Genomic DNA, 115,343 nt, shown 5'->3' with positions numbered 1-115,343 from the left:
AACAACGAAGGGTATACGGTGGAAAGAGCGATCCATGGGCCTGAGCAACGCTATAACGACATTGCGCTATGGAACTGGACGCAAATCCCGCAGGCACTGAGCCTTGATCCTCAGGCCCAGTGCTGGCGGGTCAGTGAAGCGGAGCAGCTGGCGGACGTCCTTGAAAAAGTGGCGCACCACGAGCGGCTCTCGCTGATTGAGGTGATGCTGCCGAAAGCGGATATCCCGCCGCTGCTGGGGGCGATTACCAAAGCGCTGGAAGCGCGCAATAGCGCCTGATTATTTGTCGTTTCGCCAGGCCATCATCATCGGTTTGCCCGCCAGCAGGAGCCAGGCGGGCAACATCACGATACAAAGCAGAGGGAAAAGCGTCGAATCTGGTACGACTACAGCCGCCATAAACAGGCTTAGCCAGGCGTCGCGCGTGACCACCAGAACCAGCCCCAGAATAGAACAAGAGACGGTAATCGCCGCAGGGACCGCATCGACATGCTCGTGCAGCATCAGCCCCAGCGCGACGCCGACAAAGACCGCCGGGAAGATGCGTCCACCGCGGAAACCGCAGGCGGCCGCCACCACCAGCGCTGCCAGCTTGATTACGGCAAACAGCAGATAGTCGGAGACGCTAAATACCTGGCTGAAGGCCAGCTGCTGCATCTCGTCCAGACCTTTGAACAGCGTCACCGGCCCGCCGATTGCCCCTAAGATACCGAGGATCAAACCGCCGGCTCCCAGAATCAACACCGGGTGTTTGAGTCTATGCATCAGCCGATGCAGACGTGGAAGGCACCACACTGCCACCATGCCCAGCGCAATGGCGATGGCGACGACGATGGCGCCGCTGAAAATATCAGCGATTTGCATCTGGCCGTAGTGGGGCAGGGAGAGTGAAAAATGGGGATGGAAAAACAGGCTGGTGGTCAACGCCCCGGCTGCTGCGGCCATCAGCGGCGCAAACAGCTTATCCCACAGCGGGACGTCGTTATTGCTACTGAGCGTCTGCGAAAAGATCAGTGCTGCCGCAACGGGCGTGCCGAAAAGCGCCCCGATGGTGCCTGCGGAGGCGAGAATGGTCCAGTCCAGCGCGCCGACGCGAGGCAAAATGCGTGAACCGAGAAAAACCGCCAGGCCAATATTCACGGCCATAATCGGGTGCTCAGGACCCAGACTGACGCCGCCGGCAAGGCCCAGAATCAACGCAATGATTAGCCCTGGCAACGCCGAGGGCGCAACCGGGGCACCAATCAACGGTTCCTGTGCCGGATCGGGGCCGGCATGGCCGGGACTGAAACGGATCACCAGACCCACCGCTATACCGGTTAACGTCAGCATTCCAACGATCCAGGCAGGAGAATCAACGGGGACGCCCAGTCCTGCAGGAAGCGCGTTCCATAATAGTGTTTGCAGCACCGACGCGACTTTCATCACGACAATGAGCACCAGACTTGAAACCACGCCAATGATGAGCGCCGGAATGGCCAGCAATAGCATGGTTCTGGCTCGCGGGTGGAGCATGATGATTTCCTTGTACAAAACGGTATTACGTTACTTTGCACATTAAGCCTTATGGCAATAGTGCAAAAGGTGCTGAAACGGTAAAGTTATTCTGTGACGAAGATCGATAATCCACGGGCATTCACCTTCCGGTCGTTGTTGTTATCACGCCTTGAATTTACAGTGTCCCAAAGATTTATTTTGACTTTAGCGGAGCAGTTGAAGAATGACAAAGTATGCGTTGGTAGGTGATGTGGGCGGCACGAACGCGCGCCTCGCATTATGCGATGTAAGTAGTGGTGAAATTTCCCGGGCGAAAACCTATTCCGGGCTGGATTATCCAAGCCTTGAGGCCGTTGTCCGCGTATATCTGGAAGAACATCAGGTGAGCGTTGAAGATGGCTGCATCGCAATTGCCTGCCCGATAACCGGCGACTGGGTCGCCATGACCAACCATACCTGGGCATTCTCCATCGCCGAAATGAGAAAAAACCTCGGCTTTGCGCATCTTGAAATCATCAATGACTTCACCGCGGTGTCCATGGCGATCCCGATGCTGAAGCCGGAGCATCTGATCCAGTTTGGCGGCGCTGAACCGGTCGAGGGTAAGCCGATTGCGGTCTACGGGGCCGGTACCGGCCTGGGCGTTTCACATCTGGTGCATGTCGCTCAGCGCTGGGTGAGCCTGCCGGGTGAAGGTGGTCACGTGGACTTTGCGCCTAACAGCGAAGAAGAGGGCATTATCCTCGAAGAATTGCGCGCTGAGATCGGCCACGTCTCCGCCGAGCGCGTCCTTTCAGGTCCGGGACTGGTGAACCTGTACCGGGCGATTGTGAAATCAGACGGTCGTCTGCCGGAGAATCTACAGCCAAAAGACGTTACCGAACGCGCGCTGGCGGACAGCTGCATTGACTGCCGTCGTGCCCTGTCGCTGTTCTGCGTGATTATGGGACGCTTCGGCGGCAACCTTGCGTTGACGCTGGGTACCTTCGGGGGCGTTTATATCGCGGGCGGAATTGTGCCGCGCTTCCTGGAGTTCTTCAAAGCCTCCGGCTTCCGCGGCGGGTTTGAGGATAAAGGGCGATTCAGAAGCTACGTACAGGACATCCCGGTTTATTTGATCGTGCATGATAACCCGGGCCTGCTGGGGTCGGGTGCCCACCTGCGTCAGGTTCTCGGTCAGATTCTCTGATGCTTGGCCCTCTCCCGCGGGAGAGGGCTTTTTCTTTACAGGTGCATAAGCTGGCGGAACTCTTTCACCTTGCTGCGGCTCACCGGCACCTGAAAATCCAGATCCTTCAGGCGCAAGATATAGGTGTTGTTAAACCACGGTTCGATCTCGCGGATCTTGTTTAAATTCACGCAGAACGAGCGGTGGCAGCGGAAAAAGTGCGACGCAGGCAGCTTGCTGCAAAACTCGGTGATGTTCATCGCCATCACGTAAGATTCCCGCCGCGTATAGACAAAGGTCATCTTTTCATGGGCTTCGGCATAGTAGATATCATTGACCGGCGTCACGATGATGCGCTCATCTTTGACCAGATTGATGGTGTCGTTGTCCCTTACCGTTGGGCTGGCGTTAGCAGGGGCTGTCTGCTGCTGCCATGCGGCCTCCAGCTTTTGCAGCATGCTGACAATCCGCGATTCCTGGTAAGGCTTAAGGATATAGTCAAACGCCTCCAGCTCGAAGGCCTCTACGGCGTGCTCTTTCCAGGCGGTAACGAACACAATAAACGGCTTATGGGCAAACTGATTGATGTTTTGCGCCAGCAATACGCCATCCAGCGACGGAATATTGATATCCAGAAAAATGGCGTCGACCCGGTTATGCTGCAAAAACTTCAACACGTCCAGACCGTCATCAAACGTACCCACAATGTCCATCTGGCTGTGGGTGTTGATAAGCCAGGTTAGCTCCTGTTGAGCCAGAATTTCATCTTCGACAATAATAACTTTCATGGGTTACTCCACCTGGGGCAACAGTGATGTTGTCGAATGGACCGGAGAGCGCTCATTCGGGACGTAAAAAGCAATTTCGGTGCCCGGTTCAAGACGCTGAATGTGCAGTCCATCGCCGTAAAGCAGCTTGACCCGGTGGTGTACGTTCAGCAGGCCGATTTTATTTCCGGGCATCTCGTTAGACTCGACGCGCTCAATGACTTTAGGATCAATTCCGTGGCCGGTATCGCGCACGGCAATCCGCACCCGGTTTCCGCTTTCGGTGATGCTGATGGTGACCACCCCTTTGCCTTTACAGGGTTGAATGCCGTGAACAATCGCGTTTTCGACCAGCGGCTGGATAAGCAGGCTCGGGATCACGCAGTTGACCTCTTCATCAATATCGTAAATGACCGTGAGCTTGTCGCCAAAGCGCGCCTGCTCAATCGCGATGTAGTCTTTTATCTGATACAGCTCTTTTTTGATGTCGATCTGCTCGTCATCTTTCAGCTCGATGTTGTAGCGCAGATAGCGCGACAGATTAAAAATCAGCTGGCGCGCGGTGTCCGGATTAAGACGAATGGACGAGGAGATCGCGTTCAGCGCGTTAAACAGGAAATGGGGATTGATTTTGCTCTGCAGCGCGCGAAGCTCTGCCTTATTTGCCATCTCACGCAGCTGTTCTGCCCGCGAAACCTCCAGCTGAGTCGAGATAATCTGCGACAGGCCGATGGCCATCTCCTGCAGCGTCGAGGTGATCTGATGCGCGTGGCAGTAATAAATTTTCAGCGTACCCGTCACGACGCCTTTCTCCCACAGCGGGATCACCAGCATGGAGTGGATTTCCGGCGTTCGGTGGGCTTCATCATTGTTTTTAATAATGATTTTACCGTAGTTAATCGCCTGTCTGGTGGTCGGGCTAATGGTGTCATCGTTGTCGCGATAGTTGTGTTCCCCCACGCCGACGTAGGCCAGCACGTGGTCAATATTGGTGATGGCGACAGCGTCAGCATGAATGTCGTGGCGAATGATCTCGCAGACCTGACGCAATGATTCCGCGTTAACGTGACGGAAGAGCGGCAGCGTTTTGTTGGCGATATCCAGCGCCAGCTTGGCCTGACGTGCGGCGCTTGCTTCTTTTTCGCCTTCAACGCTTTGCACCAGCAGCACGATAAAGCCGATGCACACGCTGCCCAGAATCATCGGAATACCGATTTTCGAGACGATATCCAGCCCCAGCGCGGTGGTGGGGGCCCAGATAACGACCAGGATCATGGTCAGCGTTTCGCACACCATGCCCGCCACGATCCCGGCGCGCCAGCGCTGTTTTTTCGGGATTTTGCGGCTGATCCAGCCGGATAGCACCCCGGCGATAATGCTGGTGATAAAGCAGGGCACCGCCGTCACGCCGCCGATATCAATCAGATAGCGATGGGTTCCGGCAATCACGCCGGTGATGACGCCCACCCACGGGCCAAACAAAATTCCGCCGGACATCACGGCGATAATGCGCACGTTAACCAGCGAACCCTCTACCGGCACGCCTGACCAGGTGCTGAACAGGGCGAACAGGGAAAAGATAGCGGTAACGGCCAGCAGCTCTTTTGGCGAGTGTGCGGATTTGTGCAACAGCTCGCGAAACAGGCGAATGCGAATGAGGAAGAACAGGCAAATCAGCATTAATGCCGCACGGTCAAAAACCGCCAGCAGCATAGTAAATATTTCGTGCACGAGTAGACCTGGGAAAACGGGAAAGAACCATGATAAAAAACCTGGCGCGTATTGACCAGCTATCCGTCAGGTTTATCAAATGAGGAAAAACCATAATTTCTAAAGGGGATTGTCTGTCGGTAACGGACACGTCCTGATTTTTTATAGCCTGCGTATCGTCAGGTAACTGTTTTGATATCATCCTGTTAAATAACAGCTATCAGAAAGCCAACCCTGAAACAGGGGCTTCCGCTTTTCGTCACAGCAGGGTTCCGGTTTTCAGGCGATTGCTTTTTTTTCACTTCCCTCTCGACAGCATGATTTTTTTCAGGTTATTTTCTAAACATGCCACATCGGTGGCAACGTCGCTCGGACGGTCCGGGCGCTAACGTTAATCTGAGGAATCTATGGCTGAATTCAGTCCTGAACGCCGTTTTACGCGTATCGATCGTCTCCCCCCTTATGTTTTCAATATCACAGCTGAACTGAAAATGGCTGCGCGTCGGCGCGGCGAAGACATCATTGATTTCAGCATGGGTAACCCTGACGGCCCAACGCCACCGCATATCGTTGAGAAGCTCTGCACGGTTGCCCAGCGCCCGGATACGCACGGCTACTCAACCTCTCGCGGTATTCCCAGGTTACGTCGCGCGATCTCGCGCTGGTATCAGGATCGCTATCAGGTTGATATCGATCCGGAAAGTGAAGCGATTGTCACCATCGGCTCGAAAGAGGGGCTGGCACACCTGATGCTGGCTACGCTGGATCATGGCGATACGGTGCTGGTGCCTAATCCAAGCTATCCGATCCATATCTACGGCGCGGTGATTGCCGGCGCCCAGGTCCGCTCTGTGCCGCTGGTGGAAGGTGTCGATTTCTTTAACGAACTGGAACGTGCGATTCGTGAAAGTTATCCGAAACCGAAGATGATGATCCTCGGCTTCCCGTCGAACCCAACGGCGCAGTGCGTGGAGCTTGATTTCTTCGAGAAAGTGGTTGCGCTGGCTAAGCGTTATGACGTGCTGGTGGTTCACGATTTAGCCTATGCTGACATCGTCTATGACGGCTGGAAAGCCCCGTCGATTATGCAGGTCCCGGGCGCGCGTGACGTGGCGGTAGAGTTCTTTACCCTGTCGAAAAGCTACAACATGGCGGGCTGGCGTATTGGCTTTATGGTGGGTAACAAAACGCTGGTGAGCGCACTGGCGCGCATTAAGAGTTACCACGATTACGGCACCTTCACGCCGCTGCAGGTCGCGGCTATCGCTGCCCTGGAGGGCGACCAGCAGTGCGTTCACGAGATTGCCGCCCAGTATAAGCGCCGCCGTGACGTGCTGGTAAAAGGCTTGCATGAGGCGGGCTGGATGGTGGAAATGCCGAAGGCATCCATGTACGTCTGGGCAAAAATTCCGGAACCGTATGCGGCGATGGGATCGCTGGAGTTTGCCAAAAAACTGCTTCAGGATGCAAAGGTGTGTGTCTCGCCTGGCATTGGATTCGGTGATTATGGCGACACCCATGTGCGATTTGCCCTGATTGAAAACAGCGACCGTATTCGTCAGGCGGTGAGGGGCATCAAGAGTATGTTCCGGGCCGATGGTCTTCTCACCTCAAAGAGCGTCGCAGAACATCCCGCATCGTCATGACATAAAAAAACAGGAGCCGATGGCTCCTGTTTTTTTGACTGCATGTTCTTCACTAAATCATCAGGGCAAAGGTTCCGGCCCAGACTAAAACAATCACCGAAATGCCCATAAAGAAATATTTCACGTTTCATCGCTCCGCGTATCTTGTGGTACGCATTTAAAAACAGAGTCCACCTGATTATAGAGAGCTGAAATCCGGTCAAAACGAAAATGAGAATTTTCCCGTTACGCCGCCGACTCCAGCTCAGAATTCTGTGCTTTCCTGTTGCCAGACGGCGCTAATGTACGCCTAAAAATGAAGGGTGACAAGAGGGATTTTTTTAAATAATTTCCGCTACTTACGAGTGTCGTGGAACGGCGACAGTTTGATTTCACAACGCAATAAATTCACTTTGAGCGACGCAATGAGTGACGGGTTTTCAGCGGGAAGACAGGTGATTGAAAAGGTTAGTTTCTTAGCGAAACTAACCTTCATGAAGAGCTTAAATATAGAGCGAGGCTTCGCCAAGAGGGCGTGTTTTGAAACGACGATGCATCCACAGATACTGCTCTGGAGCACGCATGATTTCAATTTCGATGACTTTATTGATAAACGCTGCGGCTTCGCACTCGTTTTCCGGATAGTTAGCCATTTCAGGGGAGATGTGCAGACGGTAGCCTGATTTATCTGCTTTTCTCACCATCGTCACGGTCAGCATGGAGGCGCCCGATAATCGAGAAATGACAAAGGTACCGTTAGTCGTCGCAACGTCTTTCACCGCAAAGAAGGGGGCAAAGCTGCTGCCTTTACGTCCATAATCCTGATCGGGTGCAAACCAGACGGCCTCTCCTTTCTTGAGAGCGCCGACCATACCGCGCAGGTTATTACGACTGATCATCGCCTTATTGGAACGCATGCGGCCACGCGTTTGCACCCACTCCATCAGAGCGCTATTGTGCGGTCTGTAAGTTGCCATCATTGGCTGACAAAGCCCCATCACGCGGCCACCCAACTCCAGCGACATAAAGTGAACGCCGACGACCATCACGCCGCGTTTTTGCATCTGCGCGCGTTTCAGATTATCCAGTCCTTCCACGTCAAACCACTTGCGGACACGCTCATCCGGCCAGAACCAGGCCATGCCCGTTTCAAGCAGCGCCATGCCGATAGACTTGAAGTTTTCAGCAATGAGTTTTTCGCGCTCTTCGGCATTGTACTGCGGAAAACAAAGCTCAATATTTTTACGCGCGATGGATTCGCGACGTTTCAGGAAAACGCGGGAAGCGCTGCCCAGTTTCGACCCTAGCAAGCGCAGGACCGGGTATGGAAGTTGAACCAGCAGCCAGAGTACGCCAAGACCAAACCATGTAAACCAGTAACGCGGGTGTAAAAACGCGCGTTGAAATTTGGATTGAGACAAAATAGTAGAACCTATATGAAGCCTGTAAAGGTAGCGCAGAGTTTGCGATACGACGTGCCGATAAGACCGTTCTTCAAGGTGATGGTTGCAGGCTTTACCGAACTTTACGGCGTTGCCTGGCCACTGCTGATTTGGGCGGGCGACGTAATGTAGCACCGTTATACGATATGTGCTATTACTCGTTTTTGATTAAAAAAGCGGCAGCCCGAGAGGTCCTTGATTTTACAGATTTTATCGACTTTCACATGGAAAGCGCCTTTCCTGCCTCAGCGGAACGCAGTAGCGTTAGCGTTCAGAAAGAAAGCGTAACGAAAAAAATGCGTCGTTGATTTTCGCCAAATTTAATATTTACGCGTTTATTTACCCCTTCATATAATACTTAAGAATTTTCTTTATGAAAATTCTTAAGTATTATTCATGCTGTCAATGGAGTGGTCGCCTTCTTTCCTCGATTACGTTCCCCTTTTAATCTTGCCGCAATAAGATATTGCAGTTCTTTAGCGTTTTTTGGCGTGGTGCTGTGATGCAAATCAAAACAAGATGTTTTTATTAACATCTCTCTGGCTGCAATCCCTTCTGCGATACAAATATTCGATTTGTGCGAAAAGAGCAGTTTCTTTTTCTGAGTTAATTAGGCAATTTGCGATAATGTATTAGAGGAAAATTCTTAAGAAAATTCTTGTCATGGATAAATGATCTGTGTATTTGATTTTGTTTCGATCAATATTCTATTATTGCGCATCAAGAACGATACCGTGAAGTTGGCATAGCTAAACAAAGAGGGATGATTAAATGGCTGACAGTTTTCAGAATGAGGTGCCTAAGGCACGTATTAACCTGAAGCTTGACCTGCATACTGGCGGAGCAAGCAAGAAAATGGAATTACCCTTGAAATTGCTTGTTACAGGTGATTTCAGTAATGGACAGGAATCTGCACCAATATCGGAGCGTGAAAAAGTTAATATCAACAAAAATAATTTTGATAGCGTTCTTTCCGAATATTCCCCAAAAGTTAATCTGGCCGTTAAAAATACGCTGTCTGAAGATGGCGGTGAGGACAACATTCAGCTGACTTTCCAGAGCATGAAAGATTTCACGCCAGAGCAGGTGGCGGCCCAAATTCCACAGCTGAAGGCGATGCTGGCAATGCGCAACTTGCTCCGCGATCTGAAGGCCAACCTGCTGGATAACCAGACTTTCCGAAAAGAGCTGGAGAAAATCGTTCTTGACCAGACGCTTAGTGCTGAGTTGCGAAATGAGTTATCCGCGCTGGCTTCAAAAAAACCTTAATCATCATGCTGTTTTAACGGATTAATCAAGGAATGCTCATGTCTGTACAAAATAATACTGCTGGCGGGGAAAGCGTGGTGCTGGAACGCCCTGCTGTGGGTGGGGTGTACGCCTCACTGTTTGAGAAAATCAATCTGAACCCTGTCTCTGAGCTGAGCGCGCTGGACATCTGGCAAGATGCGCAGGCGATGTCGGATGCGACCGCAGACGAGCGTCTGACCGCAGGTATGCAGGTCTTTCTGGAATGCCTGACCAAGGCAGGCTCGAAGGTCGAAAAACTGGATAAAAGCCTGATCGATCACCATATCGCTGAGCTCGACTACCAGATAAGCCGCCAGCTGGACGCCGTTATGCACCATGAAGAGTTTCAGTCGGTTGAGAGCCTGTGGCGCGGAGTGAAGTCGCTGATTGATAAAACAGATTTTCGCCAGAACGTGAAAATCGAGCTTCTGAGCATGTCTAAAGAAGAGCTGCGCCAGGACTTTGAAGACAGCCCGGAAGTCATCCAGAGTGGTTTGTATAAACACACCTACATTGATGAATATGATACCCCTGGCGGCGAGCCGATCGCGGCGTTGATTTCCGCTTATGAGTTCGATGCTTCAGCGCAGGATGTCGCTCTGCTGCGCAACATCTCTAAAGTATCTGCGGCTGCACATATGCCATTTATCGGCTCAGCAGGCCCGAAATTCTTCCTCAAGGAGTCCATGGAAGACGTCGCGGCGATTAAAGATATAGGTAACTATTTTGACCGCGCAGAGTACATCAAGTGGAAATCGTTCCGCGATACGGACGACGCTCGCTACATCGGTCTGGTGATGCCCCGCGTGCTTGGACGTTTACCGTATGGCCCGGATACCGTTCCGGTTCGCAGCTTCAACTATGTTGAAGAAGTCAAAGGTCCGGATCACGACAAATACCTGTGGACGAATGCGTCGTTTGCCTTCGCTTCCAACATGGTGCGTAGCTTTATTAATAACGGCTGGTGTGTCCAAATCCGTGGCCCGCAGGCCGGCGGTGCGGTTCAGGATCTGCCTATCCATCTTTATGATCTGGGGACAGGCAATCAGGTAAAAATACCGAGCGAAGTGATGATCCCTGAAACGCGTGAATTCGAATTCGCGAATCTGGGCTTTATTCCGTTGTCCTACTACAAAAACCGCGACTACGCCTGCTTCTTCTCAGCAAACTCCACTCAGAAACCGGCGATGTATGACACCGCTGATGCAACGGCCAACAGCCGTATCAATGCGCGTCTGCCGTACATCTTCCTGCTGTCGCGTATCGCCCACTACCTGAAGCTAATTCAGCGCGAGAACATCGGTACCACCAAGGATCGTCGACTACTGGAGCTGGAACTGAACACCTGGGTCCGCAGTCTGGTGACAGAAATGACCGATCCGGGCGACGAGCTGCAGGCGTCTCATCCACTGCGTGATGCAAAAGTGGTGGTGGAAGATATTGAAGATAACCCAGGCTTCTTCCGCGTGAAATTGTATGCGATTCCACACTTCCAGGTGGAAGGGATGGACGTCAACCTGTCGCTGGTTTCCCAGATGCCGAAAGCGAAATCGTAATAACAGGCAGGAAGCCGATGAAAACGGAACAACCGTTATGGGGTAGGGGCATTATGGTCGCTCCCCAGCATTTTCAGCAACAGGTCGCTTATGCGGCCTGGTCTGCCGAGTGTATTGCCCGGCTGGGCCTCTCCTGCCCGTGGGGGGTTATAAATGCTACCTTCGAGCCGGAAGCTCTCAGGCTTGGACGTCTGCAGGCCCGTCATCTGCATGTCCGTTTTCAGGACGGTACGCTGATTGATACAAACAATGCTGATTCGCTGCCACCGGTACTGTCGCTTGAAAGCGAATCGCAGGAGGTGACGGTGGTGCTGGCGCTCCCGCTACTGCGGGCGAACGGCGGCAACTGCCTGAAACCCGATGAGGTGGCCGAGCGTCCGGTGCGATATCGTCAGCGCTGGCGGGATGTACGCAATACCTTTGGGGAAGACACTCGTCAGATTGCCGTGATGCAGCCGGAACTGACGCTGCGTTTTGCGCATCAGAACAACAGCGATTATCTGACCTGTCCGGTCGCCCGCCTGCAGCAGGACTCACAGGGGATGTGGTTACTGGATGAGACGTTTCTCCCTCCGTTGTTGACCCTCCAGGGCAGCCGTTGGCTGGTAACTCAGCTGGAACAGCTGATGACCCAACTGCGGGCCCGACTGTGCCGTCTGATGGCAATGCGGCGTGAAAGCAATGAGCGTATGGCAGACTTCGCCGTGGCTGATGTATCACTGTTCTGGCTGCTAAATGCGCTGAACAGCGCCGAGCCCGTGCTCGGACAGTTTCAGCGATACCCGCAAAGCCCACCGGAGCGTCTATATCCGGAACTTTCTCGCCTGGCGGGGAGCCTGCTGACCTTCTCCCTGGAGCATCAGGTGAGCGCCATTCCGGCCTGGCATCATGAGCAACTCAATGCAGTGTTTCCACCGCTGTTTGACTTGCTTGGCGATCTGCTTGAAGCCAGCCTGCCGTCACGGGTGGTGGCCCTGGCACTCGACTATGACCCACGGCTGCACTTCTGGCAGGCTCGCCTGCATGACCCGCGTCTGCGCGAAGGGGCGGATTATTACCTCTCAGTGCGTTCACCGATGCCGGTGGCACAGCTGCAGGAACAGTTCCCACGTCAGTGTAAGGTCGGCAGCCCTGACCATGTCAGGAGTATCGTCAATTCATCACGGGTGGGGGTGCCCCTGGTGCCACTGCGGCATGTGCCGGCTGCCATTCCGCTTCGCCTGGAAAATCAGTATTTCAGTCTCGATCTCTCCCATCCTCTGGCGACTGAAATGCTCCAGAGTGGGACATGTATGTTTTACGTCCCGGGCATGCTCGGCGAGCCTGAACTTGAACTCTTTGCGGTATTGAGAACATGAGTGAACGTAAACACGGCGCGGTCGTGTCTGTTGATATTGACGCACTGCTGCAGGATACCTGGCTTCAGGTAATCAGCCTTCGCCATGGCCCGCAGTTTCAGGAAGGAGAAGGTCGGGTCTTGTGGGAACGCTGTATCGCTGATGTGGAACGCGTTCAGCGTGAACTGAAAGCGAGTGAACTCGATGAAGCCAGCTGTAAGCATATCCTCACTGCACAATGTGCATTGCTTGATGAGGCGGTCAAAGGGCGCGGTGTAGAGGATGATGCCTGTGTGCAGTGGTATGACATTCCTCTGCAGGGACACTTCCTTGGCACAATGGACGCGGGTGACACTTTGTGTGACAGGATGCGCGATGTGCTGAGTGAACCTGCATCAGACAATGCCGTACTGACCTGTTTTCAGCGTGTAATGATGCTCGGATTTCTGGGAAACTTTCGCTCGCTGAACGATCCAGAACGCCAGAAGCTGTTCAGCGCTCTCAATGAACGTGTTACGCCGTTCAGCTATCCGCAGACTCACCCTGTTCTGGCAGAAAGCCGCACGGGGCGCGGGGCGGGTGGCTGGCTGGCGTCATGGCCCGCGCGCATAGGCCTGAGCGTGATTGTTATTGTCGCGCTCTGGTGGGGACTGGATCGCTGGCTCGATCAGATGCTGCTGACCCTGTTGCCGGGAGTCGCAAAATGAGTCCTGTACAACAGCGCGTTCTTGCGCTGTGGGCCGCCCTGCTGAGTGCCGTGGTCTGTCTGGCTTTTCTGCCTGTATCCCGGCTGGCTTCAGTGCTCGTTTTGCTGGCGATGTTCGGGGTTATCGTCGCGTTCTGGTATATCGCCAGATTTCGTAGGGAGCATGACGTCACCCTGCATCTGGATGACCTTCCTGAAACCACTTACCGTCAACCCGTGGTGCTGGTTTGTGGCGATATGCCTCTGACCTGGCCGCAACAGTCACCGGTACTGATGGTCACGCAGGGATGCTGGATCCGCGTTGAGGACCATCAGGATCTGGAACATGTAGCCCGTCAGATTCTGTGGCAGCGTCCGGACTGGGGGCGTCAGCTGTCGGTGATGGTCAGTGTCTGCCCGCAGAAACACGTCGACAGCGAAGCCCTGACAAGTCGTCTGCTGGCTTTGCGCTGGCAAATCAGCCAGTTGCGTAAAGAAACGGGACATTCTGTGCCATTGATTCTGAATGGTCAGATCGGCAGTGCGATGACGGATGACATGCTCTGGCAGGCCGCTATTCCGGGTGAAGGGTGCACTGTCTGGCGTGAGTCGAATGCGCCTTGTTCGATCGCCGCGTGGGTCACCACTGGTGGTGCGCCTGTGATGCAGCAGCAGGTGCTGATGAATAGCCTGATGAGCTGGTTCCATCAGCATGTCCAGGCGGTATTCATCGATGAGAATCCTGATGTTCCGGCCATTGTGCCTGCAGCGTTGCTGTGGGGAATGGGGCCGATTCTTGCCGGAAGCCTTGCGTCCTCTGCCTGGACGGCGTGGTTATCACGTCATACTGCCATGCAGCAGGTAGCCGGCTGGCAACCGGTAGGGACGGACAGTACGGTGATATCACCCTTCCCGGATTTCATCCTGCCGCTGTTACCGGAAGGAAGTGGACTTACTCCCCGGACCCGCATCTGGCGCTGCGCCCTTGGTCTTTTCACCCTGGCGGCCATCGCCGCGCTGCTCAGCAGTGGCTGGAACAATCGCCAGCTACTGCATCGCGTGAGCTTCGATATAGCCCGTTACGACAGCCTCTCCATCGATGATTATGGCCCGAAGGCTACCGCCGTTGCGGTCCTTCGCGAGAATGCGGCGCTGCTGGACGACTATGCACGTAACGGTGTACCGGCCCGGTTGGGTCTGGGGCTTTATCAGGGAGAACGTTTACGGATGCCCCTTCTGGACGCGATCCGCTCGTATGTGCCGCCGCCTCCTAAACCGCAGCCAGCACCAAAACCGGTTCCGAAAATAGTAAGGCTGGACAGTATGTCGCTGTTCGATACCGGCAAGTTCGTGCTGAAAGCCGGCTCTACCAAAATGCTGGTGAATTCACTGGTTGGCATTAAAGCGAAGCCGGGCTGGCTGATTGTCGTGTCAGGGCATACCGATAACACCGGCAATCCGCAACTTAACCAGACGCTGTCTCTGAAACGCGCCGAAGCGGTACGCGGCTGGATGCGGGATACCGGCGACGTACCCGAAAGCTGTTTTGCGGTGCAGGGCTATGGCGAAAGCCGCCCTGTCGCAACCAACGACACCCCGGAAGGGCGTGCGCTTAACCGCCGTGTCGAAATTAGTCTGGTACCGCAGGCGAACGCCTGTCAGATACCCGGCAAACACCCGGCGTCATCGCAGGATGATGGCGCTTCACTACACAATGGAGAGTAATTCCATGGCAATTCCTGTTTATCTTTGGCTGAAGGACGACGGCGGCGCGGACATCAAAGGGTCTGTTGACGTTCAGGATCGTGAAGGCAGCATTGAAGTGGTCGCTCAGGAACATAATCTGTACATCCCGACCGACAACAACACCGGCAAGCTGACCGGTACCCGTATCCACACGCCGTTCCTGTTCACGAAGGAAATCGATTCCTCTAGCCCGTACTTGTACAAGGCGGTGACCACCGGTCAGACCCTGAAATCCGCTGAATTCAAGTGGTACAAAATCAACGACGCGGGCCAGGAAGTGGAGTACTTCAACACCAAACTGGAAAACGTGAAGGTAGTGAAAGTGAATCCTGAAATGTATGACATCAAGGATCCTTCTAAAGAGAAGCACAACCACCTTGAACGCGTTGAACTGCGTTACGAAAAAATCACCTGGACCTACAAAGACGGCAACATCATTCATTCCGATTCCTGGAACGAACGCGCCACGGCGTAATCCTGATGCGGGCAGGTTTTCCTGTCCGCAGTTTTTTGCTGAGTGCCTGAGATGCGGGCACTCAGCAAAGAAAAAATCTGCCTGCCTGACCTTATGCGCTTTGGTGAACAGCGAGGGGCGGTAGCGTGTCCAGGAACCGACAAAGAGAGAATCTCATGGAAAATCCAGCCATCCTGTTACGTCGTCTGAACCCTTACTGTGCCCGAGCGATGGAAGGCGCAGCTTCGCTCTGTCAGACCCGTGCCCATGCCGAAATCCTGCCGGAGCACTGGCTGCTTAAGCTGCTGGAGCAGGGGGAAGGTGACCTGACGGTGCTGGCACGCCGCTACGAGTGGGATATGGATGGCATCTGGCAGGATCTGCTCGGCTGGTTCGACAGACAACCTCGCTCCGTGCGCCATCGGCCCCAGCTCTCTGATGACATCCAGACTCTGATGCAGCAAGCCTGGCTACTGGCCTCACTCAATGGTGAAGAGCACATTCGCAGCGTCCATCTGCTGATGGCCCTGGTGGAAAAACCGAAACTGGCACGTTGTGACGGCCTTTGGCCGTTGTTAACGCTTGGTCAGAGCCAGCTGGAGCGCCTGCGACCTTTGCTGGATGCGCAATCGGATGAACGTCCGGAAATGCAGCACGAAGCCGAGCTGGCACAGAGCCACGGTGGTGAGGTGGAGTTTGTCGGGCGTCCGGCTGGCGTGGAAATGAAAGAGGGGGAGCTGAGCCCTGCGCTGCAGAACGCGCTGGATAAATTCACCCTCGACGTCACCGCCAAAGCGAAGGAAGGGAAGATCGATCCTGTGTTTGGCCGCGACACAGAAATACGCCAGATGGTGGACATCCTCTCTCGTCGCCGCAAAAACAACCCGATTCTGGTCGGCGAGCCGGGCGTGGGGAAAACTGCACTGGTTGAAGGTCTGGCATTGCGTATTGCCGAGGGTAATGTGCCTGAATCACTGAAAGCGGTCACTCTGCGTACCCTTGATCTGGGCCTCCTGCAGGCCGGTGCAGGCGTGAAAGGCGAGTTCGAACAGCGTCTGAAAAACGTCATTGATGCGGTGCAGCAATCCCCGTCCCCGGTCCTGCTATTTATTGATGAAGCGCATACCATCATCGGCGCGGGCAACCAGGCGGGGGGCGCCGATGCAGCGAACCTGCTGAAACCGGCGCTGGCGCGTGGCGAACTGCGTACCATTGCGGCCACCACCTGGTCTGAATACAAACAATACTTCGAGCGCGACGCGGCCCTGGAGCGTCGTTTCCAGATGGTAAAAGTCGATGAGCCTGACGATGACATCGCCTGCCTGATGCTCCGTGGTCTGAAATCCCGCTATGCCGAACACCATAACGTGCACATTACCGACGATGCGGTGCGCGCTGCTGTTACGCTTTCCCGCCGCTATCTGACGGACCGCCAGCTGCCGGACAAGGCGGTTGACCTGCTCGACACCGCCGCAGCCCGCGTCCGGATGAGCCTCGACACGGTGCCGGAACAGCTGACCTGCATTCGCTCGCAGATTACCTCTCTTGAAATGGAGAAGCAGGCGCTGCTGGAAGATATTGCTGTCGGCAATCAGAGCCATGGTGAACGCCTGACCGTCATTGAGCAGGAAGAGAACGCTCTTATCGTTGCCCTCGATGAGCTTGAAACACAGTACGGGCAGGAACTGAAACTCACCGAACAACTGCTGGAAAGCCGCCAGGACATCTCCCGTCAAAGCGAGACGCACGCGCTGCAGCAGGAACTGAACGGCATGCAGCACAGCAACCCGCTGCTCTCCGTGGATGTGGATGTACGCACGGTAGCAAACGTGATTGCAGACTGGACAGGCGTGCCGCTGTCATCGCTGATGAAAGATGAGCAGACCGAACTGCTGACCCTTGAAAATGGAATGGGTAAACGTGTGGTCGGACAGGATGTGGCGCTTGAGGCCATCGCCCAGCGTCTGCGTGCGGCAAAAACGGGTCTCACTTCCGAGAATGGCCCGCAGGGTGTATTCCTGCTGGTGGGACCGAGCGGGGTGGGGAAAACCGAAACCGCGCTTGCGCTGGCCGATGTCATGTACGGCGGTGAGAAGTCACTCATTACGATTAACCTCTCCGAATACCAGGAGCCGCATACGGTTTCCCAGCTGAAGGGCTCCCCTCCGGGTTACGTGGGTTACGGTCAGGGCGGTATTCTCACCGAAGCGGTACGCAAGCGTCCGTACAGCGTGGTTTTGCTCGATGAAGTCGAAAAAGCCCACCGCGACGTGATGAACCTGTTCTACCAGGTCTTTGACCGCGGCTTTATGCGCGACGGAGAAGGGCGTGAAATCGACTTCCGCAACACCGTCATTCTGATGACCTCGAATCTCGGCAGCGACCACCTGATGCAGCTGCTTGACGAACAGCCGGAGGCCAGCGAAGGCGATCTTCACGAGCTGCTGCGTCCGATACTGCGCGATCACTTCCAGCCGGCGCTGCTGGCCCGCTTCCAGACCGTGATTTACCGCCCTCTCTCGGAAGCAGCCATGCGTACCATCGTGGAAATGAAACTCTCACAGGTTAGCAAGCGTCTGCATCGACACTACGGCCTGAGCACGCACATTGATGAAAGTCTTTATGATGCCCTGACTTCAGCCTGCCTGCTGCCAGATACCGGTGCGCGTAACGTCGACAGCCTGCTCAATCAGCAAATTCTGCCGGTGCTCAGTCAGCAAATGTTGACCCATATGGCCGCAAAACTGAAACCACAGTCATTACGCTTTAGCTGGAGTGAGGAAGAAGGGATCGGGCTGGAATTTGATGTGAAACAGGGAGTGGACGCATGAGTAATAATCCTCCATTAAGATACAGCCATAGCCACCACCTGCTGTCGGTGAAGGGATGTGACACAGAACTCGACGTGCTGTCTTTCGAAGGTGATGAGGCTCTTAGCACGCCGTTCCGCTACCGTATTGAATTCACCAGCAGCGACCACGCTATCGCCAGAGAGGCGATGCTGATGAAGCCCGGTTCGCTGACGCTGCAGGCCCCGGTAGACCAGGGTTACGGCATTAAAGTGCAGCAGCCGGTGCGCACCCTTCAGGGCGTGGTGACCGGTTTTGAACGCCTCAGCACGTCAAAAGATGAAACCCGCTACGCCCTGACGCTCCGGCCACGTCTGGTGCTGCTCGACCGCTCGCACCAGAACGCCATTTACCAGGACATCTCGGTTCCGCAAATCGTGGAAAAAATCCTGCGCGAGCGCCACGGTATGCGCGGCCAGGATTTTCTGTTCTCGCTGTCAAAAGAATACCCGCGTCGTGAACAGGTGATGCAGTACGGTGAGGACGACCTGCACTTTATCACCCGCCTGCTGGGTGAGGTCGGTATCTGGTTTCGCTTCACCACCGACACGCGCCTCAACATTGACGTGGTGGAGTTTTACGACAGCCAGCAGGGGTATGAAAAAGGTCTGACGCTGCCGTCGGTACCGCCATCGGGCCAGCATTCAAAAGGCGTGGATTCGGTCTGGGGCATGGAGTGCCACCACAACGTGGTGCAGAAGCAGGTCAGCACCCGGGACTACAACTACCGTCAGGCCACGCAGGACATGAATAGCCTGGTGGATGCGACCCGCGGGGATGTCACCACCTGTGGGGAGGCTTACCACTGGGGAGATAACTACCTGACGCCGGGCAGCGCGCATGAGCGTAATCCGGCACCCGAGTCCGGGGCGTTTTATGCCCGCATCCGGCACGAGCGCTACCTGAATGGTCAGACCCGGGCGCAGGGCATCACCAGCTGTCCGACCCTCTCGCCGGGTCAGGTACTGAAAGTCACCGGCGGGTATGAAGTGGCCGATGTGTTTGCGCAGGGCGTGGTCATCACGGCGATGCGTACGTATGCCCGCCGCGATAAGGACTTTGCGGTTGATTTTGACGGCATTCCGGACAGCACCGATTTTGGTTTCCGCCCGGAACCTGGCTCACGCCCGGTGATGGCCGGTACGCTCCCGGCCCGCGTCACCAGCACCACCGAAAATGACACCTACGGGCATATCGATAAAGACGGTCGTTACCGCGTCAGCATGCTGTTTGACCGTGATAACTGGGAAACCGGCTTCGAGAGCCTGTGGGTACGCCAGTCGCGCCCGTACGCCGGCGACACCTACGGCCTGCACCTGCCGCTGCTGGCGGGCACCGAAGTGGCGATTGGCTTTGAGGACAGTAACCCGGACCGGCCGTACATTGCCGGCGTGCTGCACGACTCGGCGCACGGCGACCACGTCACCATCCGGAACTACAAACGCAACGTCCTGCGTACCCCGGCGAACAACAAAATCCGCCTCGATGACGAGCGTGGAAAAGAGCACATCAAGGTCAGCACGGAGTATGGCGGCAAGAGCCAGCTGAACCTCGGCCACCTGGTCGACAGCGAGAAACAGCAGCGCGGCGAGGGGTTTGAGCTCAGGACGGACAGCTGGGGTGCCATCCGGGCGCAGAAAGGGATATTTATCAGCGCTGATGGCCAGATGAAAGCGCAGGGTCAGGTGCTGGAGATGCAGCCTGCGGTCAGCAATCTGGGTGATGCCCGGGAGCAGATGACGTCTATCTCCGATGATGCGCAGAAGGCAACCGCGAACCCGGCCGATCTCCAGGCGCAAATCAAACTGCTGGAACAGCAGCTGACAGACCTCAAAAAATCAGTGCTGCTGCTCAGTGCACCGGATGGAATGGCGCTGACCAGCGGACAACATCTGCAGGTATCAGCCGGGCAGAACCTGATAGCCACGGCCGGTAAAAATGCCGACGTCAGCGTGGTGAAAAATCTGTTCGTCGGGGTAGGTAATGCCCTGAGCGTGTTTGTTCGTAAGCTGGGGATCAAGCTCATCGCGAACCAGGGGCCAGTGAAAATACAGGCGCAGAATGATTTGATGGATCTAATAGCCCGCGGCGAACTAAATCTCATCAGCACCGAAGACGAAATCCATATAACTGCGAAGAAAAAAGTCACGATTAACGGAGGCGGAAGTTATATCACGCTTGATGCCAATGGTATTGAGTCAGCCACTCAGGGGGAATACCGGACCAAAGCCGGTCATTACGGGCGAAAAGATAAGGCCGATGATCCAAAAGACTTCCCTAATGTGGCACCAGAAACTACGGAACCTTCCAGCAAATTCAGCTTTTCCTGACAAGGAGTCAACACATGATTATCAGTCCTCCGTTTCTGAGAGATAAAGATGCCACTCAGTCTGACGCAGACTGGGTTGATGCGATGATGCCTGTCAATTCACGCCGTGGATATCCTCTGAATGCATCAGAGTCCTGGCATGGTGGGATCCATATATCGCATACGGATGCAGGCACAAGACCAGAGAAAGTGAGGGCAATAGCTGACGGGACGGTGGTATCGTTCCACAAGCCCTCCCCGCCACATAAAAGAGATCAGTTCCCATTGAAGTATGCCCCCATCAGAGGAACGGATGATGGCTATGTTTTATTGAAACATGAGACAGAAATAGGTTCCGGAGAGGACGGTAAGGTCGTTTTTTACTCTCTATATATGCATCTGAAGTTTCTGGAAGCTGAGATAAAAGCTGACGCCAAAATTTACCGGAAAGACCCACTTGGCTCTTCCGGAATGACTGATGGCCAGAATGAATTTCACTTCCAGATTTTCTGCGATGATGCCAACATCAGTAAACTGGTGGGACGAAAAACGAAGGAACTGGATATTTCGAAAGATGGTCGCACTGATGTTGTCTATGGAGACATCCATTTTTATCTGCCAGCAGGTACAACGTTTTACGATAAAGCTCCAACGAACAACAGTACTTCCACTACAGGTATTTCTGAACGCTATACAAGTAATGCGCCTCTGTATGTCAGCATGACCCTGGTAAAAGGTAACTGTACGATGGTGACCCGGCAAAAAAATCCGCAAATCGACGGGAAGTATGATCTGTTGGGAGAGCCGCTGATTAACGCCGATGGTGAAGATTATGAATACAATCTTTATAAAATCGCTATGCGGAATTATAAGGAGAGCCCCAGTGCCGGATTTGAGCTGCTTCGTTTTGGCCGTGTAATCAATACCGAGCATGAAACGCTGGTGCCGGCAGATGCGCCGTTATGGATGACGGTTAGGTATCCAGGTGGAACAGGGGTGGTAAATCTTGCCGCTCCCGATGTCAAAAAGTTTAGCGATGCAGATTTCCCCCACTGGACGGGATGGTTGCTGGTTGATGATGACAACGATACACACAGTCAGTGTAATTCGGCGGTCATAAGAAAGTTGCAGGAAGAAGGCAGGTACGAATCTCAAAGCAACAGACTTATCTGCTGTTTACCATTCGAGTGGGAAAAAAGCACAATAGATGCCAGGTATAAATGGTTGATGACCGGTCTGCCCTGGGAGCAGTGTACGCCGGAAAAAACGGCCATATGGACTGTCCCGGGGACGCAGGAAAAAAAGGACCGCGTTCTGATGAATGAGGAAGATTATGGCAAGTTCAAACAGCACGCAGAAGCGCTGTGTTTTGATGCCGGAGCGTTTAGTTCTGGTCGATTATGGCACTTTCACCCTGTTGAATTTATCAGTCTTTTCCGGAAATGTAATTGGCTAAGTGAACAGGACTTTATTAGAACGATCAGAAAAACCGTAAAAAATGAATCTTCTTTAAGAGAAGAAGGGCGGTTGACGGAAAAAACAGTAATTGAACACCTGAATCAAAAGAAAGAAAAATCAACAGGGGTATTTATTCGGCCATCAGAAATGAGAAAAAGCTTAGCATTGACAATGAGAAATTTTGGTGTAAATAGCACAATTAGATTGGCTCACTTTTTATCACAAATATATTGCGAAACGGGTCGGGTTAGCGAATGTGAAGAAAAAGGGAAAGACTCATACTTTGATAAGTATGAACCTGAATTTGATGCAAAACATTATAATAAAAACGAACTTGCGAAAAAGCTTGGTAACGATCAAATTGGAGATGGTATTAGATTTAAAGGCCGTGGAATTATACAGCTAACAGGCAGGACTAATTATAGGGTGTATGGTGAATACAAAGGCAGTAGCGAGAAGTTCATAAGTTCAGCAGGTGCAGAAACTTTAATTTCGTCATCCTATTATTGCTGTGATGCCGGTGGATTCTATTGGATTCAGAAGCAAAGAATGAAGGTGCAAAATAAGAAATTAGTTAACTGGGGCCCATTGAGCATACATTACTGGGCCGACCAAGGGACTACTTATGCAGAAGTTAAGGCAGTAACTAAGTGTGTGAATGGCGGGAGTAATGGACTAGATGGTAGCCGATGGCCTTGTTTTGAACACGCATTTTACGCTTTAAATGATAGTGTTTCTCCAAATGATAATGTTAAATTTTTAGGTTGAAGGTGCATATATGAAAATTAAAATCATGGCTGCCATTCTTGCAATGGGAGTCGTTGCAAGTACTTATGCAAAAAATATTGATTATTGTAAGACGATAACGTTTGACACTGGAGGTTTTAATTATTCTGCTATTATGCAAGCGTCTTCTGATTCCGAATGTCGTGATAAGCCCGTTCCAATTCAATACAAAGGAATAAAAGATACATTCATCCTTACATCAGAGGCAAATCCAACTGGCGGAGCAAGCTATCTGACATGGGATGAATCAACTAAAACGTATGGATATGATAAGGATGAATTAAAGAGCACAATTCATGATATTGTGAAACAGGGTGGGAGTGATAAGTATATTGAAGCATTGAATCCGATTGTTAAAATAAAGTTCACTCCAAAGGATAAAGGGGGGGTGGTTGTATCTGATATTATCTTCGAGGATGAAAACAACAAACCAATCAGCATCGTCAGGGATATATATTTTTACTCACAAGATAACTATGCTGCAGTGTATGGTTCTACTCCAATAAAATACACTCAGAAGAATAAGATCTTTTTTATAGATGAAGTTGAATCACTTTTCGAGACAATGAATATAAATTGGTAAAGTTTTGGGTTTGTTGATGATAAAACACCTAAAAGCTAATGATACTGTAATCACATATACTAAAAAAACAGTTGAAGTACAAAAAGGTCGTAGTACTGTAAAAATCATTATTGATTACACCTGACAGGGCAAGTGAGATGGCGGTTAATTATGGATAATACAATTTTACTGTTAGGTTTTGTTAGTGCCATTAATTTTTTTTCATTGGGTGCGTCTGCGAATGATATAGATTTATCATCGGCAGTTAAAAGCTATACCTTCAAGGATGGAGAACCTTATGGCCTATCACAAGTATATCAAATTGATGCACCTGACACCGGTTTCCCGCCTTATTATATTTTCCAGAAGTTAGGTAAAGGGAACGCTTACCCATTTTTTTTAATCGCGAAGGACTACCTGGTAAAGATGAGCCATACAGTCGGTGTAACGTAGTGCTCAAAGTTAATGATCAATATCTCATGCCAAACAGGAATTATAAATCTGGATATGCCGAAGATTCTGAACAATGCCTCGGGATCGATAGAATGCAGATTATTAAAGGTAACAAAAATATTAAATGGTATGTGACCGAGGCTTTATATCAGTCAGAAGGTGATACACCAGATAAAACTGAAGAAGTATATTTTTATTCTGATGGTTTTTTTTGCTTTTCAAAAAATTTTAGTTCAAAACTAGCTGCAGGCAAAATTAAAACAAAAGACCTCGAGAATTTGTCTGTGGATGAGAAATACGCTGAAGAATGTGCTAAATAAAATTCAGTGAAGATTTCCAGTAACTTCAGCTTTTCCTGACAAGGAGTCAAACATGATTATCAGTCCTCCGTTTCTGAGAGATAAAGAGGCGACTCAGTCTGACGCAGACTGGATTGAAGCGATGATGCCTGTCAATGCTCGCCGGGGATATCCTCTCAATGCATCAGAGTCCTGGCATGGGGGCATTCATATATCACATACGGATTCAGGCACAACGCCGGAGAAAGTGAGGGCAATTGCTGAGGGAACCGTGGTGTCGTTCCGCAAGCCGTCCCCGCCAGAAAAAAGAGACCAGTTCCCACTAAAGTATGCCCCTGTAAGGGGGACGGATGATGGCTATGTTTTACTGAAACATGAGACAGAAATTGGTTCCGGAGATGACGGTAAGGTCGTTTTTTACTCTTTGTATATGCATCTGAAGTTTCTGGAAGCAGAAATAAAAGCTGATGCCAAAATTTACCGGAAAGACCCGATTGGCTCTTGCGGAATGACTGACGGGGAGAATGAATTTCACTTCCAGGTTTTCTGCGATGATGACAACATCAGTAAACTGGTGGGACGAAAAACGAAGGAACTGGATATTTCGAAAGATGGTCGCACTGATGCGGTTTACGGTGATATCCATTTTTATCTGCCAGCAGGGACAACGTTTTACGACAAAGCACCCACAAATAACAGTACTTCCCTGACCGGGCTTTCTGAGCTGTATACCAGCAGTGCGCCTCTGTATGTCAGCATGACCCTGGCGCATGGCAACTGTACGATGGTGACCCGACAGAAGAATACACAGACTGACGGGAAGTATGATCTGCTGGGCGAGCCGCTGGTTAACGCCGATGGTGAAGATTATGAATACAATCTTTATAAAATCGCTATGCGGAATTATAAGGAGAGCCCCAGTGCCGGATTTGAGCTGCTTCGTTTTGGCCGTGTAATCAATACCGAGCATGAAACGCTGGTGCCGGCAGATGCGCCGTTATGGATGACGGTTAGGTATCCAGGTGGAACAGGGGTGGTAAATCTTGCCGCTCCCGATGTCAAAAAGTTTAGCGATGCAGATTTCCCCCACTGGACGGGATGGTTGCTGGTTGATGATGACAACGATACACACAGTCAGTGTAATTCGGCGGTCATAAGAAAGTTGCAGGAAGAAGGCAGGTACGAATCTCAAAGCAACAGACTTATCTGCTGTTTACCATTCGAGTGGGAAAAAAGCACAATAGATGCCAGATATAAATGGTTGATGACCGGTCTGCCCTGGGAGCAGTGTACGCCGGAAAAAACGGCCATATGGCAGGTTCCCGGGTCGCAGCAATCAAATGAACGTACGCTAATGAGTGAGGAAGACTATGGCAAATTCAAGCAACACGCAGAAGCGCTGTGTTTTGATTCAGGAGCTCTCGGTTGCGGAAGATTGTGGCATTTCAACCCTGTAGATTTTATTGCTCACATGAGACTTTGCAGTTGGCTCAGTCTGAACGATATTATTAAATTGGTGAGAAAGTATCAAAAATCACCTGTGTCTGTTTATGATCGTCGACATCCATTAACCATTGATGAACTAACAAAGCGATTAACAGGAGAGGGCATGAACAGTGCAGGGGATGTTAAACGTCCAGCGGCGATAAATGAGGCTCTCCCCAAAATACTAAATAAATATGGAATTAATACACCAATCAGAATTTCACACTTCTTCGGTCAGATGGCTGCTGAAACTGGGCGGTTCGATAGTTTAGTCGAGCTAGGCTCTGCGAACTACTTTTCTGTACACTACGACCCGGGCACGGATCAGGGTCATAAGTTAGGGAATACATTGACTGGTGATGGTGCTAGATTTAAAGGCCGAGGATCTATTCATCTAACTGGAAGGGCTAATTATGGTCATTACAGTGAATATCGGCAAGGTTCAGGTTCTAATTATTTCACTACTGAACCCCATAATGATCTGATTGTAGAGGATGCATTTTTTGCATTTGATGCCGGAGGTTATTACTGGTCCAGTAAGCAAAAATATATAAGTCGCAATGGGCGACTTGTAGCCTCAGGAAAATTAGGTATAAACTTTTGGGCTGATCAAGGTGCGACTCATAACGATGCAGAAGAGGTTACAAGGAGAATAAATCCAGGGAGAATGGCGTTTGAGGACGTCAGGTGGCCTGCGTTTAAGCATGCGTGGTATGTGCTTAACGATTCTACAGAACAAGAAGCCGATTATTTTGCCATTAAGGAATAAATATGAAATATTTAAAATTGCTAATCGTGTTATTTGTGTCGATGACCTTTTCTGCATTTGCTATGAGTTCAAATCCAAACTTTACTCCTCAACAGACAGTTATTAATTTTATAAGTGACTATGAGCAGTGGAATGAAGAAGCTACGCAAAATCTAAGTGAAGATACTGGTTTTCAGGCAAAAGATGAGTACATTAAATTACTTAATAAGTATTGCACTCAATCTACAAGCAGGATTGGTTATGATGTCTATGGTCAATACTCGTTGCATATTGCCGATGGAGAAAAAATACTCAGCACTACAAAAAATGGTCAAGAGGTTATAATTAAAACAGAGGTGTCGTCCAGATTTGGAGATACGGCCGCTGATATGGATTATTTTGAATATCACCTGGTTTTGGATAAAAATAAATATTTAATTGAAGAAGTATATCAGTTGTCAAAATCCGGTAAAAAGACCAAAACATTATAACTTCATAAGTTTTATTCTTAGATGCTCTCTTGCAAAAAATTTGCTGGGGCATCTGATTTAAAGTTTGTTAAATATAGTGTTCGACGTTTTATTGTAGTTATTTGGCTGAGAAAATATGTTTTATTCCCTAAAGCATCTCCCTGAATGTTATCCACGACCGGTCACACCAAAAAAAACACGTTGGCTTGCTGTCCTGGTGGCAATGTTGGTCATCAGCGTGATCTTCATGCGTATATTCGGGCGATACATCGATAACAACCACTTCTGGTTGGTCGCTATTGGTACGCCCGCTGTTGTTTGGATTGTAACTTTCGGTTTTCGCATGTTGGTCTGGTCATTACAGGACAGCAAGGCGAATGGTTTTGACCGGCGTCGGGAGCAATGGATCCTGAGTGAGACTCGTAGGGCTCGTCGTGCGCTTCAGGTGTTGAATACGACATTTATTACAGCCCATCAGGAAGACGAACAGCGTCCTGTCGCTGATGATATGCTCAATAATCACAGCATTATCATTTCGCAGTCGGACTGGAAAGGCGAAAAAAGCAGGAGGCTGAGCCGTATTACGGCAGAACCAGAAGATACTCCTGGATTGATTATCTCACGTTTGTTCTCTGAGCTTATTGCCGATCTTCCAGCTCACCAGTTTCCTGAGAACGCTTCGCTTGTTGTCATCCTCGATGTCTCGTCATCTCTGTCCTTCCCTGTTGTCAGAAATATCTGGCAGGAAGCCTGGCAGGAGAGTGGCATAACCTGCGCGCTTGAGTACACAGACAGCAATGGGCCGGGGGTAGTCAACCACTGGCTTGATCACCGCATTAAAGACGATGCGATGTTATTGATTGTTGGCCTCCAGATTGATCCGGTTGTTTCAAACAATACTGCTGAAGCAGCCGTTACTCTGCTTCTTGGCAACCGCCTGACCCAGGAGGCACTCGAACCTCTCGCGTTGCTCCACCGGCCAGATGCTTCTCCAACCGGTGAGCTGAGGGAGGGGATGAACATGGCTGCCTATAACGTACCGCTCAAAGAAAATATCGTCAAAAATTTATGGCTTGCCGGGCTGACAGGTGAGCAGCGTGCAGAAGTTATTGCGTGCCAGAATGCGCACCCTGTGCAGTCTGTAGAGGACGAAGCCGTCATTTCGCTCGATACATCTATGGGACATGCCGGTGCCGCGGCCCCCTGGCTGGCTATCGCTGCCGCTACCGTAATCGCCCGACAAACTCAGTTACCACAGATGATTATCTGCGGTGATACCACACAGAATGTGCTGTGGAGCACGCTCATTACCCCGATTGCTTCCCGACAGGAGATGGATCCGTGAAGCTACCTTTAGCACCGAAGACTACGGAAGGCCGCTATCTTGCTGTCGCATTGATTTTCTTTTTGCTGTTAGCTGTTATGACTTCCATGGTCTGGAAGCATCCGGATATAGCCGGGATTGAAGACGGAAGTCAGCAGCAAATTTACTGGCTTATTGCCGGCGGATGTATTTCAGGCTGCGCCCTTATCGTTTCCGTAGTGCTTCTGGCGGCGGTACGCAATGCCGGCAAACAGGAGTTTAATAAGCTTGTCGACAACACCAACGGTGATGATGAGAAAAAGAAGCGGGAAAATGATAAAGCGCCTGTTCACCCTGCGGTGGTCATGTGTAACAAGATCCGGGGACATCTCCGCTCCCGTATTGGCCTTTACTGGCGTCGTAAAACCCGTCTGCTGTTAATCACTGGCGATGAGGCGGCAATCGAACTACTGGTACCTGGCCTGCAGGAAAACCAGTGGCTTGAAGGTAACCGTACCGTTCTGATATACGGCGGCAGTCTGACTGCTGAGCCCGATAAGGAAAAATACGCCGCGCTGCGTAAACTGCGTCGCGGGCGTCCACTGGACTGTATTGTCCGCGTCATGCCGCAGTCGCTTAATCTGACCCCACAAATCAGCGACAACAATTTACGCGGACTGGAAAAAATCAGCGAACTGCTCCGTTATTCCGCCCCGGTCTGGCTGTGGCAGCTGTGCGACAGCACCTGGTCGCAGGCAAAACGTACTGAGCAGCCGGTCGGGGCCAGTTTCCCACTGCGTGCTAAGCCCGACGATATTACCCGCCAGCTTGAGCTGATGCTGCCGGCCCTGCGAACGCAGGGCGTGAGTCAGGTCGCTGAGAACAATGGCCACGACTTCCTGCTGCGCCTGGGCCAGCACCTTAAAGACGGCGGCATCGCCCGCTGGGCTCAACAACTGGTGCCATGGTTGGCTGCCTCTCAGCAGCGTGTTCCGCTGCGTGGTCTGATGTTCAGCCTGCCGGACAGTTACCCTGTTCATACTACTGAGGGGACAGCCGAACCTGAGAAATATATCCCCGAATCACAACGCCATGCGCTGACCCTGCCCGCAACATGGCAGGGTATCGTTGATGACTGCACCCGTGTGCGTGGCCGCCGTGTCGGTATGGCCTGGGAACAGACGCTGGCCTGGACGCTGATGACCATCATCGGTATCTGGGGAGCGGGTACACTGCTGTCGTTCGCGGTCAACCGCATGCAGATAGTCTCTGTTGCCGAGCAGGCGCATGCGCTGGTGGAGCATCCTTCCGTATCGGATTACCAGCTCACGGCTCTGCATACCCTGCGTAATGACGCCGGCCGCCTGCAGCACCGTATTCAGGAAGGCGCCCCCTGGTATCAGCGCTTTGGTCTGAACCATACTCCGCAATTGCTCGATGCGATGCTGCCCTGGTACGGGGTGGCGAATAACCGCCTGATTCGCGACCCGGCTAATGCGGCCCTCACGCAAAAACTCAGCGCTTTGGCAAACTCTGCCCCCAACAGCGACCAGCGTGCACAACTGGCGAAGCCGGGCTATGAACAGCTGAAAGCCTGGCTGATGATGGCCCGTCCGGATAAGGTTGACGGCGCGTTTTATGCGCAGACCCTGAAAACCGTGCAGCCGACACGAATGGGTATTTCAACCGGCCTGTGGCAAAGCCTGGCGCCGGATTTGTGGGCCTTCTACATCACCGAACTGCCTGAGCAGCCGCAGTGGAAAATCACACCGGATGCGCAGCTGGTCAGCCAGAGTCGACAGGTGCTGCTGCAGCAAATCGGGCGTCGTAACGCTGAAAGCACACTGTATGAAAATATGCTCAAGTCAGTGCGTCGTAACTTCGCCGATGTCTCCCTGGAGGATATGACCAGCGGTACCGATGCGCGTCGGCTGTTCACTACCGACGAAGTGGTGCCGGGCATGTTTACCCGCCAGGCCTGGGAAGGGGGCATTCAGCAGGCCATTGAGAAGGCGGCAACGTCGCGCCGCGATGAAATTGACTGGGTGCTGAGTGACAGCCGGAAAGCCGTTTCCTCAGACCTGTCGCCGGAAGCTCTGAAAGCGCGTTTGACGCAACGCTACTTCACCGACTTTGCCGGCAGCTGGCTGAGCTTCCTTAACAGCCTGCGACTTAATCCGGCAAACAATATTGCGGACGTTACCGACCAGTTGACGCTGATGAGCGATGTCCGCCAGTCGCCACTGATTGCCCTGATGAATACCCTCGCCTGGCAGGGACAGACAGGCCAGCAAAGCGAAGGTCTTTCGGACTCCCTCATCAAATCGGCCAAAGAGCTGGTTGGTGGAAAAGACAAACCCGCAATTGACCAGTCAGCAACAGGTCCCCGGGGACCACTGGATGAAACTTTCGGTCCGCTGCTTCAGCTTTTGGGTAAAAACACGGGCAGCAACGTCATGTCGGCGGACAACTCCCTGAGTCTGCAGACGTATCTGACCCGCATCACCCGCGTGCGTCTGCGGCTGCAGCAGGTGGCCAGCGCTTCTGACCCGCAGGCAATGATGCAGACCCTGGCGCAGACCGTGTTCCAGGGCAAAAGCGTGGACCTCACCGACACTCAGCAATACGGCAGCCTGATTTCGGCAAGTCTTGGCGAGGAGTGGAGCGGATTTGGCAGCACAATGTTTGTGCAGCCGCTGACCCAGGCCTGGGAGACCGTGCTTCAGCCGTCGGCAGCCAGTCTGAATGACAAATGGAGCCGCTCGGTTGTCGCGAACTGGCAAACTGCCTTTGACGGACGTTTCCCGTTTGCCGCCAGCAAAAGTGATGCCTCTTTACCGATGCTGGCTGAATTTGTGCGTAAGGACAGCGGACGGATAGAGCGCTTCCTGTCGACAGAGCTCAACGGTGTGCTGCACAAAGAGGGCAGCCAGTGGGTGCCGGATAAGGTCAACAGCCAGGGGCTGAACTTTAACCCGGCCTTCCTGCGGGCCATTAACCAGCTGAGCCAGCTGTCAGACATCCTGTTCACCGATGGCAGCCAGGGCATCAGCTTTGAGCTGCAGGCGCGTCCTGTGCCGCAGGTGGTGGAGACGCAGCTAACCATTGATGGACAAAAGCTGCACTATTTCAACCAGATGGCCGAGTGGCAAAGCTTCCGCTGGCCGGGAGACACGTACAAGCCGGGAACGATGCTGACATGGACCACGGTCAACGCCGGTGCGCGTCTGTTCGGGGATTACAGCGGGACCTGGGGCTTTATCCGCTGGCTGGACTTGAGCAAGCGTCAGCAGCTGGACCGCAGCCAGTGGATGATGAGCTTTACCGCCCCGGACGGTCGCACCCTGCAGTGGGTGCTGCGCTCACAACTTGGAAAAGGCCCGCTGGCGCTGTTGGATCTGCGCGGTTTCACGCTGCCGGATCAGATATTCAGTGTCGACAGCGCGGCCACCGCTCAGGCGCTGATGGCTAATATGGAAAACAATGACATGGAGGGCGTCGAATAATGAGCACATTGCAGAATTTGGTTACCGCCTGTCAGGCTGACGATGCTCAACTGCGTGAACAGGCGCAGGCGCGCACGGATAACTGGCAGCCCTGGCTTGCTCCGTTAAGCGTTGCCAGTCCGACAGGGGAAGACCCGGGATATGACGATGATTTTCAGCGTATCCGCGAAGAGGTTAATAAGCTCTCCGGGATTGATACCGAACTGATATGCACGCTTGCTGAAAAGTTACTGACCACCACGGCCAAAGACATCCGGGTTGCAACGTATTACTGCTGGGCGCGGCTTCACCAGGATGGCGAAGCCGGCTTTGCCGAAGGGCTTGAACTGCTGGCGGGATTACTGCAGCGCTACGGCATGCTGCTTCACCCGCAGCGGGACCGAAGCCGCAAGGCTGCACTGGAATGGCTTGCCGGTAGCCGTGTCCTGGACAGTCTGTCACTGTTTCCGGAGGTCATCCGCGAGGATGCACAGCGTACAGCCGGGGCCTTGCTGCTCATCAGTACCCGTCTGGAGACCGAGCCGGAAGCATCGCGGCCAGAGCTGAATGCCCTTTACAGCGGGCTGGAGTCTCGCCTGATGAAGGCCGGTGGTGTGGATGCCGTGGTACCGCAGAACGCAGGGAATAAGGCGCAGTCACAGCCCTTTACGCATGCGACCGAGTCAGATGCGCCGGTTCTGAACCGCATCACCTCCGGTCAGGATTTGCTGGCCCAGGCCCGTACCCTGACGGGATATCTGCGCGAGCAGCCCGATGGCTGGCTTGCCGCACACCGGCTCATGAAAAGCTTACGTCATGACACGCTGAGAGCGATCCCTGCGCCGGATGCCGAAGGGAAAACGCGTATCGAACCTCCGCGAGCTGACCAGCGGGCCATGCTCAAACGATTGTACCTGCAGCAGAGTTGGCTGGAGATACTGGAGCAGGCGGACAGCACCTTCTCGCGTGGCGCCAATCACCTCTGGCTGGATTTGCAGTGGTATATCCATCAGGCCCTGGTGAAGTCAGGGCAAGATGTGCTGGCCGATATCATCGCCGCCGACCTGAAAGGACTGCTGCGCCGCCTTACCGGTCTTGAAACGCTGGCCTTTAACGACGGTACGCCGTTTGCCGATGAGGTCACGCTCAACTGGATAAATCAGAGCGTGCTCGACGATATGCCCGGCTGGCGGGATGAACCAGTCAGTGCCGACAGTGGGGATAATAACGATATTCTGGCTCTTGAGCCGGAAGCGCTGGAGAAAGCGGACACTGACGGTCTGGACGCCACACTCCACTGGCTCCAGACGCGCCCGGGTGCGGATTCCACGAAAGACAAATGGCTGCTGCGTTTGCTGATGGCCCGTGTGGCCGAGCAGAAAGGTAAGAATGAACTGGCGCTGCATTTGCTGGGTGAGCTCGATGGTGCAGCACAGTCAATCACCCTCACACAGTGGACTCCTGCGCTGTTGTTTGAAGTGAAATCACGTCGCCTCAGACTGCTGCGCATGAAAGCCACACGAAGTGAAACTGATAAATCACGGCTTCAGCCCGAGATGGATTTGCTTCTGTCCGGTCTGATTGCGCTCGATCCGGCCAGCAGTGCAGTGCTTTGCGGATAACCCGGACAGAATTCAGCTAAAGGGAAAAATATGGCAGCAGAAGGCTTTTACCTGGTGCAGGGCGACAAGACGACCTGCGGCGGGAAAATCACCACGGGCGCAGAGGATCACACTCTGTTTGATAAACCTGTAGCGCGGGAGCAGGACAGTGTGACCTGCGGGAAGCATGCCGGACTATTCAAGATAGCCGGCGGCATCGACAACGATACTATTCATGACCGGCGAATGGCCGGAACCCTCGACAGCTATAGTACTTGCCCCTGCAAGGCGAGGTTTATTCCATCAATGATGGATGATACATACGAGAAGAGCAGTGGAGCTTCCGCTGGGGAATCGGCAGCAGGCTTTACAGCGGCCCCGGCGCAGACTTCTCCTGAGTTGCCTGGTTATCTGACCGGTGAGCAAAAGCCAACGGGATTCGTATCTGATTACCCTGTGTTAAAAAACACACATGATTTACCTGATGAAAAGTTAAGAATGATGTTTAAGAAAAATAACCAAGACATCATGTTACTAACTTTACCCGAAGTGTTTGAGATATTGTCATCCTGGGGGGCGTGGAAATACGGTTGGATTGCGATAACTGAAAGCACACCAGGTCAAATAATTGTTAACTATGGTACAAATATAAAGGATGTCGTCACAACATCCATGTTGGTGGGGCAGTTAGGTAGTTTTGGGATAAAGGCCACGGTATATGTGAATCATAAAGGCACAGAATTGATTAAAATCAGTGGCTACCCAGGGGTTAGGAAAATATTAAATGCGCCAGTTTTTTCTGCAAAGAACCCTAAGGTTGTAGATATAGGCATAGGCAAGTATGGTCTGGCGAAATCGATCATAGAAGGTGCAAGATTAACTTTTTATGTGGCTGCAGCATATCGCACTATCGATTACATTATGAATGATGAAACCTCCTTCGCTGAATTTATTGGTAGTCTGGCAACAGATGCAGTTAAAATTGGTATAGCATCTGCTGTCGTTTGGGGGGGGGGACTGGTTCTGGTAACTCCATGGATCGTTGCAAACTTAGCAATAGTTGTCGTCGTTGGCGGTGTTGCTGCCATTACCTTAAATGTTCTTGATGAAAAATTTGGTGCGACTGACAAGGTTGTAGCCTATATAGAGTCAGCACAACAAGAATTTGCAAACAAAGCCAGAGAGGCTGAACAGGGATTACTGGATCTTGGGGCAATGTTTGCTGAGCAAATGTTAATTAGAGGAAAGAATGTGATTATTGAGGAGGTTCGAAATTATATTCGGGATAATCTGACGAGTATTCAACGGAGATTGTACTGATGTTTGAAGAAAAAATCCGACCTTTTCTTGCTATAGTAATAATCCTCGGCTTATGCGTGCTGAGTATTTATCTTGGAAATAGTATATTTCAGTCATACTTCTCTTTCGAAGATAGCATTGTTTTCTCATGGTTAAGCATTGCATTAATTGCCTTGCCTGTTGTGATGATTTTTCCACTTATTTATTTTATTCTGATGATTGTTAAGGGGAAGGATTTTGCTTTCAAAACAATGGATAATTATGTTTCTTATTTGAAGTGGAGTTGCATTGCTATCGTAGTATTAGGAGTGTTATTTTCCTGTTTGTACCCCCAAGAATTGCTCAACAAGGGATATCTCCGTTGTAATGGTGTTCCTTCGGGCTGGATGGCAGGAACTGCAACCCGCTATGTTAAAGATCCGTCTATCTGCGTCATACATTGACGACCTAACATCGCAGGTGATTGATTTATGAGTCCTAAACATAGATTTTTTGGTAACCTTATTATTTGGTGTGTTTCCTCAATAGGCTCTTTGTGGTTCGCAATTGATGCATATAGTGAGTTATTTGGGTTTGGAAGTGACATTGTATTTTCACCAACAGTTTCCGCTTTGCTAATGATTCCGATTATTCTGATATTTCCATGTATATATTGGTATTTGGCTATGCGGTACGGCGAGGAACAGGCGGTTATTAAATGTAAAAAAACAAGCAGAGTATTTATTGGTCTGGTAGGTGTTTTTATCGTCAGTTCTGTCATCTTTTCGTTTGCGTACACTTCGACTCTTGAGAGTAAAGGCTATGTGAAATGCACCGGCCGTCCTGATGGATGGATGCCGGGGATGGCTACTGAGTATGTACTACCACCATCGGTATGTGGGCAGCGTGATAATTAATAAGATGTTCCTGTTCTCCGGAACATCATCAGCACAATTTTATTTAAATAATACTATTCATTCGGCAATTATTGAGCAGAAATAAATATGGATGATTTAACCCTGCGTTACTACGACGCTGAAATGCGCTATCTGCTGGAAGCCGGTGAAGAGTTTGCCCGTGCTCATCCCGAGCAGGCGGCAATGCTCAATCTCGATAAGGCGGGGGCGCGCGACCCTTACGTGGAGCGGCTTTTCGAGGGCTTTGCCTTCCTGATGGGCCGTCTTCGTGAAAAGCTCGATGACGACCTGCCTGAACTGACCGAAGGGCTGGTCAGCCTGCTGTGGCCGCATTACCTGCGTACCATTCCGTCCATGTCGGTGGTGGAATTCACCCCTGACTGGCGTGAGATGAAAGAGCAGATGCGCATCGTCAAAGGCTTTGAGGTGAACTCGCGGCCGATCGGTGAGAAAGGCACGCGTTGCCGGTACACCACCACCAAAGAGATTACCCTTCAGCCATTGTCGCTTGAGAGTGCCCGACTGGCGACCGATCCAGATGGCCGTTCGGTCATCACGCTGCGCTTTAACTGCAGTCATCTCGCCGACTGGAGCCGTGTCGATCTCAGCCAGCTCCCGTTCTACTTCAACGCTGATGCACCGCTGGCCTGCGCCATGCATGAGGTCTTTACCATGAACACGGCGCGCCTCTGGCTGCGGATGCCGGGCGACATGGACAGAAGACCGCTCGACGGGTATTTCACCGCGCTGGGCTTCGGTGATGATGATGACCTTTGGCCGAAAGGCAGCAGCAGCTTTAGCGGCTATCAGCTGCTGCTGGAGTATTTCACCTTCCGTGAGAAATTCATGTTCACGGGGCTGCGTGGGCTGGAGACCGTAGCTTTTCCGGCCGAGCTCCCCTGGTTTGAAATCGACGTGGTGCTGGCAGAACGCTGGGAGCATGATTTCAGCTTTACCGAAAAGCATCTGCGCCTGAACTGTGTGCCGGTGATCAACCTGTTCCCGCTGGAATCTGACCCGCTGACGCTCAACTCCCTGCAGACCGAATACATGCTGCGCCCGATGCGCGTGCAGGATGGCCATACCGAGATATACGCGGTCGATTCTGTGATGTCATCGAGCCAGCATATCTACGTGCCTTTCTCCAGCTTCCGTCACAAAGGCGGAATGATGCGCCATGAAGCCCCGGAATATTACTACCACACCCGCGTGCGCCGAGGTCCCTCCGGACTGCATAACACCTGGCTTATCCTGGGGGGTGAAGCGTTTGATAACCACACGGTGCCGGAGGATGAAAGCCTGTCGCTGACGCTAACCGGCACCAATGGCCAACTGCCTCGCAGAGCGTTGCAAAGTACCGTGCTTGATACAGTGATGAAAACCACTTCAGCCAGTATCGCCGTGCGTAACCTGTGTGCGCCGACGCTGCCTTGTTATCCCCCGGCACAGGATCGCTTTCACTGGCGTGTGCTGAGCCATCTCGGCAGCGGCTTCCTGTCGATGATGGACAATGCCGACGTGCTGCGCGGCACGCTGGCGCTGTATGAGTGGACTGACAGCGAGATGAACCGCCGTCGTCTGGAGGCGATTATCGATGTGAAGCACAGTGAAACGGAACGCTTTGAGCAGGGATATCTGGTGCGCGGGGTGCAGATTGAGGTGACGCTTGAGAGCAACGGCTTTGCCGGGCGCGGCGATATCTGTCTGTTCAGCGAGATGCTGAGCCGCTTCTTTGCACTGTACACCGATATCTATCTGTTTAACCGCCTGATTATTATTCTGCAACCGACCGGAGAGCGCCTGGAATGGGAAGAGAAGCACAACCGCCGCATTCCCGGCTGACCCCGCGGCTGGAGGCCGATCTTCACCGCATCAACTTTTATCGTTTATGCCAGCTACTGGAGAAGCGTAATCCGGGCAGGCCGCTGATGGGCTCTACCAGCCATCCGGCGGATGACCCGGTGCGGTTTGCGCCGCATCCGGGGATGGGGTTCCCGGCGAGCGAGCTGAAGGCTGTCGAGTATGACGAGGATGATGACAGCAGGCCACCGCTCATCCGCACAACCTTTATGGGGATGTACGGCGTTGATTCGCCTTTACCAACGGCCTACCTCGATGACATCACCCAGCGCCGGGAAGGGCACGAGGCGCTGCAGGGCTTTCTGGATATTTTCAGTCACCGCATCCTGACGCAGTTTTATCGCGTCTGGCGTAAATACTCGTATCCGGCCACGTTTGAGCCTGGAGGGACCGACAGCATTTCGCAGTCGTTATTGGGACTGGTGGGGCTGGGGATACCGGGCACGGCAAATCATATTGCCACGCCGGTGTCGCGCTTTCTGGCTCTGCTGGGGGTTTTGCAGCAGCCGGGTAAAACTCAGGAAGGGATGCAGGCACTGGTGCGCCTGCTGGCGCCCGAGACGACGGTGCAGGTGAGTCCGTATTGCCTCCGGCCTCTGGAGATTGACAGGCCGCTGGGTTTTTACGGTGACGAAGAGTTTCTGCTTGATGGCAATACGCCTCTGGGTGACGAAGCGATGGATGCCGGCAGCCAACTGCTGGTTGCTCTCGCGACGGACAACGAACAGGAAGCGCAGGGCTGGAAACCGGATGGTCAGTTGTACCTGGATTTCCTGGTAATGCTGCGGGTATATCTGGGCTGGCGGTTTAAAGCTAGAATTACCCTGACCACTTCAGTTCGTCTGCTGGCCGTTCCACCGCTTGGAGAAAATCCTTTCTGGCTGGGGTTGAACGGCGTGCTGGGCGCTGACGGTGATAGCCTTCCGGATGATTTTCCTGAGACCTTTACGACAGAGCTGGGTTATTACAGCGGTCTGGAGCCTGCAAAACCACAACAAGGAAACCGACGTGTTACGTACAAGTTTAATTAAGACTACGCGCTGGCTGATGCCGCTGATAGCACTCACTCTGACTGGCTGTGGGGTAACGCAGAGCGTCACCGACGGTACCAAATCGGCGTTCAATTCAGTGTTCTATAAAAAAATTAAAATCCTGCATCTGGATTTCACCGCGCGCGAGGCGCTGAACACCGACTCCCGTGAAAGTAACTCGCTGTCTCAGCCGGTGGTGGTAAGGGTTTATCAGCTCAAAGACCGCAAAACCTTTGATAAGGTGGTATATCAGCAGTTGCTTCAGGATGATGCCACCATCCTGAAAGACGACATGCTGGCCAGTCGTGATGTCGTGGTGAAACCGGGTGGCGATGCAAACCTTGATATGCCAATGGAAGAAGAGACGCAGTTTGTCGCGGTGGTAGGGCTGTTCCGCCATCCGGATATGGACAACAACGCCTGGAAGCAGGTTATTAAACGCAGTGACCTGGATCCGGATAAACCGCGAATTCTGGAAGCAGGCGATAACTCTCTGACGCTGCAACCGCTTAAGGACGACTGATGCCCTTTGGACATAACACGCCTTCGCTGTATGAAATGCTGACCGGAAATTTTACAGGCGGCCTCAACCTCAACCAGGTCAGTGAGGAAAATCAGGTCATCCTCTCGGTACTTGATAACATGCAGCGTATCCTTAACTGCCGCGCCGGCACGCTGGCGCATCTGCCTGACTACGGCCTTCCGGACATGACCAAAATCCTGCAGGGCATGCCGGGAACGGCCCATGAGCTTATGGGAACATTGTCTGCTGTCCTGCTCAAATATGAACCACGCCTGAAAAAAATAACCGTTGTCCTGCTGGAACAGAATGTCCCCGGTGAACTGCGCTATGCCATTGACGCTGAACTTAAAGGGATTGGCCTGGTGCGCTACGGGACTGAATTTATGCCCGAAGGGCGGGTCCTGTTAAGGCATCTCAGGCAACAGCAGTATCTCGACACCACTCTCCGTATATAAGGTCCGATAACATCATGTCCGTAAAATCACAGTTCCTGAAGAAGTTGCAGGCAAGACAACCTGCACCTGTTCCTGCAATCAGCAGGAGTCAGGCTGATATTGCAGAGTTTCGCCAGCGAATGGCTGAGCTTCAGGATGAGATGAACGCGTGGCTGACAGATACGGGACTGAATGTGGAGCCACTGACGGTATCCGTTCCGGATCTGCTGGTGGAGGGCGGGGCTTTTGAGATTTCCGGTATCGTTCTGCATTATGGCAGCCGAGCGGTCAGATTTATGCCGATCTTTCTGTATGGACAGGGCGTAGCTGGTTGTGTCGAGGTGACTTTCTGTTCCGGGGATAAGGTGATTTCTCAGGGACGCCTGTTCATGCGTGCGGGGAGCGTAAATGGCTGGATCTTTACGCCCCCTGATATCTCATCCCGTTCAGGACAACTATTTGATGAAGGCATTTTTTACAGCCTGATTTTAGCGCTGCTGCCATAGCGATAACATTCATTCCTTTTATTAGTCACTGCATTTTTAATCGCAAAATAGCCTTACATCTCAACTGACGAAATTAACTACACGGATATGCAGGCCCTTCAGGATGACCACACATATAACGTTAAAAACCGGCGGCGACCCGCGTACGCTGCCAGATTACGCCGCCCTTCGCGATGAACTCAGTAAGCTTACGCATCCTGCTCGCCCGGATGTGAACTGGCAATATGTCGAAAAACTCTGTCTCTCTCTGTTTGAACAAAACGGTGTGGAGTTGCAGACTGCGGCCTGGTACACCCTTGCCCGTACTCACCTGTCTGGATTAGCTGGCCTGAACGAAGGGTTGGCAATTCTGGAGGCCCTGATTAGCCGCCAGTGGGACGTTTTCTGGCCGAAGACGCTACACGCTCGTCTGGAAATCCTTAGTGGCCTGAGCCAGCGCCTGCAGCAGCGCATGCGCATGCTTGCATTGAACAACAGCCATCTACGTGAGCTTTATAGTGCTGAAGCGTTGCTTACCAGCCAGAGCGCGGTGTTCCAGCGTCTCGAACTCAAACACCTTAGCCAGTTCGATACGTTACGAACGTTGATACGTTCAAGTGCTGAACGGCTGGAAAGCGGTAATGACGCATCAGATTTGGATGCGATCATAATGCCCGGTCGCGAGTTACCTCAGGAAAGGGCAGAACCGATTGGCGAAGTGAAATGGGTCTACGTTGTGCAGCAGGAAAATCAGCCGGATACAAAGGATCGTCCGACTGCGCACGGGTCTGTCAGACCATGGAAACCCTTTGTCGCCGGGATGTGTTCTGTGCTGGTGGTCAGCCTCGCCGTGGCGTGGGGAGGGGGCTTTCTGTCGAGACCGGATCCCTTAACGACTCAGGCCATTGCCTCGCTGGCGCCGTTACCTGAAGTGCTTACTCCTGTTCAGCAAGACGCGTTAGCGCAGCGAGGCACCATTCCGTCCACGTTTATCACCGAAACGCAGCAGCAGCTTGCCCGACTGGATAAGCTGCCACCAGACTGGAATATTTCCTACAGCCTTCAGTTGTTAGCGCAACTCCAGACTTTGCAGCCGGAGGAAGCGAAGTCGCTCACCGTGCAGTGGAAGCAAAAATTTAACTCGGCAGCGTTGCCTGTCGATTCCATGAACAGCTGGTATCAGGGAATGATGAAGCTTCAGCAACTGAGCCATAGGCTGAGTAGTCTGGATGAGCAAAAAGGAAAATATATCACGGTAAGTGAGCTTAAATCGGTGATTTTTTCAGCTATACAGTCCTTTAACCAAACCATACCGGCTGAAGAACAACTCCGACGCCTGTCAGAGCATAGTGCTGAAAGCGCGCTGCCTGAAGCCGAAAAGACCCAGCTGGAGTTGCGTCTAAGACAGCTGGCAACGCGTTATGCTCAAATCAAACAGGATTTTTCTGCTCAATGAATGCGGGTGTGAAGAAGCGATGTGCAGAAATAAGCGGGAGGGTAAAGTGTCCCCTGCATAAATAGAACCTGTTATGTATGTTGTTGAAATATATCATTAATTTAATTTGTCTTATATGAAGTTATACACCTAATTATACACATCAATAAATGCTTGTGTTTTCATCCGAGATGGAGGCATTCTGCAACGCCTCCAGCCTCCAGCCTCCAGCCTCCAGCCTCCAGCCTCCAGCCTCCAGCCTCCAGCCTCCAGCCTCCAGCCTCCAGCCTCCAGCCTCCAGCCTCCAGCCTCCAGCCTCCAGCCTCCAGCCTCCAGCCTCCAGCCTCCAGCCTCCAGCCTCCAGCCTCCAGCCTCCACTTTACAAAATGTTACAAATTCATTCGTCAAATTTGATGATTGTCAGTAGTTAACAACCGTTTTCAATGGTTGTCGCTCGTTAACATTCAGTGCTCCTCAATATTATTCACCACTTATTATTATTCAATAATTTTGAATGAATTGTCATGGGGCTAACTTTACGAATAAATTCATCTGTGTAAGTATATAAATATCCAATCGAGACCAATAAAGAAGTAATAGTAATTAATGAGTGGGGTAATTATGAGTTTTATGCTTAACAGTGAACCATCCTATAAAAAATTAAGACTTTTACGGATGTCGGATGTAATTGATTTAACGGGGCTTCCAAAGTCAACTATTTATTTAAAAATGAAAAGCAAAGACTTTCCTAGACAGGTGTCTATCGGTGCTCGATCTGTAGCATGGGTCGAAGCCGAGATTAATGATTGGATAGAGAAAAATATTCAGAACAGGAAAGATAATTGCTCATAAGAGGTATTAAAATGATTAACCCAAGGAATGCTAATAAAATACTCTCAATCAAGAATGAAAGCACGTCACTATTAGAAGCATATCAGGTAAGTATATTCAAAGATGGATATAGTGATGCTGCATGTATCGCAAGAATCGTTGAGATTTATTTTTTGAATAAACTTCGCATTAAAGGACAGAAACTATGTTCTTTAACTGGTCTAATGATCCCTGATACAGAGGCGACTACCGAAGAAACTAATCTCCTATTGAGCCGATTTGAGGTGCTATGTCACCGTGAAGAAGAAGAGTTATCCTTCCGACAAAGAGAGGTTAAAACTGCCGAGTACGCATTAAAAAATGCAGGGTTGAATGTTAACTCCAGAACAGTTTCTGAAGTAAAAAACAAAAATGCCGTGAAAGGGGCGCGTGATGCTTATGAACGACAGTACCATTCTGCATTTTTACGGCAGAAAGAGCAGCAAACGCGGGTAAGTCTCTTCAGAGGATTCGGAAGTTTGTTACTTGAAGAGGCTGAACATATCGGGGGGAACGTTAGTAAAAGATATATTAACTCGTTTTCCAGACCGTTAACTTCTCCCGATGAGTTTATTAACGTTTTAAACGATGCGACTTTAGTTCGGGATGTGAGATTTATCTTGGATGCTCTATGCGCACTGGATAATGCTGTTGAGCACATTCTTAAATGTTGTGCATACCCAAATGACCGTTACGAACTGGAAAGAGGTGGGATAAGTCGAACTATGGCCTATCGGGAGTACTACCGCGCTGAAAATGCCATACTTCGCTCCGTAGTAAGCGATCGAGAGTATGCAGAACATGCTGTGAAATTTAATCAGCTCTCTGAACACAAGAAAAAAATATTTCGTAAATAATAAAAGGATAAATCATGTACGCATTCAAAGCCGAAAGGCCGGACGCTGCACGCCGTTATCACAGTAAATTCGTATCTGGCACAAATTACCAGGAATCTTCAAACAGAAGATTTGCATTAAGTAAACCAACGGAAAATATTTTGCGAAGCTCAATTCTTGAGTCTGGTTGGTTAATCAATAATATCACTTTGCGTGACGTTAATGCTGTTTCAGGTAATGCCATTAATATTGGAGCCAGCGAGTTACATACAGGACGAGTTCATGGTGGCAGATTCCGTAAGATGTTAGCGATAAATGGCACTGAATTTTTTCTGTCCGAAACTGACACGTGTGCACGAATCAGCTATTTAGATATGTCACATATTTATCATACAGGTGTTCAGGGCGAATTTGATAAATCGGTCAGTGCGTTTTTTAGTCAGGCTTATGCACTTGATATGTTGCGGGTTGGTTTTAATGGAGAGTCAATTGCCGATACGACTGATCCTGAGATCAATAAAAAAGGTGAGGATGTAAATATCGGTTGGCATGCGCTGGCAAAAGACTATCGAGATGGTCAGCAGGTTCTAAGCACCCCTCTAACCCTTGGAGATACCGGGGAATGGAAAAACCTCGATCTGCTCGCTAATCACCTCATCACTGAGTTGATTGCAGAGCCTTATCGGGAAGATCCGCGTCTGGTGGTTCTCGTGGGTGCCGAGCTTGCTGCTAAACAGCGTCTTAAGCTCTTCAACGCAGCTGATCGCCCGGCTGATGTGGATGCTGCACAAATGGCAGTCAGTTCGGTTGCTGGACGGTTTGCTTTTATCCCGCCGTTCATGCCGGGAAAACGTCTTGCGGTCACTACGCTGGATAATCTGCACATCTATACCCAGTCCCGAACCCGATCATTCCGGGCTGAGTTTGATGATGAGAAAAGTGAATACGTTAATTCTTATCTTCGTAATGAAGGGTATGCGCTGGGTGAACCGGAGCTTTATGCAGCTGTTGATGAGAGTGCGGTGACTTTTTCTGACTGAGACTATAGAAACAAAAAGACCCGCTAAAAGCGGGTCTTATGCACAGCAACAGGATAATGAAAAACCGAAACTTCGGTCTGCGGTTTAAGAATGCCAGGGTTTATCTATATGTTCAACACACAAGATTCGGTTATAAAATTCTTGCACCATGCTAAATGCTCGGGCTATATTCGCAGCGTTGCCGCAAAATCGGCAATCGGGCGTAGGAACCCGTGTTATCTGAAGGCGACACCACACGCGCCGAGCGTGTTTTTTTGTGTCGTAGCTTTGACTCACCCTTATTTTATGGTGTGGTGGTTAACCGTATTTATTCGTTATTTACGCCACATCATCCAAATTATGGTAGTCCAGGCGGGGCAGCTTTCGGGCTGGCCGGTATCCTTCAGAGCCGGTATTCCTACCCCCGTCTGGGCTACCACCCATGAGCGTAGGAACTCCGGTGGTAGCGTTACCCGCTATCTGAAGGAGATTGCCACCATGGCTACGATCCCTGCTTTGCCTCACCCTCAATTTACCTTTGTATTTCTCGCTGTTCGCCGTTCTGACTATGCCGCGCGTCCATTCGCTGTGCGTACTGTTGCACCCTGCGAGCGAGCTGCACGTCTGAAACTCGTTGCCGATTTTGTACTGAGCTTCGCCGCACGTATTCCGATGAACAATTTCGGGGAGGTGAACGCATGAACCATTTACCTATCACTAAACATGGTTGCACCTTGTCTGAAGTGGGCGAAAGCCGTCTTTTACGAATAGCTCAGGCCAGCGAGTTTCTTGCCGAAATTCTTTCAATGCCTGTAATGAGCGGAACGAAAACGATTTCTGCTGAAGGTGCCGCAGCGCTAATGGCATGTATTGCAGAACAGCTGGAAGGCGTAGTGAAGGAAACCAGCACTATGAAAGGAGAAAGCGATGCACGCTAATATCGGGATCAACTCACCAGAATTTCGGGCGGCATTTCTGCGCTCCTGCATTGCTGACGCCTATATCTCCCTGATGCTGCGGATTAATGGGGAAGCTGTGTATATCGAGGATGGCGAGCGTATCGAGCTGACACCTGATCGTGTAGCCATGAATATTCTTTATCACATTGAAGCGCCCTGGATTAACGAATTCGGCCAGGAAGAGGGGCATCGTCTGGCGTGTGACGTTCTGGAACAAATGCTGGCACCGGGCTACATGGCCGAAAATATCCGTCTTTCCGCATTTGGTGTTTCTGAGCTACGTGAAGTGTACCGGGACATCGTTTTCGGTGCGCCAGATGGAGAAGTACCTCCTGGTTTCAGCATTACCACTGCGGGAGTCGGGGAGGTACTGTTATGAAAGTTCAGTCTGTATCTGCGGTTTCGGGGGCAGCAAACGGGCGCTGGCCACACATCCTTTCCGCGTTAGGGATTAAGGTTCCTTCCGCCCGACGCCACGGTGCCTGTCCGGCCTGCGGCGGAAAAGATCGCTTTCGTCTTGATGACAAAGAAGGGCGCGGAACATGGTTCTGTAATCAGTGCGGCAATGGCGATGGCCTTGATTTAATCCGTCTGGTGACTGGGCGCTCAGTGAAGGAGGTCGCGGGAATGGTCTCTGAGATACTGGCATTGCCTGAAGTACAGGATAAACCCGCTATGCCAGCCAGGAAAAAGACGGGGGGAAAAGAGACCGGGGCAGACCGCTATCAGAAACTTAAAAAGCTGTCTCAAAACGGTGAATCAGCCTATCTGACCGGAAAGGGATTACAGGGTTACTCTTTACCGCTTCTTACTGCCGCCATCAATCTGGCGGGGATGTCTTTTCCAGCCGGGTCGCTGCTGCTGCCTTTAACTGACATCACCGGGAATGTTACAGGCGGTCAGCTTATTAACTCCGATGGTGATAAAAGTCTTTTACCCGGCAGTCAGCTGGCAGGTGCTTTTATTGCCGTGGCTGATGTTCCGTCTGATGCTCCGGAACAGGTCATTATCACTGAAGGATATGCCACTGCGTTGACGGTCAGCCTCCTGGCTGAAGGTTGGATCGTTGCAGCTATTGCGGCCACAAATTTGGTAAAGGTTGCTGAGCAAATCCGCATTCGATGGCCTGACACCCGGATTATCCTGGCTGGAGATAACGATCTTGTTGACGGGAAAGAGAACACTGGCCGGGTATGGGCTGAAAAAGCGGCGAAAGCCGTAGATGGTTGGGTAACGCTGCCTCCGGTACGTCATAAAGCCGACTGGGATGATTATCGCCAGGAAACCGGGAAGGAAAGGGCGCGTGAAGCCTTCCGGGAGGAAATGACGTTGCACGGAAAAGGGCAAACCAGATTACCGCAGGGGTTCAGGCTCACGAAAGAATATTTGTGGTATGACAAGCTGGTGAACAAATCAGATGGTGACACTGAGATCCGCAATATCAAGATTTGCAGTCCACTGCGTGTGACTGCTATCACCAGCGATGCTGACGGCAGTAATTATGGCCGTCTGCTGGAATGGGAGGACACCAACGGCATTAGCCGAAAATGGGCAATGCCGATGGAAATGCTGGGTGGTAGCGGAGAGGAACTGCGGCGCGTACTGCTGGTCAATGGGCTTTCTTATATCAATATCAACGGGATGGCCAGAGCGCACCTGATGGAATACATCTCCCTGTGCAAGCCCGACAGAAAAGTGACCTGCGTGAATAAAACAGGCTGGCATGGCGGCGTTTATGTTCTTCAGGATGAAGTGATCGGCAGAGAGTCACAGTCTGTCATTCTCCAGACTTCCAGCGTTCAGGGGCGTGATTTTCGTGTTACGGGCACCACGGAAGAATGGCGGGAAAATATAGGTCGCTATTGCGTCAATAATGCCCGACTGGCCTTTGCCGTAAGCCTGGCATTCGCCGCGCCGCTTCTGAAGCTGGTTGGCATAGGTGGCGGCGGTTATCACCTGAAAGGTGAATCTACAGACGGTAAAACCACGACCATGAAAGTGGCTGCTTCGGTGTGCGGTGGTACGGATTTCTGGCATACATGGCGTGCTACCGGGAACGCGCTGGAAGGAACGGCCAGCCGCCGCAATGATGCCACACTGATGCTTGATGAAATCCGCGAGGTGGATGGCAGAGAGGCGGGGAATATTGCCTACATGCTGGCGAACGGCCAGGGCAAAGCCCGTGCCCGAACTGATGGTTCGGTACGGGAAACAAACCGCTGGAATTTGTTGTTTCTTTCCACGGGGGAGCTGTCACTGGTCGAGCACGCCGCCAGTGCCGGAGAGCGAACCTACGCCGGGGTTGAAGTACGCATGATCCAGATCCCGAGTGATTCGGGCAAGCATGGAGTATTTGAGGAGCTGCACGGCTTTAGTGGTGGTAAAGCGCTGGCGGAGCATCTGGAACACGCCGTTATTCATTATCATGGCTCACCCTTCCGCGACTGGCTGCATTGTCTGACAGCCGATCTCCAGGAACTGACCAGCCAGGCGAAAGCGCTGCTGAAGGACTACACCCGCAGGTTGACCCCAGCGGATGCAGGAAATCAGGTTGGGCGTGCTGTTACCCGTTTTGCGCTGGTTGCTATGGCCGGAGAACTTGCCACACAAGCCGGGATAACCGGATGGCCTGAAGGTGAGGCGTTCAGGGCTGCTGAGTGTTGTCTTGCCTCATGGATGGCTGATCGTGGGCATACCGCGAACCAGGAGGATAAAACCGCACTGGAGCAGGTCAGGGATTATATGACACGTAACCAGTTCAGCCGCTTTGCTGACTGGCACGACGACAGGAACCGCCCACTGTCGATGATGGGGTTCAGGAAAGTGGACAAGGGCGACAACGTGACAGAATCCACTGTGACCTTCTACGTATTGCCATCTGGCTGGAAAGAAATTTGTAAAGGGTTCGATTCACGAAAGGTGGCCAGATTGTGTGTTGAGGCGGGCTGGCTGAAAGCCGGGGAGGATGGGAGAACGCAAAACAGCGTTCGCCTTCCAGAAATAGGGCTTAAGCGTGTGTACCAGTTTAATACGCAAGTATTGGGTAGCACTGATCCCGAATAGTAATCGCGTGAGTCTTATTTTTATGAGGTAACACTGGTAACAGAGGTAACAGGCAGTGACGGCAAGGCTTGCCACTGTTACCAGTCAGAAATAGCCACTGGTAACAGTGGTAACAAAAATCAGTGTGTTACCACGCGTTACCTCTTTATTTAGGTCACTGGTAACAGATTAATTTCAATTAAATCAAAGATTTTACACGTGTTACCAGTGTTACACGTTCAGAACAAGAGGAAAGGAACCAAAATCCCTTCTTCTGGCAGGCAACAGAGGTTTAGCTATGCGAGTGTTGAAAATTTACTGCCCGGAGTGTATGTCTGCGGCAACGGTGAGGAAAACAAACCGAAAGCACCCCAAATTATCAGATGTGTACTGTTATTGCTCTAACGTAGAGTGTGGGCATACGTTTGTGATGAACGTTTCCTTCTCACACACGATTAGTCCCAGCGCTTTGAGCGGCCAGGGACGGATTAAAGAGCTAATGGATGCCCTGCCACCGGACGAGCGACAAAAAGCGTTAGAACTCCTGTTGGCAGCCAAAGAGAACCAGTGAACGGCACGCCGGGAGTCACTAAAATTTTCCCGGCTTCGGTTCATTAAATTTCAGCTGCTTAAGGAAAAATATCTATAAGAATCAGCTTGTTAACTTTTAGGTGTGCCGTCAGTTATCATGAAAAATCTCACCTAAAATTTTATATGTCTTTAATATCAATAGCTTAATTCTAGTGGTTACGATGTTGGAGTGAAGCTAAACTGAAAAAAGCTGAAATTCTTTTCACTCTTTTCAGTTTCCTGCTCGCTGTAAATCCCCAGTTGTAGCGCGGTCTGGCGCTATCATTTGTAAAAAATCCCAACTGAAAAATTTTTGCCATCTGAAAACCGCAGGCGGGTGCGGTGTAGTGCGATTTTTTTGTCGTGAAAGTAGTTTATGTGACACAAATTAATAGGTTTTTCTTATCTACAAATCCTTTTATTAAATATAATGCTATTGGTTTTTTTCTGCCCGGTTTATTTTTTTTGTGGTGTGGTTATTGTTCTGTTTTATATTTATGTTAGTATGATGTAGATTATAGAAAAATACTCTTTTGATTATATACAATTTATTAATTGCTAACGTTTTTTGTTAATATAGAGGGTGTATGAAAGAAATTAAATACGAGATAAAAGCTGAGTTTGATTTTGATTCTAAAACTCTTGTAGGAACTATAAAAAGTGGTGGTGATCAAGTTGTTGATGAAAGTAGTGAATTCAAAAAAAACCTTTTTGATATAATGAAAAATTCACTTTCTAATTTTTCAAGTGAATCTGCAGAACAAATAAAGAGCTTTACCGAGAAAGGTGAATATGATGAAGCATATTTTTCAGCATTGGAATCATTGAAATGTTTCCATTTGTTGAAAGATGATTATTACTTTGCTTTAAAAGAATTATCCTATCATTTAAACGATATTCAGTTGAAAAGTGTATGCATGTACTTAGTGGCCTTTTCTTCACAATTTTGCTTGGTTGATGAACTAGAGAAGGATGTTGAAACTTGCCTCCGATTAAAAGATGAATCAATGAGTGAGTTAGAGGAAATGTCACTATATATTGAAAAGTCTCGAGTTCTTTATGAAAAGGGTTCATTTAACGCTTCATATGCAGTGTTACAAGAAGTCATCAAGAAAACAAAGAATAATATGATTCTTGGTTGCGCATTTAGAAATTTGGCAAGATTGGCTACACAGACAGAAGACTTTGAATTATATTCAAATAAGGCAATTGATAATTTTATTGTAAGTGGAAATAAAAAAGAGGCTATTAGTGTTATTTTCACGCTGCTTGAGCGAGTTGAAGGTAAAAACGACACTGTTGCACTGGAATTGATTGATAAAGCAATTGAACTTCAATCTTCTGATTCATATATAGGAAAAGGATATTTAGCTACTCTGCTACAACGGAAGGGAAGTATATTAATAAACTTAAATAGGCATCATGATGCAAAAGAACCAATATTAATGGCTTGTGCTCTGAGGCGAGGGGTTCTTGGGGAAGAACCTAAACTGCATGCTAGTCTTGTTAAAGCTGAAATTGTATTGAGGTTTATTAATGAGAACGATGCAGCAGATGAAATACAAGAAGAATACCAACAGCTTGAGTTAACAATAAAGGATGAAGGTTTTGTTTTAACTAATAGGATTTTGAATTCTTTATCCGCAGATGAAGTTTCTGATTTAAAATTTGGCGATGTATTGAGTGATGATTTGGTATCTCCACATATGAAATTTGGATGTTTAATGGTGGAGTATTTAAATGGGAATTACGATTTCAGCAAAAATATTGAGATCCTAGATAAAGCTTTAGCGTTTGCTATTGAATCGAAAGATTATAAAGCAAAAGCAATGGCTCTAAATGAAATGTCTAGACAGTATGCAGAAAATGGATATGTGCCTACAGCAATAGAGAAATTATATGAAAGCATTGATATAGACTCTAAAGACATGGAGTCATTTCAGAATCTCATTTATTTTTTACTCCAGGAGAAACGGTTAGATGAGGCTTGTGATCTCTTAAAACATAAGATTGATATAGTTGGGTCTTTGCCTAACTTAACATTCACGTATGCAAAAACATTGTTCGAGAACAAGCGATATCAAGAAGCATATAAGTACTTTAAAATTGTAAGTGAACAAGGTGATACAGGTTTGAATGATCAAGATAAAATTATTAGGGACTATATTGTGCAATGTATTGATAACATTGATGAACTAAGTTCTGGGATGACCGGTCTTGATAGCAAAAGCAGCATCGAAATATCTTTGTCCTCACTATCTTCAGCGTTTGATGATTTTTCAGCATCTATATCGTCCCTTTCCAGAATGCAGTATTGGATTAAAGATGATAAAAAAATATATAAGTGGGTGTCGAATCCTGAGACTGTGGCAAAGCATCATCTTCTTCAGTTTTTATCCGCTAGGTTTGGAGGTGAATTAGAGTTAGTTCAGGAGGATAGAGCTGGTGCTGGTTTTATTGATTTATACTTAATTGCTAAAAATGGGTTGAAATTCGTAGTGGAGCTAAAAATGTGTGGTTCTGGATACAGTTCAACCTATGCGATATCAGGCGAATCGCAGATCATTCATTATTTAGAAAATAAAGATACTAATGTAGGTTTTTTGATTGTATTTGATTCTAGAAGTCGTGATTTTTCTAAAGGATTAGAGAGTTTTAAAACATATGGTAATTTTTCAATTTATACAAAAGTAATTGATGTTCGTAATGTAATTGATAAATAGTTATTGGAAAATATGGTCTGAGTACCACTGGATCATAATAAGTCTATCTTTGAAATATTGCGCATGATTGTAAGTGCCTCGAATAGAGTTCTTATCAACATGCGCGAGTTGCATTTCAATCCATGCGCTTTCAAAACCATGATCATGCAAAATTGTGCTCATTGTGTGTCTAAAACCATGCCCCGTTAGCCTACCATGATAGCCCAGCAGTTTTATCACTTTGTTAATGCTTGCTTCACTCATCGGCTTCCTGACGTCATTACGGCCAGGAAAAACGAGGCTGTAATTCCCGGTAAGAGTCTGTAGCTTTTCCAGAATGTTGATTGCCTGAGTAGATAACGGAACTTGATGAGGTCGGCGTTTCTTCATGCGCTCTTTGGGTATTTCCCATAATGCATTTTTTAAATCAAATTCAGCCCATTCTGCTGTACGTAGTTCGATTGTTCGCACACCAGTGAGCATCAGCAGCTGTGTGGCGTACTTGGTTACTAAACTGCCTTGGTAGTTCTCCAGAGCGCTGACAAAAGCAGGCAATTCACTTTCAGTTAGGAACGGGAAGTGCTGAGTTTTAGGCTTGTTGAGTGCAATAGCCAAGTCAGGAGCAAAGTTATATTTAGCTCGTCCGGTGGCGACGGCATAACGTAAAACTTCACCACAACGGCGGCGGATCTTACTGGTTTGCTCCAAAGCACCCCTTTTCTCAATCTTTTGCAGAACGGTAAGCAACTCCAGCGGTTCAATCAGTTCGATTGGGCGTTGGCCGATAAAAGGGAAAATGTCTTTTTCCATGCAGTTGAGAACTTCTTTTGCGTACCCTGCTGACCAAGTGGCTTTTTTTGAACCATGCCATTCCCTTGCTACAGATTCAAAACTATTCTCATGTGCAAACTGCAGCGAAATTTTCTCAGCCTTTCTGGCCTCGCTGGGGTTGATCCCTTTGGCCAACATCGCACGAGCTTCATCACGTTTAGCACGTGCCTGAGCAAGCGATACATCACCGTAGACGCCAAAAGAAATCATCTTGGGCTTTCCTGCAAAACGGTAGCGATAGCGCCAGCCTTTACTGCCTGTGGGGTCAATAAGTAGTGATAAGCCCATGCCATCGTTCAACGTATAGGGCTTATCCTTTGGTTTTGCTCGTTTTATTTGAATGTCAGATAGCAGCATGTGTATAGAAAAAAGATCGAACTCAGTTATACACAATCTTATACGCAAAGATATTTAGATTCCATTAGAAATAATGGCACCTTTTTAGACGAGCAATATCAATTATTAGGATTTAAATCAGTGAGTTATGGAAGTTCTTGGACTTACTAAGAGGTAGTCATGGTGTCCCCTGCAGGAATCGAACCTGCAACTAGCCCTTAGGAGGGGCTCGTTATATCCATTTAACTAAGGGGACGAGGCGGCACGAGTATAGCCTTATTTACACTTTGCGTTAAGCGCATCGCCGCCTGACTGCTCAAAGAGTCACCATTCAGGTCGATTTTTTTGTCGATTTATCATCATTTTCCCGTGCCTTAAGCTCAGCTTTGCGTTTGTTCGACATGTCGTTACGGATTTGGGCGTGGCTTAACAGCGCGAAGATAAACGTTCCGCCGCAGATGTTTCCCGCCAGCGTCGGAAGGGCAAACGGCCAGAAGAAATCGCTCCAGTGAAGCGTACCGTTAAAGACCAGATAGAGGATTTCAACGGTCCCGACCACAATATGCGTGGTGTCCGCCAGCGCAATCAGCCAGGTCATCAGTATGATCACGACAATTTTGGCGCTGCCTGCTGAAGGGAACATCCACACCATCGTGGCGATAATCCAGCCGGAGATGATGGCATTCGAGAACATCTCGACCGGCGTGTTTTTCATTACATCCATGCCGATTTTTACAAACGCATCCCGTGTGGGTTCATCAAATATCGGCATATATTCAAACGCCCAGGCCGCGATGCCCGTGCCGATGATATTTCCCAGCAGGACCACGCCCCAGAGCCGCATCAATAAACCGAAATTCCCGAGTGTGGGGTTTTGCATCACCGGCAGAACCGCGGTCACCGTGTTTTCAGTAAATAGCTGCTGGCGGGCCATGATGACGATAATAAAGCCGAAGGTATAACCGAGGTTCTCGAGTAAAAAACCGCCGGGTACGCCCTCCAGCTGCACATGAAATATCCCTTTCGCAAGCAGAGATGCTCCCATTGAGAGCCCTGCAGCGATGGCTGACCAGAAGAGAGCCATCGCGTCGCGCTCCATCTCTTTTTCACCGTCCTGGCGGATATGCTCGTGAATGGCCATCGCGCGGGAAGGGAGGCGATCTTCGTCAATTTCTATTTTCTCGCCGCGCGCTTTCTCCTCGCTTTCAATTTCAAGTTCCTCATTGCTCTCGCCAATTTTTTCTTCGCCCACTTCTTTCATATATGCTCCCGGAGATTGATCTTTCTGTTAAGCGTAGCGGCTTTTGTCGGGATGCCTGTGGGGATGCTCTTAAATTGGCAGCAATGACAACAAAGGTGATACATCTCTTTCAAAGGCATTATAAAATTGCCAGCGAAACGAATTCTAAAAGCCAGGCTATGCTGAGATCAGAGTCACGCTGGTTACTGCCCGTAATTGTGCTCATAGACATCGGTAAACGTGCTGTTACAATCGCTTGCACGTTTACAGACGGAGCATCAGGCTCCGTTACGGATGGCAATCAACGATAGCCATACTGAACAGGGAGATATTTATGAAACTTCGGCTGTCGGCGCTTGCGCTGGGCGCGACGATGCTTGTGGGCTGCGCCAGCTCTGGGGAGCAAACGGGCCGCTCCGATCCTCTCGAAGGATTTAACCGCTCCATGTATAGCTTAAACTACAACGTGCTGGACCCGTATGTGGTTCGCCCGGTGGCAGTGGCATGGCGCGATTATGTTCCACAGCCCGCGCGTAACGGGTTAAGTAACTTTACCAGCAACCTCGAAGAGCCTGCGGTAATGGTGAACTACTTCCTGCAGGGCGACCCCTACCAGGGGATGGTCCACTTTACCCGCTTCTTCCTGAACTCCATTCTGGGGATGGGCGGCTTTATTGACGTCGCAGGCATGGCGAACCCGAAACTTCAGCGTGAACAGCCGCACCGTTTTGGTAGTACGCTGGGGCATTATGGTGTCGGTTACGGCCCTTACGTTCATCTGCCGTTCTATGGCAGCTTCACCGTGCGTGATGACGGCGGTGATATGGTCGATACGCTGTATCCGGTTCTGTCATGGCTGACCTGGCCGCTGTCGGTGGGTAAATGGACGGTAGAAGGGATTGAAACCCGCGCGCAATTGCTCGACTCTGATGGCCTGCTGCGCCAGTCTTCTGACCCGTACATTATGGTACGTGAAGCGTACTTCCAGAATCATGACTTTATTGCCAACGGCGGTAAGCTGAAGCCGGAAGAGAATCCAAACGCGAAGGCGATCGAGAACGAACTAAAAGATATCGATTCTGAGTAAATAAAAAAGGTGAGCAATGCTCACCTTTTTTGATTCTGTCGCGATTAGAACGCGTAGTTGAAGTTCGTACCGAACAGCCAGGCTTTACCTTCAGAGGTAAACTCGTAAGGGCCTTCCTGGAACGTCACTTTCTGACCGTGCATATAAGATACGCCCGCATCGATGGATGCATTCTCGTTGAACGCATACGTCGCGCCCGCGCTTAACCAGAAACGGTCCTGATCCGGAATGGAAATGGAACGTTTGTCTGCCGGAACCGGGCTGTCGTCAAATGCGATACCGGAGCGGAATGTCCAGTTTTTATCGTAGTAGTAGGTGGTACCCAACGCAATACGATAGGCGTCGTGGAAGCTTTCGTCCTTATAGAACAGCGTCTGGCCATTGGTTCCGGTCGCTTTCAGCTCCTGGAACTGGCTCCAGCTGGTATAGGCCAGGCTATAGTGGATAGCCCATTGCGGCGCAACACGGTTGTAACCGGACACTTCCCACATTTCTGGCAAATGCAGTGACAGTGAACCTGGAACGGTCTGGTTGGACGTTCCCCAAGGAATGGTTGTACCCGCACCAGGAACCAGGTTGTTCACAGGCGTCAGGATGCCGCTCTTGTAATCGCCGTCGAAGTCAATTTTCACTTCGGAACGATAGGTCAGGCCCCAACGGTTGTTTTTGTCCAGCTCGTAGAGGATACCGGCGTTCCAGCCATAGCCCCACTCATCACCTTCAAGACTGGCAATTTTATTGCTGTTTTTAGGCAGGCGCGCAGTCTGTTCCCCGGAATAACGTTCGATTTTGGCATCGGCGTAAACGGCATCAAAGCCCAGACCAAAGCTCCAGTTATCGTTCAGGCGATACGCACCGCTCAGGTTGAGGTTCAGCGTAGTAAGGTCTGTTTTACCGCCGTATTCACCAGCCGGGTAGTTGTTATTGAACTCGGTAGCCAGGCCGTAGTTAGACGTTACGGATGCACCCCAGCCAAACTGTTCGTTAATGGGCGCAACGAAGTGCAGGTTGGGGATCCATGCTGTTGGGGCAATATTGTCCGCTTTAAGGCTCGCACCCGTATAAGGCGACTTACCAGAAACGTTGACATCAGGGTCGATATAAACCGCACCGGCAGAGAAAGTCGGACGATCGAACATCATGATCAACGCGGGGTTACGACTCGCGTTACCCGCATCATCAGCAATAGCGCCTTCCCCGGAATACGCACGGCCAAGGCCAGAGGAAGAAAATTCGTTTAACTGAAAGCCCGCTGACCAGGCGGAAGTGGAGACGAGTGCCACTGCGACTGCCAGCGCAGTCTTGTTGAACAGGGTTTTCTGGCTCATGACCATAACCTCATTGAGTTATTTTTATTCAATAATTGTTACATACCGTAACAGGAGCGCGAAGTGTAGGGTCTGAGGTATGACAGACAAATCAGACCAGTGGCCAGAGTATAGGTCTGACCAGCCAGAATGTTGCAAGTTTGTTTATTAATATTTTCAAACATGTTTCGCGAAACGAGATCTGGTTGGCAAAATTGTGACCATCGCGACTCACCCAAAAGGGTGGTTTTTGTTCTGGATCATTTTTTAGTGTGATATTGGTCACTTATCCGTTTTTGCACCATTAACGGCTGGAGAGAGCCCGCGCCGGGGCGTAAAATATCAGCATCGTGTTTATCTCGCGCGCTGCGCGAATACAGAGGAAATTGAGCTATGAGTAAATGCAGTGCTGATGAAACCCCGGTTTGCTGCTGTATGGATGTTGGGACCATCATGGACAACTCCGATTGCACCGCGTCTTACAGCCGTGTGTTCACTAACCGTGCCGAAGCGGAAGAGACCCTGGCCGCGCTGAGCAAGCGTGCGCGTGATGTTGAATCCGATCCGTGTGAAATCAAGTCGACCTTCACCGAAGTGGAAGGCGGCGTGAAGCTGGACATCGACTTTGTTTTCGCCTGCGAAGCAGAAACGCTGATTTTCCAGCTGGGTCTGCGTTAATCCTTTTTGCCCGGCGGCGCTTCGCTTGCATGGGCCTACGATTGTGTAGGCCGAGTAAGGCAACGCCGCCACCCGGCAACAAACCGCACAAATGCCCCTGCCATGCAGGGGCATTTTCTTTTTCTTCTCTGTGTTTTAGCTCGCACTTTTTCGTTTCCCCGATTGGCTGAATGTAAAAAAATGGTTAAGACTATTATCAGGTCAGACCACTTTATGTTTGCGAAAAATTTTTTACAGGGGAGTGTTATGAGTCAGGCATTACCGCTAATTACCCGTCAGGGCGATCGCATTGCCATAGTCAGTGGATTGCGAACGCCATTTGCGCGTCAGGCAACGGCGTTTCATGGCATACCGGCCGTTGACCTGGGGAAAATGGTAGTGGGGGAGATGCTGGCTCGCAGCGAAATTCCGCCTGAGGTCATCGAACAGCTGGTGTTCGGTCAGGTCGTGCAGATGCCTGAAGCCCCCAACATTGCGCGGGAAATCGTCCTTGGTACCGGGATGAATGTGCACACCGATGCCTACAGCGTCAGTCGCGCCTGCGCAACCAGTTTCCAGGCCGTGGCGAACGTCGCCGAAAGCCTGATGGCGGGGACTATCCGCGCCGGGATTGCGGGCGGGGCAGACTCCTCTTCGGTGCTGCCGATTGGGGTCAGTAAAAAGCTGGCGCGTATCCTGGTCGATGCCAACAAAGCCCGTACGACGGGTCAGAAACTCAAACTCTTCTCGCGTTTACGTCTGCGCGATCTGATGCCCGTGCCACCTGCCGTAGCGGAATACTCCACTGGCCTGCGCATGGGCGATACCGCCGAGCAGATGGCGAAAACCTACGGCATTACCCGTGAACAGCAGGATGCGCTGGCGCATCGCTCGCATCAGCTTGCGGCAAAAGCCTGGTCGGAAGGCAAGCTGACCGACGAGGTCATGACCGCCTACATTCCGCCCTATCGCGAACCGCTTGCGGAAGATAACAATATTCGCGGCACCTCGACGCTGGCGGATTACGCAAAGCTGCGCCCGGCGTTTGACCGCAAGCACGGCACGGTGACGGCGGCGAACAGTACGCCGCTGACGGACGGGGCCGCCGCCGTGATCCTGATGACCGAATCCCGCGCGAAAGAGCTGGGCATCACTCCCCTGGGCTATTTACGCAGCTATGCCTTCACCGCCATTGATGTCTGGCAAGACATGTTGTTAGGTCCGGCATGGTCGACGCCGCTGGCGCTGGAGCGCGCGGGGCTGACGATGGCTAATTTAACCCTGATTGATATGCATGAAGCGTTTGCCGCGCAGACTCTGGCAAACGTTCAGCTACTGGCAAGCGAGCGTTTCGCGCGCGATGTGCTGGGCCGCGCCCATGCCACAGGCGAAGTGGATCAGAGTAAGTTCAACGTGCTGGGTGGTTCTATCGCCTACGGTCATCCGTTTGCCGCCACCGGTGCGCGAATGATCACGCAAACATTACATGAACTCCGTCGCCGGGGCGGCGGGTTTGGCCTCGTTACCGCCTGTGCGGCGGGTGGCCTTGGCGCAGCAATGGTTCTGGAGGCTGAATAATGGATATGCCATCTGCATTTAATCTGACGGTTCGCCTCGATAACGTGGCCGTTATCACTATTGATGTGCCTGATGAAAAGATGAATACCCTGAAGGCCGAATTTGGTGTTCAGGTGCGCGCGATGCTAAAGCAGATCCGCGAAAACAAAGCCATTCGCGGCCTGGTGTTTATCTCTGCCAAACCCGACAACTTTATCGCCGGGGCGGATATCAACATGATCGACCGGGCGCAAAACGCACTGGAAGCCGAAGAGCTGGCGCGTCAGGGCCAGCAGGTAATGTCGGAGATCAACAGCCTGCCGATCCCGGTTATCGCAGCGATCCACGGCGCCTGTCTGGGCGGCGGGCTTGAGCTGGCGCTGGCATGTCACAGCAGGATTTGTACTGACGATGCAAAAACCATTCTGGGCCTGCCGGAAGTGCAGCTGGGCCTGCTGCCTGGCTCCGGCGGAACGCAACGACTGCCGCGCCTCGTGGGCGTCAGCACGGCGCTGGAGATGATCTTAACCGGTAAACAGCTGCGTGCCCGTCAGGCGCTGAAAGCCGGTCTGGTCGATGACGTCGTGCCGCAGTCTATTTTACTGGAAGCCGCCGTCGAGCTTGCGCTGAAAGGGCGTCAGGCAAAACGACCTCTGCCGGTCCGCGAGCGCGTTCTGGCTGCTCCGCTGGGAAGAACGCTTCTGTTCAACATGGTGGGCAAAAAGACTGAACAAAAAACCAAAGGCAACTACCCGGCGGCAAAGCGGATCCTGGACGTGATCGAAACCGGGCTGTCGCAGGGAAGCAGCAGCGGCTATGCCGCGGAGGCCAAAGCCTTCGGCGAACTGGCGATGACGCCGCAGTCACAGGCGTTGCGCAGCATCTTCTTCGCCAGCACGGACGTGAAAAAAGATCCTGGCAGCGAGGCTGAGCCTGCACCGTTGCGTGCCATTGGCGTACTGGGTGGGGGGCTCATGGGCGGCGGTATCGCTTTTGTTACCGCCAGCAAAGGCAAATTACCTGTACGAATCAAAGACATCAATCCGAAGGGTATCAACCACGCGCTGCAGTACAGCTGGCAGAACCTTGATCAAAAGGTCAAGCGCCGCCATATCAAGGCAAGCGAGCGTGATAAAACCCTGGCGATGATCTCCGGCACGACGGATTACAGCGGTTTTGCGCACCGCGATCTGGTGATTGAAGCCGTGTTTGAAGATCTGGCGCTTAAGCAGCAGATGGTGGCAGACGTTGAGCAGCATTGCGCCCCGCATACCATTTTTGCCTCCAATACGTCGTCATTGCCGATTAGCGATATCGCGGCGAAAGCCGCGCGTCCGGAGCAGGTGATTGGGCTGCACTTCTTTAGCCCGGTCGAAAAAATGCCGCTGGTGGAAGTTATTCCACACGCGACGACCAGTCCGCAAACCATCGCCACGGTAGTCAAGCTTGCGAAGAAGCAGGGGAAAACGCCGATCGTAGTAGCAGATAAGGCCGGCTTCTACGTCAACCGCATTCTGGCTCCCTATATTAATGAAGCCATGCGGTTGCTGACGGAGGGGGAGAAGATCGAGCACGTCGACGAGGCGCTGGTAAAGTTTGGTTTCCCCGTAGGTCCAATCCAACTTTTGGATGAGGTGGGAATAGACACCGGCACTAAAATTATACCAGTGCTGGAAGCCGCATATGGCGATCGTTTCAGCCCACCTGCAAACATTGTTTCTGCGATTTTGAAGGACGATCGCAAAGGCAGAAAAAATGAACGCGGTTTCTATCTTTACGGCGCGAAAGGGCGTAAAAGCAGGAAACAGGTCGACCCTTCGGTTTATGGACTTATTACGACTTCTGGTCAGGGAAAACTCTCCGCCGTTCAGTGCGCTGAGCGCTGCGTGATGATGATGCTCAATGAAGCGGCGCGCTGCTTTGGTGAACAGGTAATCAAAAGCGCGCGCGATGGCGACATCGGCGCGGTATTTGGCATTGGTTTTCCGCCGTTCCTTGGCGGCCCGTTCCGTTACATGGATACGCTCGGCGCGGGTGAAGTGGTTGCAATCCTGCAGCGTCTGGCTTCGCAGTATGGTCCACGGTTTACACCGTGTGACCAATTATTGCAGATGGCGGAAAGGGGCCAGACATTTTGGCCAGCAAGGGAAACTGTCCTCGTAAGCTGAGGTCAAAGAAGGGTAAATCCTGAAGTGAAGGAACCTGTTCTGGCGATTTTGTAAACAGAGATTGACTATACTTACGCCATTGAGGTAAAAAACAGCGTTTCATTCACCGAATGGATCAGGCACAATGCCCGGCCATCGGGTTTTCTACCTCTCAGCATTTATCGCGGGTAGTTAACGCCGGTGATTCTGGTTAACAAAAGCGGTGCAATATGCAAGTTTTTATCATGCGTCACGGCGACGCGGCACTCGATGCCGCCAGTGACTCAGTACGTCCTTTGACCGTCTGTGGCTGCGACGAATCTCGTCTGATGGCGACCTGGCTTAACGGTCAAAAAGTGGACATCGAACGCGTTCTGGTGAGTCCGTTCCTGCGTGCAGAACAGACGCTGGACGTGGTAGGGGAGTGTATGAACCTACCATCCAGCGTGGATGTTCTCCCTGAACTCACCCCGTGTGGCGATGTAGGCCTTGTCAGCGCTTATCTTCAGGCGCTGTGCAATGAAGGTGTCGCTTCCGCGCTGGTCATTTCCCACCTGCCACTGGTTGGCTATCTGGTATCTGAGCTTTGCCCTGGCGAGACCCCGCCTATGTTCACGACATCCGCTATTGCCAATGTTTCTCTCGACGAAACGGGCAAAGGTGTCTTCAACTGGCAAATGAGTCCGTGCAACCTGAAGATGGCAAAAGCGATCTGACGTGACGTGCGATATGGCGGGGTGCAATGTGTTTCCCGCCATTCTGTCAGGGCAACTCTGGCGGTTGCCACTCTTCCACTTCAATCAACACCAGCAACGCGGCATCTCCGCCGTACTCTTTCGGTGCCTGATGAAAAGCCATCACGTGCGGGTGCTGCGCCAGCCACAGGGGCGTCTGTTGCTTGAGAATATGTTTACCGTGGCCATGCATTACGCAGGCGCAAAAAACATGTTCGCGACGGCAGGCGGCGATCAATGCCCCCAACTCCTGTTTGGCCTGCATCTGCGTTAAGCCGTGGAGATCGAGAAACAGCTCCGGCGAATAATCCCCGCGGCGTAATTTTTTCAGCTCAAAATGGCTGACGTCTTCGCGTACATACTTAACAGCCCCTTGCGTATTAAGCAGCGGCTGAAATTCATCTGAAAAATAGTGGCTGTTATCGGCCTGCTCCTGCAGCAGGCGTTTGACCGGGACTTCGCTGATTTTTTTACGCTGCGGGCGATGAACGATGGTGTCCTGCGCGATCTTACGCGTCCCGGTCATCAGCTGTCGGAAGAGCGCCTGATCCTCCTCGCTGAGCGATGTTTTCTTTTTCATTCGTCATTCTCATCTCGTATTTCCGATAGTGTACCCGACTAAACGCATTTTTTAACCTCAAGCGCGACGCGTCATTGCTGATTTATCGCCGTCTTCATGGCAAACTAGCCGCCGAAAATTATGCGAGCATGCCCTGGAGGAAAGAGTGGATAAAATATTTGTCGATGAAGCAGTAAACGAGCTGCATACCATACAGGACATGTTGCGCTGGTCGGTTAGCCGCTTCAGCGCCGCCAATATCTGGTACGGTCACGGTACCGATAACCCATGGGATGAAGCCGTGCAGCTGGTGCTGCCGTCACTCTACCTGCCGCTGGATATCCCGGAAGACATGCGCACCGCGCGCCTGACCTCCAGCGAAAAACACCGCATCGTTGAGCGCGTGATCCGTCGCGTGAACGAGCGTATTCCGGTCGCCTATCTAACCAACAAAGCCTGGTTCTGCGGCCACGAGTTCTATGTCGATGAACGCGTGCTGGTGCCGCGCTCGCCGATTGGTGAGCTGATTAACAACCACTTTGAAGGCCTGATCGGCCATCAGCCGCAGCACATTCTCGATATGTGTACCGGCAGCGGCTGCATCGCGATTGCCTGCGCGTACGCCTTCCCTGAAGCGGAAGTGGACGCCGTCGATATCTCCACCGACGCGCTGGCCGTGACCGAACACAATATTGAAGAGCACGGCCTGATCCATCACGTTACGCCAATTCGCTCCGATCTGTTCCGCGATCTGCCGACGCTGCAGTACGATCTGATCGTCACCAACCCGCCGTACGTCGATGCGGAAGATATGTCCGATCTGCCGAACGAATACCGCCACGAGCCGGAGCTGGGTCTGGCTTCTGGCTCTGACGGCCTGAAGCTGACCCGCCGCATTCTGGCCTGCGCGCCGGATTATCTGACCGACGACGGCGTTCTGATTTGTGAAGTGGGCAACAGCATGGTACATCTGATAGAGCAGTACCCGGATGTGCCGTTCACCTGGCTTGAGTTCGACAACGGCGGTGACGGCGTCTTTATGCTGACCAAAGCGCAGCTGCTCGACGCGCGCGAACACTTCAGCATCTATAAAGATTAATCCAGCGGGCTTCGGCCCGTTTCACAACGCTCAAACACAAACAACAACATCGGAGCCGTGATGGCAGGAAACACTATTGGACAGTTATTCCGCGTGACCACCTTTGGCGAGTCACACGGGCTGGCGCTGGGCTGTATCGTTGATGGCGTACCGCCAGGCATCGAACTGACCGAAGCCGATTTACAGCACGACCTCGACCGTCGTCGTCCGGGCACCTCTCGCTACACCACGCAGCGTCGCGAGCCGGACCAGGTCAAAATTCTCTCCGGCGTCTTTGAAGGCCGCACCACCGGCACCAGCATTGGTCTGCTGATTGAAAACACCGATCAGCGCTCCCAGGACTACGGCGCCATCAAAGACGTGTTCCGTCCGGGCCACGCCGACTATACCTACGAACAAAAGTACGGGTTCCGCGACTATCGCGGCGGCGGACGCTCTTCCGCCCGTGAAACCGCAATGCGCGTGGCGGCTGGCGCCATTGCCAAAAAATACCTGCAGCAGAAATTTGGCATCATTATCCGCGGCTGTCTGACCCAGATGGGCGACATTCCGCTGGCGATCAAAGACTGGGATCTGGTCGAGCAAAACCCGTTCTTCTGTGCCGATGCCGACAAGCTGGACGCGCTGGACGAACTGATGCGCGGCCTGAAAAAAGAGGGCGACTCCATCGGGGCGAAAGTGACCGTGGTGGCCGATGGCGTCCCGCCAGGCTGGGGCGAGCCGGTATTTGACCGTCTCGACGCCGACATCGCCCACGCGCTGATGAGCATCAACGCGGTGAAGGGCGTTGAGATTGGCGACGGTTTTGACGTGGTATCCCTGCGCGGCAGCCAGAACCGCGACGAAATCACGAAAGCGGGCTTCCAGAGCAACCACGCGGGCGGCATCCTGGGCGGGATCAGCAGCGGGCAGCAGATTGTTGCCAACATCGCGCTGAAGCCAACCTCCAGCATTACCGTGCCGGGCCACACGATTAACCGCGATGGCGAAGAAGTTGAGATGATCACCAAAGGACGTCACGATCCGTGCGTGGGGATCCGCGCGGTGCCGATCGCAGAAGCGATGCTGGCGATCGTGCTGATGGATCACTTCCTGCGCCAGCGCGCGCAGAATGCGGATGTGACGACCACCATTCCACGCTGGTAAACATGAAAAAAACCGCAATTGCTCTGCTGGCGCTGCTGGCCAGTGGAGCCAGTCTGGCCGCCACACCGTGGCAAAAAATCACCCATCCGGTGGCGGGGAGCGCGCAGTCGATCGGCGCTTTTTCCAACGGCTGTATCGTGGGCGCGCAGGAACTTCCGCTGCAATCGGAGACCTATCAGGTGATGCGTACCGACCAGCGTCGTTACTTCGGCCACCCGGATCTGGTGCTGTTCATTCAGCGACTGGGAAACCAGGTTCATAACCTGGGGCTGGGCACGATGCTGATCGGCGATATGGGGATGCCTGCCGGCGGTCGTTTTAACGGTGGACACGCCAGTCACCAGACCGGACTGGATGTGGATATCTTCCTGCAGCTGCCGAAAGCCCGCTGGACCGCAGCCCAACTGCTGAAACCGCAGGCGCTGGATCTGGTGGCGAGCGACGGCAAGCGCGTTGTGCCGTCCCTGTGGACGCGGGACGTATCCAGCATGATCAAGCTGGCGGCAGAAGATAACGACGTCACGCGGATTTTCGTTAACCCGGCCATCAAGCAGCAGCTCTGTCTGGATGCCGGAACCGATCGTGACTGGCTGCGCAAAGTGCGGCCGTGGTTCCAGCATCGTGCGCACATGCACGTTCGTCTGCGCTGCCCGGCGAATAGCCTGGAATGTGAAGATCAGCCGCTACCTCCGCCAGGCGATGGCTGCGGTGCGGAACTGCAAAGCTGGTTTGAACCGGCAAAACCTGGAACCTCTAAGCCTGAGAAGAAGACACCGCCTCCGCTGCCGCCTTCCTGCCAGGCGCTACTGGATGAGCATGTACTTTAATGGATAATTTCGTCGATCTGTTTATGGTGTCACCGCTGCTGCTGGTGGTGCTGTTCTTCGTGGCCATGCTGGCCGGTTTTATTGATGCCCTTGCGGGCGGCGGCGGGTTATTAACCGTACCCGCGCTGCTGGCGGCGGGCATGAGCCCGGCGCAGGCGCTTGCCACCAACAAGCTTCAGGCCTGCGGCGGCTCGCTCTCGGCGTCGCTCTATTTTATCCGCCGCAAGGTGGTGAGCCTGGCCGATCAGAAGCTCAATATCCTGATGACCTTTATTGGTTCCACGTCGGGCGCGCTGCTGGTGCAGCACGTGCAGTCGGATATTTTGCGCCAGATCCTGCCGGTTCTGGTTATCTGCATCGGTCTCTACTTCCTGCTGATGCCAAAGCTCGGTGAGGAAGACCGCCAGCGTCGTCTTCACGGCCTGCCGTTTGCCCTGATTGCCGGGGGCTGCGTCGGTTTTTACGACGGTTTCTTCGGCCCGGGGGCAGGCTCGTTTTACGCGCTGGCGTTCGTGACGCTGGCCGGGTTTAACCTCGCCAAATCCACCGCCCATGCCAAAGTGCTCAACGCCACCTCGAACGTCGGCGGCCTGCTGCTGTTTATCATTGGTGGCAAGGTTATCTGGGCAACCGGGTTTGTGATGATGGCAGGGCAGTTCCTGGGCGCGCGCGCGGGCTCGCGCCTGGTATTAAGCAAAGGGCAAAAACTGATTCGCCCGATGATCGTCATCGTCTCGGCCGTGATGAGCGCCAAACTACTTTATGACAGCCATGGACAGGAGATCCTCACCTGGTTGGGGATACACTAATGAACAGTACGCATAAATACGAACAGCTGATTGAGATTTTCGACGGCTGTTTTGCTGACGATTTTAATACCCGTCTGATTAAAGGCGACGACGAACCGATCTATCTTCCTGCAGATGACGAGGTTCCGTATAACCGCATCGTCTTTGCCCACGGCTTTTACGCCAGCGGCTTGCACGAGATTTCGCACTGGTGCATCGCCGGAAAAGCGCGGCGCGAGCTGGTAGACTTTGGTTACTGGTACTGCCCGGACGGACGTGACGCCGCGACGCAGGGGCAGTTTGAAGATGTGGAAGTCAAACCACAGGCGCTGGAATGGCTGTTCTGCGTCGCGGCGGGTTTCCCGTTCAACGTCAGCTGTGACAACCTCGAAGGCGACTTCGAGCCAGACCGTATCGTCTTCCAGCGCCGCGTGCATGCGCAGGTGATGGAATATCTTGAGAAAGGCATCCCGGAACGTCCGGCGCGCCTGATCGAGGCCTTACAGAATTATTACCACACGCCGGCGATCGCGGCGGAATGCTTCCCTTGGCCGGAAGATCTTTAACAGAGGAAAGAAGATGATCGCAGAATTTGAATCACGCATTCTGGCGTTAATTGATGACATGGTGGAACACGCCAGCGATGATGAGCTGTTCGCCAGCGGTTATCTGCGTGGTCACCTGACGCTCGCGGTAGCCGAGCTTGAAGCGGGGGACGATCACTCTGCCGACGCCGTTCACGAAGAAGTGACCCGCAGTCTGGAGAAAGCCATTCAGGCCGGGGAACTCTCTCCGCGCGACCAGTCTCTGGTGCTGGGCATGTGGGACAACCTGTTCCAGCAGGCAAAAGCGAAGTAAGTGTTTCACCACCCTCTCCCTGTGGGAGAGGGGCGGGGTGAGGGCCCCGGAACGCACCCTATTTAATCTTCTTCCCCTTCAGCAGTTTCCGCACCCACAATCGATTCGGATTCAGGCCCGCAAGCGTAATTCTGTCCAGCGGAATCGGCTCTCCGCTCATTTGTGCTGCTAAGACTTCGGCCAGCAGCGGCGCAGAACACAGCCCGCGAGAACCCAGCCCGCCGAGTATATACAGTTCCGGATAAACCGGAGCGCTCACCGCTTTATCCCGGTTATTAGCAAGGTCCTGATAAACCTCAAGCGTCGCATCATAGTCCGGCACATTTCCCGCCATCGGCAGATGATCGCGGGTGGCGCAGCGCACGCCGCAGCGCGCGTCACCCTCGCTGACGTCAACCTCTTTCGCCCACGCCGCATCCGGGAAGCAGTCAATCAGGCGCTGGCGGTTCTGGGCCTGATCCGCTTCGCTGTAGCGCATATCCGTTTCGCCACGATGATAGCTGGCCCCGATGCAGTGGTGGCCGTTAGACGGATTTTGCGGCGTCAGATAGCCGTCATAGCACAGCACCTGACGCAGTTTGCTCAGTTCAGGCGCGGAAGGAATATGGCTTACCTGGCCGCCGACCGGATAAACCGGCAACGACTCCGTCTGGGCAAACTGGCTGATGTGATGTCCGTTTGCCAGCACAACGCTGGCATGGCGTGCCTCTTTGCCATTAGCAAAACGCAGATCCCAGCATTCTGTCCGGCTCAGCGATTCAACCTTGTAGGCATACTGCACCGTCAGCCCGCGCGACTGCGCCAGGGCAATGGCTGCCGCGGTCAGTTCAGCCGGGCACAGCCAGCCGCCGAGCGGATACTGAATGCCCCCACACCCGGTTTCCACGCCAGCGGTCTCTGCCACCTCTTGCGCACTTACCGCACGGGCAATCTCGTCAGGCAGACCCAGCGACAGCATCTGCGTGATTTTTTGCTGGCTCTTTTCATCCCAGCCGAGCTGCGTCACGCCGCACCAGTCATGGTCAAACGCCACCGGCAGGGCATCGTACAGGCGACGAGCGAAGGTAAACGCTGCCGGGAAAAAACGGAACAGGGCCGGGTCGTGCGCGCTTAAAAGCGGATAGAGCGCCCCCTGGCGGTTGCCGGACGCGCCGCGTGCTGGCGCGTCGTCAGCACAGTAGAGCGTGACCTGCCAGCCGCGGTGGAGAAGCGCGAGAGACAGCAGAGCGCTGGCGATCCCCCCGCCAACTATCGCCACCTCACGTGATGCGCTGGCGCGGCGCGCAAACCAGGGAGCACTGGCGGGGATATCCAGAGTCTGCTCCATTCTGCCGACCAGCATGTCGCGCTTGCGGCCAAAACCTTTGGTTTTCTGCATGGTAAAGCCCGCCTCCTGTAGTCCGCGGCGGACAAAGCCTGCCGAGGTGAAGGTGGCAAGCGTTGCGCCCGGGCGCGCCAGCCGCGCCATCGCGCTAAACAGATGCTGGCTCCACATGTCCGGGTTTTTGGCGGGGGCAAAGCCGTCAAGGAACCAGGCGTCCACCGTCTGATTCATCGAATCATCGAGCGTATCGGTCAGGTCATTGATGTCGCCAAGCCATAAATCCAGCGTCACGCGTCCGCCGTCCAGAATCAGACGGTGGCAGCCGCCGATGTGGGGTGGCCACTGCGCCTGAAGCTGCTCCGCCCAGGCACCAAGCTCTGGCCAGCGCTGATGAGCGAGCCGCAGATCGTGCGCGGTGAGCGGGAATTTTTCAAAACTGATGAAATGTAATCTTTGTAGCGTAGCCTCGGGGTGAGCAGCGTGGAACTGGTTAAACGCCTGCCAGAGGGTTAAAAAATTCAGCCCGGTGCCGAATCCACTTTCCGCGACCACAAACAGGCTCCGCGGGTGCGCCGGGAAGCGGGTGCTGAGCTGGTTTCCGTCGAGGAAAACATAGCGAGTTTCTTCGAGTCCGTTATCATTAGAAAAATAGACGTCATCAAAATCTCGGGAAACAGGTGTACCCTCAGCGTTGAATTCGAGGTTGGCGGGTTGTATAGCGTTTTGTTTCACGTAAGTTACTCGTCTGACAGGCAGTGGCACGATCTTAACGATGTGAGTCTATCGGTGCAAATTTCCGCAGAAAATGTCTGATCGGACTTGTTCGGCGTACAAGTGTACGCTATTGTGCGACTCGAAACTTACTATAGTGCGACTTACAGAGGTATTGAATGAAACGTGCAGTGATTACTGGCCTGGGCATTGTTTCCAGCATCGGTAATAACCAGCAGGAAGTCCTGGCATCTCTGCGTGAAGGACGCTCCGGGATCACTTTCTCTGAAGAGTTTAAAGATTCAGGTATGCGTAGCCACGTATGGGGTAACGTCAAACTGGACACCACCGGTTTGATCGACCGCAAAGTGGTTCGTTTCATGAACGATGCCTCTATTTATGCTTATCTCTCCATGCAGGAAGCGATCAAAGATTCCGGCCTGAGCGAAGAGGTTTATCAGAACAACCCGCGCGTGGGTCTGATTGCCGGTTCCGGCGGCTCATCTAAAGCGCAGGTATTCGGTGCTGACGCAATGCGTAGCCCGCGTGGTCTGAAAGCGGTAGGTCCGTACGTGGTTACTAAAGCCATGGGTTCTGCGGTTTCCGCGTGCCTGGCGACCCCGTTCAAAATCCACGGTGTGAACTACTCCATCAGCTCCGCGTGTGCGACCTCCGCACACTGTATCGGTAACGCTGTTGAGCAGATCCAGCTGGGTAAACAGGACATCGTATTTGCTGGCGGCGGCGAAGAGCTGGGCTGGGAAATGGCCTGTGAATTCGACGCGATGGGCGCACTGTCCACCAAGTACAATGAAACCCCGGATAAAGCCTCCCGTACCTATGATGCGCACCGCGACGGTTTCGTTATCGCGGGCGGCGGCGGTATGGTTGTGGTTGAAGAGCTGGAGCATGCCCTGGCACGTGGCGCGCATATCTACGCTGAGATCGTGGGCTACGGTGCGACGTCTGATGGTGCCGACATGGTTGCGCCATCCGGCGAAGGCGCGGTGCGCTGCATGAAGATGGCGATGCACGGCGTTGACACCCCAATCGACTACCTGAACTCCCACGGTACCTCTACTCCAGTAGGCGACGTGAAAGAGCTCGGTGCGATCCGTGAAGTCTTCGGCGACAACAGCCCGGCGATCTCCGCGACTAAAGCCATGACCGGTCACTCTCTGGGTGCGGCTGGCGTGCAGGAAGCGATCTACTCTCTGCTGATGCTGGAAAACGGCTTTATCGCGCCAAGCATCAACATTGAAGAGATGGACGAGCAGGCTGCCGGCCTGAACATCGTGACCAAACCAACGGAAGCGACGCTAACTACCGTCATGTCAAACAGCTTCGGCTTCGGTGGTACCAACGCCACGCTGGTTATGCGTAAGCTGAAAGCATAAGTTTTAAGTTTGATTCCGAAAGGGAGCCATAGGCTCCCTTTTTTATGCATTGACAAGCGGCTGATCTCACAGGCAAACTTCACCCTTCAACATTATCCTCACGATAATGCGTAAGCGTTTAACGTCAACCAACGCGCCTTAATCCTGATAACCAGGTAGAGGGGGCGTGGCATTTTCCCGCCTTACTCTTCATTTCGGAGTAAAGCATGACTGCAGTAACTCAAACAGAAACAACCCCTTCAGCGAACGTCTCGCTGTTCCGTATCGCCTTTGCGGTATTCCTGACCTATATGACCGTTGGCCTGCCGCTGCCGGTGATCCCGCTTTTCGTTCATCAGGAACTGGGCTATGGCAACACCATGGTCGGCATTGCTGTGGGCATTCAGTTTTTAGCCACTGTATTAACCCGCGGGTACGCCGGACGTCTGGCGGATCAGCACGGTGCCAAGCGCTCGGCGCTGCAGGGCATGTTTGCCTGCGGGCTAGCGGGCGGCGCCTGGCTGCTGGCGGCTCTACTGCCGGTCGATGCTGCGTATAAATTTGCGCTGCTTGTACTGGGCCGTTTAATTCTTGGCTTCGGTGAAAGCCAGCTGCTGACCGGCACCCTGACCTGGGGAATGGGGCTGGTGGGGCCTGCTCGTTCCGGTAAGGTGATGTCCTGGAACGGTATGGCCATCTATGGCGCGCTGGCTGCCGGTGCGCCGCTTGGGCTGCTTATCAATAGCCAGTTTGGATTTGCGGCATTGGCCGCAACCACCATGGTTTTACCTCTGCTGGCGTGGGCGTTTAACGGCTCGGTGCGTAAGGTGCCCGCGCACAAAGGCGAGCGACCTTCCCTGTGGAGCGTGGTCGGCCAAATCTGGCAGCCGGGTCTTGGCCTGGCGCTGCAGGGCGTGGGTTTTGCGGTGATTGGGACGTTCGTTTCGCTCTATTTTATGAGCCGTGGCTGGGCGATGGCCGGTTTTACGCTCACCGCTTTTGGCGGCGCGTTTGTGCTAATGCGCGTCTTCTTCGGCTGGATGCCGGATCGCTTTGGCGGCGTGAAGGTGGCGGTGGCGTCGCTGGTGATTGAGACCATCGGTCTGCTGCTGCTGTGGAATGCTCCCGTGGCTTCCGTTGCGCTGCTTGGTGCGGCGCTGACCGGCTGCGGCTGTTCTCTGATTTTCCCGGCACTCGGTGTAGAAGTGGTGAAGCGCGTGGCTCCGCAGGTGCGCGGGACGGCGCTCGGCGGCTATGCGGCGTTTCAGGATATCTCATACGGGGTAACCGGGCCGCTGGCCGGGCTGTTAGCCACCTCGTTTGGCTATCCGTCCGTCTTCCTGGCCGGTGCGGTTTCCGCGGTGGTGGGGATCGTGGTGACGCTGGTGGCGTTTCGCAGAACGTGAGTCGTTGTTGCCGGGTGGCGGCTGCGCCTTACCCGGCCTACGGTTCAAGCCGTTGTAGGCCCGGTAAGCGCAGCGCCACCGGGCCAAACCTCAGACAACCAGCCAGAAAATCGCCAGTGCAATCAGTAGCGCAATAAACATCAACCCCGGACGCGCGGAGAGCGTTCTGAAGGTTTCCACGACCGGCGCAAACAGCGGGCTGTAGATCGGCTGAATGTTTCTTACCTCCGGCACGCCGCCTTCACGCTCTGCGCGGCGAACGAAGATCTGGTTGAGCAGATCCTGCACCTGCGCGGTGGTCAGTACCGTCTGCGGCGTGGCCTGCCAGTTTTGCTGGGCGTAATCCCGAATCACCTCGAACTCGTGCGGCTCAAGCGGCTGTTTCAGCGCGGCCTGGACGGTATGCAGGGTAGGGGCGCTCTGGGTGCTGAGCGTCTGGCGCGCCTGAAGCCAGGTCACCAGATGAGTAAACTGTTTGGCCGGGATTAACTCACCCGCCTTCACGCCGGACAGCTCCAGCATGGATTGCCAGATAAGCTTCGTCGGCTCGCCGGTGGCCGCGGCCAGCTTCGTCACCATCTGCTTGAGCGTATTGTGCTCGGCGGGCAGCAGAGGACGCTCGGTCGCCGGGCGCACCTGTGGCTGCGGAATAGACAGCTCGTTATTCTGCAGCAGGGTCAGCACGGTTTTGAGCTGGTCGGGCGTCAGCTGGCCCAGCGCGGTCTGACCATACTGCTGGCGAATAAAATCACTTACCGCCTGGCGGTTATTTCCCTGACCCAGCAGCTCCGTCAGCTGAGAAACAATCTGGCGGGTGGTGTGGTTCTGCTGCGCGGTCGTAATACGCTGGTTCAGATTTTGTTCGGCCGCCGGGAAATGGCGCGACTGCAGCGGTGCGTCGTTTCTCACGCCTAAATCATGCTTTACCCCGGCCCAGACTTCCGCGTTCTGCTGCGAAGTCAGCGCAATCAGGCGCGTGATCAGTCGCTCCAGCACGGTGCGCTGTTGCGTGGATAGCGGTTGTTCACCGGCAACGTTTGGCGTGACCGGGCCTTCACCCGGAGGGCGTGGCGGCGTACCTGAAATGGGCTGCATCGTCAAAAATCCTTAAAGTCAAAACTCAGCGTAAACCTGGCAGACGTATATGCCTGGCGGCCAGATTATGGCACACTTGGCAGGTTTTCTTCCTCTCAAACAGGTACTCAGACGTGAAAATCCTCGTTGATGAAAATATGCCTTACGCCCGTGAGCTGTTTAGCCGCCTGGGTAACGTAAAGGCTGTTCCTGGTCGCCCGATCCCGGTCAACGAACTGGACGATGCCGACGCCCTGATGGTGCGCTCGGTGACCAAAGTAAATGAGGCGTTGCTCGCCGGTAAGGCGATTAAGTTCGTTGGGACCGCAACGGCAGGGACCGATCATGTGGATGATAAATGGCTGAAGCAGGCCGGAATCGGTTTTTCCGCCGCACCGGGCTGCAATGCCATTGCAGTCGTGGAATACGTTTTCTCCTCGCTGCTGATGCTGGCCGAGCGCGACGGTTTTGCGCTGAAAGACCGCACCGTGGGGATTGTCGGCGTGGGTAACGTCGGCGGGCGCCTGCAAAAGCGCCTGGAAGCGTTAGGGATCCGCACTCTGCTGTGCGATCCGCCGCGCAAAGACAACGGCGAGGACGGGGATTTCCGCTCGCTGGACGAGCTGGTTGAACAGTGTGACGTGCTGACGTTCCACACGCCGCTGTTTAAAGAGGGGCCGTATAAGTCGCTGCATCTTGCCGATGAGGCGCTCATTCGCCGTCTGAAGGCTGGCACTATTCTGATAAATGCCTGTCGTGGTCCGGTAGTCGATAACGCCGCCTTGCTGACGTGTCTGAACGAAGGACAAGATCTCAGCGTGGTGCTGGACGTCTGGGAGCCGGAGCCGGACCTCAACGTTGAGCTGCTTAACAAGGTGGACGTGGGCACCGCGCATATCGCCGGTTATACCCTCGAAGGGAAAGCCCGCGGCACGACGCAGGTCTTCGAGGCCTACAGCGCGTTTATCGGCCATCCGCAGCAGGTGGCGCTGGATACCTTACTCCCCGCACCTGAATTTGGCCGCATTACTCTCCACGGCCCGCTCGATCAGGCAACGCTGAAAAGGCTGGTGCATTTGGTGTATGATGTGCGCCGCGATGATGCGCTGTTGCGTAAAGTGGCGGGGATCCCGGGCGAGTTTGATAAGCTGCGCAAGAACTACGTTGAGCGCCGCGAGTGGTCTTCCCTGTATGTGATGTGCGACGACGCCCCGGCGGCGACGCTGCTGCACAAGCTGGGGTTTAACGCCGTTCATCACCCGGCGCATTAATGTCTTCTTAATGCTCCCTGTCGGATACTCCGACAGGGACGCTTTTTTATTTCTGGAGTAAACCACCATGTCTGAAGGCTGGAACATTGCCATTTTAGGTGCCACGGGTGCCGTGGGCGAAGCCCTGCTCGAAACGCTTGCTGAGCGTCAGTTCCCGGTGGGCGATATCTATGCGCTGGCGCGTACCGATAGCGCGGGTGAGCATCTGCGTTTTAACAGTAAATCCGTCATGGTTCAGGATGCGGCGGCGTTCGACTGGACGCAGGCGCAGCTGGCGTTTTTCGCTGCAGGTGCTGAAGCCACTGCGGCGTACGTTGAAGAGGCGACCAACGCAGGCTGCCTGGTGATTGACCTGAGCGGCCTGTTCTCCATGGAGCCGGATGTGCCGCTGGTGGTGCCGGACGTGAACCCGTTTGTGCTGGCTGACTACCGCAACCGTAACGTTATTGCGGTCCCCAACAGCCTGACCAGCCAGCTGCTGACTGCACTGAAACCGCTGATCGACGACGGCGGCCTGTCGCGCATTACCGTCACCAGCCTGCTGTCGGCGTCCGCAAACGGCAAAAAGGCCGTTGACGCGCTGGCCGGGCAGAGCGCGAAGCTGCTGAACGGCATTCCAATTGATGAAGATGATTTCTTTGGCCGCCAGCTGGCGTTCAACATGCTGCCGCTATTGCCGGATCGCGAGGGCTCCGTGCGCGAAGAGCGCCGTATCGTCGATGAGGTGCGTAAAATTCTGCAGGACGATGGCCTGATGATCTCCGCAAGCGTCGTACAGTCCCCGGTCTTCTACGGTCATGCGCAGATGGTCGGCTTTGAAGCGCTGCGTCCGCTGGCTGCAGAAGAGGCGCGCGATGCGTTTGGCCGCGGGGAAGACATCGTCCTCTCTGAAGAGAGCGAGTTCCCGACCCAGGTAGGCGATGCTACCGGTAGCGCGCATCTTTCCGTTGGCTGCGTGCGTAACGACTACGGTATGCCGGAGCAGGTCCAGTTCTGGTCCGTTGCCGACAACGTTCGCTTCGGCGGCGCGCTGATGGCGGTCAAGATCGCTGAAAAACTGGTGCAGGAGTACCTGTACTGATGTCAGACGTGGAACAAACGCCGGTTCATAAAATTGCCCTCGGTATTGAATACGACGGCAGTAAATATTATGGCTGGCAGCGTCAAAATGAGGTGCGCAGCGTTCAGGAGAAGCTGGAGAAAGCGCTCTCTCAGGTGGCAAACGAGCCGATTAACGTCCTGTGCGCAGGCCGTACGGATGCCGGCGTTCACGGCACGGGGCAGGTGGTTCACTTTGAAACCACCGCCGTGCGTAAGGATGCCGCCTGGACGCTGGGCGTAAATGCGAATTTACCTGGTGACATTGCGGTGCGCTGGGTGAAAGCTGTGCCGGATGATTTTCACGCGCGCTTCAGCGCCACGGCGCGCCGTTACCGCTACGTCATCTACAATCAGCGCCTGCGTCCGGCTGTGTTAAGCCAGGGCGTGACGCATTTTTATGAACCGCTCGACGCAGAACGTATGCATCGCGCGGCGCAGTGTCTGATTGGTGAAAATGACTTTACGTCGTTTCGTGCGGTGCAGTGTCAATCCCGTACGCCGTGGCGCAACGTCATGCACATCAACGTCAGCCGTTTTGGCGCGTATGTGGTGGTGGATATCAAAGCCAATGCCTTTGTACATCATATGGTTCGGAATATTGTGGGCAGCCTGATGGAAGTAGGTGCCGGACACCAGCCGGAGAGCTGGATTGCAGACCTGCTGGCAGCGAAGGACAGAACGCTTGCGGCAGCCACGGCGAAAGCGGAAGGATTGTATCTGGTCTCAGTAGACTATCCGGAACGATTTGACCTGCCGAAACCGCCAATGGGCCCGCTGTTTTTAGCGGACTAAACAAAGGTGCAATAAGGGCTTAGACAATATGGACGTAATACGTTTTCTGGTTGATTTCATTCTGCATATTGATGTTCACCTGGCGGAGCTGGTCGCGCAGTACGGCGTCTGGGTTTACGCCATTCTGTTCCTCATTCTGTTTTGTGAAACCGGTCTGGTCGTTACCCCATTCCTGCCAGGAGATTCACTGCTGTTCGTTGCCGGGGCGTTATCGGCGTTACCCACCAATGACCTGAACGTGCATCTTATGGTTGTGCTGATGGTAATTGCCGCCATTGTCGGTGATGCGGTCAACTATACGATTGGTCGCGTATTCGGTGAGCGGCTTTTCAGCAATCCGGATTCGAAAATTTTCCGTCGCAGCTATTTAGATAAAACCCATGCGTTTTATGAACGCCATGGCGGTAAAACCATTATCCTTGCGCGTTTTGTGCCTATTGTGCGCACATTTGCACCGTTTGTGGCGGGAATGGGACATATGTCCTATCGTCATTTTGCCATGTATAACGTCGTGGGGGCGCTGCTGTGGGTACTGCTGTTTACCTACGCAGGCTACCTGTTTGGCGATCTCCCTGTGGTTCAGGAAAACCTTAAGTTACTGATTGTAGCGATTATTGTGCTTTCCGTACTGCCTGGCGTTATCGAAATTATTCGTCACAAACGTGCGGCGGCAAAACAAGCGAAGTAAATGCACGCTGGCGGTTCGACCACTTTTTTATCCAAAGTTTCGGGCTGTTATGTTTTAATGTGCAACATTCATGGTCTGTTGGAGGCAAAAATGGCATTATTCGCCTCTTATAGCAAAACTGGCATACGACCAGGTTCAGGCAGAAAGGTTATCAATGAGCTGGATTGAACGAATTAAAAGCAACATTACCCCAACGCGCAAAGCGAGCATTCCTGAAGGGGTATGGACGAAGTGTGATAGCTGCGGTCAGGTTCTGTATCGCGCAGAGCTGGAACGCAACCTTGAGGTGTGTCCGAAGTGTGACCACCATATGCGTATGTCGGCGCGCAACCGCCTGCATAGCCTGCTGGACGAAGGTTCTCTGGTAGAACTGGGCAGCGAGCTTGAGCCAAAAGACGTGCTGAAGTTCCGCGATTCCAAGAAATATAAAGATCGTCTGGCCTCCGCACAGAAAGAGACCGGCGAGAAAGACGCGCTGGTCGTCATGAAAGGCACCCTGCATGGGATGCCGGTTGTTGCCGCTGCGTTTGAGTTCTCCTTTATGGGCGGCTCAATGGGCTCCGTGGTTGGTGCGCGCTTCGTGCGTGCCGTTGAGCAGGCGCTGGAAGACAACTGTCCGCTGATCTGTTTCTCTGCCTCCGGCGGAGCACGTATGCAGGAAGCGCTGATGTCCCTGATGCAGATGGCTAAAACCTCTGCAGCGCTGGCGAAGATGCAGGAGCGCGGTCTGCCGTACATCTCCGTGCTGACCGACCCAACCATGGGAGGCGTCTCCGCGAGCTTCGCGATGCTGGGCGACCTGAACGTCGCTGAGCCAAAAGCGCTGATCGGCTTTGCGGGTCCTCGCGTTATCGAGCAGACCGTTCGTGAAAAACTGCCGCCGGGCTTCCAGCGCAGTGAGTTCCTCATCGAGAAAGGCGCCATCGACATGATCGTCCGCCGTCCGGAAATGCGCCTGAAGCTGGCGAGCATCCTGGCGAAGCTGATGAATCTGCCAGCGCCAAACCCGGATGAGCCGCGCGAAGGCGTGGTGGTACCGGATCAGGAACCCGAGGCCTGATAACTGAAAAGGGCAGGGCCGGTTGGCGCTGCCCTTTTGCTTTCTAATCTGTTAATGACAACCGGGCATTATGGAAAATAAAAGCATTCCCCAAGCCACGTCGCCCCTGGCCGCGTGGCTTTCTTATCTGGAAAACCTGCACAGTAAAACCATCGATATGGGGCTTGAACGGGTGAGCCAGGTTGCCGCGCGTCTTGATGTGCTCAAACCGGCACCTTTCGTGTTCACCGTCGCAGGGACCAACGGTAAAGGCACGACCTGCCGCACGCTGGAGTCCGTCCTGATGTCGGCCGGTTACAGGGTAGGCGTTTATAGCTCTCCACACCTGGTCCGCTACACCGAGCGGGTTCGCGTGCAAAATCGCGAACTGCCGGAATCCGCGCATACGGCGTCGTTCGCGGAAATTGAAGCCGCGCGCGGCGAGATCTCATTAACCTATTTTGAATACGGCACCCTGTCGGCCCTGTGGCTGTTTAAACAGGCGCAGCTGGATGTGGTGATCCTTGAGGTTGGCCTCGGCGGACGTCTTGATGCAACCAATATCGTGAATGCAGATGTGGCGGTGGTTACCAGCATCGCGCTGGATCATATCGACTGGCTGGGTCCGGATCGTGAAAGCATTGGCCGCGAGAAGGCCGGTATTTTCCGTGCAAATAAACCCGCCGTGGTCGGCGAGCCGGATATGCCACACACCATTGCAGACGTAGCAAATGAGAAGGGCGCGCGTCTGCTGCGCCGCGGCGTTGACTGGCAGTATGAAGTGCGTGACAACGCCTGGTGCTTTAGCGACGCGCAGGGGGCACTGGATAACTTGCCGTTGCCGCAGGTTCCGCAGCCGAACGCGGCCACCGCGCTGGCGGCACTGCGCGCCAGCGGATTGGTGGTGAGCGAGCAGGCAATCCGCAACGGCATTCAGAGCGCAATTCTGCCCGGGCGTTTCCAGATTGTCAGCGAGTCACCGCGCCTGATTCTGGACGTGGCGCATAACCCGCATGCGGCGGCGTATCTCGCGGGACGTCTCAAATCGTTACCAAAAACCGGGCACGTGCTGGCGGTTATCGGTATGCTTCATGATAAAGATATCGGCGGGACGCTGGCCTGCATGGAGAGTGTGGTCGATAGCTGGTATTGTGCTCCTCTGGAAGGGCCGCGCGGCGCGACGGCCGAGCAGTTGATGGAACATCTCGGCAAAGGCGCAATCTACAGTAGCGTGGCTCAGGCCTGGCATGCCGCGATGGCGGATGCTAAACCAGAAGATACCGTGCTGGTGTGTGGTTCATTCCACACGGTGGCACATGTCATGGAAGTGATGGACGCGGGGAGAACCGGTGGCGAGTAAGTTTCAGAACCGTTTAACAGGAACCATTGTGCTGGTCGCGCTCGGGGTGATTATTCTTCCCGGGCTGCTCGACGGGCAGAAAAAGCATTATCAGGATGAGTTTGCCGCTATTCCGCTGGTGCCTAAACCGGGTGACCGCGATGAGCCGGATATGCTGCCCGCGGCGACGCAGGCGCTGCCTGCTCAGCCACCGGAAGGCGCGGCGGAAGAGGTGCGCGCGGGCGATGCCGCAGCACCGTCGCTCGATCCGTCTCGCCTGGCGGCAGCGAGCAGCAGCGATATCGATCCGGTGCCGGTAGAGCAGCCTAAACCGGTTGAAAAACCGAAGCCGGTTGAGAAGCCGCAGCCGAAACCGCAGCGCGATAAAACGGCAGAACAGCTCGCCGCGGCGTCAGAAACCCCACCGCCAGCAAAACCGGCGCAGCAGGAAGCTGCTGCCCCAACGGGTAAAGCCTACGTGGTGCAGCTCGGTGCGCTGAAAAACGCCGACAAAGTCAACGAGGTCGTGAGCAAACTGAGAAGTGCGGGATACCGTGTTTACACTTCACCTTCCACGCCGGTGCAGGGTAAAATTACCCGTATCCTCGTGGGGCCAGAAGCGTCTAAAGACAAACTGAAAGGGTCGCTGGGTGAGCTGAAGCAGATCTCCGGCCTGAGCGGTGTGGTGATGGGCTACAGCGCAAACTAAGTACGACCTGCTCCTTTAAGAGAGAGGCGATAAGCCACGGCGTTGAACATTTTTTCAGCGCCTTTTTTATTTACGCGCGGGAAGGAAATCCCTACGCAAACGTTTTCTTTTTCTGTTAGAATTCGCCCCGAACTGGATGACAGGGCGTTTAATCGTGGGACACATATGGTCTGGATTGATTACGCCATCATAGCGGTGATTGGTTTTTCCTGTCTGGTTAGCCTGATCCGTGGCTTTGTTCGTGAAGCGTTATCGCTGGTGACTTGGGGTTGTGCTTTCTTTGTCGCCAGTCATTACTACACTTACCTGTCTGTCTGGTTCACGGGCTTTGAAGATGAACTGGTCCGAAACGGAATTGCCATCGCGGTGCTGTTTATCGCAACGCTGATTGTCGGCGCTATCGTGAATTACGTGATAGGTCAGCTGGTCGAGAAAACCGGTCTGTCAGGAACGGACAGGGTGCTCGGGATCTGTTTCGGAGCGTTGCGAGGCGTGCTGATTGTGGCCGCGATCCTGTTCTTCCTGGATACCTTCACCGGGTTCTCCAAAAGCGAAGACTGGCAGAAATCGCAGCTCATTCCAGAGTTCAGCTTCATCATCAGATGGTTCTTTGACTATCTGCAAAGCTCGTCGAGTTTTTTGCCCAGGGCATAAACCCTGAGATGTGGCTTAACGAGGAAAAGACGAATGTGCGGTATTGTCGGTATCGCCGGTTTCATGCCGGTAAACCAGTCGATTTATGACGCGTTAACGGTGCTTCAGCACCGTGGGCAGGATGCTGCGGGTATCATCACCATTGATGCAAACAACTGCTTCCGTTTACGCAAGGCGAATGGCCTGGTAAACGATGTGTTTGAAGCCCGCCATATGCAGCGTCTGCAAGGTAATATGGGGATCGGTCACGTTCGTTATCCTACTGCTGGCAGTTCCAGCGCCTCCGAGGCACAGCCTTTCTACGTCAACTCACCGTATGGCATCACCCTTGCCCATAACGGCAACCTGACGAACGCACATGAGCTGCGTAAAAAGCTGTTCGAAGAGAAACGTCGCCACATTAACACCACCTCTGATTCTGAAATCCTGCTCAATGTGTTTGCCAGCGAGCTGGATAACTTCCGTCACTACCCGCTGGAAGCAGACAACATCTTTGCCGCGATTGCCGCGACAAACCGTCAGATCCGCGGCGCGTACGCCTGCGTTGCGATGATCATCGGTCACGGTATGGTCGCCTTCCGCGATCCAAACGGCATTCGTCCGCTGGTGCTCGGTAAGCGCGACCTTGGCGATGGCCGTACTGAATATATGGTTGCCTCTGAAAGCGTGGCGCTGGATACCCTGGGCTTCGAATTCCTGCGCGACGTTGCGCCGGGCGAAGCGGTCTACATCACCGAGAAGGGTCAGCTGTTTACCCGCCAGTGTGCCGATAACCCGGTCAGCAACCCGTGCCTGTTTGAATACGTTTACTTTGCCCGTCCGGATTCCTTCATCGACAAGATTTCCGTCTACAGCGCGCGCGTCAACATGGGCACCAAGCTGGGCGAGAAGATTGCCCGCGAGTGGGACGATCTCGACATCGACGTGGTTATTCCTATCCCGGAAACCTCCTGCGATATCGCGCTGGAGATCGCCCGCATTCTGGACAAGCCATACCGTCAGGGCTTCGTGAAGAACCGCTACGTTGGCCGCACGTTTATCATGCCGGGGCAGCATCTGCGCCGTAAGTCCGTGCGCCGCAAGCTGAACGCCAACCGCGCGGAGTTCCGCGACAAGAACGTTCTGCTGGTGGATGACTCCATCGTTCGCGGCACCACCTCTGAGCAGATTATCGAGATGGCGCGCGAAGCGGGTGCGAAGAAAGTCTACCTGGCCTCTGCTGCGCCGGAGATTCGCTTCCCGAACGTGTACGGTATTGATATGCCAACCGCCAACGAGCTGATCGCTCACGGTCGTGAAGTGGATGAAATTCGCCAGATCATCGGTGCCGACGGCCTGATTTTCCAGGATCTGAACGATCTCATCGACGCGGTGCGTGCCGAGAATCCGGAAATTCAGCAGTTTGAATGCTCCGTGTTTAACGGTATTTACGTGACCAAAGACGTTGACCAGCAGTACCTCGACTATCTTGATTCACTGCGCAACGACGACGCCAAAGCCGTCCAGCTGCAGAACGATCTCGAAAGCTTAGAGATGCACAACGAAGGTTGATGCTCCGGCAGGTGAGGGCGAATGCCCTCACTTGCAACTCCCCGCAAAATCCTGCACAGTCTGCCCTGAAATCAGTAAGGGCAAAAATCATGAAACGATTCATTGTTGGGCTCAGCGGCGCCAGCGGCGCGATTTACGGCGTACGTTTGTTACAGGTTCTGCGTAGCGTGGCGGACGTCGAAACCCATCTGGTGATGAGCCAGGCGGCGCGGCAGACCCTCTCTCTGGAAACCGATCTCTCCCTGCGCGATGTTCAGGCGCTGGCGGATGTCGTTCACGATGCCCGTGATATCGCTGCCAGCATCTCCTCAGGCTCGTTTAAAACGGCCGGCATGGTTATCTTGCCCTGTTCAATTAAAACGCTCTCCGGCATTGTGAACAGCTATACGGACACCCTGGTGACGCGCGCGGCGGATGTGGTGCTGAAGGAGCGGCGTCCCCTGGTGCTGTGCGTGCGGGAAACGCCGCTGCACCTGGGCCATCTGCGCTTAATGACGCAGGCTGCGGAGCTGGGGGCTGTCATCATGCCGCCGGTACCCGCGTTCTATCATCGCCCGACCTCGCTGAATGACGTGATTAATCAGACCGTTAACCGCGTGCTGGATCAGTTTGACATCGACCTGCCCGAAGATCTCTTCAGCCGCTGGCAGGGAGCCTGAATCTGTGCACAAAACAGGTGCATGAAAAGACAAGTTGCCCTGTTTCAGGGCAATTATGCAACGGCGATCATATCCTCGACATTTAATTCGTTTTTTCCCTTTTTCTCTTTCCGGTTCGTTCGGCAGACCTGCTATCTTTCACCATTAAGGCAATATCGCAACGTTTTATTAACATATTTAACGTCGAAGTTTTGACCAGACGGCAATGTGGCATAAGACCTGCAAGATGAAGCCTGCAACACAACACACAACACAATACATAATAAAATCACGGTACTTGAGGGTAAATGTATGAAGAAGACGGTTCTGGCTCTGTCTTTGCTCGTGGGGTTAAGTGCGGCAGCAGGTAGCTACGCAGCGCTTCCACAGACGGTTCGTATCGGTACAGACGCAACCTACGCGCCATTCTCTTCCAAGGATGCGAAAGGTGATTTCGTAGGGTTTGATATCGATCTGGGTAATGAAATGTGCAAGCGCATTGCGGTGAAATGCACATGGGTGGGCAGCGACTTTGACGCGTTAATCCCGTCGCTGAAAGCCAAGAAAATTGACGCCATTATCTCTTCTCTCTCCATCACCGAAAAACGTCAGCAGGAGATTGCCTTCTCTGACAAGCTCTACGCCGCGGATTCTCGCCTGATTGCGCCGAAAGGCTCCCCGATTAAGCCCACCATCGACTCTCTGAAGGGCAAACACGTCGGCGTGCTTCAGGGCTCGACGCAGGAAGGCTATGCCAATGCTAACTGGCGTGAGAAGGGCGTAGACGTGGTGGCTTACCAGAACCAGGATCTGATTTACTCTGACCTGGCGGCAGGCCGTCTGGATGCTGCATTCCAGGATGAAGTCGCCGCGAGCGAAGGCTTCCTGAAGCAGCCTGCGGGCAAAGAATTCGCGTTTGCTGGCCCGTCTGTAAAAGACAAAAAGTACTTTGGTGACGGCACCGGTATTGGCCTGCGTAAGGATGATACCGAGCTGAAAGCCGCCTTCGACAAAGCCTTTGCAGAGCTGCGTAAAGACGGTACTTACGACAAACTGGCGAAGAAATACTTCGACTTCAACGTATACGGTGAATAACACCTGGCGGTAACGCACCGGAGAGGTGCGTTGCGGGAGCGGTTGACCCAATACAGTGCATTAAATGCACTGTATTGGATCGCTTTGTGCATACTTACGCATTTATAATGCAAAAATTCCCGCCTGAAGGGCATTAGTCTTTGCCTGGCAGAGGGGATTAATGGCACATTAGCACCACCCCGTCGTCGTAAAAATCCCGTATGAAGACAGTTTGTTGAGGATAAATATGAAAAAACTCGTGTTGTCACTATCTCTGGTACTGGCCTTTTCCAGCGCCACCGCGGCATTCGCAGCCATTCCGCAGAAAATCCGAATTGGTACCGATCCAACCTATGCGCCGTTCGAATCGAAGAATTCAAAGGGTGAACTGGTCGGTTTTGACATCGATCTGGCCAACGAGCTGTGCAAACGCATCAAAGCACAGTGTACCTACGTTGAGAACCCGCTGGATGCGCTGATCCCGTCCCTGAAAGCGAAAAAAATCGACGTAATCATGTCCTCGCTCTCCATCACCGAAAAACGCCAGCAGGAGATTGCCTTCACCGACAAACTCTATGCGGCCGATTCACGTCTGGTGGTAGCTAAAGCTTCTGACATTCAGCCAACGCTGGAGTCGCTAAAAGGCAAACGCGTCGGCGTGCTGCAGGGCACCACGCAGGAAACCTACGGCAACGAACACTGGGCGCCGAAGGGGATTGAAATCGTCTCCTATCAGGGCCAGGAAAATATCTACGCTGACCTGACGGCAGGCCGAATTGATGCGGCATTCCAGGATGAAGTCGCGGCAAGCGAAGGCTTCCTGAAAACGCCGGTGGGTAAAGATTACAAGTTTGGCGGCCCGTCCATTAAGGACGTGAAGTTGTTTGGTGTGGGCACCGGTATGGGCCTGCGCAAAGAAGACAACGAGCTGCGTGAGGCGCTGAACAAAGCGTTCGCTGAAATGCGTGCTGACGGTACCTACGACAAGCTGGCGAAAAAGTACTTTGATTTTAATGTTTACGGCGGCTAATCGCCCCGTCAAATAACGTGCGGCCCCTCCCGCTGCGGGAGGGGAAAAGACACGGTTCCACCACTCACGATACGACAGGGCTCGCGGTATGCTGTACGGATTTTCTGGCGTTATTTTACAGGGCGCGCTTGTCACCCTTGAGCTGGCTATCAGCTCCGTGGTGCTGGCGGTGCTGATAGGTCTGGCAGGCGCAGGGGCGAAGCTTTCGGCTAACAAACCGCTGGCGCTGATTTTTGAAGGCTACACCACGCTTATTCGCGGCGTTCCCGATCTGGTGCTGATGCTGCTTATCTTTTACGGTCTGCAGATTGCGCTGAACAGCGTAACGGACGCGATGGGCATGGGACAAATTGATATCGACCCGATGGTGGCCGGTATTATTACCCTCGGTTTTATCTACGGCGCCTACTTCACCGAAACCTTCCGCGGCGCCTACATGGCCGTGCCGAAAGGCCACATTGAGGCGGCAACCGCATTTGGTTTTACCTCTTCACAAACGTTTCGTCGGATTATGTTCCCGGCCATGATGCGCTATGCGCTCCCGGGCATCGGCAACAACTGGCAGGTTATCCTTAAAGCCACGGCGCTGGTCTCGCTGCTCGGTCTGGAAGACGTCGTGAAAGCGACTCAGCTGGCGGGCAAGAGCACCTGGGAGCCGTTCTACTTTGCGGTGGTCTGCGGCGTGATCTATCTGGTCTTTACGACCGTCTCCAATGGTGTGCTGCTTCTTCTCGAGCGTCGCTACTCCGTGGGTGTGAAGAGGGCTGACCTGTGATTGAGATTATTCAGGAATACTGGAAATCGCTGCTGTGGACAGATGGCTACCGCTTTACCGGCGTGGCGATTACCCTCTGGCTGCTGATCTCCTCCGTGGTGATGGGCGGTATTCTGGCGGTGTTTCTCGCCATTGGCCGCGTGTCGAACAATAAATTCATCCAGTTCCCGATCTGGCTGTTCACCTACGTATTTCGCGGTACGCCGCTGTACGTGCAGCTGCTGGTGTTCTATTCGGGGATGTATACGCTTGAGATCGTAAAAGGCACTGAGATGCTGAATGCGTTCTTCCGCAGCGGTCTGAACTGTACGGTGCTGGCGTTGACGCTCAACACCTGCGCCTACACCACCGAGATTTTCGCGGGGGCGATTCGTTCGGTTCCATACGGTGAGATAGAAGCTGCGCGGGCCTACGGCTTCTCGTCGGTGAAACTCTACCGCTGCATCATTCTGCCGTCGGCCCTGCGTATTGCGTTACCGGCGTACAGTAATGAAGTGATTTTGATGCTGCACTCCACCGCGCTCGCTTTTACCGCGACGGTGCCGGATCTGCTCAAAATCGCGCGCGATATTAACTCCGCGACCTATCAGCCGTTTACCGCGTTTGGCATTGCGGCGGTGCTCTATTTAATTATCTCTTATGTTCTGATTAGCCTGTTCCGTAAGGCTGAAAAACGCTGGTTGCAGCATATAAAACCTTCTTCGACGCACTGAGAAAGATGATGGCTGAGAACAAATTAAACGTTATTGATTTGCACAAACGCTACGGCGAACATGAAGTGCTGAAAGGGGTGTCGCTGCAGGCAAATGCTGGCGACGTAATCAGTATCATCGGCTCATCCGGCTCGGGGAAAAGTACCTTCCTGCGCTGCATTAACTTCCTCGAAAAGCCGAGCGAAGGCTCGATTGTGGTGAGCGGGCAGAATATTAACCTGGTCCGTGACAAAGACGGACAGCTGAAGGTTGCGGATAAAAATCAGCTACGCCTGCTGCGTACCCGCCTGACGATGGTTTTTCAGCACTTCAACCTCTGGAGCCACATGACGGTGCTGGAGAACGTGATGGAAGCGCCGGTTCAGGTGCTGGGCCTGAGCAAGCATGAAGCTCGCGAGCGCGCGGTGAAATACCTGGCGAAAGTGGGCATCGACGAGCGCCAGCAGATGAAATACCCGGTGCATCTCTCCGGCGGTCAGCAGCAGCGTGTCTCCATCGCACGCGCGCTGGCGATGGAACCCGAGGTGCTGCTGTTCGACGAACCGACCTCCGCGCTGGACCCCGAACTCGTTGGCGAAGTGCTGCGCATCATGCAGAAGCTGGCCGAAGAGGGCAAAACGATGGTGGTGGTGACGCACGAGATGGGCTTCGCCCGTAACGTCTCGAACCACGTTATCTTCCTGCATCAGGGGAAAATTGAAGAGCAGGGGCACCCGGACGAAGTGCTGGCGAACCCGCAAAGCCCGCGTTTGCAACAGTTCCTGAAGGGGTCGTTGAAGTAGATTTTGTCTTTCCCCTCTCCCTGTGGGAGAGGGGCGAGGTGAGGGCATCAGGCCGCACCGCACTCCAACCTGTACACCCAGTCGTCATAGCGCACGCCGTCAATCTCATACGCCTTTTCCAGCACCTGCGTACGCACGAACCCGACTTTCTCCAGCACCCGCACCGACCCGCCGTTGTCCGCCAGGACATACGCGTTAATCGCTCTCACGCCGGTCTGGTTGAACGCATAATCACACACCGCGCGCAGCGCCTCGCTGGCGATACCTTTCCCTTGCGCGGCAGGTACAACCGTATAGCCGATATCCGCCTCTTCACGATTCTCTGCGCTGATTTGCAGGCCGATATCGCCCAGCGGCGTATCATCATTCCGGGAGCGAATGACAAACACATGAGCAGCAGCGAGTCGCGCGGCAAACACGCGTCGGGTCTCTTTTTCCGGCGCGATGGCGGCCATGTAGCGCATGATACTGCGATCTTCTCGTAGCGAGCGGAAGAAGGCCCAGTCAGTGGGTTCGAAAGGGGTGAGGTAAAGCCGGGGTGTGGTGATGGTTGCCATTGTTACGCCATATCTTCGGAACACGGCCTGTCACTGTACCATATTCACCGCACCACATCCCCCAGCGCCTCTTCTAATTCATACCAGCGGAACGCAAACCCGGCCGCTTCCAGCCGTTTGGGCAGTGCCCGCTGCCCGCCTAATACCAGAACAGACGCTTCACCCATCATCAGGCGAATAACCGTCGCAGGCACGCGCAAAATTGCCGGACGGTGCAGGGCATGCCCCAGCGCGTGGGCAAACTGTTCATTACGCACCGGATACGGCGCAACCATATTGAACGGCCCGCGCAGATCGTTATCCAGCAGCCAGAGAATCCCGTTGACCATATCGTCGATATGGATCCAGGCCAGGTACTGACGACCATTACCGATGGGGCCACCGAGTCCGAGCCGGAAAGGGGGAAGCATCTTAGCCAGAATGCCGCCTTTCGGCGCGAGAACGACACCGGTCCGCAGCAGGCAGACGCGGGTCCGCTCGCTCTGCGCCGCGCAGGCGATACGCTCCCACTGGGCGCAGAGCTTATGGGTAAACTCGTTATGGGGCGGCTCTTCCTCGGTTACAACCACCTCGCCAAGATCGCCGTAGTAGCCCACTGCGGAACCCGAAATCAGCACCGAAGGCGGCGTGTGGCTATTGCGGATCAGCTCGACCAGCTTTTCGGTGATGTTCCACCGGCTGCTGCACAACAGCTGTTTTTGCTCTTCCGTCCAGCGCTTATCGGCGATGGGTTCACCCGCGAGGTTAATGACGGCGTCGAAGCCGTCCAGATTTTGCTGCTCGGCCAGATTTTTCCAGATATCAACACCTGCCCCCAGCACCTGGCGCGCTTTCTCCGGGCTGCGCGTGACCACGGTAATGTCGTGATGCAAGGCCTGCAGACGCGCAATGAGGTGACGACCAATCAGGCCTGTACCGCCGGTCAGCAAAATCTTCATACAACCTCCAGGTTTACGCCTGGCGCCGCCAGCTTAACGTCATGGAGACGGAATCGGCGTAGCGCAGGGCGTGAAGTTTATCGATCTCAACTTCAGCATAAGTGACCCAGTGATGTTCGCGTGCGATATCGAGCACATCCTGAGTTAATTTTTCCAGCAGAGAAAAGCGGTTATTCTCAACGTACTGGATGATGTTTTTGGTGATTGTGCGGTAGTTCAGCGCGTCGTTGATGTCTTCGCTGGCCCGCGCTTTGTCTGCGGGGTAGTGAATTACCACGTTAATGACAATATCCTGACGGTTGGCGATCTCTTCCTCTTTGATGCCGATGAAGGTACGCAGGCGTAAATTTTTTATGCGAATAATAGCGTCTGGCTGTGACATTGCAGGTCTTCTCCGTGTCAGTATTTCCTGCCCATAATACATGAGAGCTTCACAGGCACCCAGCCTCATACCGGGTTAAATTTGCTGGATTTTTTGCATCGCCCGCTCGGTCGCCGGGCGGGTCCGGATGCGCTCAAACCAGTTGTTCACCGCCGGGAAAGCGGCCAGGTCAATGCGGTGTTTTTCATGCGTATTCACCCACGGCCAGCAGGCGATATCGGCAATACTGTAATGATCGCCCCCGAGCCACGGCGTTTTCTTCAGCCGACGGTTCAGAACGTCATAGAGTCGTTGAGTCTCAACCTGATAGCGTTCTATCGCGTAAGGAATAGGCTGCGGGGCGTAAGCGGTAAAATGATGATTTTGTCCCAGCATGGGGCCCAGCCCGCTTGCCTGCCAGAAAAGCCATTGCAGGGTATGGTGACGCTCGCGCAGTTCGCCGCTCAGCAGCTTGCCGGTTTTCTCCGCCAGATAGAGCAAAATTTCACCGGATTCAAACAGGCTCAATGGTCTGCCCCCGTCCGCCGGCTGGTTATCAATAATGGCCGGGATTTTATTATTCGGCGAGATAGCCAGAAAGAGAGGGCTGAACTGTTCGCCTTTGCTGATATCCACGCGAATGATCCTGTAATCCAGCTCGGCTTCTTCAAGAAAGAGGGTGATCTTATGGCCGTTTGGGGTAGGGGCGTAATAAAGGTCGATCATTCTCAACTCCTGTCCATGCGAATAGTGGTGCCATGACAAATGAGTATAGGTGGTTGTTGTAAATCGTGAGTTTTCATCAAGTGACAGCGAGGCAAAGAGATTATATGTTGAGTAAAAACCGATCAGCCTATGAGGATGTTATGAACCAGCCCGTCATCACGTTGTGGTCCGATGCGAATTTCTTTTCTCCCTATGTTATGAGCGTATACGTTGCGCTGGCCGAAAAAGGGCTCACCTTTACGCTGAAGACCGTTGATCTCGACGGCGGTGAACATCTCAAACCACAGTGGCAGGGTTACGACCTGACCCGACGCGTGCCGGTGCTGGAGATTGACGGTTTTGCCCTGAGCGAATCGTCGGCGATCGATGAGTATCTGGAAGATCGGTTCGCCCCCCCGGAGTGGGAACGTATCTATCCTCACGATCTGCAAAAGCGCGCGCGGGCGCGGCAGATCCAGGCGTGGCTGCGTAGCGATCTGGTGCCGATTCGCGTCGAACGCTCGACGGACGTCGTGTTTGCCGGGGTGAAAAAGCCGGCGCTGAGCGCAGAAGGTGTAGAAAGCGCGAAGAAACTGATTGAAACCGCCACCTCGCTGCTTGCCCATGGCAACCCGAATCTTTTTGGCGAGTGGTGCATTGCCGACGCCGATCTGGCGTTGATGCTAAACCGCCTGATCCTCAACGGTGATGAGGTGCCGCAGCTGCTGGTGGATTATGCTGCGTTTCAGTGGCAGCGTGCCTCCGTGCAGCGCTATGTGGCACTCTCGGCTAAGCGCGCGGGCTGATAAGCCCAGACGCTTAAGGTATGATGGGGGCAGTCTGTTTTACCGAGGAGTGACTGATGAAACTGATGTTTGCGTCGGATATCCATGGATCGCTGCCCGCAACCGAGCGTGTCCTTTCCCTGTTTGAGAAAAGCAGTGCACAGTGGCTGATTATTTTGGGCGACGTGCTGAATCACGGCCCGCGCAACGCGCTGCCGGAAGGCTATGACCCTGCGCGGGTCGCGGAAAAACTCAACCCGTATGCCTCGCGCATCATCGCCGTTCGCGGCAACTGTGACAGCGAAGTGGACCAGATGCTGCTGCATTTTCCCATTACCGCGCCGTGGCAGCAGGTGCTGCTCGAACAACACCGCCTGTTCCTGACCCACGGACATCTTTTCAGCCCGGATAATCTCCCGGCTCTCGCGGCTGGCGATGTCCTGGTTTACGGTCATACTCATATTCCGGTTGCGGAAAAACGCGGTGAGATTTATCACTTTAATCCGGGCTCGGTCAGCATCCCAAAAGGCGGATATCCTGCGAGCTACGGCATGCTGGAAGGAAATACCTTGAGCGTTATCGCACTTAATGATCAGCAAGTTATTGCGCAGGTAGCGATTAATCCGTAAGTTACACCTCAACTGCAAACGCGCCGAAAGAGCGCTTAGAAGAGAAGGTTTCCCGATGGTGGAGCAGAGTCATTTGGCAAGTACAGAGTGGGTTGACATTGTCAGCGAAGAGAATGAAGTGATCGCGCAGGCCAGTCGCGAACAAATGCGTGCGGAGCGTCTGCGTCACCGTGCAACGTACATCGTTGTGCATGACGGTATGGGCAAAATTCTGGTCCAGCGCCGCACGAACACCAAAGATTTTCTCCCGGGTATGCTGGATGCCACCGCAGGCGGTGTTGTCCAGGCAGATGAAGTGCTGCTGGATTCCGCGCGTCGCGAAGCAGAAGAAGAGTTAGGCATCGCCGGTGTGCCGTTTGCCGAGCACGGTCAGTTCTATTTCGAAGACGAAAACTGTCGCGTCTGGGGCGGGCTGTTTAGCTGCGTTTCTCACGGCCCGTTTGCCCTGCAGGAAGAAGAGGTGAGTGAAGTCTGCTGGATGACACCGGAAGAAATTACCGCGCGTTGCGACGAGTTTACGCCGGATTCATTAAAAGCGCTGGCGCTGTGGATGACCCGCAACGCCAAAAACGAATCGACCAAATCAGAGAAAGAGGAAGAGGCTGAGTAAGCTTCAGCAACTCTCTCTCAGACACAGACTGGACGCGATGGGCTTTTGATCGCGCCAGTCGCCGCCAATCAGTCGCTCCAGTAGTGCTTTCCCGGCTTCAACTCCAATCTTACGATGCGGCACCGCCATCGTCGTCAGCGGCGGCTGACAGACGCGGCTCACGTCGCTATCGCCAAACCCTACCACTGCCAGATCGTCCGGCACTTTGATTCGCCTGCGCTGGCACTCGTATAGCGCGCCGCAGGCCAGCTCGTCAGAGACGCATACCAGCGCATCCAGCTCCGGCCACGCCAGCAGGAATTCAGGCAGCTGCGCCGCGCCGGTCGAGAAGCTCGGCGGCATCGCCGCGTTAATGACCCGGTTCGGCGACATATGGTGGCGAAGCATGGCCTTGTACCAGCCCTGCAGATGCTGCTGGAAAATCCACTGCTCCTGGTTGGCGCACAGGAGGCCAATATTTTGGTAGCCGCGCTTAATCACCATTTCCGTGAGCTCATACATGGCCGCTACGTTATCAATCCCGATATTCATATCAATCGGGTCGGCGCGCATGGCGCCCATCTCCATCACCGGAATAGAGGCGTTTTTCAGCCAGTGGCGAACGGTATCGGTATGTTCAACGCTGAGCAGGATAGCGGCGGCAATGTTCGACGCCAGCAGCGTCTCCAGCAGTTTCTCCTCCTGCTCCAGGCGATGCTGGGATTCTGCCAGCATGATCTGATACCCGGCAGGTTGCAGCACCTGCTGTAGCCCGGCGAACATCTCCGAGCAGCCGGCTTCGGAGAGGTTGGGCACCACCATGGCTATTGTCCACGACGACGCCGAGGCAAGCGCGCTGGCGGCAAGATTAGGCATATAACCCAGCTCCTGCACGGCAGCTTCAATTTTTTCTCGTAGTTTATCGGAAACCTGTTCGGGCGTGCGGAGTGCACGGGACACGGTCATCGTGCCCACACCGGCAAGCTGTGCGACATCGGCGAGTGTCACTTTACCAGTACTGCGCCGTTTTCGGGTTAGAGACATACACCTTCCTGCTGACCAGACGCGTTCTTCATTTCCTTCGCTTCACGTGACAGGCAGTATACGCCTTAAATCCCTTTTTTTGCTGTGATTTAGCGCCGTGAATGTAATTTGATAGCGCTATCACATTTCTGCATGTTAACGATTGGTAGCGCTATCTTTGTGATCCCGATCGCAGTCATCCAGCGATGTGTTGAATAAAGTTTGCTCATCTTTAGCGTGTCGCGGGAGTAAAAAGTGCTCAAAAAATGGATATATGATACAACCATCACGCTGCAGGATAGCGTGGAAAACTGGCCGCAGGCGCTGGAGCTGTGCGCGAAGCCGCTGCTGGATTTGCAGGTGATTGAGCCTGAATACGTCACGGCCATCATCCAGCAGCACCACACGTTAGGACCTTATTATGTGCTGGCACCAGGGCTGGCGATGCCGCATGCGCGGCCGGAGGAAGGCGCCAAAGGACTGGGGTTGTCGTTATTAAAACTAAAACAGGGCGTCTCGTTTGGTGCCGGTGAGTTTGACCCTGTCGATGTGATTATCATGCTCGCGGCACCGGACAAACATAGCCATATTGAAATGATATCCGCACTCGCGGAATTATTTTCCAGCGACGAGGATATGGAGAAACTGCATCAGGCGAATACGCGGGAGGAAATTAAAACAATTATTAACCGCTTCTGATTTAATTCTGTAATCCGGTTTTTCACAACATTATGCGTCAGCGTGATGGGGCGTACTCTACTCAAAATAAGGGGACAACAATGAAAATCATGGCTATTTGCGGTTCTGGCCTGGGCAGCAGTTTTATGGTCGAAATGAATATAAAAAAGGTGCTCAAAAAGCTGGAGATTGAGGCTGAGGTTGAACATTCCGATCTCTCCTCGGCCACGCCGGGCGCGGCCGACCTGTTCGTGATGGCAAAAGACATTGCGGCCAGCGCCAGCGTGCCGGAAAGCCAGCTGGTGGTGATCAACAACATCATCGACATCAACGAACTTGAAGCGCAGCTGCGCGCCTGGTTCGAAAGACAATAACCCTGATAAGGCGAGGTGGATATGTTTATCCTTGAAACGCTGAATTTCGTTGTTGATATTTTAAAAGTCCCTTCGGTGCTGGTCGGTTTAATTGCGCTTATTGGTCTGGTTGCGCAGAAAAAAGCGTTTTCGGACGTGGTGAAAGGAACCATTAAAACTATTCTGGGCTTTATTGTACTGGGCGGCGGTGCCACCGTGCTGGTCGGGTCATTAAATCCTTTAGGCGGTATGTTCGAACACGCCTTTACGATTCAGGGCATTATTCCAAACAATGAAGCGATTGTCTCCATTGCGCTGGAAAAATACGGTGCAGCGACCGCGCTGATTATGGCCTTCGGCATGGTGGCAAATATTATCGTCGCGCGCTTTACTCGCCTGAAGTACATCTTCCTGACCGGGCACCACACGTTTTACATGGCGTGCATGATTGGCGTGATCCTGACGGTAGCAGGCTTTGAGGGCGTGGGTCTGGTCTTTACCGGCTCGCTGATCCTCGGCCTGATCATGGCTTTCTTCCCGGCGATTGCGCAGCGCTACATGAAGCGCATTACCGGCAACGATGAGATTGCCTTCGGCCACTTTGGCACGCTGGGCTACGTGCTGTCGGGCTGGATTGGCAGCAAGGTCGGCAAAGGCTCCCGCTCAACCGAAGAGATGAACCTGCCGAAGAATCTGAGCTTCCTGCGCGACAGCTCGATCTCCATTTCCCTGACCATGATGATTATCTACCTGATCATGGCGGTGAGCGCCGGGCGCGAGTACGTCGAGGCTACCTTCAGCGCCGGCCAGAACTACCTCGTCTACGCCATCATCATGGCAATCACCTTTGCGGCGGGGGTGTTCATTATCCTGCAGGGCGTACGCCTGATTCTGGCAGAAATCGTCCCGGCCTTTACCGGCTTCTCGGAGAAACTGGTGCCGAACGCGCGTCCTGCGCTGGACTGCCCGGTGGTGTACCCCTATGCGCCAAACGCGGTGCTGATTGGCTTCCTGTTCAGCTTCCTCGGCGGGATTGTGGGGTTGTTCATCTGCGGTCAGTTTAGCTGGGTGCTGATCCTCCCGGGCGTCGTGCCGCACTTCTTCACCGGCGCAACGGCGGGCGTGTTCGGTAACGCCACCGGTGGACGTCGCGGGGCGATGATCGGTGCGTTTGCCAACGGCCTGCTGATTACCTTCCTGCCGGTCCTGTTGCTGCCGGTACTGGGCGCCATTGGTTTTGCCAACACCACCTTCTCGGACGCCGACTTCGGCGCGGTCGGGATTGTGCTCGGCAACCTGGCGCGCTTCCTGTCGCCGCTGGCCATCACCGGGCTGGTCGTGGCGCTGTTTGCGCTGCTGGTGGCGTACAACATCTTCGCGAAAAACAAACCTGCAGGCGGTAACGCGCAGGAAAACACCGGAGCCAAATCATGAATGAGAAAGAGATAACCGAACTCGCGCGTCAGATCCGTCTTGAGACGCTGAAGTCGCTGACGCAGCTGGGCTTTGGACACTATGGCGGCAGCATGTCGGTGGTTGAAACGCTGGCCGTGCTCTACGGCGCGGTGATGAAAATCGACCCGGCGGATCCGGACTGGCCGGAGCGAGACTACTTTGTCCTGTCGAAAGGCCATGCGGGCCCGGCGCTCTACAGCACGCTGGCGATCAAGGGCTACTTCCCGGTGGAAGAGCTGAGCACGCTGAACCAGAACGGCACGCGCCTGCCGAGCCACCCGGACCGCCTGAAAACGCGCGGCGTAGATGCTACCACCGGTTCGCTGGGACAGGGGATTTCCATCGCCGGCGGTATGGCGCTGTCGCACAGGCTGGCCGGGCGACCGAATCGGGTCTTCTGCATCGTCGGCGACGGCGAGCTGAACGAGGGGCAGTGCTGGGAAGCATTCCAGTTTATTGCTCACCATCGCCTGAACAACCTGACGGTATTTGTCGACTGGAACAAACAGCAGCTCGACGGCGAGCTGGACGAGATCATCAGCGCGTTCGACCTGGAGGGGAAATTCCGCGCCTTTGGCTTTGACGTGGCGACGGTGAAGGGGGACGACATTCCGGGTCTGCTGGCAGTGACGTCGCGGATCCTGGCAGCCGATGCGCGTCCGTTAGTCGTCATCCTCGACAGCATCAAAGGCCAGGGGGTGCCGTATCTGGAGCAGCTCAGCAACTCGCACCACCTGCGATTGACCGCGGAGAGCAAAGCGGCCCTCAACGAAACGATTCGCCAACTGGAGGCTTCACATGATTAAGGTTGCACCGGCAGGACAGAAAGACGCCGTTGAGATGCGTAAGGTCTACGCTGGCTTCGTGGCAAAACAGATTGAGGCCGGAAGCGACATCATTGCGCTCGAAGCAGACCTGATGAGCTCGATGGCGATGGACGGCGTAGCGCGCGATTATCCGCAGCACGTGATTAACTGCGGCATTATGGAGGCCAACGTCATCGGCACGGCGGCGGGGCTGTCGCTTACCGGACGCAAGCCGTTCGTTCACACCTTCACCGCCTTTGCCAGCCGCCGCTGTTTTGACCAGCTGTTTATGTCTCTGGACTATCAGCGAAACAACGTGAAGGTGATTGCTTCAGACGCGGGCGTGACGGCCTGCCACAACGGCGGAACGCATATGTCGTTTGAGGATATGGGCATCGTGCGCGGTCTGGCGCATTCGGTGGTGCTGGAGATGACCGACGCGGTGATGTTCGAGGACGTGCTGCGCCAGCTTATCGATCTCGACGGCTTTTACTGGGTACGGACCATCCGTAAGCAGGCACCGAGCGTGTATGCGCCTGGCTCAACCTTCACAATCGGCAAAGGCAACGTGCTGCGCGAAGGAACCGATATTACCCTGATTGCCAACGGCATCATGGTGTCGGAAGCGCTGGAAGCCGCGCGCCAGCTTGAGCAGGAGGGCGTCAGCGCGGCGGTCATCGACATGTTTACCCTGAAGCCTATCGACCGGATGCTGGTGAAAAACTACGCCGAGAAGACCGGGCGCATCGTCACCTGTGAAAACCACAGCATTCACAACGGCCTCGGGTCGGCGGTGGCGGAAGTGCTGGTGGAAACCTGCCCGGTGCCGATGCGGCGGGTGGGCGTTAAGGAGCGTTATGGCCAGGTGGGGACGCAGGATTTTCTGCAGAAAGAGTATGGCCTGACGGCACATGACATTGTATCGGCGGCGCGCGAGCTGCTGTAAATAAAAAAGGCGACCGGTTAAGTGGTCGCCTTTCTTGCCCGGTAAGCGCTAGCGCCACCGGGCTTTTTAACATTACTGCTGCTGCGAAGACTGGATCGCCGTCAGCGCGATGGTGTAAACGATATCGTCTACCAGTGCGCCACGAGACAGGTCGTTCACAGGTTTACGCATGCCCTGCAGCATTGGCCCGATGGAGATCAGGTCGGCAGAACGCTGTACCGCTTTGTAAGTGGTGTTACCGGTGTTCAGATCCGGGAAGATGAACACGGTAGCGCGGCCTGCAACCGGCGAGTTCGGCGCTTTAGATTTTGCAACGTCAGCCATAACCGCGGCGTCGTACTGCAGCGGGCCGTCGATCATCAGATCAGGACGTTTTTCCTGCGCAATACGGGTCGCTTCACGCACTTTCTCTACATCGCTACCTGCACCTGAGGTGCCGGTGGAGTAGGAGAGCATCGCCACGCGCGGCTCGATACCGAAAGCGGTCGCGGAGTCCGCGGACTGGATAGCGATCTCGGCCAGCTGCTCTGCAGTTGGATCCGGGTTGATCGCGCAGTCGCCGTAAACGTAAACCTGTTCAGGCAGCAGCATGAAGAACACGGAAGAAACCAGAGAGCTGCCTGGCGCGGTTTTGATCAGCTGCAGCGGTGGACGGATGGTGTTCGCCGTGGTGTGAACCGCACCGGAAACCAGACCGTCAACTTCGTCCTGCTCCAGCATCAGCGTGCCCAGCACTACGTTGTCTTCCAGCTGCTCGCGCGCAACGGCTTCGGTCATGCCCTTGCTCTTACGCAGCTCAACCAGACGGGCCACGTAGCTTTCGCGAACCACTTCTGGGTCAACGATTTCGATGCCAGCACCCAGCTCAACGCCCTGAGAGGCCGCTACGCGGTTAATCTCATCCGGGTTACCCAGCAGCACACAGGTCGCGATGCCGCGCTCTGCACAGATAGCCGCTGCTTTAACGGTACGTGGTTCATCGCCTTCTGGCAGAACAACGCGTTTGCCCGCTTTGCGCGCCAGCTCGGTCAGCTGGTAACGGAATGCTGGAGGAGACAGACGACGGCTGCGCTCGGAGGTCGCGGTCAGGGATTCGATCCAGTCTGCGTTGATGTAGCCAGCAACGTATTCCTGAACTTTCTCGATACGCTCGTGATCATCAACCGGCACTTCCAGGTTGAAGCTCTGCAGGCTCAGGGAGGTCTGCCAGGTGTTGGTGTTCACCATGAAGACCGGCAGACCGGTGGCGAACGCGCGTTCGCACAGCTTGCTGACGCGCGGGTCCATCTCGTAGGCACCGGTCAGCAGGATCGCACCGATTTCCACACCGTTCATCGCGGCCAGGCACGCTGCAACCAGCACGTCTGGACGGTCTGCGGAGGTCACCAGCAGGGAACCTGCGCGGAAGTGTTCCAGCATGTGCGGAATGCTGCGCGCACAGAAGGTTACTGACTTCACGCGGCGAGTGTTGATGTCACCTTCGTTAACGATGGTGGCGTTAAGGTGGCGCGCCATATCGATTGCACGGGTGGCAATCAGATCGAAGCTCCATGGCACCGCGCCCAGAACCGGAAGCGGGCTGGATTCCTGCAGCTTAGCCGGGTCAACTTTGATGACTTTCGCTTTGGACGAGTCGTCGAAGATCTCGGACAGGTCAGGGCGAGTACGGCCCTGCTCATCCACTGGCGCGTTCAGCTTGTTGACGATCACGCCGGTGATGTTGGTGTTTTTCGCGCCGCCGAAGCTGCTGCGCGTCAGTTCGATACGCTCGTTCAGCTGCTCTGGGGTATCAGTGCCCTGAGACATCACGAAAACGATCTCTGCGTTCAGGGTTTTCGCGATTTCGAAGTTCAGAGACTGCGCAAACTGGTGTTTGCGGGTTGGCACCAGACCTTCAACCAGCACCACTTCCGCGTCTTGCGCGTTAGCATGGTAGTTGGCGATGATCTCTTCCATCAGCACGTCTTTCTGGTTGCTGGAGAGCAGAGACTCAACGTGGCTCATCTTCAGCGGTTCGGCCGCCGGCAGATTGGAGTTCTTGCGAACGATGGTGGTGGTCTGGTCTGGCGCATCGCCACCGGCACGTGGCTGGGCAATTGGCTTAAAGACGCTCAGACGAACGCCTTTGCGTTCCATAGCACGGATAACGCCAAGGCTGACGCTGGTCAGGCCGACGCTGGTTCCGGTAGGGATCAGCATAATAGTACGGGACACGGTTTATCCTCTTTCGTTACCGCCGCAATTGGGCGGGTTACAAAACAGCACCGCCAGCATTGCTGGCGGTGTGGAATCAGGCAGTCAGGCGGTGCGCGTCTTGCGCAATAACCAGCTCTTCGTTAGTTGGGATTACGAGAGCAGGGCGGGTGCCTTCTTTGTTGATGAAGCCAGACTTGCCGAAGCGGGCAGCCAGGTTACGCTCGTGATCAACGTCGAAGCCCAGAACGCCCAGTTTGCCCAGGGACAGTTCACGAACCATTGCCGCGTTCTCACCGATACCACCGGTGAAGATAACCGCGTCCAGACGGCCTTCCATCAGCGCAGTGTAAGAGCCGATGTACTTCGCCAGACGGTGGCAGTAAACGTCCATTGCACGTTTAGCGTCTTCTTTCTCTGCGTAGTTGTCTTCAACGTAACGGCAGTCGCTGGTGACTTCGGTCAGACCCAGCAGGCCAGACTCTTTCGTCAGCATTTTGTTGATCTGGTCAACGCTCATGCCCAGGGTGTCGTGCAGGTGGAAGATGATCGCCGGGTCGATGTCACCGGAACGGGTACCCATCACCAGACCTTCCAGCGGGGTCAGACCCATGGAGGTATCAACACATTTACCGTTGCGGATAGCCGAAACAGAACCACCGTTGCCCAGGTGGCAGGTGATGATGTTCAGTTCTTCAACCGGCTTGTTCAGCACTTTTGCGGCTTCCTGAGTCACATAGAAGTGGCTGGTGCCGTGCGCGCCGTAACGACGTACGCCATGTTCTTTGTACAGGCTGTATGGCAGGGCATAGAGGTAAGACTCTTCCGGCATGGTCTGATGGAACGCGGTATCGAATACGGCCACGTTTTTGTCTTTCAGATTCGGGAAGGATTTCAGTGCTTCAGCGATACCGATCAGGTGAGCCGGGTTGTGCAGCGGTGCGAAGGACGCAGAGTCCTTGATGCCCTGGATCACAGATTCGTCGATAACGACGGAGCTGGTGTATTTTTCGCCGCCGTGGACGATACGGTGACCAATCGCAGTCAGCTGAGCAGACAGTTCTGGTTTTTGTGCCAGAATAGTGTTAACGATAAAGTTCAGCGCTTCACTGTGAGCGGCGCCTGCACCTAAAGCCGCTTCTTGTTTGCTGCCGTCCATCTTCCACTTGATGCGTGCTTCAGGCAGATGGAAACATTCGGCCAAACCAGAGAGGTATTCGTCACCGTTGAGCGCATCGATGATGGCGAATTTCAGTGAGGAGCTACCGCAGTTCAGAACCAGTACTAACTTACTCGACATGGAAGTACCTATTATTGATACGTGGCTAAAAAAACGTCAGTGAGTCTAACAGCGTAACGCATGATGACTCGGACATTTATGATTAACATCATGCCAAACGAACATTGTGGCATGATGGAAGAAATAACTATGATTTTATGCCATTTTGCACAATTTTCAGCCAATGGCATAATATGCAATAATTTGACGAGCTAATGATTCTCGTCTATGGCCCTATCAGGCTGGCACAGGATACCCGATACGGGGTAGAGATGACAAAATATTTTGAACGTTGTCATAGCTTGTTGTGGTTTTGCACGAAAATTTTAATTTTTATATGTGAAGTTGAGGTACAGCCATGTCGACACCAGAGAACCCGTCCGTAAATTTCTTCAGTCTGTTTCGTCGGGGACAGCATTATGCAAAGACGTGGCCAATGGAAAAGCGCCTTGCGCCGATGTTTATTGAGAATCGCACCATCCGCGCCACGCGCTATGCGATTCGCTTTATGCCGCCTGTCGCTGTCTTTACGCTGTGCTGGCAGATTGCGCTGGGTGGGCAGCTTGGACCTGCCGTCGCCACGGCGCTCTTCGCATTAAGCCTGCCGATGCAGGGCCTGTGGTGGTTAGGTAAACGGTCCATCACGCCACTTCCACCTTCTATTTTACACTGGTTTTATGAAGTGCGCGGTAAGCTTGAAGAGGCCGGGCAGGCGCTCGCCCCGGTTGAAGGCAAGCCGGATTACCAGGCGCTGGCGGACACGTTAAAGCGTGCTTTTAAGCAACTGGATAAAACATTCCTCGATGATTTGTGATTGATCATCGAAACGACGACGAAAAGAAGGCACAGTAACAATCAGTTACCGTGTCTTTTTTTTAAGTGCAATGCGCTACAGGAGTCGAAAGATGGAAATGACCCATGCTCAACGTCTGATTTTGTCTAACCAGTACAAGATGATGACTATGCTTGATCCCGATAACGCTGCGCGCTACAGCCGCCTGCAAACCATCGTCGAACGCGGCTTTGGTTTGCAAATGCGTGAACTGGACCGCGAGTTTGGCGAGCTGAAAGAAGAAACCTGCCGCATCGTGATCGACATTATGGAGATGTATCACGCTCTGCACGTGTCATGGACGAATCTCAAAGATCGGCAGTCGATTGACGAGCGCCGCGTGACCTTTTTAGGCTTTGATGCCGCAACGGAAGCGCGTTATCTGAGCTATGTTCGTTTTATGGTGAATACGGAAGGGCGTTATACCCACTTTGACGCGGGCACCCACGGCTTCAACGCGCAGACCCCGATGTGGGATAAGTATCAGCGCATGCTGAGCGCGTGGCATGCCTGTCCGCGTCAGTACCATTTAAGCAGCAACGAAATTCAACAAATCATTAATGCCTGACGGAGGTGCGTGTGCAGTGTAGAGGTTTTCTGTTTGATCTGGACGGTACGCTGGTGGACTCGCTGCCGGTTGTTGAGCGTTCATGGTGCCATTGGGCTGACAGACATGGCATCGACCATCAGGACGTGCTGAATTTTATCCATGGCAAACAGGCCATCACCTCGCTACGGCACTTCCTGGCCGGACGCACTGAGGACGAAATTCAGGCGGAGTTCAAATACCTGGAGCATATTGAAGCCACCGATACTGACGGCATCACCGCATTACCGGGCGCGCGCGAACTGCTTGAGCATTTGAACGAGGCGCAGATCCCGTGGGCTATCGTCACCTCCGGTTCCGTACCGGTTGCCCACGCCCGACACAAGGCGGCAGGGTTGCCGACGCCTGACGTGTTTATTACGGCGGAGCGCGTGAAGCGGGGTAAACCGGAGCCTGATGCATTTTTACTGGGCGCTGAACTGCTGGGCCTCGACCCGGCAGAGTGCGTGGTGGTGGAAGATGCGGCGGCAGGCGTACTGGCCGGGCTGAACGCAGGGAGCCACGTCATCGCCGTTAACGTTCCGGCGGGATCTCCCCGCCTGGAGGAGGCAGATTTGGTGCTCGATTCACTGACGGCACTGGCTGTTTCGAAAGCCTCTGATGGTGTTGTAACCGTCTCGCTAAAAATGTAAACCCATGATATAGCCCCACGCTGATGGGGCTTTTTTATGGCAAAATTTCTCATCTCCCACTGACAAGGACATGTTGTGAACGGTGAACTGATTTGGGTCCTGAGCCTGCTTTTAATCGCCATCCTTCTTTTTGCAACGGGCAAGGTACGCATGGACGCCGTCGCCCTGTTTGTCATCGTCGCGTTTGTGCTGAGCGGTACGCTCACGCTGCCGGAAGCCTTCTCCGGGTTTAGCGATCCCAACGTTATCCTGATTGCAGCCCTGTTTATTATTGGTGATGGGCTGGTGCGCACCGGCGTGGCGACTATTGTGGGGTCGTGGCTAGTGAAAGTGGCGGGCAGCAGCGAAACCAAAATGTTGATCTACCTGATGGTGACCGTCGCCGGGCTGGGAGCGTTTATGAGCTCCACGGGCGTGGTCGCCATCTTTATCCCGGTGGTGCTGAGCGTTTCCATGCGGATGCAGAGCTCGCCGTCGCGCCTGATGATGCCCCTGAGTTTCGCCGGTTTGATCAGCGGAATGATGACGTTGGTGGCAACCCCGCCGAACCTGGTCGTCAACAGCGAGCTGATCCGGGAAGGATTTGAGGGCTTCAGTTTTTTCAGCGTCACCCCGCTTGGGCTGGTTATTCTTGTAATGGGCGTGGTCTACATGCTGCTGACCCGTTTTGCCCTTAAAGGTGAAAGACAGGACAAAAATAAAGAAGGATGGAAGCGACGCACCTTCCGCGATTTGATTAAAGAGTACCGCCTTACCGGGCGCGCGCGCCGTCTGGCTATTCGCCCCGGCTCGCCGATGGTGGGACAGCGGCTGGATGACCTGAAGCTGCGTGAGCGGTATGGCGCGAACGTGATCGGCGTAGAGCGCTGGCGTCGTTTTCGTCGGGTGATCGTCAACGTCAACGGGGTGTCGGAATTCCGCGCGCGGGACGTCCTGCTGATTGATATGTCCACCGCTGATGTGGACCTGCGCGAGTTCTGCAGCGAACAGCTGCTGGAGCCGATGGTGCTGCGCGGGGAGTATTTCTCCGATCAGGCGCTGGATGTCGGCATGGCCGAAGTATCGCTCATCCCTGAATCGGAGCTGTTGGGCAAAACCGTGCGGGAAATGGGGTTCCGAACCCGCTATGGCCTGAACGTCGTGGGGCTGAAGCGCGATGGCGTAGCAATAGAAGGGGCGGTAGTGGATGAGCCGATCCTGCTGGGCGATATCTTCCTGGTTGTCGGTAACTGGAAGCTGATTAGCCAGCTAGGGCAAAAAGGACGCGATTTTGTGGTGCTCAACATGCCTGTTGAGGAGAGCGACGCGTCGCCTGCGCACAGCCAGGCGCCTCACGCTATTTTTTGTCTGGTGCTGATGGTCGCGCTGATGCTGACCGATGAAATTCCCAATCCGGTCGCGGCAATCATCGCCTGCCTGTTGATGGGTAAATTCCGCTGTATTGACGCCGAAAGCGCCTATAAAGCCGTTCACTGGCCGAGCATTATTCTCATCGTCGGGATGATGCCTTTCGCCCTGGCGTTGCAAAAAACCGGTGGCGTGGATCTGATCGTTAAAGGCTTAATGGACGTCGGCGGCGGGTATGGGCCGTACATGATGATGGTCTGCCTGTTTATCATGTGCGCCACCATCGGTCTGTTTATCTCGAATACCGCGACGGCGGTTCTGATGGCGCCTATCGCGCTGGCGATGGCAAAGTCCATGGGCGTTTCGCCGTACCCGTTTGCGATGATGGTGGCGATGGCCGCTTCCGCGGCATTTATGACGCCGGTCTCTTCTCCGGTAAACACGCTGGTGCTGGGGCCGGGGAACTATCGATTCAGCGATTTCGTAAAGCTGGGCGTGCCGTTCACCGTGCTGGTGATGGTGGTGTGCGTGGTATTGATACCGGTCCTGTTCCCGTTTTAAGCGTGAGTGCAGAAACGTAGGCCGGGTAAGGCGAAGCCGCCACCCGGCGAAAAATTACAACGGCGAATCCTGACTGATCTCATCCAACGATAAATGGAAGCTCGGTACGAACACCTGCATAAAATAATCCATCTCTTCGCTGCGGCGGGATTCCAGAGTTTTTTCCAGGCGCGTTTTTGCCAGTAAAAATTCGTTATTCCCTGCGGACAACTCTTCGAGACACTTCAGATAGGCGCAGAGCGCGTCGGCCTGTTTGACCAGCGACTTTTCATCTTCCGTGTACTGATGCTCATCGATGAGCGGCTCAAAGATGTCGCGCAACTCATCCGGCACCATGTCGATCAGCTTCTGCTGGGCAATCTTCTCGATGGCCTTATATTCCTGCGCAATTTGCGAGTTGAAATATTTCACCGGAGTAGGCAGGTCGCCGGTCAGCACTTCTGACGCATCGTGGTACATCGCCAGCAGGGCGATGCGCTCTGCATTGACCTGACCGTTGAATTTGCGGTTTTTAATGGCGGCCAGCGCGTGAGCGACCATGGCAACCTGCAGGCTGTGCTCTGACACGTTCTCTGTGCGCACGTTGCGCATCAGCGGCCAGCGGTTGATGAGTTTCAGGCGGGAGAGGTGGGCAAAGAAATGACTCTGACTCATAGGATACCTTTTGTCTTCACTGCGACAGGCGTTCATTGTGCGGGGAGGGGAGGGAAGATGCAAATCAGGCTACCGAAGTAGCCTGATTTTAAGATTACTGATGGTAACCAGAGAGGAAGCGACCAAAGCGGCTGATGGCCATTTCGAGGTCATCTTCGCGCGGCAGCGTCACGATGCGCACATGATCCGGCCACGGCCAGTTAAACGCCGTGCCCTGGACCAGCAGCACTTTTTCCTGCAGCAGGAAATCAAGCACCATTTTCTGATCATCGTGAATATTGAAGCGCTTCGCGTCAATTTTCGGGAACATATAGAGCGCCCCATTCGGCTTCACGCAGGAGACGCCCGGGATATCGTTGATCAGCTCCCACGCGCGGTTACGCTGTTCGTAAAGGCGTCCACCGGGCACGATGAACTCGCTAATGCTCTGATAACCACCCAGCGCCGTCTGGATTGCGTGCTGCGCCGGAACGTTGGCACATAAACGCATGGAGGCCAGCATCTCCAGCCCTTCAATATAGCCTTTGGCGTGCTTTTTCGGACCGTTTAATACCATCCAGCCCTGACGGAAACCGGCCACGCGGTAGGTTTTAGACAGGCCGTTAAAGGTGACGGTCAGCAGATCCGGGGCCAGCGCTGCGATTGAGTGGTGCTGTGCCGCGTCGTACAGGATCTTGTCGTAAATTTCGTCGGCAAAGATGATCAGGTTGTGCTGGCGGGCGAGCTCGACGATCTCCATCAGCAGCTCTTTTGAGTATACCGCACCCGTTGGATTGTTCGGGTTAATGATCACGATGCCGCGCGTGCGGGGCGTGATTTTTGCGCGAATATCATCGAGGTCCGGGAACCAGTCGGAGGACTCGTCGCAAAGATAGTGCACGGCCTTACCGCTGGACAAGGATACTGCAGCCGTCCACAGCGGATAGTCCGGTGCGGGAACCAGCATTTCGTCCCCGCTGTTCAGCAGCGCCTGCATCGCCTGCACGATCAGTTCGGAGACGCCGTTGCCAATATAAATATCTTCAACGGTAACATCACGCATGCCGCGTGCCTGGTAGTGCTGCATGATGGCTTTACGTGCGGAGTAAAGTCCTTTTGAATCGCAATAGCCTTGTGCAGTAGGAAGGTTGCGGATCACATCAACCAGAATTTCATCCGGCGCTTCAAAACCAAATGGCGCAGGGTTACCAATGTTGAGTTTCAGAACCTTGTTACCTTCCTCTTCAAGGCGTTTTGCCTCTTTCAGAACCGGGCCGCGGATGTCATAACAGACGTTATCTAGCTTGCTGGATTTTTCGATAGGGGACATGAACCTTTAACCTTTTCGCTATTATTGCCGCTCCCTGCCGTGGAAGTCAGCACGGAATAATGTACTCCCCCCTCGCTTCGTTTTGAAGGGTGTGCAGTAGAAGATTTTGTGCCGGCAGCAAAAAATTGATAAATCTTTTTCGCTGCACATTCGCTTTTATACTGGCTTAAAGTTGCACTTACGGTACCAGGATGGGTCGAATGTGCTATTAATTTTTCAAAATCCTGTATATTGTGCTGAATAAAATAAGTGGTGAGCCGGACGACGGTAGCAATCACCCTGAGTGACTTTTCGTAAATCCTGAATGCTTGAGGAATGTTCCTGTAAAAGCATAATGTGGCTAAAAGTTACTCATGTGAAATTAATGTTAAGTGCCATTAATGAATGGTCTTAATCTAAATTAAAATTTATTTATTATTAACCTATAAAATGCAACTTTAGTTAATTTTAATAAAATTAGTTTAGAAGCTTAACATTCTTCTTTAATCCTCAATATTGCAATAAGACTTATAAATAAAGTGGATTTGGGTTAAGATGTCTTACAGGAAAGCAGGGGGCAGATACACGGTTTTTGTATATCTGTAACTGATTTTCCGAATTAATTGATTGTTATTGTTGGAGTTATCTCTGGCTGGAATGTGTCGAACATCTCCTGCTACGTTGACAGCGCTGCGATAAAGATGGCAGAAAAGGTGTTATACCTTTAATGTAATTTACATAAACCTGCGAACATCTAAATATCCTGAACGTTTAAGAGAATAAAAATAACGTCATGAAACGTGCTTTCTGACTGTTGATATAAAGCAGCACAATAACTATCTGTCAGGCAGTCTGCCGGGCCGGGATGCGAGGGAAAACCTTCAGAGGGAATTGCTTAACTGTTACACACAGCTTCAACCCGGGCAGCTCCGCACGAGCAACCTGAAAGTGAATAGATATGATAAATGCAAATCGTCCGATAATGAATCTCGACCTCGATCTGCTGAGAACGTTTGTTGCGGTCGCCGATCTCAACACTTTTGCAGCAGCTGCTGCCGCCGTTTGCCGAACTCAGTCCGCCGTCAGCCAGCAAATGCAGCGGCTGGAGCAACTGGTTGGTAAAGAGCTTTTTGCGCGTCATGGGCGTAATAAGCTCTTAACGGAACACGGTATTCAGCTTCTGGGTTATGCCAGGAAAATTCTTCGCTTCAATGATGAAGCATGTATGTCATTAATGTTTAGCAACCTACAAGGGGTGCTAACGTTAGGCGCATCTGATGAGTCAGCGGATACAATATTGCCGTTTCTTCTCAATCGTATCAGTTCGGTTTATCCGAAGCTTGCACTGGACGTTAGCGTAAAGCGTAATGCTTTTATGGTTGAGATGTTAAATGAGAATAAAGTCGACCTGGTGGTGACTACGCATCGTCCCGGGCAGTTTGATTGCCTGACGCTGCGTACATCGCCTACGCACTGGTATTGTGCAGCCGAATACGTGCTGCAAAAAGGGGAACCGGTGCCACTGGTCTTACTGGATGACCCGAGCCCGTTTCGCGATATGGTGCTCACGGCGCTGAATGAGGCCAACATTCCGTGGCGTCTGGCGTATGTGGCTTCCACGTTACCAGCGGTCCGTGCAGCCGTGAAGGCCGGTCTGGGTGTAACGGCGCGTCCGGTAGAGATGATGAGCCCCGATCTGCGCGTTCTGGGGAAGTCCGATGGCCTGCCTGCGCTGCCGGATACGGAATATCTGCTCTGCCACAATTCGTCCAGCCATAACGAGCTGGCAAAGGTGGTGTTCGACGCGATGGAAAACTACCATAACCCGTGGCAGTTCGAGCGCGTTACCTCCGAAGGGGGGGATGATTCCCTGATCGTTGAAGGGGATTTTGAGTGATCGCCAGCTCAAAATTCTGGTAACAAAATGTAAGTGTAAAAAAAAGCCACTCGTGTGATTTTCGCATGCAGTGGCTTTTTTTTAGCAATAATATCCGCTTATAGCATATGGATTTTCAGGATACTCTCTATTTATCAATAAGCTAAATGATTTTGCTTACATATTGTCCGTTTTCCGTTCTAACTTCATCCATATCCCTCTCATGTTAAAAAAACAGGAAATATGTTGCCGTTTTCCTGGTTGAATTAACAAAAGCGTGTCACAGATCAAGAAAATACTCCTATTTGGGGGGAGGAATCGTTGGCAAATCCTGTCAAAATAGGAGGGTTATTTTTTTTACTTCCGAAACGGACACGATTCAACAACATACATTTGACGGAAAGTCATGCACCCACCAGGGTTAAAGGGCACCAAATGTTAATGAGAATCGCTCGATGTAATTTAATGTGAAGAAACCTTTGTTAAAGTTGACAATAGGTTATAGAAAGGAGTAAAAAACCCCATCATTTTGCTGTCTACGTCTCATTTCTGACAGTTAGTGTAAGGTTATTTGTTCCTCCCCATGAATCGATGTGATGCCCATCTGCCAGCAAGAGCAGTGTCGTTGGTATCACTTTTGATGAGTAAGCAATGAGTATGTCAACATCCACTGAAGTCATCGCTCATCACTGGGCATTCGCAATCTTTCTTATTGTAGCCATTGGCCTGTGCTGCCTGATGTTAGTCGGCGGCTGGTTCCTGGGCGGTCGCGCCCGTGCAAGGCACAAAAACACACCTTTCGAATCAGGTATTGATTCAGTAGGTTCCGCTCGCTTACGCCTGTCTGCCAAGTTCTATCTGGTAGCCATGTTCTTCGTCATCTTCGACGTGGAAGCGCTTTACCTTTTCGCATGGTCAACGTCCATCCGCGAAAGTGGTTGGGTAGGCTTTGTCGAGGCCGCAATTTTCATTTTAGTGCTACTGGCCGGTCTGGTTTATCTGGTGCGTATTGGCGCGCTTGACTGGACGCCTGCGCGTTCACGTCGTGAACACATCAACCCGGAAAACAGTATCTCTAATCGTCAGCAGTAACAGCGAGGCAATAAGATGGATTATACGCTCACCCGCATAGATCCTAACGGTGAGAATGACCGTTACCCCCTGCAAAAACAGGAGATCGTAACCGACCCCCTGGAGCAAGAAGTCAATAAAAGCGTGTACATGGGCAAACTCGAACATGCCATGCACGATATGGTCAACTGGGGTCGTAAGAACTCCATCTGGCCTTACAACTTTGGCCTTTCTTGCTGCTACGTTGAAATGGTGACGTCATTCACTGCGGTGCATGACGTTGCGCGTTTTGGGGCAGAGGTACTGCGTGCTTCCCCACGTCAGGCTGACCTGATGGTGGTAGCAGGTACGTGTTTTACCAAAATGGCACCTGTTATTCAGCGTCTTTATGACCAGATGCTGGAGCCTAAATGGGTTATCTCCATGGGGGCATGTGCTAACTCTGGCGGTATGTACGACATCTATTCCGTCGTACAGGGCGTAGATAAATTTATCCCAGTGGATGTGTACATCCCGGGTTGCCCGCCACGTCCGGAAGCTTACATGCAGGCATTGATGCTGCTGCAGGAGTCTATCGGTAAAGAACGTCGCCCACTGTCGTGGGTTGTTGGCGATCAGGGTGTGTATCGCGCGAACATGCAGTCTGAGCGCGAGCGTAAACGTGGTGAACGTATTGCCGTCACCAATCTGCGCACGCCTGACGAAATTTAAATTGCGCCTGTAGGCCTGGAGAACACCTTCGCATATCACTACTCAAATAGCGCGAAGCCAGGCTCAACAGTCACCACGGACCATTTGCAATGGTGAACAATATGACCGACTTAACCGCGCAAGAAGCCGCCTGGCAGACCCGGGATCATCTGGATGACCCAGTCATTGGCGAACTGCGCAACCGTTTTGGGCCGGATGCCTTTACTGTTCAGGCTACCCGCACCGGGGTACCCGTTGTTTGGGTGAAGCGTGAGCAATTGCTGGAAGTTGTCGATTTCCTCAAGAAATTGCCAAAACCGTACGTCATGCTGTTTGACTTACACGGCATGGATGAACGTCTGCGTACCCACCGCCAGGGTCTCCCTGCTGCGGACTTTTCCGTTTTCTACCACCTGATCTCAATAGACCGTAATACGGATATCATGCTCAAGGTGGCATTGTCTGAAAACGACATGCATTTGCCGACGATCGTCAAACTTTTCCCGAACGCCAACTGGTATGAGCGTGAAACCTGGGAAATGTTCGGCATGACCTTCGACGGCCACCCGCATCTGACGCGCATCATGATGCCACAGACCTGGACCGGCCACCCGCTGCGTAAAGACTACCCGGCACGTGCAACCGAATTCGATCCGTTTGAGCTGACTAAAGCCAAGCAGGATCTGGAAATGGAAGCGCTGACCTTCAAACCGGAAGACTGGGGCATGAAGCGCGGTACCGACAACGAGGACTTCATGTTCCTCAACCTCGGTCCAAACCACCCGTCTGCGCACGGTGCATTCCGTATTATTCTTCAGCTTGATGGCGAAGAGATTGTCGACTGCGTTCCGGACATCGGCTACCACCACCGTGGTGCTGAGAAGATGGGCGAGCGTCAGTCCTGGCACAGCTACATTCCGTATACCGACCGTATCGAGTACCTCGGCGGCTGCGTCAACGAGATGCCATACGTGCTGGCCGTTGAGAAACTGGCCGGTATTGTTACGCCGGATCGCGTCAACGTGATTCGCGTCATGCTGTCAGAACTGTTCCGTATCAACAGTCACCTGCTGTACATCTCCACGTTCATTCAGGACGTCGGCGCGATGACCCCGGTGTTCTTCGCCTTTACCGACCGTCAGAAAATCTACGATCTGGTAGAAGCCATTACCGGTTTCCGTATGCACCCGGCCTGGTTCCGCATCGGCGGTGTGGCACACGATCTGCCGCGCGGCTGGGACCGTTTGCTGCGTGAATTCCTCGACTGGATGCCAAAACGTCTGGCGTCTTACGAGAAAGCCGCGCTGCGTAACACCATCCTGAAAGGTCGTTCCCAGGGCGTTGCTGCCTACGGCGCGAAAGAAGCGCTGGAGTGGGGGACAACAGGTGCAGGTCTGCGTGCGACCGGTATTGATTTCGACGTGCGTAAAGCCCGTCCTTACTCTGGCTACGAGAACTTCGACTTTGAAGTCCCGGTGGGCGGCGGTGTTTCCGACTGCTACACCCGCGTGATGCTTAAAGTGGAAGAACTGCGCCAGAGTCTGCGCATCCTTGAGCAGTGCCTCAACAACATGCCGGAAGGCCCGTTCAAGGCGGATCACCCGCTGACGACGCCGCCGCCGAAAGAGCGCACGCTGCAACATATCGAAACCCTGATCACCCACTTCCTGCAGGTTTCCTGGGGGCCGGTCATGCCGGCGCAAGAATCCTTCCAGATGATTGAAGCGACCAAGGGTATTAACAGTTACTACCTGACCAGTGACGGCAGCACCATGAGCTACCGTACCCGCGTGCGTACGCCGAGCTTTGCGCACCTGCAGCAGATCCCGTCCGCCATCCGCGGCAGTCTGGTCTCCGACCTGATTGTGTATCTGGGTAGTATCGATTTTGTTATGTCAGATGTGGACCGCTAATTATGCACGAGAATCAACAACCACAAACCGAGGCTTTTGAGCTGAGTGAAGCAGAACGTGCCGCCATTGAGCACGAGATGCACCACTACGAAGACCCGCGTGCGGCGTCCATTGAAGCGCTGAAAATCGTACAGAAACAGCGTGGTTGGGTGCCGGATGGGGCGATCTATGAGATCGCGAAAGTGCTGGGCATTCCGGCAAGTGACGTAGAAGGCGTAGCCACGTTCTACAGCCAGATCTTCCGTCAGCCGGTTGGCCGCCATGTGATCCGCTACTGTGACAGCGTTGTCTGCCACATCACCGGTTATCAGGGCATCCAGGCTGCGATTGAGAAGAAGCTCAATATCAAGCCGGGCCAGACCACGTTCGATGGACGCTTTACTCTGCTGCCAACCTGCTGCCTGGGTAACTGCGACAAGGGGCCGACCATGATGATTGATGAGGACACTCACAGCCATCTGACGCCGGAAGCGATTCCTGACCTGCTGGAGCAGTACAAATGAAAACTGTAATTCGTACTGCTGAGACGCATCCGCTGACCTGGCGTCTGCGTGATGACAAACAGCCGGTATGGCTCGACGAATATCAGAGCAAAAACGGCTATGCCGGTGCGCGTAAAGCCCTGGGCGGCATGGCGCCGGATGACATCGTTAACGCGGTAAAAGAGTCTGGCCTGAAAGGCCGCGGCGGCGCGGGCTTCTCCACCGGTCTGAAGTGGAGCCTGATGCCAAAAGACGAATCCATGAACATCCGTTACCTGCTGTGTAACGCCGATGAAATGGAGCCGGGTACCTATAAAGACCGTCTGCTGATGGAGCAGCTGCCGCACCTGCTGGTGGAAGGCATGCTGATTTCCGCGTTCGCGCTGAAAGCGTACCGTGGCTACATCTTCCTGCGCGGTGAGTACATCGAAGCGGCGGAAAACCTGCGTCGCGCGATTGCCGAAGCCACCGAAGCGGGCCTGCTGGGTAAAAACATCCTGGGCACCGGGTTTGACTTCGAACTGTTCGTGCACACCGGTGCCGGGCGTTACATCTGTGGTGAAGAAACCGCGCTGATTAACTCCCTGGAAGGTCGCCGTGCGAACCCGCGTTCCAAGCCACCGTTCCCGGCAAGCTCCGGCGTGTGGGGTAAACCGACCTGCGTAAACAACGTCGAAACCCTGTGTAACGTTCCGGCTATCCTCGCCAACGGCGTGGAGTGGTATCAGGGCATCTCCTCAAGCAAAGATGCCGGTACCAAGCTGATGGGCTTCTCCGGTCGCGTTAAAAATCCTGGCGTCTGGGAGCTGCCGTTCGGTACCACCGCACGTGAAATTCTTGAAGACTACGCTGGCGGCATGCGTGATGGCCTGAAATTCAAAGCCTGGCAGCCGGGTGGGGCAGGGACAGACTTCCTGACCGAAGCCCACCTTGACCTGCCGATGGAGTTCGAAAGCATTGGTAAAGCAGGCAGCCGTCTGGGTACGGCGCTGGCGATGGCCGTCGACCACGAGATCGGCATGGTCTCGCTGGTGCGTAACCTGGAAGAGTTCTTCGCTCGTGAGTCCTGCGGCTGGTGTACACCGTGCCGTGATGGTCTGCCGTGGAGCGTGAAGATCCTGCGTGCAATCGAACGTGGCGAAGGCCAGCCTGGCGATATCGAGACGCTTGAGCAACTGTGTCGATTCTTAGGCCCGGGTAAAACCTTCTGTGCCCACGCACCGGGTGCCGTCGAACCTCTGCAGAGCGCGATCAAATATTTCCGCGACGAGTTCGAAGCAGGCATCAAGCAGCCGTTCAGCAATACCCATGCCATCAATGGGATTCAGCCGAACCTGCTTAAAGCGCGCTGGTAACGACAAGAATTTTGATTAACGCTCGGTTTCGACCGAGCCAACTGGAAGCATGCTAATGGCTACGATTCATGTAGACGGCAAAGAATACGAAGTCAACGGGGCGGACAACCTGCTGGAAGCTTGTCTGTCTCTTGGCCTCGATATTCCGTACTTTTGCTGGCATCCGGCGCTGGGCAGCGTCGGTGCTTGCCGCCAGTGTGCGGTGAAGCAATATCAAAACGCGGAAGACACGCGTGGTCGCCTGGTGATGTCCTGTATGACGCCAGCCACCGAAGGCACTTTTATTTCGATTGACGACGAAGAAGCCAAACAGTTCCGCGAGAGCGTGGTGGAATGGTTGATGACCAACCACCCGCACGACTGTCCGGTTTGTGAAGAGGGCGGTAACTGCCACCTTCAGGATATGACCGTGATGACCGGCCACAGCTTCCGTCGCTATCGCTTTACCAAGCGTACCCACCGTAACCAGGATCTGGGGCCGTTCATCTCTCACGAAATGAACCGCTGCATCGCCTGCTACCGCTGCGTGCGTTACTACAAAGACTATGCAGACGGTCAGGATCTGGGCGTGTATGGCGCGCATGACAACGTCTACTTCGGTCGTCCGGAAGACGGTACGCTTGAAAGCGAATTCTCCGGTAACCTGGTAGAAATCTGCCCGACCGGCGTATTCACGGATAAAACCCACTCCGAGCGTTACAACCGTAAATGGGACATGCAGTTTGCGCCAAGCATCTGCCAGCAGTGTTCCCTCGGCTGCAACACCAGCCCGGGTGAGCGCTACGGCGAACTGCGTCGTATCGAAAACCGTTACAACGGTACCGTTAACCACTACTTCCTGTGCGACCGCGGTCGTTTCGGCTATGGCTATGTGAACCTGAAGGACCGTCCGCGTCAGCCGGTTCAACGCCGTGGCGACGACTTCATTACCCTGAACGCTGAACAGGCGATGCAGGGCGCGGCAGACATTCTGCGCCAGTCGAAGAAAGTGATCGGTATCGGCTCTCCGCGCGCCAGCATCGAAAGCAACTTCGCCCTGCGCGAGCTGGTTGGGGCGGAAAACTTCTATACCGGTATCGCCCAGGGCGAGCAGGAACGTCTGCAGCTGGTACTGAAAGTGCTGCGTGAAGGCGGTATCCATACCCCTGCGCTGCGCGAAATCGAATCCTATGATGCGGTCCTGGTGCTGGGTGAAGACCTGACGCAGACCGGCGCACGCGCGGCTCTGGCGGTTCGCCAGGCGGTGAAGGGTAAAGCACGTGAAATGGCAGCGGCGCAGAAAGTGGCTGACTGGCAGATTGCGGCGATCCTGAACATCGGCCAGCGCGCGAAGCATCCACTGTTTGTGACCAACGTCGACAACACCCGTCTGGACGATATCGCGGCGTGGACCTACTGCGCACCGGTTGAAGATCAGGCGCGCCTCGGCTTTGCGATTGCCCACGCGCTGGACAACAGCTCACCGGCCGTTGAGCTGGATCGCGACCTGCAAAACAAGGTCGACGTGATTGTTCAGGCACTGGCAGGTGCGAAGAAGCCGCTGATTATTTCCGGTACCAACGCCGGTAGCGCGGAGATCATTCAGGCGGCAGCCAACGTGGCCAAAGCTCTGAAAGGCCGTGGTGCGGACGTCGGCGTGACCATGATTGCCCGTGCGGTGAACAGCATTGGTCTGGGCATGATTGGCGGCGGTTCGCTGGAAGAAGCCTTAAGCGAACTGGAATCCGGTGCCGCTGACGCCGTGGTGGTGCTGGAAAACGACCTGCATCGTCATGCTTCTGCCGCTCGCGTTGACGCTGCGCTCTCCAAAGCGCCGCTGGTGATGGTGATTGACCATCAGCGCACCGCGATTATGGACAAAGCGCACCTGGTGCTCTCTGCGGCAAGCTTCGCAGAAAGCGACGGTACCGTTATCAACAACGAAGGCCGCGCGCAGCGTTTCTTCCAGGTTTATGACCCGGCGTACTACGACAGCAACACCGTGATGCTGGAAAGCTGGCGCTGGCTGCACTCCCTGCACAGCACCGTGCAGAGCCGTGAAGTGGACTGGACGCAGCTCGACCACGTTATCGACGCGGTAGTCGAAAAACTGCCTCAGCTGGCAGGCATTAAAGATGCCGCGCCTGAAGCAAGCTTCCGCATTCGCGGCCAGAAACTGGCACGTGAACCGCACCGTTACAGTGGCCGTACTGCGATGCGTGCCAACATCAGCGTGCACGAACCGCGCCAGCCGCAGGATAAAGACACCATGTTCGCCTTCTCGATGGAAGGGAACAACCAGCCGTCTGCGCCGCGTTCGCAAATCCCGTTCGCATGGGCACCGGGCTGGAACTCCCCGCAGGCATGGAACAAGTTCCAGGCTGAAGTGGGCGGCTCCCTGCGCCACGGCGATCCGGGCGTGCGTCTGATTGAAGCCTCCGAAACCGGTCTGGACTTCTTCACCACCGTACCGGCGCGCTTCCAGGCGCAGGAC

At 53.4% G+C, this 115,343-nt stretch carries 106 protein-coding genes and 1 tRNA gene (2 of these 107 only partly in view); 86 read left to right on the top strand and 21 right to left on the bottom strand.

The window, feature by feature from the left end; genetic code table 11:
- On the top strand, positions 1-279 hold the 3' end of the coding sequence (gene ipdC, locus FOY93_RS15985) for an indolepyruvate decarboxylase (RefSeq protein WP_111965215.1). 1,380 nt of this gene lie to the left of the window's left edge; 279 of the gene's 1,659 nt are visible here — the last part of the coding sequence; the start codon falls outside the window, past its left edge; the stop codon is at positions 277-279.
- Here ipdC and FOY93_RS15980 read toward each other — a convergent pair whose 3' ends face one another.
- Positions 280-1,515 (bottom strand): ion channel protein, encoded by a 1,236-nt coding sequence (locus FOY93_RS15980; protein ID WP_133294874.1) that lies wholly within the window; start codon positions 1,513-1,515, stop codon positions 280-282.
- 205 nt (positions 1,516-1,720) lie between these two features.
- Between FOY93_RS15980 and glk the strand changes: the two genes are divergently transcribed.
- Positions 1,721-2,686 (top strand): glucokinase, encoded by a 966-nt coding sequence (glk, locus tag FOY93_RS15975; RefSeq protein ID WP_115875942.1) that lies wholly within the window; start codon positions 1,721-1,723, stop codon positions 2,684-2,686.
- A 35-nt stretch (positions 2,687-2,721) separates the two neighbouring features.
- Here glk and FOY93_RS15970 read toward each other — a convergent pair whose 3' ends face one another.
- Complete coding sequence (locus FOY93_RS15970) at positions 2,722-3,453, bottom strand: LytR/AlgR family response regulator transcription factor (RefSeq protein WP_111965218.1); 732 nt, start codon at positions 3,451-3,453, stop codon at positions 2,722-2,724.
- A 3-nt stretch (positions 3,454-3,456) separates the two neighbouring features.
- Positions 3,457-5,163, bottom strand: a complete 1,707-nt coding sequence (locus FOY93_RS15965) for a sensor histidine kinase (protein ID WP_115875940.1) — start codon at positions 5,161-5,163, stop codon at positions 3,457-3,459.
- Between the two features lie 386 nt (positions 5,164-5,549).
- Here FOY93_RS15965 and alaC point away from each other — a divergent pair, with 386 nt between their 5' ends.
- The gene (gene alaC / locus FOY93_RS15960; RefSeq protein ID WP_023308710.1) at positions 5,550-6,788 is read left to right on the top strand and encodes an alanine transaminase; all 1,239 of its coding nucleotides are present in this window, start codon (positions 5,550-5,552) and stop codon (positions 6,786-6,788) included.
- A 52-nt stretch (positions 6,789-6,840) separates the two neighbouring features.
- Here alaC and ypdK read toward each other — a convergent pair whose 3' ends face one another.
- Both ypdK and lpxP read right to left on the bottom strand, forming a co-directional pair.
- Positions 6,841-6,912: a membrane protein YpdK gene (gene ypdK / locus FOY93_RS15955; protein WP_099458937.1), complete on the bottom strand. Its 72-nt coding sequence runs from the start codon at positions 6,910-6,912 to the stop codon at positions 6,841-6,843.
- Between the two features lie 358 nt (positions 6,913-7,270).
- Positions 7,271-8,191, bottom strand: a complete 921-nt coding sequence (gene lpxP / locus FOY93_RS15950; RefSeq protein ID WP_136195586.1) for a kdo(2)-lipid IV(A) palmitoleoyltransferase — start codon at positions 8,189-8,191, stop codon at positions 7,271-7,273.
- Positions 8,192-8,203: 12 nt separating this feature from the next.
- On the opposite strand from lpxP, the gene FOY93_RS23555 reads away from it, so the two are divergent.
- The 36 genes from FOY93_RS23555 (at position 8,204) to FOY93_RS15765 (ending at position 51,066) form a co-directional block, all read left to right on the top strand.
- Positions 8,204-8,341 carry a hypothetical protein gene (locus tag FOY93_RS23555; protein WP_168708026.1) on the top strand — a complete coding sequence of 46 codons (138 nt, stop codon included), beginning with the start codon at positions 8,204-8,206 and terminating at the stop codon, positions 8,339-8,341.
- Positions 8,342-8,980: 639 nt separating this feature from the next.
- The gene (gene tssB, locus FOY93_RS15945) at positions 8,981-9,478 is read left to right on the top strand and encodes a type VI secretion system contractile sheath small subunit (protein ID WP_111965220.1); all 498 of its coding nucleotides are present in this window, start codon (positions 8,981-8,983) and stop codon (positions 9,476-9,478) included.
- Between the two features lie 32 nt (positions 9,479-9,510).
- Complete coding sequence (tssC, locus tag FOY93_RS15940; RefSeq protein WP_143345375.1) at positions 9,511-11,055, top strand: type VI secretion system contractile sheath large subunit; 1,545 nt, start codon at positions 9,511-9,513, stop codon at positions 11,053-11,055.
- 17 nt (positions 11,056-11,072) lie between these two features.
- Complete coding sequence (gene tssK / locus FOY93_RS15935) at positions 11,073-12,413, top strand: type VI secretion system baseplate subunit TssK (RefSeq protein WP_136195525.1); 1,341 nt, start codon at positions 11,073-11,075, stop codon at positions 12,411-12,413.
- Positions 12,410-13,099 (top strand): type VI secretion system protein TssL, short form, encoded by a 690-nt coding sequence (gene tssL, locus FOY93_RS15930; RefSeq protein ID WP_136195524.1) that lies wholly within the window; start codon positions 12,410-12,412, stop codon positions 13,097-13,099. The genes tssK and tssL overlap by 4 nt, the downstream gene beginning before the upstream one ends.
- Positions 13,096-14,802 carry an OmpA family protein gene (locus FOY93_RS15925; protein ID WP_136195523.1) on the top strand — a complete coding sequence of 569 codons (1,707 nt, stop codon included), beginning with the start codon at positions 13,096-13,098 and terminating at the stop codon, positions 14,800-14,802. Before tssL ends, FOY93_RS15925 begins: the two co-directional genes overlap by 4 nt.
- A 4-nt stretch (positions 14,803-14,806) precedes the next feature.
- Positions 14,807-15,298: a type VI secretion system effector Hcp gene (hcp, locus tag FOY93_RS15920; protein ID WP_023325816.1), complete on the top strand. Its 492-nt coding sequence runs from the start codon at positions 14,807-14,809 to the stop codon at positions 15,296-15,298.
- Between the two features lie 155 nt (positions 15,299-15,453).
- Entirely contained in the window at positions 15,454-18,108 is a 2,655-nt protein-coding gene (tssH, locus tag FOY93_RS15915) for a type VI secretion system ATPase TssH (protein ID WP_136195522.1), read from the top strand.
- A complete protein-coding gene (locus FOY93_RS15910; RefSeq protein ID WP_143345374.1) occupies positions 18,105-20,456 on the top strand; it encodes a type VI secretion system Vgr family protein in 2,352 nt (783 codons plus the stop codon). The genes tssH and FOY93_RS15910 overlap by 4 nt, the downstream gene beginning before the upstream one ends.
- Positions 20,457-20,470: 14 nt before the next feature.
- Positions 20,471-22,660: a hydroxyethylthiazole kinase gene (locus FOY93_RS15905; protein WP_332107289.1), complete on the top strand. Its 2,190-nt coding sequence runs from the start codon at positions 20,471-20,473 to the stop codon at positions 22,658-22,660.
- A 10-nt stretch (positions 22,661-22,670) separates the two neighbouring features.
- Positions 22,671-23,261: a hypothetical protein gene (locus tag FOY93_RS15900; protein WP_136195520.1), complete on the top strand. Its 591-nt coding sequence runs from the start codon at positions 22,671-22,673 to the stop codon at positions 23,259-23,261.
- 150 nt (positions 23,262-23,411) lie between these two features.
- Positions 23,412-23,693, top strand: a complete 282-nt coding sequence (locus FOY93_RS15895; protein WP_143345373.1) for a hypothetical protein — start codon at positions 23,412-23,414, stop codon at positions 23,691-23,693.
- A 92-nt stretch (positions 23,694-23,785) separates the two neighbouring features.
- On the top strand, positions 23,786-24,013 hold the full coding sequence (locus FOY93_RS15890) for a hypothetical protein (RefSeq protein ID WP_143345372.1): 228 nt from the start codon (positions 23,786-23,788) through the stop codon (positions 24,011-24,013).
- Positions 24,014-24,065: 52 nt separating this feature from the next.
- Entirely contained in the window at positions 24,066-26,246 is a 2,181-nt protein-coding gene (locus FOY93_RS23965) for a hydroxyethylthiazole kinase (protein WP_325813736.1), read from the top strand.
- A 2-nt stretch (positions 26,247-26,248) separates the two neighbouring features.
- A complete protein-coding gene (locus tag FOY93_RS15880; protein WP_136195518.1) occupies positions 26,249-26,716 on the top strand; it encodes a hypothetical protein in 468 nt (155 codons plus the stop codon).
- Between the two features lie 115 nt (positions 26,717-26,831).
- On the top strand, positions 26,832-28,040 hold the full coding sequence (locus FOY93_RS15875; RefSeq protein WP_143345371.1) for a hypothetical protein: 1,209 nt from the start codon (positions 26,832-26,834) through the stop codon (positions 28,038-28,040).
- A complete protein-coding gene (locus tag FOY93_RS15870; RefSeq protein ID WP_143345370.1) occupies positions 28,037-31,504 on the top strand; it encodes an ImcF-related family protein in 3,468 nt (1,155 codons plus the stop codon). The genes FOY93_RS15875 and FOY93_RS15870 overlap by 4 nt, the downstream gene beginning before the upstream one ends.
- On the top strand, positions 31,504-33,105 hold the full coding sequence (tssA, locus tag FOY93_RS15865; RefSeq protein ID WP_136195515.1) for a type VI secretion system protein TssA: 1,602 nt from the start codon (positions 31,504-31,506) through the stop codon (positions 33,103-33,105). The genes FOY93_RS15870 and tssA overlap by 1 nt, the downstream gene beginning before the upstream one ends.
- Before the next feature lie 30 nt (positions 33,106-33,135).
- The gene (locus FOY93_RS15860; RefSeq protein ID WP_101701094.1) at positions 33,136-34,404 is read left to right on the top strand and encodes a PAAR domain-containing protein; all 1,269 of its coding nucleotides are present in this window, start codon (positions 33,136-33,138) and stop codon (positions 34,402-34,404) included.
- The gene (locus tag FOY93_RS15855; RefSeq protein WP_136195513.1) at positions 34,404-34,826 is read left to right on the top strand and encodes a DUF1240 domain-containing protein; all 423 of its coding nucleotides are present in this window, start codon (positions 34,404-34,406) and stop codon (positions 34,824-34,826) included. Before FOY93_RS15860 ends, FOY93_RS15855 begins: the two co-directional genes overlap by 1 nt.
- A 27-nt stretch (positions 34,827-34,853) precedes the next feature.
- Positions 34,854-35,279: a DUF1240 domain-containing protein gene (locus FOY93_RS15850; protein WP_143345369.1), complete on the top strand. Its 426-nt coding sequence runs from the start codon at positions 34,854-34,856 to the stop codon at positions 35,277-35,279.
- Positions 35,280-35,366: 87 nt separating this feature from the next.
- Positions 35,367-37,121, top strand: coding sequence for a type VI secretion system baseplate subunit TssF (gene tssF / locus FOY93_RS15845; protein WP_143345368.1), 1,755 nt, complete (start codon positions 35,367-35,369; stop codon positions 37,119-37,121).
- Positions 37,085-38,170, top strand: a complete 1,086-nt coding sequence (gene tssG / locus FOY93_RS15840) for a type VI secretion system baseplate subunit TssG (RefSeq protein WP_143345367.1) — start codon at positions 37,085-37,087, stop codon at positions 38,168-38,170. The genes tssF and tssG overlap by 37 nt, the downstream gene beginning before the upstream one ends.
- Positions 38,148-38,693, top strand: coding sequence for a type VI secretion system lipoprotein TssJ (tssJ, locus tag FOY93_RS15835; RefSeq protein WP_143345366.1), 546 nt, complete (start codon positions 38,148-38,150; stop codon positions 38,691-38,693). Before tssG ends, tssJ begins: the two co-directional genes overlap by 23 nt.
- Entirely contained in the window at positions 38,693-39,148 is a 456-nt protein-coding gene (tssE, locus tag FOY93_RS15830) for a type VI secretion system baseplate subunit TssE (protein WP_143345365.1), read from the top strand. Before tssJ ends, tssE begins: the two co-directional genes overlap by 1 nt.
- Before the next feature lie 14 nt (positions 39,149-39,162).
- Positions 39,163-39,633, top strand: a complete 471-nt coding sequence (locus FOY93_RS15825; protein ID WP_143345364.1) for a hypothetical protein — start codon at positions 39,163-39,165, stop codon at positions 39,631-39,633.
- A 103-nt stretch (positions 39,634-39,736) separates the two neighbouring features.
- Complete coding sequence (locus tag FOY93_RS15820) at positions 39,737-41,068, top strand: VasL domain-containing protein (RefSeq protein WP_143345363.1); 1,332 nt, start codon at positions 39,737-39,739, stop codon at positions 41,066-41,068.
- Between the two features lie 600 nt (positions 41,069-41,668).
- On the top strand, positions 41,669-41,899 hold the full coding sequence (locus FOY93_RS15810) for a helix-turn-helix transcriptional regulator (protein ID WP_071884875.1): 231 nt from the start codon (positions 41,669-41,671) through the stop codon (positions 41,897-41,899).
- An 11-nt stretch (positions 41,900-41,910) separates the two neighbouring features.
- Complete coding sequence (locus tag FOY93_RS15805) at positions 41,911-42,774, top strand: hypothetical protein (protein WP_143345362.1); 864 nt, start codon at positions 41,911-41,913, stop codon at positions 42,772-42,774.
- A 14-nt stretch (positions 42,775-42,788) separates the two neighbouring features.
- The gene (locus FOY93_RS15800; RefSeq protein WP_044158865.1) at positions 42,789-43,793 is read left to right on the top strand and encodes a P2 family phage major capsid protein; all 1,005 of its coding nucleotides are present in this window, start codon (positions 42,789-42,791) and stop codon (positions 43,791-43,793) included.
- Positions 43,794-43,901: 108 nt separating this feature from the next.
- Positions 43,902-44,474 (top strand): host cell division inhibitor Icd-like protein, encoded by a 573-nt coding sequence (locus FOY93_RS15795; protein ID WP_143345361.1) that lies wholly within the window; start codon positions 43,902-43,904, stop codon positions 44,472-44,474.
- Entirely contained in the window at positions 44,471-44,710 is a 240-nt protein-coding gene (locus tag FOY93_RS15790; RefSeq protein WP_013095753.1) for a hypothetical protein, read from the top strand. The genes FOY93_RS15795 and FOY93_RS15790 overlap by 4 nt, the downstream gene beginning before the upstream one ends.
- Entirely contained in the window at positions 44,700-45,110 is a 411-nt protein-coding gene (locus tag FOY93_RS15785; protein WP_143345360.1) for a DUF5375 family protein, read from the top strand. The genes FOY93_RS15790 and FOY93_RS15785 overlap by 11 nt, the downstream gene beginning before the upstream one ends.
- Entirely contained in the window at positions 45,107-47,794 is a 2,688-nt protein-coding gene (locus FOY93_RS15780) for a DUF927 domain-containing protein (RefSeq protein WP_143345359.1), read from the top strand. The genes FOY93_RS15785 and FOY93_RS15780 overlap by 4 nt, the downstream gene beginning before the upstream one ends.
- 277 nt (positions 47,795-48,071) lie before the next feature.
- Positions 48,072-48,344: an Ogr/Delta-like zinc finger protein gene (locus FOY93_RS15775; protein WP_143345358.1), complete on the top strand. Its 273-nt coding sequence runs from the start codon at positions 48,072-48,074 to the stop codon at positions 48,342-48,344.
- 586 nt (positions 48,345-48,930) lie between these two features.
- On the top strand, positions 48,931-51,066 hold the full coding sequence (locus FOY93_RS15765) for a tetratricopeptide repeat protein (protein ID WP_143345357.1): 2,136 nt from the start codon (positions 48,931-48,933) through the stop codon (positions 51,064-51,066).
- Here the strand turns inward: FOY93_RS15765 and FOY93_RS15760 are convergent, their stop codons facing one another.
- From FOY93_RS15760 to FOY93_RS15750, 3 genes are all read right to left on the bottom strand, one after another.
- On the bottom strand, positions 51,067-52,233 hold the full coding sequence (locus tag FOY93_RS15760) for a tyrosine-type recombinase/integrase (RefSeq protein WP_143345732.1): 1,167 nt from the start codon (positions 52,231-52,233) through the stop codon (positions 51,067-51,069). It abuts the gene before it with no gap.
- A gap of 160 nt (positions 52,234-52,393) precedes the next feature.
- Positions 52,394-52,468: transfer RNA gene (locus tag FOY93_RS15755), tRNA-Arg, on the bottom strand.
- Positions 52,469-52,543: 75 nt separating this feature from the next.
- Positions 52,544-53,473, bottom strand: a complete 930-nt coding sequence (locus FOY93_RS15750) for a formate/nitrite transporter family protein (protein WP_133294871.1) — start codon at positions 53,471-53,473, stop codon at positions 52,544-52,546.
- A 313-nt stretch (positions 53,474-53,786) separates the two neighbouring features.
- On the opposite strand from FOY93_RS15750, the gene mlaA reads away from it, so the two are divergent.
- Entirely contained in the window at positions 53,787-54,539 is a 753-nt protein-coding gene (mlaA, locus tag FOY93_RS15745) for a phospholipid-binding lipoprotein MlaA (protein WP_115875917.1), read from the top strand.
- Positions 54,540-54,583: 44 nt separating this feature from the next.
- Here mlaA and fadL read toward each other — a convergent pair whose 3' ends face one another.
- The gene (gene fadL, locus FOY93_RS15740; RefSeq protein ID WP_115875916.1) at positions 54,584-55,867 is read right to left on the bottom strand and encodes a long-chain fatty acid transporter FadL; all 1,284 of its coding nucleotides are present in this window, start codon (positions 55,865-55,867) and stop codon (positions 54,584-54,586) included.
- 372 nt (positions 55,868-56,239) lie between these two features.
- On the opposite strand from fadL, the gene FOY93_RS15735 reads away from it, so the two are divergent.
- The 4 genes from FOY93_RS15735 to sixA all read left to right on the top strand — a co-directional run bounded on the left by FOY93_RS15735 (position 56,240) and on the right by sixA (position 60,923).
- Positions 56,240-56,524, top strand: a complete 285-nt coding sequence (locus tag FOY93_RS15735) for a YfcZ/YiiS family protein (protein ID WP_023294142.1) — start codon at positions 56,240-56,242, stop codon at positions 56,522-56,524.
- Positions 56,525-56,770: 246 nt separating this feature from the next.
- Complete coding sequence (gene fadI, locus FOY93_RS15730) at positions 56,771-58,081, top strand: acetyl-CoA C-acyltransferase FadI (protein WP_133294870.1); 1,311 nt, start codon at positions 56,771-56,773, stop codon at positions 58,079-58,081.
- Positions 58,081-60,228 (top strand): fatty acid oxidation complex subunit alpha FadJ, encoded by a 2,148-nt coding sequence (gene fadJ, locus FOY93_RS15725; RefSeq protein WP_143345356.1) that lies wholly within the window; start codon positions 58,081-58,083, stop codon positions 60,226-60,228. Before fadI ends, fadJ begins: the two co-directional genes overlap by 1 nt.
- Positions 60,229-60,437: 209 nt before the next feature.
- Positions 60,438-60,923, top strand: a complete 486-nt coding sequence (sixA, locus tag FOY93_RS15720; protein WP_045330962.1) for a phosphohistidine phosphatase SixA — start codon at positions 60,438-60,440, stop codon at positions 60,921-60,923.
- Positions 60,924-60,969: 46 nt separating this feature from the next.
- On the opposite strand, the gene smrB is transcribed toward sixA, so the two are convergent.
- Positions 60,970-61,521 carry an endonuclease SmrB gene (gene smrB, locus FOY93_RS15715; protein WP_008502613.1) on the bottom strand — a complete coding sequence of 184 codons (552 nt, stop codon included), beginning with the start codon at positions 61,519-61,521 and terminating at the stop codon, positions 60,970-60,972.
- A gap of 145 nt (positions 61,522-61,666) precedes the next feature.
- Between smrB and prmB the strand changes: the two genes are divergently transcribed.
- Genes prmB through FOY93_RS15685 form a run of 6 tightly spaced genes read left to right on the top strand, consistent with a single transcriptional unit; the run spans position 61,667 to position 66,218 of the window.
- Positions 61,667-62,599, top strand: a complete 933-nt coding sequence (gene prmB, locus FOY93_RS15710; RefSeq protein WP_008502612.1) for a 50S ribosomal protein L3 N(5)-glutamine methyltransferase — start codon at positions 61,667-61,669, stop codon at positions 62,597-62,599.
- 60 nt (positions 62,600-62,659) lie between these two features.
- Positions 62,660-63,745: a chorismate synthase gene (gene aroC, locus FOY93_RS15705; RefSeq protein ID WP_143345355.1), complete on the top strand. Its 1,086-nt coding sequence runs from the start codon at positions 62,660-62,662 to the stop codon at positions 63,743-63,745.
- Positions 63,746-63,747: 2 nt separating this feature from the next.
- Complete coding sequence (gene mepA / locus FOY93_RS15700; protein ID WP_133294868.1) at positions 63,748-64,572, top strand: penicillin-insensitive murein endopeptidase; 825 nt, start codon at positions 63,748-63,750, stop codon at positions 64,570-64,572.
- Positions 64,572-65,381, top strand: a complete 810-nt coding sequence (locus FOY93_RS15695; protein WP_136195504.1) for a sulfite exporter TauE/SafE family protein — start codon at positions 64,572-64,574, stop codon at positions 65,379-65,381. The genes mepA and FOY93_RS15695 overlap by 1 nt, the downstream gene beginning before the upstream one ends.
- Entirely contained in the window at positions 65,381-65,926 is a 546-nt protein-coding gene (locus tag FOY93_RS15690) for an elongation factor P hydroxylase (protein WP_111965248.1), read from the top strand. Before FOY93_RS15695 ends, FOY93_RS15690 begins: the two co-directional genes overlap by 1 nt.
- Before the next feature lie 13 nt (positions 65,927-65,939).
- Positions 65,940-66,218: a YfcL family protein gene (locus tag FOY93_RS15685; RefSeq protein WP_048029667.1), complete on the top strand. Its 279-nt coding sequence runs from the start codon at positions 65,940-65,942 to the stop codon at positions 66,216-66,218.
- A gap of 58 nt (positions 66,219-66,276) precedes the next feature.
- Here the strand turns inward: FOY93_RS15685 and mnmC are convergent, their stop codons facing one another.
- A complete protein-coding gene (mnmC, locus tag FOY93_RS15680; RefSeq protein ID WP_143345354.1) occupies positions 66,277-68,274 on the bottom strand; it encodes a bifunctional tRNA (5-methylaminomethyl-2-thiouridine)(34)-methyltransferase MnmC2/FAD-dependent 5-carboxymethylaminomethyl-2-thiouridine(34) oxidoreductase MnmC1 in 1,998 nt (665 codons plus the stop codon).
- Between the two features lie 158 nt (positions 68,275-68,432).
- Here mnmC and fabB point away from each other — a divergent pair, with 158 nt between their 5' ends.
- Positions 68,433-69,650 carry a beta-ketoacyl-ACP synthase I gene (gene fabB, locus FOY93_RS15675; protein ID WP_014832795.1) on the top strand — a complete coding sequence of 406 codons (1,218 nt, stop codon included), beginning with the start codon at positions 68,433-68,435 and terminating at the stop codon, positions 69,648-69,650.
- Positions 69,651-69,856: 206 nt separating this feature from the next.
- The gene (locus tag FOY93_RS15670) at positions 69,857-71,035 is read left to right on the top strand and encodes an MFS transporter (RefSeq protein WP_143345353.1); all 1,179 of its coding nucleotides are present in this window, start codon (positions 69,857-69,859) and stop codon (positions 71,033-71,035) included.
- Positions 71,036-71,125: 90 nt separating this feature from the next.
- Here FOY93_RS15670 and flk read toward each other — a convergent pair whose 3' ends face one another.
- Positions 71,126-72,130, bottom strand: coding sequence for a flagella biosynthesis regulator Flk (flk, locus tag FOY93_RS15665; RefSeq protein WP_045402671.1), 1,005 nt, complete (start codon positions 72,128-72,130; stop codon positions 71,126-71,128).
- A gap of 113 nt (positions 72,131-72,243) precedes the next feature.
- Between flk and pdxB the strand changes: the two genes are divergently transcribed.
- The 15 genes from pdxB (at position 72,244) to hisP (ending at position 86,265) form a co-directional block, all read left to right on the top strand.
- A complete protein-coding gene (gene pdxB, locus FOY93_RS15660; RefSeq protein ID WP_111965253.1) occupies positions 72,244-73,380 on the top strand; it encodes a 4-phosphoerythronate dehydrogenase PdxB in 1,137 nt (378 codons plus the stop codon).
- A 67-nt stretch (positions 73,381-73,447) separates the two neighbouring features.
- Positions 73,448-74,461 carry an aspartate-semialdehyde dehydrogenase gene (locus tag FOY93_RS15655; RefSeq protein ID WP_032646629.1) on the top strand — a complete coding sequence of 338 codons (1,014 nt, stop codon included), beginning with the start codon at positions 73,448-73,450 and terminating at the stop codon, positions 74,459-74,461.
- Positions 74,461-75,273 carry a tRNA pseudouridine(38-40) synthase TruA gene (truA, locus tag FOY93_RS15650; protein ID WP_111965254.1) on the top strand — a complete coding sequence of 271 codons (813 nt, stop codon included), beginning with the start codon at positions 74,461-74,463 and terminating at the stop codon, positions 75,271-75,273. The genes FOY93_RS15655 and truA overlap by 1 nt, the downstream gene beginning before the upstream one ends.
- 28 nt (positions 75,274-75,301) lie before the next feature.
- Positions 75,302-75,961: a DedA family protein gene (locus FOY93_RS15645; RefSeq protein WP_133294864.1), complete on the top strand. Its 660-nt coding sequence runs from the start codon at positions 75,302-75,304 to the stop codon at positions 75,959-75,961.
- Between the two features lie 154 nt (positions 75,962-76,115).
- A complete protein-coding gene (gene accD / locus FOY93_RS15640) occupies positions 76,116-77,021 on the top strand; it encodes an acetyl-CoA carboxylase, carboxyltransferase subunit beta (RefSeq protein WP_111965256.1) in 906 nt (301 codons plus the stop codon).
- A 70-nt stretch (positions 77,022-77,091) separates the two neighbouring features.
- Positions 77,092-78,360 (top strand): bifunctional tetrahydrofolate synthase/dihydrofolate synthase, encoded by a 1,269-nt coding sequence (gene folC / locus FOY93_RS15635; protein ID WP_136195499.1) that lies wholly within the window; start codon positions 77,092-77,094, stop codon positions 78,358-78,360.
- Positions 78,350-79,048, top strand: a complete 699-nt coding sequence (dedD, locus tag FOY93_RS15630) for a cell division protein DedD (RefSeq protein WP_045402682.1) — start codon at positions 78,350-78,352, stop codon at positions 79,046-79,048. The genes folC and dedD overlap by 11 nt, the downstream gene beginning before the upstream one ends.
- A 165-nt stretch (positions 79,049-79,213) precedes the next feature.
- Positions 79,214-79,702, top strand: coding sequence for a colicin V production protein (gene cvpA / locus FOY93_RS15625; protein ID WP_000262116.1), 489 nt, complete (start codon positions 79,214-79,216; stop codon positions 79,700-79,702).
- A gap of 33 nt (positions 79,703-79,735) precedes the next feature.
- Positions 79,736-81,253 carry an amidophosphoribosyltransferase gene (gene purF, locus FOY93_RS15620; RefSeq protein ID WP_021241570.1) on the top strand — a complete coding sequence of 506 codons (1,518 nt, stop codon included), beginning with the start codon at positions 79,736-79,738 and terminating at the stop codon, positions 81,251-81,253.
- Between the two features lie 89 nt (positions 81,254-81,342).
- Positions 81,343-81,912, top strand: coding sequence for a UbiX family flavin prenyltransferase (locus FOY93_RS15615; RefSeq protein ID WP_143345352.1), 570 nt, complete (start codon positions 81,343-81,345; stop codon positions 81,910-81,912).
- Between the two features lie 291 nt (positions 81,913-82,203).
- The gene (gene argT, locus FOY93_RS15610; RefSeq protein ID WP_023616063.1) at positions 82,204-82,986 is read left to right on the top strand and encodes a lysine/arginine/ornithine ABC transporter substrate-binding protein ArgT; all 783 of its coding nucleotides are present in this window, start codon (positions 82,204-82,206) and stop codon (positions 82,984-82,986) included.
- 226 nt (positions 82,987-83,212) lie between these two features.
- Positions 83,213-83,995 (top strand): histidine ABC transporter substrate-binding protein HisJ, encoded by a 783-nt coding sequence (hisJ, locus tag FOY93_RS15605; protein WP_023336423.1) that lies wholly within the window; start codon positions 83,213-83,215, stop codon positions 83,993-83,995.
- Between the two features lie 88 nt (positions 83,996-84,083).
- Entirely contained in the window at positions 84,084-84,770 is a 687-nt protein-coding gene (locus FOY93_RS15600; RefSeq protein ID WP_014832782.1) for a histidine ABC transporter permease HisQ, read from the top strand.
- A complete protein-coding gene (locus FOY93_RS15595; protein ID WP_008502590.1) occupies positions 84,767-85,483 on the top strand; it encodes an ABC transporter permease in 717 nt (238 codons plus the stop codon). The genes FOY93_RS15600 and FOY93_RS15595 overlap by 4 nt, the downstream gene beginning before the upstream one ends.
- An 8-nt stretch (positions 85,484-85,491) precedes the next feature.
- Complete coding sequence (gene hisP, locus FOY93_RS15590) at positions 85,492-86,265, top strand: histidine ABC transporter ATP-binding protein HisP (protein WP_014832781.1); 774 nt, start codon at positions 85,492-85,494, stop codon at positions 86,263-86,265.
- A 47-nt stretch (positions 86,266-86,312) separates the two neighbouring features.
- Here the strand turns inward: hisP and FOY93_RS15585 are convergent, their stop codons facing one another.
- The 4 genes from FOY93_RS15585 to yfcG form a co-directional block, all read right to left on the bottom strand.
- The gene (locus tag FOY93_RS15585) at positions 86,313-86,822 is read right to left on the bottom strand and encodes a GNAT family N-acetyltransferase (protein WP_143345351.1); all 510 of its coding nucleotides are present in this window, start codon (positions 86,820-86,822) and stop codon (positions 86,313-86,315) included.
- A gap of 44 nt (positions 86,823-86,866) precedes the next feature.
- On the bottom strand, positions 86,867-87,760 hold the full coding sequence (locus FOY93_RS15580; protein ID WP_127731804.1) for a TIGR01777 family oxidoreductase: 894 nt from the start codon (positions 87,758-87,760) through the stop codon (positions 86,867-86,869).
- A 13-nt stretch (positions 87,761-87,773) separates the two neighbouring features.
- Positions 87,774-88,142, bottom strand: a complete 369-nt coding sequence (gene folX / locus FOY93_RS15575) for a dihydroneopterin triphosphate 2'-epimerase (protein WP_023312555.1) — start codon at positions 88,140-88,142, stop codon at positions 87,774-87,776.
- A 75-nt stretch (positions 88,143-88,217) separates the two neighbouring features.
- Positions 88,218-88,847: a GSH-dependent disulfide bond oxidoreductase gene (yfcG, locus tag FOY93_RS15570; RefSeq protein WP_133294860.1), complete on the bottom strand. Its 630-nt coding sequence runs from the start codon at positions 88,845-88,847 to the stop codon at positions 88,218-88,220.
- Between the two features lie 140 nt (positions 88,848-88,987).
- Here yfcG and yfcF point away from each other — a divergent pair, with 140 nt between their 5' ends.
- The 3 genes from yfcF to yfcD are packed head-to-tail and all read left to right on the top strand — an operon-like array spanning position 88,988 to position 90,850.
- Entirely contained in the window at positions 88,988-89,632 is a 645-nt protein-coding gene (gene yfcF / locus FOY93_RS15565) for a glutathione transferase (protein ID WP_127731800.1), read from the top strand.
- 56 nt (positions 89,633-89,688) lie between these two features.
- Positions 89,689-90,240 (top strand): phosphodiesterase, encoded by a 552-nt coding sequence (gene yfcE, locus FOY93_RS15560; RefSeq protein ID WP_143345350.1) that lies wholly within the window; start codon positions 89,689-89,691, stop codon positions 90,238-90,240.
- 55 nt (positions 90,241-90,295) lie between these two features.
- On the top strand, positions 90,296-90,850 hold the full coding sequence (gene yfcD, locus FOY93_RS15555; protein WP_127731796.1) for an NUDIX hydrolase YfcD: 555 nt from the start codon (positions 90,296-90,298) through the stop codon (positions 90,848-90,850).
- 3 nt (positions 90,851-90,853) lie between these two features.
- On the opposite strand, the gene FOY93_RS15550 is transcribed toward yfcD, so the two are convergent.
- Positions 90,854-91,873 carry a LacI family DNA-binding transcriptional regulator gene (locus tag FOY93_RS15550; RefSeq protein WP_133294858.1) on the bottom strand — a complete coding sequence of 340 codons (1,020 nt, stop codon included), beginning with the start codon at positions 91,871-91,873 and terminating at the stop codon, positions 90,854-90,856.
- A 234-nt stretch (positions 91,874-92,107) separates the two neighbouring features.
- Between FOY93_RS15550 and FOY93_RS15545 the strand changes: the two genes are divergently transcribed.
- From FOY93_RS15545 to FOY93_RS15525, 5 genes are all read left to right on the top strand, one after another.
- The gene (locus FOY93_RS15545) at positions 92,108-92,551 is read left to right on the top strand and encodes a PTS sugar transporter subunit IIA (protein WP_111965265.1); all 444 of its coding nucleotides are present in this window, start codon (positions 92,108-92,110) and stop codon (positions 92,549-92,551) included.
- An 80-nt stretch (positions 92,552-92,631) separates the two neighbouring features.
- Positions 92,632-92,904 (top strand): PTS sugar transporter subunit IIB, encoded by a 273-nt coding sequence (locus FOY93_RS15540; protein ID WP_003861447.1) that lies wholly within the window; start codon positions 92,632-92,634, stop codon positions 92,902-92,904.
- Positions 92,905-92,925: 21 nt separating this feature from the next.
- Positions 92,926-94,317: a PTS ascorbate transporter subunit IIC gene (locus tag FOY93_RS15535; RefSeq protein WP_115875900.1), complete on the top strand. Its 1,392-nt coding sequence runs from the start codon at positions 92,926-92,928 to the stop codon at positions 94,315-94,317.
- Positions 94,314-95,144: a transketolase gene (locus FOY93_RS15530; RefSeq protein WP_047174243.1), complete on the top strand. Its 831-nt coding sequence runs from the start codon at positions 94,314-94,316 to the stop codon at positions 95,142-95,144. The genes FOY93_RS15535 and FOY93_RS15530 overlap by 4 nt, the downstream gene beginning before the upstream one ends.
- The gene (locus FOY93_RS15525; protein WP_133294857.1) at positions 95,137-96,090 is read left to right on the top strand and encodes a transketolase family protein; all 954 of its coding nucleotides are present in this window, start codon (positions 95,137-95,139) and stop codon (positions 96,088-96,090) included. Before FOY93_RS15530 ends, FOY93_RS15525 begins: the two co-directional genes overlap by 8 nt.
- Positions 96,091-96,162: 72 nt before the next feature.
- Here the strand turns inward: FOY93_RS15525 and pta are convergent, their stop codons facing one another.
- Together pta and ackA are read right to left on the bottom strand one after the other, a co-directional pair.
- Complete coding sequence (pta, locus tag FOY93_RS15520; protein WP_045327913.1) at positions 96,163-98,304, bottom strand: phosphate acetyltransferase; 2,142 nt, start codon at positions 98,302-98,304, stop codon at positions 96,163-96,165.
- A 76-nt stretch (positions 98,305-98,380) separates the two neighbouring features.
- Positions 98,381-99,583 (bottom strand): acetate kinase, encoded by a 1,203-nt coding sequence (ackA, locus tag FOY93_RS15515; RefSeq protein ID WP_023312544.1) that lies wholly within the window; start codon positions 99,581-99,583, stop codon positions 98,381-98,383.
- A gap of 337 nt (positions 99,584-99,920) precedes the next feature.
- Between ackA and yfbV the strand changes: the two genes are divergently transcribed.
- The 4 genes from yfbV to FOY93_RS15495 all read left to right on the top strand — a co-directional run bounded on the left by yfbV (position 99,921) and on the right by FOY93_RS15495 (position 103,541).
- A complete protein-coding gene (gene yfbV / locus FOY93_RS15510) occupies positions 99,921-100,376 on the top strand; it encodes a terminus macrodomain insulation protein YfbV (RefSeq protein ID WP_023312543.1) in 456 nt (151 codons plus the stop codon).
- Positions 100,377-100,467: 91 nt separating this feature from the next.
- Entirely contained in the window at positions 100,468-100,962 is a 495-nt protein-coding gene (locus FOY93_RS15505) for a YfbU family protein (protein ID WP_023617380.1), read from the top strand.
- Positions 100,963-100,973: 11 nt separating this feature from the next.
- The gene (locus FOY93_RS15500) at positions 100,974-101,633 is read left to right on the top strand and encodes a sugar phosphatase (protein ID WP_115875897.1); all 660 of its coding nucleotides are present in this window, start codon (positions 100,974-100,976) and stop codon (positions 101,631-101,633) included.
- A 75-nt stretch (positions 101,634-101,708) separates the two neighbouring features.
- Complete coding sequence (locus FOY93_RS15495) at positions 101,709-103,541, top strand: SLC13 family permease (protein WP_133294856.1); 1,833 nt, start codon at positions 101,709-101,711, stop codon at positions 103,539-103,541.
- A gap of 54 nt (positions 103,542-103,595) precedes the next feature.
- On the opposite strand, the gene yfbR is transcribed toward FOY93_RS15495, so the two are convergent.
- Both yfbR and alaA read right to left on the bottom strand, forming a co-directional pair.
- Positions 103,596-104,195 (bottom strand): 5'-deoxynucleotidase, encoded by a 600-nt coding sequence (gene yfbR, locus FOY93_RS15490; RefSeq protein WP_010433329.1) that lies wholly within the window; start codon positions 104,193-104,195, stop codon positions 103,596-103,598.
- A 94-nt stretch (positions 104,196-104,289) separates the two neighbouring features.
- Complete coding sequence (alaA, locus tag FOY93_RS15485) at positions 104,290-105,504, bottom strand: alanine transaminase AlaA (RefSeq protein ID WP_008500204.1); 1,215 nt, start codon at positions 105,502-105,504, stop codon at positions 104,290-104,292.
- Between the two features lie 937 nt (positions 105,505-106,441).
- On the opposite strand from alaA, the gene lrhA reads away from it, so the two are divergent.
- From lrhA to nuoG, 7 genes are all read left to right on the top strand, one after another.
- Complete coding sequence (gene lrhA / locus FOY93_RS15480; protein ID WP_111965271.1) at positions 106,442-107,380, top strand: transcriptional regulator LrhA; 939 nt, start codon at positions 106,442-106,444, stop codon at positions 107,378-107,380.
- Positions 107,381-108,010: 630 nt separating this feature from the next.
- Entirely contained in the window at positions 108,011-108,451 is a 441-nt protein-coding gene (gene nuoA, locus FOY93_RS15475; RefSeq protein WP_014171000.1) for an NADH-quinone oxidoreductase subunit NuoA, read from the top strand.
- A gap of 15 nt (positions 108,452-108,466) precedes the next feature.
- Entirely contained in the window at positions 108,467-109,141 is a 675-nt protein-coding gene (nuoB, locus tag FOY93_RS15470; protein ID WP_003861482.1) for an NADH-quinone oxidoreductase subunit NuoB, read from the top strand.
- 89 nt (positions 109,142-109,230) lie between these two features.
- Positions 109,231-111,033: an NADH-quinone oxidoreductase subunit C/D gene (gene nuoC / locus FOY93_RS15465; RefSeq protein WP_134347778.1), complete on the top strand. Its 1,803-nt coding sequence runs from the start codon at positions 109,231-109,233 to the stop codon at positions 111,031-111,033.
- Positions 111,034-111,035: 2 nt separating this feature from the next.
- Entirely contained in the window at positions 111,036-111,536 is a 501-nt protein-coding gene (nuoE, locus tag FOY93_RS15460) for an NADH-quinone oxidoreductase subunit NuoE (protein ID WP_006176513.1), read from the top strand.
- Positions 111,533-112,870: an NADH-quinone oxidoreductase subunit NuoF gene (gene nuoF, locus FOY93_RS15455; RefSeq protein ID WP_008500209.1), complete on the top strand. Its 1,338-nt coding sequence runs from the start codon at positions 111,533-111,535 to the stop codon at positions 112,868-112,870. The genes nuoE and nuoF overlap by 4 nt, the downstream gene beginning before the upstream one ends.
- 55 nt (positions 112,871-112,925) lie before the next feature.
- A protein-coding gene (gene nuoG, locus FOY93_RS15450) for an NADH-quinone oxidoreductase subunit NuoG (RefSeq protein ID WP_133294854.1) crosses the window boundary here: on the top strand, positions 112,926-115,343 show its 5' portion. Its footprint extends 306 nt past the window's final position; the window shows 2,418 of its 2,724 coding nt (coding positions 1-2,418); the start codon lies at positions 112,926-112,928; its stop codon lies beyond the right edge, outside the window.

The organism is Enterobacter sp. 18A13 (assembly GCF_007035975.1).
Classification (GTDB): Bacteria; Pseudomonadota; Gammaproteobacteria; order Enterobacterales; family Enterobacteriaceae; genus Enterobacter; species Enterobacter vonholyi.
Note: the sequence above shows the minus strand (reverse complement) of the source record. Positions and strands in the feature narration are given on the sequence as shown.

What these genes read in the sequence shown, in the direction of transcription:
- nuoC (WP_134347778.1), top strand. Translation starts at nt 109,231, where the DNA reads ATGGTGAACAATATGACCGACTTAACCGCGCAAGAAGCCGCCTGGCAG.
- FOY93_RS15825 (WP_143345364.1), top strand. Translation starts at nt 39,163, where the DNA reads ATGTCCGTAAAATCACAGTTCCTGAAGAAGTTGCAGGCAAGACAACCT.
- FOY93_RS15525 (WP_133294857.1), top strand. Translation starts at nt 95,137, where the DNA reads ATGATTAAGGTTGCACCGGCAGGACAGAAAGACGCCGTTGAGATGCGT.
- tssF (WP_143345368.1), top strand. Translation starts at nt 35,367, where the DNA reads ATGGATGATTTAACCCTGCGTTACTACGACGCTGAAATGCGCTATCTG.
- tssL (WP_136195524.1), top strand. Translation starts at nt 12,410, where the DNA reads ATGAGTGAACGTAAACACGGCGCGGTCGTGTCTGTTGATATTGACGCA.
- FOY93_RS15860 (WP_101701094.1), top strand. Translation starts at nt 33,136, where the DNA reads ATGGCAGCAGAAGGCTTTTACCTGGTGCAGGGCGACAAGACGACCTGC.
- tssH (WP_136195522.1), top strand. Translation starts at nt 15,454, where the DNA reads ATGGAAAATCCAGCCATCCTGTTACGTCGTCTGAACCCTTACTGTGCC.
- tssB (WP_111965220.1), top strand. Translation starts at nt 8,981, where the DNA reads ATGGCTGACAGTTTTCAGAATGAGGTGCCTAAGGCACGTATTAACCTG.
- hcp (WP_023325816.1), top strand. Translation starts at nt 14,807, where the DNA reads ATGGCAATTCCTGTTTATCTTTGGCTGAAGGACGACGGCGGCGCGGAC.
- tssK (WP_136195525.1), top strand. Translation starts at nt 11,073, where the DNA reads ATGAAAACGGAACAACCGTTATGGGGTAGGGGCATTATGGTCGCTCCC.
- alaC (WP_023308710.1), top strand. Translation starts at nt 5,550, where the DNA reads ATGGCTGAATTCAGTCCTGAACGCCGTTTTACGCGTATCGATCGTCTC.
- FOY93_RS15695 (WP_136195504.1), top strand. Translation starts at nt 64,572, where the DNA reads ATGGATAATTTCGTCGATCTGTTTATGGTGTCACCGCTGCTGCTGGTG.
- cvpA (WP_000262116.1), top strand. Translation starts at nt 79,214, where the DNA reads ATGGTCTGGATTGATTACGCCATCATAGCGGTGATTGGTTTTTCCTGT.
- FOY93_RS15765 (WP_143345357.1), top strand. Translation starts at nt 48,931, where the DNA reads ATGAAAGAAATTAAATACGAGATAAAAGCTGAGTTTGATTTTGATTCT.
- FOY93_RS15535 (WP_115875900.1), top strand. Translation starts at nt 92,926, where the DNA reads ATGTTTATCCTTGAAACGCTGAATTTCGTTGTTGATATTTTAAAAGTC.
- FOY93_RS15760 (WP_143345732.1), bottom strand. Translation starts at nt 52,233, where the DNA reads ATGCTGCTATCTGACATTCAAATAAAACGAGCAAAACCAAAGGATAAG.
- tssC (WP_143345375.1), top strand. Translation starts at nt 9,511, where the DNA reads ATGCTCATGTCTGTACAAAATAATACTGCTGGCGGGGAAAGCGTGGTG.
- FOY93_RS15775 (WP_143345358.1), top strand. Translation starts at nt 48,072, where the DNA reads ATGCGAGTGTTGAAAATTTACTGCCCGGAGTGTATGTCTGCGGCAACG.
- tssE (WP_143345365.1), top strand. Translation starts at nt 38,693, where the DNA reads ATGCCCTTTGGACATAACACGCCTTCGCTGTATGAAATGCTGACCGGA.
- nuoB (WP_003861482.1), top strand. Translation starts at nt 108,467, where the DNA reads ATGGATTATACGCTCACCCGCATAGATCCTAACGGTGAGAATGACCGT.
- flk (WP_045402671.1), bottom strand. Translation starts at nt 72,130, where the DNA reads ATGCAGCCCATTTCAGGTACGCCGCCACGCCCTCCGGGTGAAGGCCCG.
- mlaA (WP_115875917.1), top strand. Translation starts at nt 53,787, where the DNA reads ATGAAACTTCGGCTGTCGGCGCTTGCGCTGGGCGCGACGATGCTTGTG.
- FOY93_RS15800 (WP_044158865.1), top strand. Translation starts at nt 42,789, where the DNA reads ATGTACGCATTCAAAGCCGAAAGGCCGGACGCTGCACGCCGTTATCAC.
- FOY93_RS15550 (WP_133294858.1), bottom strand. Translation starts at nt 91,873, where the DNA reads ATGTCTCTAACCCGAAAACGGCGCAGTACTGGTAAAGTGACACTCGCC.
- fadI (WP_133294870.1), top strand. Translation starts at nt 56,771, where the DNA reads ATGAGTCAGGCATTACCGCTAATTACCCGTCAGGGCGATCGCATTGCC.
- FOY93_RS15895 (WP_143345373.1), top strand. Translation starts at nt 23,412, where the DNA reads ATGGATAATACAATTTTACTGTTAGGTTTTGTTAGTGCCATTAATTTT.
- FOY93_RS15685 (WP_048029667.1), top strand. Translation starts at nt 65,940, where the DNA reads ATGATCGCAGAATTTGAATCACGCATTCTGGCGTTAATTGATGACATG.
- folC (WP_136195499.1), top strand. Translation starts at nt 77,092, where the DNA reads ATGGAAAATAAAAGCATTCCCCAAGCCACGTCGCCCCTGGCCGCGTGG.
- FOY93_RS15690 (WP_111965248.1), top strand. Translation starts at nt 65,381, where the DNA reads ATGAACAGTACGCATAAATACGAACAGCTGATTGAGATTTTCGACGGC.
- accD (WP_111965256.1), top strand. Translation starts at nt 76,116, where the DNA reads ATGAGCTGGATTGAACGAATTAAAAGCAACATTACCCCAACGCGCAAA.
- fadL (WP_115875916.1), bottom strand. Translation starts at nt 55,867, where the DNA reads ATGAGCCAGAAAACCCTGTTCAACAAGACTGCGCTGGCAGTCGCAGTG.
- FOY93_RS15810 (WP_071884875.1), top strand. Translation starts at nt 41,669, where the DNA reads ATGAGTTTTATGCTTAACAGTGAACCATCCTATAAAAAATTAAGACTT.
- FOY93_RS15670 (WP_143345353.1), top strand. Translation starts at nt 69,857, where the DNA reads ATGACTGCAGTAACTCAAACAGAAACAACCCCTTCAGCGAACGTCTCG.
- yfcD (WP_127731796.1), top strand. Translation starts at nt 90,296, where the DNA reads ATGGTGGAGCAGAGTCATTTGGCAAGTACAGAGTGGGTTGACATTGTC.
- FOY93_RS15585 (WP_143345351.1), bottom strand. Translation starts at nt 86,822, where the DNA reads ATGGCAACCATCACCACACCCCGGCTTTACCTCACCCCTTTCGAACCC.
- lrhA (WP_111965271.1), top strand. Translation starts at nt 106,442, where the DNA reads ATGATAAATGCAAATCGTCCGATAATGAATCTCGACCTCGATCTGCTG.
- nuoE (WP_006176513.1), top strand. Translation starts at nt 111,036, where the DNA reads ATGCACGAGAATCAACAACCACAAACCGAGGCTTTTGAGCTGAGTGAA.
- FOY93_RS23965 (WP_325813736.1), top strand. Translation starts at nt 24,066, where the DNA reads ATGATTATCAGTCCTCCGTTTCTGAGAGATAAAGAGGCGACTCAGTCT.
- FOY93_RS15790 (WP_013095753.1), top strand. Translation starts at nt 44,471, where the DNA reads ATGAACCATTTACCTATCACTAAACATGGTTGCACCTTGTCTGAAGTG.
- FOY93_RS15580 (WP_127731804.1), bottom strand. Translation starts at nt 87,760, where the DNA reads ATGAAGATTTTGCTGACCGGCGGTACAGGCCTGATTGGTCGTCACCTC.
- nuoA (WP_014171000.1), top strand. Translation starts at nt 108,011, where the DNA reads ATGAGTATGTCAACATCCACTGAAGTCATCGCTCATCACTGGGCATTC.
- FOY93_RS15925 (WP_136195523.1), top strand. Translation starts at nt 13,096, where the DNA reads ATGAGTCCTGTACAACAGCGCGTTCTTGCGCTGTGGGCCGCCCTGCTG.
- alaA (WP_008500204.1), bottom strand. Translation starts at nt 105,504, where the DNA reads ATGTCCCCTATCGAAAAATCCAGCAAGCTAGATAACGTCTGTTATGAC.
- FOY93_RS15645 (WP_133294864.1), top strand. Translation starts at nt 75,302, where the DNA reads ATGGACGTAATACGTTTTCTGGTTGATTTCATTCTGCATATTGATGTT.
- FOY93_RS15795 (WP_143345361.1), top strand. Translation starts at nt 43,902, where the DNA reads ATGTTCAACACACAAGATTCGGTTATAAAATTCTTGCACCATGCTAAA.
- FOY93_RS15875 (WP_143345371.1), top strand. Translation starts at nt 26,832, where the DNA reads ATGTTTTATTCCCTAAAGCATCTCCCTGAATGTTATCCACGACCGGTC.
- aroC (WP_143345355.1), top strand. Translation starts at nt 62,660, where the DNA reads ATGGCAGGAAACACTATTGGACAGTTATTCCGCGTGACCACCTTTGGC.
- tssA (WP_136195515.1), top strand. Translation starts at nt 31,504, where the DNA reads ATGAGCACATTGCAGAATTTGGTTACCGCCTGTCAGGCTGACGATGCT.
- truA (WP_111965254.1), top strand. Translation starts at nt 74,461, where the DNA reads ATGTCAGACGTGGAACAAACGCCGGTTCATAAAATTGCCCTCGGTATT.
- FOY93_RS15820 (WP_143345363.1), top strand. Translation starts at nt 39,737, where the DNA reads ATGACCACACATATAACGTTAAAAACCGGCGGCGACCCGCGTACGCTG.
- tssG (WP_143345367.1), top strand. Translation starts at nt 37,085, where the DNA reads ATGGGAAGAGAAGCACAACCGCCGCATTCCCGGCTGACCCCGCGGCTG.
- fadJ (WP_143345356.1), top strand. Translation starts at nt 58,081, where the DNA reads ATGGATATGCCATCTGCATTTAATCTGACGGTTCGCCTCGATAACGTG.
- FOY93_RS15880 (WP_136195518.1), top strand. Translation starts at nt 26,249, where the DNA reads ATGAAATATTTAAAATTGCTAATCGTGTTATTTGTGTCGATGACCTTT.
- yfcG (WP_133294860.1), bottom strand. Translation starts at nt 88,847, where the DNA reads ATGATCGACCTTTATTACGCCCCTACCCCAAACGGCCATAAGATCACC.
- FOY93_RS15850 (WP_143345369.1), top strand. Translation starts at nt 34,854, where the DNA reads ATGAGTCCTAAACATAGATTTTTTGGTAACCTTATTATTTGGTGTGTT.
- yfbR (WP_010433329.1), bottom strand. Translation starts at nt 104,195, where the DNA reads ATGAGTCAGAGTCATTTCTTTGCCCACCTCTCCCGCCTGAAACTCATC.
- FOY93_RS15910 (WP_143345374.1), top strand. Translation starts at nt 18,105, where the DNA reads ATGAGTAATAATCCTCCATTAAGATACAGCCATAGCCACCACCTGCTG.
- yfbV (WP_023312543.1), top strand. Translation starts at nt 99,921, where the DNA reads ATGTCGACACCAGAGAACCCGTCCGTAAATTTCTTCAGTCTGTTTCGT.
- nuoF (WP_008500209.1), top strand. Translation starts at nt 111,533, where the DNA reads ATGAAAACTGTAATTCGTACTGCTGAGACGCATCCGCTGACCTGGCGT.
- smrB (WP_008502613.1), bottom strand. Translation starts at nt 61,521, where the DNA reads ATGAAAAAGAAAACATCGCTCAGCGAGGAGGATCAGGCGCTCTTCCGA.
- FOY93_RS15855 (WP_136195513.1), top strand. Translation starts at nt 34,404, where the DNA reads ATGTTTGAAGAAAAAATCCGACCTTTTCTTGCTATAGTAATAATCCTC.
- fabB (WP_014832795.1), top strand. Translation starts at nt 68,433, where the DNA reads ATGAAACGTGCAGTGATTACTGGCCTGGGCATTGTTTCCAGCATCGGT.
- FOY93_RS15805 (WP_143345362.1), top strand. Translation starts at nt 41,911, where the DNA reads ATGATTAACCCAAGGAATGCTAATAAAATACTCTCAATCAAGAATGAA.
- folX (WP_023312555.1), bottom strand. Translation starts at nt 88,142, where the DNA reads ATGTCACAGCCAGACGCTATTATTCGCATAAAAAATTTACGCCTGCGT.
- FOY93_RS15505 (WP_023617380.1), top strand. Translation starts at nt 100,468, where the DNA reads ATGGAAATGACCCATGCTCAACGTCTGATTTTGTCTAACCAGTACAAG.
- hisP (WP_014832781.1), top strand. Translation starts at nt 85,492, where the DNA reads ATGGCTGAGAACAAATTAAACGTTATTGATTTGCACAAACGCTACGGC.
- FOY93_RS15540 (WP_003861447.1), top strand. Translation starts at nt 92,632, where the DNA reads ATGAAAATCATGGCTATTTGCGGTTCTGGCCTGGGCAGCAGTTTTATG.
- sixA (WP_045330962.1), top strand. Translation starts at nt 60,438, where the DNA reads ATGCAAGTTTTTATCATGCGTCACGGCGACGCGGCACTCGATGCCGCC.
- glk (WP_115875942.1), top strand. Translation starts at nt 1,721, where the DNA reads ATGACAAAGTATGCGTTGGTAGGTGATGTGGGCGGCACGAACGCGCGC.
- purF (WP_021241570.1), top strand. Translation starts at nt 79,736, where the DNA reads ATGTGCGGTATTGTCGGTATCGCCGGTTTCATGCCGGTAAACCAGTCG.
- yfcF (WP_127731800.1), top strand. Translation starts at nt 88,988, where the DNA reads ATGAACCAGCCCGTCATCACGTTGTGGTCCGATGCGAATTTCTTTTCT.
- FOY93_RS15785 (WP_143345360.1), top strand. Translation starts at nt 44,700, where the DNA reads ATGCACGCTAATATCGGGATCAACTCACCAGAATTTCGGGCGGCATTT.
- FOY93_RS15655 (WP_032646629.1), top strand. Translation starts at nt 73,448, where the DNA reads ATGTCTGAAGGCTGGAACATTGCCATTTTAGGTGCCACGGGTGCCGTG.
- mepA (WP_133294868.1), top strand. Translation starts at nt 63,748, where the DNA reads ATGAAAAAAACCGCAATTGCTCTGCTGGCGCTGCTGGCCAGTGGAGCC.
- FOY93_RS15970 (WP_111965218.1), bottom strand. Translation starts at nt 3,453, where the DNA reads ATGAAAGTTATTATTGTCGAAGATGAAATTCTGGCTCAACAGGAGCTA.
- FOY93_RS15750 (WP_133294871.1), bottom strand. Translation starts at nt 53,473, where the DNA reads ATGAAAGAAGTGGGCGAAGAAAAAATTGGCGAGAGCAATGAGGAACTT.
- FOY93_RS15900 (WP_136195520.1), top strand. Translation starts at nt 22,671, where the DNA reads ATGAAAATTAAAATCATGGCTGCCATTCTTGCAATGGGAGTCGTTGCA.
- FOY93_RS15980 (WP_133294874.1), bottom strand. Translation starts at nt 1,515, where the DNA reads ATGCTCCACCCGCGAGCCAGAACCATGCTATTGCTGGCCATTCCGGCG.
- ackA (WP_023312544.1), bottom strand. Translation starts at nt 99,583, where the DNA reads ATGTCGAGTAAGTTAGTACTGGTTCTGAACTGCGGTAGCTCCTCACTG.
- FOY93_RS15600 (WP_014832782.1), top strand. Translation starts at nt 84,084, where the DNA reads ATGCTGTACGGATTTTCTGGCGTTATTTTACAGGGCGCGCTTGTCACC.
- FOY93_RS15905 (WP_332107289.1), top strand. Translation starts at nt 20,471, where the DNA reads ATGATTATCAGTCCTCCGTTTCTGAGAGATAAAGATGCCACTCAGTCT.
- yfcE (WP_143345350.1), top strand. Translation starts at nt 89,689, where the DNA reads ATGAAACTGATGTTTGCGTCGGATATCCATGGATCGCTGCCCGCAACC.
- FOY93_RS15780 (WP_143345359.1), top strand. Translation starts at nt 45,107, where the DNA reads ATGAAAGTTCAGTCTGTATCTGCGGTTTCGGGGGCAGCAAACGGGCGC.
- FOY93_RS15615 (WP_143345352.1), top strand. Translation starts at nt 81,343, where the DNA reads ATGAAACGATTCATTGTTGGGCTCAGCGGCGCCAGCGGCGCGATTTAC.
- hisJ (WP_023336423.1), top strand. Translation starts at nt 83,213, where the DNA reads ATGAAAAAACTCGTGTTGTCACTATCTCTGGTACTGGCCTTTTCCAGC.
- FOY93_RS15735 (WP_023294142.1), top strand. Translation starts at nt 56,240, where the DNA reads ATGAGTAAATGCAGTGCTGATGAAACCCCGGTTTGCTGCTGTATGGAT.
- FOY93_RS15890 (WP_143345372.1), top strand. Translation starts at nt 23,786, where the DNA reads ATGCAGATTATTAAAGGTAACAAAAATATTAAATGGTATGTGACCGAG.
- FOY93_RS23555 (WP_168708026.1), top strand. Translation starts at nt 8,204, where the DNA reads ATGAAGCCTGTAAAGGTAGCGCAGAGTTTGCGATACGACGTGCCGATA.
- FOY93_RS15530 (WP_047174243.1), top strand. Translation starts at nt 94,314, where the DNA reads ATGAATGAGAAAGAGATAACCGAACTCGCGCGTCAGATCCGTCTTGAG.
- argT (WP_023616063.1), top strand. Translation starts at nt 82,204, where the DNA reads ATGAAGAAGACGGTTCTGGCTCTGTCTTTGCTCGTGGGGTTAAGTGCG.